The following is a 115,343-nucleotide window of genomic DNA, read 5'->3' as shown; positions in this document are numbered from 1 at the left end:
GATGATGTTAATTGGTGTGACTTATGCAGCTATTTTAACTTATTTACAAGTGTTTGCAGAACAACGTGACTTAGTTAATGCCGCAAGTTACTTCTTTATTTTCTATGCTATTGCTTCATTAGTCACTCGACCTATAGCAGGCCGTCTCATGGATAATAAAAATGAAAATGTTGTGGTTTATCCAGCATTCATTGCACAGATATTATGTTTTATTTGTTTAGTTTTCAGTTATAATAGTGGCTTATTATTACTTGCTGGTATTTTACTAGGTATCGGTTATGGAAATCTTTCTTCATCTATGCAAGCTATTTCCATTAAAGTATCACCATCATCCAAATATGGTTTAGCCACTTCAACTTATTTTATTGGTCTAGATATCGGCGTAGGCTTTGGACCTTCATTCTTAGGATTATTTACGCATATGGTTTCATATGGTCAAATTTATGGAGCAATGGCGATATTAGGACTATTGACTACAGCCGTTTACTTCTTGGTACATGGCAAAAAAGTTAGACATTCCTATTCTTATGAATAATGACTAAATCTAACAAATTTTACTAAATTAAAAAAGCTAGAGAAACCTCTTTAATAAGGCTTCTCTAGCTTTTCTTTTTTAATATATTGTTAGTTTGCGATACTAATCGCTTCTATTTCATTAATCATTTTATCTATTAATTTTTTTTGTGACGCATTGAAGAAATAATACACTTGTCGTTCGTCTGTTTCAGAACGCAATTTTGAAATAAGTTCTTTTTTATAGATTTTACGGATAATGACATCAATTTTACTTGTATCCCAAAGCATTTCAAAATGTAATGTATCTCTTAATTCTTTACCACTTATTTTCTCACCTTCAAAGACTTTGTATAATACAACAAATTCTTCAATTGAAATACGATAGGTTGATTTTAACCAATGCTTAAGTTGACTTAGCTCTCTTTCAGATGCAATAAAACCTTGTACTTTATTTGTCATAATAAAATGCCTCCTATGTTGATTCTTAGATGTGATGTTTGTATTGTACAATTAAATTGCTTAACTTTATTATATAACAAAGTTAGAATTTTATCTATTACAAATATTAAATTTAAGTCTAAAATTGGTTTAGAAATACATCATTTTAAAGTACGCTTTTAATATTGAAAAGTAATTAAATGTAAAAGAACAGATATCGCAATACATTTTTAATCCATTAAATGAATATTTGTTTCTAAAATATGAGTCTTCTTTTGTTCATAATTAGTTTGACAGTTTAATGTTATCCGCCTATATAATTCATATTAATTTTGTTACGCTTTCTATTTCGTACAGTTTGTTCAGTTCGTTCATCAGAGTAACGATCGTCTCTAATATGCCATAATGCTTTAAATTGCTCTAGTAACATTTCGTCTGATGCACCTGATCGCATTAACGCTTTGACATCAAAACCCTCTACTTCTGCAAATAAGCAACCATAAAATTTTCCATCTGAAGATAAACGTGCTCTCGTGCAAGTTGAACAAAATGACTGTGAAACACTTGTAATTAATCCAAATTTCACTTGATTATCTTTATGTCTATAGTACTTTGCAACCTCACCAAAATATTTAGGTTCTACTGGTTCTATATCAAAATGTTCTTCTACCATACTTAACATTTCATCTTTCGTAACGACTTTACTAAAATCCCAACCATTATCGTTCCCTACATCCATAAATTCTATAAACCTTATCTCAATGCCTTTATATTTAAAGTATTCTATCATTGGAATGATTTGGTCGTCATTGACGCCTTTTTGAATGACTACATTCACCTTAATTTTAAAGCCTATAGATATTGCATAATCAATCTGTTCTAGAATTGTAGATGCTTTAATATTTCGATTGTTAATCGCTTGAAAGACTTCATCATCTATCGCATCTAAACTAATATTAATTCGTCTTAAACCTGCATTGTATAGATTTTGACCATGTTTTTTTAATAGTAAACCATTCGTAGTTAATCCTATATCTTCTATACCATCAATTTGATTCAGTTGCTCTATGAGTTGATAAAGATTTCTGCGTAAGAGTGGCTCACCACCAGTAATCCTAATTTTTTTGACACCTAATTGAGCATATAGTTTAGATATTCTAACCATTTCCTCAAATGTTAATAACTCTTCTTTAGGTAAAAAGACAAAGTCATCACCAAAGATTTCTTTTGGCATGCAATAATCACATCTAAAATTACATCTATCAGTGACAGATAATCTTAAATCTCTTATCGGTCGACCTAATTTATCTTTAATTTGCTCTACCATCATGGACCCTCCTTATTAACTTAACTGTTGTTTTAAAGTGTCCAAGTCTTGTTGAGAATTGATATTGTAATACCAATATGACGGTGCTTTGATATCTTCTACTTTAATCCAATCTATATTCATTTGATTATATAATTGTTTAAAACTATAATCATCGGACTCTAAAATAGTTTCTATCATGGCTTTCGTCTTAGGACTGTAAAAACCAATTGTTGGAATATAATGTCCTGCTGCTTTTACCGTTGCGATATCTATTTGATCATCTATTAAGTGTGACACCATAAACTGATAGAGTTGATTAATAGCTCTTTCATTAATCATAGGTGTGTCTACTGACACTACGAAAAATAATTCTTCATCTGGATACTCTTGCATAGCTGTTAATATACCTGCTAATGGGCCTTTCCCTTTATGTTTATCGGTATCAACAACCACGTTTGGATGTGCAAATTGATTTTTCAGTTGATTGTTTGTACTAATAACAATATCATTAAACATATTTGTTGATTCCAATACTTTGATAATTCGCTGATAAAACATTTGCCCTTCAACTTCGGCAAATGCTTTAGGACGTTCAAAGCGTCTGGACTCTCCTCCAGCAAGTATAATTGCTTTCATTTATCTTATCCTCCGCTGACTGGTGGGATGAGTGCCACTGTATCACCAGTTCCTATCATATCTGTATCTTTAACAAATTCTTCATTTACTGCAATTTGAAATTGCTTATGTGTTAATTCAGGATGTCGTTGCAATAGTAAGTCTTTAAAATCTGCAACACTAACCCTTTCTGACAAATCGATTGATTCCGATTGTTGATTGATTATATCTTTAAGTTCTGCAAAGTAGAGTACTTTCATTTTACTTCCCCCTATGGCTTTCATCGTAGCTACCTTTTTGATGCCCTTGCCACTCTGATCCATCTTCCCAAATTTCTTTTTTCCAAATTGGAACAATTTCTTTAATTCGCTCTATTGCATATTCATTTGCCTGATATGCATATTTACGATGTGGTGAAGATACGACAATTAAGACAGCTATGTCTGATATTTGTAATGGGCCTATTCTGTGAACAATGGTTGTGATGGTTCCGGGCCACTTTTCTTCTATCTCTTGACCAATTTGAGCCATTTTCTTCTCTGCCATTGGAATATATGCTTCATATTCTAAATACTCTGTTTTAACACCTTTCGTCCATTCACGTACATGTCCAGTAAACATGACCATTGCACCTTGATGTTCATTTAACGTGAATTCACGATAAGGCTCGGTTTGAATCGGCTTTGTTACGATTTCAAATTGCTTCATTTTGCTCAATCCTTATGTGTTACTTTATTTATTAACCATTCATCAAATTTTTGATAAGCATTTGGTTCATTTAATTTTATCCTATAACATATATTGTTTAAATGATTTAACTCACGTAATTGTTTTTCATTCTCATAAACAATAATCTTGTCATAATTTTCATGTTTAAAGCCTTCAACTAAAACAACATCACAATCAATTGTAACAGATTCCTTAATAATATTAGAAAGGCTTTGTTCAGTCGATCTAGTGACTGTCTGACGATAGGCATGACCTTGTACAATACTTTGATCGGCACCAGATTGAAAGTGTTTCATATGGTCTACGTGCTGATGTTGTAATTGAATATCTTCACCTTGATGACCATGATGTTTGATGCTTGCAACTTTAAAATTTCGCTCTTTTAAAAATGATATTGCATGTGTCATCAATGTCGTTTTTCCAACATTTTTATATCCAATCATTTGTAATATCATATATTTAATTCCTCTTCGTAAGCCGCTGACTCTGTGAGTATAACATCAACAGTATGTCCCTGTTTAAATCCACGTGTCCCTCCTGGCAACATAATCATGGCATTTGCATGTGCTATGGCTACTACTGCACCCGATTTATTAAAACCAGAAGGTACAACAGTTGCACCAGCAGAAGTTAATGTTGCAGTAGCTCGTATAAATCTTGTAAACGGATTTGCTTTAGTAAAATCTTCCATCAGTGTTGCTTTCACAATTTGAGGATACATCGCTTTGGCATTCATCAAATGATTCATCGCTGGTTTCACAAATAATTCAAATCCTGTAAAACATGCAGACGGATTACCTGATAAACCAAACAAATATTTTTGATCAGCTACGGCAACGGTTGTTACACTACCTGGACGCATAGCGACTTTATTAAATAATACATTGGCATCTAAAGCTCGATAAATTTCAGGTAAATAATCAAAATCTCCAACAGATACGCCACCTGTCGTAATGACCATGTCATGTTTCTCCATTGCATGTTTAACAACTTCAATACTACTTTTTAAATCATCTTGTTGTATTTGATAAGACCCTACGTTGATACCAAGTTGTTCAGCTAGTGCTTTAATCATAGGTCCATTTGAATTTCTAATTTTACCTGGTTGAAGTTCATCACCAACTTCTAACAATTCACTACCAGTAGCGATAACTGCGATACTAGGTTTTTCATAAACTTCAACTTCTGTATAACCATAAGTTGCCAAGACTGCGATAGCACCTGGGTTAATACGTTGCCCAGCTGTTAATACAATGTCACCTGTTTGTGTTTCCTCACCTTTTAAGGATACATTCTCATGATGTTCAAAAGATTTTCTAATCGAAAATGTATCTTCTTCCTCAACTGTTTGCTCAAACATCACCACTGCATCTGCGCCTTTTGGTAATTGTGCACCTGTCATAATACGTACCGCTTCGTGTTGCCCAACTTCTTTTTGCGACACTGAACCAGCACCAATATGATCTATCACTTTAAATTTAATTCTATGCTCACCACTAGCACCTATAGAATCTTTACTTCTAATTGCAAACCCATCATAAGGTGACTTATCAAATCTTGGAATATCATAGGTAGCTATAATGTCATTCGCCAATACATGCCCAATACTTTCTTCTAATGCCACAGTGGTCTTATTTGAACGAATATTTTGATTTACAATTCGTTGAATAGCTTCTTTTACAGGAATTGGACTTCTTTTTTCAAATGTCATATGATCATCTCCATAAATAATTTTTCATGATATACTTGTGTCGATAAGAAGGAGGATTAACATGTCAGAATTTACACACATTAATCAACAAGGTAACGCTAAAATGGTCGATGTTTCTAATAAGGAAGTTACTAAACGAACAGCTATTGCACATTCAAGTATTATAGTGAATGAAACAATTTATCAACAAATTGTTCAAAATACGAACGCTAAAGGTAACGTATTAAATACTGCTCAAATTGCTGGAATTATGGCTGCTAAAAATACTTCAACGATTATTCCAATGTGCCATCCGCTTCCATTAACGGGTATAGATGTTTCGTTTGAATGGAATACAACATCGTCAAATCATTTCGAACTGAATATTCAAGCTACAGTATCTACAACAGGTAAAACTGGTGTAGAAATGGAAGCCTTAACTGCTGCTTCTGTAACAGCTTTAACCATCTATGATATGACCAAAGCAGTTGATAAGGGAATGACAATAGGCCAAACTTATCTAACATCTAAATCCGGTGGAAAATCAGGCGATTATCATCGATCAAATTAGTTTAAATTCAATAGTTAAGAGAGGCAATGGGACATAAATAATATAGAGTCAACTACTGACAATATAAGATTTAAATTTTAAAATTTACGTCCCAGCCTACTTATTTTCATTTCGTTACTTCATGTATCAAATGATTAAGTTCAGGTTTAATAAGCTTGTTAATAGCTAATTTAATGGCACCTGTAGATCCAGGCAACGCAAATAACAATGTTTTATCATGTGTGCCTGCTACTGCTCTAGATAATAATGACCTCGTACCTACATCTTCTGTATAGCTTAAATACCTAAACAATTCTCCAAATCCTTCAATTTCTTTGTCTAATAAAGGTCGCACAACTTCAATAGTTACATCTCTTTGCGCAATCCCTGTACCACCAGTTGTTATAATGACATCAATATGTTTTTGTTGTAACCATGTTTGTAATTGATTGTAGATAGCCTCTTGATCATCTTTTACAATTTGATAATTTTCCTTTTTGATATTTACATTCTCGTCTTTTAATAGCGTTTGTATCAGTTGACCTCCCTTATCTGTTTCATAATTCCTAGTATCTGAAACTGTAAGTACTGCAACTTCTATATTTCTATCTAATTTTACATTTGTATGCATCATTTAAGTCCTCCTAACAATGATTAACCAAATAATTGATTAATTAATTTTGTAGCTTCATTAGGGTTATTCATACCGTGAATAAGTAATCTTCCACCATTAAATGCAACGATACGATAACCATTGAATGAAAAAACGATCATATATGGATTCTGTTTATATTGAATATGATGCGTCTTTAAAAATCTTTCTAACATTTCCTGGGAAATCATCGAATTATTGTATTGTACTGTATCTCTTCCACATAACGTTGTATATTGACGTTGTCTATTCTTCAGGAATGGATAATGAGGTGTTTTTCCACAAGTCGGACATGTATCATTTTGCATATTTTTAAAACCAATGGCATGATGGTAACCTTCCCAAATATCACCATATTTCAATTTGATATCTGTGGTCTGATTGGTTAGAACTTTTAAAGCATCAACAAGTTGAAAACTAGTTGTCATTGTTACAGCAGGTTGTATAACTCCGACTGTATCACAAGTCAAATTGATTGAAGGCAAGTGTGGGACTAAGCAATTAAAACAAGGCGTCTTGCCAGGTATGAAGGTTGTTTGAGCATATGTACTTTGAACAACACCCCCATATATCCATGGTATACATTTTTGATATGCAATATCATTAATGAGTTGTCGTGTTTCAAAGTTATCAGTTGCATCAATGATTAAATCGATATGCGTTGTGTAGGTGTCTAAAAAGTATGCATCAACATGTGATACATAAGCATTAATAACAATATCATGACGAATCGCTTCTAAATGCTTCTTAGCTGCAATGACTTTTGGTAACATATCTTTTGCGTCGTGTTCAGTGAACAAGGTTTGTCTCTGTAAATTACTAAGCTCAATGTAATCACGATCAACGATTGTCAGGTGTTGAATACCTGCTCGGACCAAACCTTCTGCCACATGAGTTCCCAATGCACCCATACCTACAACCATGACATGTTTTTGACCAATAAGATGTTGTCCTTCTTCTTTAATATGTTTAAATAAGATTTGCCTTGAATATCTCTCTTGATCCATCTTTGAATCTCCCTTAAATAGTATTGCTTCTATTATAAAACTTGTTGGACAAAGTGACAAAAACCATACATAAAACAAGCGAAACTATAATGATGAATATCATCTAAATATAGTTTCGCCAAAATGATTTACGTTAAGTTTAAGAAATCATTATTATTTCATCAGCAAGCGTATGTGCCTCTTCATTTGAATGTGTAACAAAAATAATTGGTATGTTCCATAATTCATAAATTTTATGGACTAGGTTCATACTCTCTCTCTTAGTGTTGTCGTCTAAACTAGAGAAAGGTTCGTCTAATAGTAATAAGTCGGGTTTAATACTTAATGCTCGAGCTAATGCTACACGTTGTGCTTCCCCTCCAGATAATGTGATAGGATATTGATTAACTATATGTGTAATGTTAAGTGTATCCATAACATAATTGATATGATCGGAATATTGTGCCATAAAAGTAATATTCTGTTCCACCGTTAGATGTGGAAATAATTGATAGTCTTGAAATAAATAACCAATACATCTCTGTTGAATTTTCATCTGTGTTCGTTTAGATGTACTAGTAAGCAATCGTTGATTCACTTCAATTTCAGCTTGATCCGCTTTTTTCAGACCCGCAATCATATTTAATATAGTAGTCTTTCCTATTCCAGATGGTCCTTGTATAGCATAAATCTTAGGAACATCATCATTTATATGAATCTCAATATTGCGCTGATTAATCTTGTGTGAGATGTCAATTTTCAACATTTAATCACGCTCCCTGAATTTATCATAATTCATTAAATTGATCGTCATGATAACTACAATAGAGAATGCTACAAGTACTAAGACCCAAAGCCAAGCTTGATTTTCTTTACCTTCAACTACTAAGAAATAAATTTCTAATGGTAATGTATTTGTTTTATTAGGAATGTAACCTGCTACCATTAATGTTGCACCAAATTCTCCAATTGCTCTCGCAAAGCTCATCACGATACCAGATAATATATAGCGTTTCGATAACGGAAGTACAATACGATAAAATATTTTACTTTCACTTGCGCCCATTGTACGTGCAGTATCTAACATACGTTTATCAATACTATTAAAGCCTTGAATCGTATGTTGGTACATAAGCGGAAAACTTACTATCACTGAAGCGATAACCGCCCCTGTTAGTGTAAATACTACTGGCAAATGTAATATATTATTGAAGAATTGACCTATAATTCCTCGTGGTGAAAAAACAATAAGTAATATAAACCCCATCACTGTTGGCGGTAAGACGATAGGTAATAAGATGAAACTCTCCACTATTTTTACCCATCGCTTTTTACGATGGTATAGCCATTTAGATACTATGATACCTAATATCATGACGATGATCGTACTCATTGTTGCTACACGGATAGATATCCAGAATGAAGTTAAGTCAGGCATGAAAGACAACTCCTATGCTGAGAACTGATAGTCTTTGATAATTTGTTTAGCTTTATCTGTTTTTAAGAAGTCCATCCATTCTTTAGCTAATTTTTTATCAGAAGTAGCTCCCGCTTTATAAGTGATTGGTTTTGATAGCTTCACTTGTTTAATTTCTTTTACATTATCAATTTTTTTCTTATTTTTATATAAATCTGTTTTATATACAAATCCTTGTTGCGCATTACCTTTTTGTACATAATTCAACACTTGTTTAACATCTTTTGCATAAATGACTTTGTCCTTAACAGTATTCCATAAGTTGTTTTCTTCTAAATATTGTTTACCATATTTACCTGCTGGTACTGTTTCGATTTGGCCTAAAGCCAATTTATCATTTTCTTTTAAATCTTTAACAGAATGATAGTCTTTGTCTTTTTCACCAATAAGTACTAAGTTATTTTTAGCATAATTATATGTATTATGTGCTTTCTTTTTATTTTTTAAGATATCAACATCTTTGGTATTAGCTGACATAATGACATCAACAGGTGCACCTGATTCAACTTGTTGTCTTAAGGCACCTGAACCGCCATAGTTGAAGTCAACTTTCGCCTCCTTATGTTCTTTTTCAAATTCTTTTTTCAATTCTTTACTTACATCTGTTAAACTTGCTGCTGCTGAAATTTGTAATTCCTGTTTCTTACCATTATCAGCCTTGTCACTTTTTTTACCATTGTCAGTAGATGAATTCGAACATCCTCCTAACACAAGTAAACTCATTAACATCACTACAAAAATACTTTTATATTTCATTATAGAACCTCCTTAATCTCTATTATACTTCAAGTTATATATAATTTATTATGACATTTTCGTGTAAACATTTGATATCAATTTTAATTTAAAACTTTTCTTAAATCTATAGAACATAATGATTTAAAATATGCTACTAACCCTTTAATATATTAATTATAGAGATAAAGGGAGTATAGGTATGAATAGAGATATATCATCTAATCAGAAAATTGTACGGTATGAAAATGGTCAACTTCAGCATAGTGTTGACACATATGTAACTGAATTCCCATTAACTATTATGGTAAATGGCGAAGAATTTGCCACTGTTATTTGTAGCCCTACTAATATGGAAGAATTAGTTTTGGGCTTTCTAGCTTCTGAAGGTGCCTTATTAAAAAAAGATGAATTAAAGTCCATTCAAATTGATGATAGCAAAGGCTTTGCCCATGTCGAATTAACAAAGTCTCTAAATGACCGCTTCGAGTATTCCACTAAGCGCATGATTGCTTCATGTTGTGGTAAAAGTCGCGAATTTTATTTTCAAAATGATGCCGCTACTGCTAAGACATCGCTTTCTAAAATTACAATCACACCTCAACAAGTACTGAATATGATGACTCGTTTACAAAGTGCAAGTACGATATTCAAACAAACAGGTGGTTTGCATAATGCAGCAATTAGTGATGGTGATGCATTTTTTGAACATCGACAAGATATTGGACGTCATAATGCACTAGATAAGCTATATGGTTTTTGTATTCAAAACCATATACCTGTTAGAAATAAAGTTTTAATATTCAGCGGTCGTATTTCGTCAGAAATTTTAATCAAAGCTGCTAAAATTGGCGTGGGTGTTATATTATCTAAGTCAGCGCCTACTACACTTGCGATTCAACTTGCACATGATTTAAACATCACAGCAGTAGGTTTTATTAGAGATGGTAATTTCAATATATATAGCCACCCTGAACGTATTAAAGCTGCTAAAGATTCTACCGAATAAGTCGAATCTTTAGCAGCTATTGTTATATTTTTTCTTTTAAAACTTGATATCTAAAACTACGATATACATACCCTTGTTTCAAATACATGTCTTTAACTGTATCTTCACCATCGGCAACTAACATCACTGGTCGGTCACCGGCTAGTTCACCTACAAATGATTGCATCGTTTGTCCGATACCCTTTCTTTGGTAGTCCTCTAAGACACCAAAACCATCTATTTCAACCGAGTTTTTATTTTCAATGATGTCTACAATACCAACAGGTTGAGCGTTTAAATAGCTAATCATTGGTGTTGCTCTATTAGTATTAAAATTTTGTTTAACATTCTTAACGCTTTGTTCCGCATATTTTTTACCAAATGGTAAAGAAAATTGATAATAAATATCAAGATAGTCTTGCAAGTTCCCCTTATTAACTTTGACTAATGTGACGTCATTTCTTTTGTTTAATTGAGCTAAATCATGTCCTTCTATCAGATAAAATTCTAAGACACCCAATTTAAATCCTAGTTCTTTAAATAAATCAAACCAAGCTTCATTAAGATACTCATTTTCTGGGAAATAGAAGGATAAATGGTCAGATCCTTGTGCAACATGCATTTCTTTTTGAGTTTCAATATCTGTTAGCCATTGCACTTGTGTCGGACACTGATGATATAACCATGTATTATTGGAATATTGCAGTGCATCAGTCGGTGTTAAATAAATGGTTTTACGTGCATCTTCTGATAGCATATTTCCTTCTAAATAAATGTCTGATATCGTCAAATGTTTCATCCTTATCCCGTCCCTGTTGATAATTAGAATCGTTTATCTTTCTTATATGAAACATTGTCTTACAGTCATTTTATTTAATCAACTGTTTGAATCGAGAATGATTCAATATCGTTGCCCCTACTAAGCTTGCTATGATTGCTTTAATAATGTCACCAGGCATAAATGCTAACGATAATTTAATAGATTCTTTCACTGGGATATGTGTAATGATTCCCATAATGATTGTTCCTAAAATATCTAAAGCAAGGACACCTACCACTAAAGTCACAATGAATAAGATAATAAAATTGATTTTATGTAAATATTTATCTCTAACCCATCCGATAAAGAAAGCAACAAATGGATATAAGAATAAAAATCCTGCAGATGGACCAGCAAATGCACCTATACCGCCACGTCCACCAGATAAAACTGGTAATCCTACTGCAGCTAGTAATAAAAAGATAACTACGCTTAATGTACCTAATTTTCTACCTAAAATGATACCTGCTAAGAATATACCAATATTTTGTAATACAATTGGAACTGGCATGATTGGTAACGGAACCCCAGGTACTAATCCTAAAACACAAATGATTGCAGCCATTAGTGCTGTGTATACTAAATCTTTTGTACTCAATATGTTCATCCTCCTTACATGAAGATGATTATACCACTAATGTAAACCTAAGTGAATATATAGTTTACATTATTTTGCTCGTTTTGCTAAATCGCCTATATAGTTAAAGAACTTATTGCGTTCTACGAAATTGATCATATTAATCTCTCTACCATTATCACTTTGAACAGTTCTACCTTGACTCGGACCATGAGCAATTACATCTACATTTAGTTTTACTGATTTAGTTAATTTTGGATTTCCAACATAAGCTGTCGTAAGTACATCCCATAAGAAATACGTTGAATTAGTAACAAAATGAGTTAATGGTGGGACTGCTGCATAACTAACACCTAAGAAATCAATACCTGTAAAATGACGCTCATCAGCCCAACGTTGTCTTACATCTAAAGTTAATGGGACTTGGTTTGTACTTTCTAGTGCAACCATGTCTATTTTAATTTCACTATCAAATACTATTTTAACTGCTTCTGGATCCCAAAAAGCGTTCCATTCTGCAGTGCCATCATGTTCGGGTTCTTCAACGTTCCCTTTTTCTAGAAATGTTCCGCCCATCCAAACAAGTTTTTCAATTTTATTTTCGATTGTTGGATCAGTTTTTAAAGCCTTTGCTAAATCTGTTAATGGTCCAGTAAATAGTAGAATGAGCTTATCTTCTGCTTTTTTAAGTTTATCTATAATATCTTCATAAGCTTCAAGTGTGTTTTCTTTTGACTCAGCACTGGCCACTTTTTCATTTAAAATAGGTAATGCATCCATGAAGAAAGCATGCATTCTCCAATCTTTTGGAAATGGATTTTTGCCTCTTTCATAAGATGGTGCAACATCAAGTTTTTGCTTCGAAAAACGGTTAATTATTTTTATAGATGCACTTAAAGATGGCTCTAAGTAACAATCTGCTCCAATTGTACTAACTCCTACTAGTTCTACATTCTCCATATGTATAAGTAAAAATAATGATACTAGATCATCGACGCCACCATCATGATTAAAATAAACTTTTTTCATAGATGATTCTCCTTTAATTGTATTTAAACATATTATAATTATGAGTTATTTCATTATATCTAATAATTACAAAGATTACACAAAAGAACAAAAAGAAGTTGAGCCATCGACCATGACTCAACTTCATCTTTATTGATATTGATTATTTAGTATCCATTAATTTTTTCTTTAAATCTTTACGCATAAAGTCTAAACTGTATGGATCATTGTACCAGTATGTTTCTGCTTTCACTTTAATGACTTTATCATTTTTAACTGCCGGCAAGTTTTTCCACATATTAGTTTTTTCATAAGCTGGTGTCGCTTTGCCTTCACTTGTTGAAACAATGTAATCGCCAGCGTATTTATCAACTTTTTCTTGTTTTACTTCAGCAAATCCTGCTTTTTTAGTTAAATCATCAACTGCTTTAGGCATTTTCAAACCAAATGCTTGATAAAGAATTTCGCCACCACGGCCCCAATGATCGCCGTAAGTATATAATTTCTTATCAAATTCATCAAAAATGGTTACAGTTTTATCTTTACCAATTTTATCTTTGATTTCTTTACCATCTTTAGCAGTTTGATTTTTCCAGTCTTTTTCCCATTTTTTAACTGCATCTTCTTTACCTAGTAATTTACCTAATTCCTCTTGTTGTTCTAGATAATTGTGTTTTGCATAGTTAAATGGAACAGTTGCTGCAATTTTCTTGTATTTTTTTATATTTTTATTTTGATCTAATACGATAATTAAATCTGGTTTTTCTTTGGCAACTTTCTCAACATCGTCGTCACCAACTTTAGTAACACCTTTAAATTTATCTTTTAAAACATCACTTTGATCAACTTGGTTACTTACTGCTACGACGTTACCACCTAATTTTTTTACGCCACCAGCATATGATGGTGCAACAACAGCAATACGTTTTGGATTTTTAGGAATATCAATTTTTTTCCCGTCATCCGTTTTGTAAGATTTTGTTTCTGCCTTTTTATCAGACTCTTTAGAGCCATTCCCTGAATTGTTACCACATGCAGCTAATAACAACACGAGCGCTATTAAAGGTAATAATAATTTTTTCATATTTTCCTCCTAATGAAAACGATTATCAATTTCATTAAAATTATACAAGATTGCATGTAGTTTTACAATAAGATTTTATAATAATTAATTTGATATTTTACAATGAATGTCAACCTAACTTACATTAAACCAGTAATACTTTTAGCAATATTAGTATATGCCATATCTTCCATTGGTGGATTATGAAGTCCTGCTCGTATATCACGATAATATCTTTGTAGTGGTCTCTCCATCTCCAGACTCTTAGCACCAACAATTCTCATTGCTAAATCTACCACTTCCAATCCTTGATTTAATACTAGGACTTTACTTGCAGATGTCTCATTCCAAATATCCGTATCTTTCTCATATAATTGATATCCATGAGCAGTACTCCATAGAAAATGTCTTGCAGATAATAAAAGTGATTCCATTTTACCTAGATTTTGTTGTACTGTCGGAATTTCAGCAATTGTTCCATCTATGCTATTAGGACTATATGTTTTTGCAAAATCTACTGCATAGTCTCTTGCTGCTTGAGCAATACCTAAATATACACTTGGAATATGCAATATCCATCCATTCAATGATGGCTTACGTTGATGTTCTACAAAATATTGTTCAGGTATCTTCACATCATTTAATACTAAATCATGACTTTCAGTTGCTCGCATACCTATCATATTCCAATTATCAGCAATATCTACGCCTTCAAAGTCTCTAGGAACCAAAAAGAAACCCACTTGTCCTAGTTCTTCTACATAAGCACCAACCACAAAGTGTGTTAACGCCTTACTCATTGATGTAAAAGTTTTGACACCATTTAAGACATATCCGTCATCTACTTTGACTGCGTTTGTAGCAGGACGACCACCTCGTGTAGGACTACCAGTTTCTGCTTCACTCACTGCACGATTAACAAGTGCACCCTTCTTCACTTCTTCAGCAAATTCATCTAACAAATCTTGTGCCCACATTTGTTGTTCATAAAGCTGACCAACTACACTTAAATGCCAACCGATAGATAGTGCAGTTGCACCGTCAATACTTGCTAAATATGTTTGTAGTATCACCATATCTTCAATTGTTCCACCCTCACCACCATATGCTTTAGGTAAGGTTAATAATGTATATCCTTCATCAATAAGCCATTGTACATTTTCATATGGAAAACGTGATTCAATATCATTGTTTTCTACATACGATTTAAATTGATCTTCTACTGATTTAAATTTTTCTATCCATTTTCGTTGCAACTCAGTTTGGACTAATAATGATTGTCCCATTTCTTCACCTCATTAACGTATTACTTTTAGCTTAATTATTCTTAGTTTAACACTCGACATTATTAATTAAAAGTACCGAAATCACAGAATCCCTACTTTACCGATAAGAATTAATGTGATAAGTTAATTTTAATGAAAAAGGGAGGTTAGCAACTTGATCAAAGTAGAACATTTATCTCATTTTTACCATTCAAATCAAGTGCTTAAAGATATTAATTTTTCACAGCAAAGGGGAACAGTGACAGCTATTATAGGTCCAAGTGGTTCTGGGAAGACCACTTTACTCCGTACATTGAATGCTCTTGCTATTCCTTCAAAAGGACAAATCACAATTGATGAGTGCCAGTTCAATGCCGAGCAACACAATAAAAAAGATATTTCACACCTGAGACAACAATCAGCAATGGTCTTTCAAAGCTATCAACTATTTAAAAATAAAACTGTGCTTGAAAACATAACTGAAGGTCTTATTTATGGCCAAGGTAAGAGTAAAAAGGAAGCTATACATATTGCTGAAGAACATTTGCGTATGGTTAATTTAATTGCACATAAGGATAAATACCCAATTCAACTTTCCGGAGGTCAAAGCCAACGTGTAGGCATCGTACGCGCACTTGCACTTAAGCCCAAAGTCTTACTATTAGATGAACCTACTTCAGCATTAGATCCTGAGTCTATTCAAAGTATTTTAAACTTAATCAAAAGTATCGCACAACAAGGTATGACGATGGTTATAGTGACGCATGAAATTAGCTTTGCACAAGCGATTGCCGATCAAATTTTGTTTATTGATAACGGTGAATTAATTAAACAAGGCACACCTAACGATGTACTACACCAACCAAGTAACGAACGCATCCAACGTTTTATTCAACGAATTAAAACAGAGGAGGATGTAACTTGAAACATATTAGAATGTATTTCATATTAACCATTCTCATATTAAGTGTCTCTCTTCTTTATTCATGCTCAAATGACAAAGCACAGCACGCAACGAAATCACATCCCAAAGAAGTTAAAGTCGCACTTTCAGCTGAAGTTAACCCACCCTATCTGTATACCGATAAAAACAATCATTTTATAGGGCTAGATATGGAATATATGAAACTATTAGAAAAGAAATTACCGCAGTATGATTTTAAATATGAGGTTGGCGAAGAAGAATCTAATTTAGTAGGTATTGGTTCTAAAAAGTTTGATATGGGCATTAATTGGTTCTTTAAAACGCCTGAAAGAGAGAAGCAGTTTTTATACCAAGATGTGCCGTATAGTTACGCACTACCTATGCTCGCAGTTAATAAGAAGAATAATGATATACATCAACTCAGTGACTTAACTCAAAAAAGGTTAACACCTATGGCTCCGAGTGGCGGTTTATTTTCAATATTAAAGCAATATAATCAGACTCATGATAAAAAGATAGATATAGATACGATTCAATCACCTTCTAACGGTGACAACTTGAAGATGGTTGGTAATGGACGTCGTGACGCTATGTTTCTAAATTGGAATACATATAAAGCTATTCAAGACAAAGTTCACGAAGACGTTAAGATTGGTGGCATCGTTAAAAAAGAACCGCTTCATATTGTTTACAATAAAGATAACCAACAATTACATGATGATATCGATCAAGCGACACGTGAATTAAAAAAAGAAGGCAAGCTTCAACAATTATCTCAAAAATACTTTGATATCAATGTGTTCGATGATTTAAACAAGATCAATCATCACAAAGATCAATTGGAGGTGAAATAGCTAAATGTCTGCTACACAATGGTTAGATTTATTTAAACAAGTTGTCCAACAATTGCCCATTACTTTAGTCATGATAATATGCGCACTCATATTAGCCACTATATTAGGTTTAATACTTACTATGATTCGTATAAAGCAAGTGCCCTATCTATCAACATGTGTAAGAGTCTATCAATCATTTATGAGAAGTACACCACTTCTTCTTCAATTATTTTTAGTTTACTTTGCCTTACCTCAATTTCTATTAATATTTCAGATCAATATTAATCATTTCGATCGATTATTTTTTATTATTTTAGCATTCAGTCTACATAGTGCAGCCTATTTATCTGAAGTATTTCGAGCAGGTTATGTATCGGTAGATTATCGTCAAATTGAAGCTGGGCTTTCAGTAGGATTAAGTTATCCAAGAATCTTAAAGGATATCATTATACCGCAAGCATTAAGAAACAGCATACCCAATTTAACAACTCAAATCATTGAACTCATAAAAGATACATCATTAGCTTTCACTATTGGCATTATAGATATGATGGGACAAGTTCAACTGATTATTGGAAATAATTATGGGTTAGGTATGTTAGAAGTATATGTTGTGATTTCTATTATCTATTGGTTACTTGCATTAATTATTCAGGGAACATTTACAATTATCAGTAAAATTTCAGAAAAGCCTTATCAAGTTTAGGGGGACATTCAAGTGACTTTTATTTTCCATACTATTATTGAAGTTTTAAAAGGTGTACCTAACACTTTAGCAGTAACTTTAATTGCCATGTGTGTAGGTATACTAATTGGATCCATATTTGCTCTGATTCGTTTACATCAAATTCCTGTACTATCTCAATTTGTAGTTATCTATAATTCATTTTTTAGAAGTACACCATTAATAGTACAATTATTTGTGTTTTATTATGGCGTCCCAGCATTCATTCTTTGGTTTAACGACATATGTCATACATCTATGAATCCAGATATGGTCCCTCCTTTATTGATTGCAGCTATCACTTTTTCATTACATGCAACGGCTTACTTATCCGAATCAATTAAAGGTGGTTTACTTTCAGTAGATACAAAGCAAATTGAAGCCGCACAAACTGTAGGATTATCAAAATGGAATGTTTATCGACGTATTGTATTTCCACAAGCATTTGGATATGCACTACCTAATATTGAAAACCAATTTATTATGTTATTAAAAGGGACTTCCCTTGCTTTCTCTGTCCAAGTAACAGAAATAATGGCAATTAGTACTGAAATGGCTAATGAAGGCTATCAATTTGTACCAGTTTATACTGTCGCTGCAATATTTTATTGGGCATTAGCGATTATTATTGAGCTCATCTTCCATAAGTTAGAACTCCATACAACCCATTATTTAGTGTCATAAAATGAAACTCTGGAACGCGCTTTTTAATAAGCGTGCACCAGAGTTTTTAATTAATTCTTGTTCTCAATCTCTCTATGAGGACGACCAGCAAATAACATGATCCATGTTGCTAGAATAAATGGCATCGTCAATGATGGCAAACCAATGGGTTCAAGCATTGTATTCAAACCTAAATTCAATAAAACAGTTAATAATAAACCGAGGAATGTTGAGAAATATGTATTGATACTCGTCTTGAATGTGGTACCTAATGCTATTGCTGTTAATATTAAATTATAACCAAATAAACCTTGATTAATGTCATTCACATTACCACCTAACATAGCTACAATAACAAAACCGAGTACATTACCTAAAATGGCATATACCGTTGCTTTTCTAGAATCGATTAAGATCCCAATTAATATGAGCAAACCTGCCCATATACTAGGTAAGATAAACACTTCACTAAATCCTTCTAAAGTGGTTTTAATGATATTTACATGTTCAGAACTATGGTTCTTCACAATGGATTCTACAGTTCCCGGAATAATATTCAACGGTGTTTTGACCGCTCTCACTTGTTCTGATATTGAAATAGCAAACCAAGTTACAATAACAAATGGTGCTGTTAACATTGCTATACCATAAGGCTTTAACCATTCTCTAATAGCTGAACCAATTGGTAAAGTTAACACAGTAGCCACAATCGTTATCAAAATACCTGCCCAATTTTCATTTAAAAACAAAGTTAATGCAATGGCAGTTAACACTGGACTAAAACCCGCTAAACCATCATTAATTTCTTGTTCGGAATAGTTAACATGTGGCGCTAATACATATGCGATTATACTTCCAACGAGTGCACTTAATCCCACTTTCCAATTACCAATAAATAAAGCAATTAACACTAATAATCCTGTGTAATGATTATTAATTAATAACACTTGGGATATATTCTTTAAAATAATACTTACTGCTTTCATGACATATGCCCCCTAATTTCATAATTATCATGATACATCACTTTTTAAAAAATGTGTATAAATATGTTATTTACTCTTTTTATATAATATACGTATTAATAAAATTAAATGTTTTTTATAATTGCATTCTAAAAATCAAATATTTTGTGCCTTTTATTTAAAATTTGAAACTTATCGACTCATTATACTTGTTAATTATTAAAAATCGTCCTAATATAAAATTTGCAAGTTTATTTTGCAATTATAAATATTTGAAAGAAGGGATTATTTTGCATTTTACACAACGAGAGCAAGATAAATTAATGATTGTTGTGGCTGCAGAAGTTGCTCGTCGCAGAAAAGCACGAGGCCTTAAACTAAACCATCCAGAAGCACTGGCTTTAATTAGTGACGAATTATTAGAAGGCGCAAGAGATGGAAAAACAGTAGCTGAATTAATGAGCTTTGGTAAAACAATTTTAAATGAAGAAGATGTAATGGATGGTGTTGCAAGTATGATTACTGAAATCGAAATCGAAGCAACATTCCCAGATGGAACTAAATTAATCACTGTCCATCATCCAATAGTTTAAGGAGGACGTTAATATGATTCCTGGAGAAATTAGAATTAAAAATACAGATATTGAAATTAATCCAAATTCACCAGAAACGGTACTTGAAGTAAAAAACACTGGAGATCGCCCTATTCAAATAGGCTCACATTTCCACTTTTTTGAGGCTAACTTAGCTTTGGACTTTGAACGCAACAAAGCTTACGGTAAACATTTAGATATTCCTGCTGGTGCAGCTGTCAGATTTGAACCTGGAGATGTCAAACAAGTCCAACTTGTAGAGTATGCAGGTAATCGTAGAATTTATGGCTTCCGCGGATTTGTAAATGGTCCAATCGATGGTTCCCGTGTATATCGTCCAACTGGCGAAGACGATAAATATGCAGGCGTATTCAATGACGAAGGCCATGATAATGTCAATAAAAAAGGTGGTACGAAATAATGAGCTTTAAAATGACACAATCACAATACACAAGTTTATACGGTCCAACCGTTGGTGACGCTGTAAGATTAGGTGATACTAACCTATTTGCAGAAGTTGAGAAAGATTATGCTAATTATGGTGACGAAGCTACTTTCGGGGGTGGGAAATCTATTCGTGATGGTATGGCACAGAATCCTAACGTAACTCGTGATGATAAAAATGTAGCCGATTTAGTTTTAACGAACGCAATGATTATCGATTATGACAAGATTGTTAAAGCGGATATCGGAATTAAAAACGGCTATATTTTTGCAATCGGTAAAGCGGGTAATCCAGACATTATGGATAATGTGAATATCATCATCGGTAGTACAACAGATATCATTTCTGCTGAAGGAAAAATCGTAACAGCTGGTGGTATCGATACTCATGTTCACTTTATCAATCCTGAGCAAGCCGAAGTTGCTTTAGAAAGCGGTATTACAACACATATCGGTGGTGGTACTGGTGCTTCAGAAGGTGCAAAAGCAACAACTGTAACACCTGGCCCTTGGCATATTCATCGTATGTTAGAAGCTGCAGAAGCATTACCTATCAATGTTGGTTTCACAGGTAAAGGTCAAGCAGTCAATCATACAGCACTTATCGAACAAATACACGCGGGTGTCATTGGCTTAAAAGTGCATGAAGACTGGGGTGCTACACCATCAGCATTAAGTCATGCGTTAGACGTAGCAGATGAATTCGATGTTCAAATTGCACTTCATGCCGATACATTAAACGAATCTGGATTTATGGAAGATACAATGAAAGCTGTCAATAATCGTGTCTTACACATGTATCATACTGAAGGCGCTGGTGGCGGACATGCACCAGACTTAATTAAATCAGCTTCTTATTCAAATATTTTACCTTCATCTACTAACCCTACACTACCTTATACACATAATACTGTAGATGAGCATTTAGATATGGTTATGATTACACACCATTTAAATGCTTCAATTCCAGAAGATATTGCATTTGCAGACTCACGTATTCGTAAAGAAACCATTGCTGCTGAAGATGTATTACAAGATATGGGTGTTTTCAGTATGATTAGTTCTGACTCACAAGCGATGGGACGTGTCGGTGAGGTCATCACGCGTGCATGGCAAACTGCTCATCGTATGAAAGAACAACGTGGTCCATTAGAAGGCGATTCAGAGTATAACGATAATAATCGTATTAAACGTTATATTGCGAAATATACAATTAACCCTGCTATTACACATGGCATTTCTGACTATGTTGGTTCAATTGAATCTGGTAAATTAGCTGACTTAGTATTATGGGATCCTGCTTTCTTTGGTGTTAAACCTGAGCTTGTAGTAAAAGGCGGTTTAATAAATGTAGCAGTTAATGGTGATGCTAATGGTTCTATCCCAACCTCAGAACCTATGAAATATCGTAGAATGTATGGACAATATGGCGGTAATATTACTCATACAGCTATGACATTTGTCTCTAATACTGCTTATGAAAATGGTATTTACAGACAACTTAATTTACAACGTATGGTAAGACCTGTTAAAAATATCCGTAACTTGACTAAAGCAGATATGAAGAATAACAGTGCGACACCTAAATTAGATGTTGATCCACAAACATATGAAGTTTATGTTGATGGGGAAAAAATTACAAGTGAACCAGCAACTGAGTTACCATTAACTCAAAGATACTTCTTATTCTAGGAGGATGCAAATTAATGATTATCGAAGAGATTCAAGGCAATATAGCCAATTTATCAGCTGAAGAAAAAAATAAGCATGTTGAGAAAGTTTATCTAGAAAATTCTGATCTAGTTAAACGTATTCAACGTGTTAAAACAGATCACGGTAACGAATTAGGTATCCGATTAAAACAACCTATCGACTTACAATATGGTGATATTTTATATCAAGATGAAACCAATATGATTATCGTAGATGTTAATTCTGAAGATTTATTAGTGATTAAACCACGTAATTTAAAAGAAATGGGAGATATCGCCCATCAACTTGGTAACCGTCATTTACCAGCACAGTTCACAGAAACTGAAATGTTAGTTCAATATGACTATCTTGTTGAAGATTTACTAAAATCTTTAGGCATTCCATATAGTCACGAAGATAGAAAAGTAAATCAAGCATTTAGACATATAGGTCATTCTCATGATTGATCATCAAAATTTACGTTTATTTCAGTTCTGTGATTCACAATTTCCGACGGGTGCTTTCAGCCATTCATTCGGATTAGAGACCTATATACAACGTGAATCAGTCAATAATGATGTCACTTTTGTGCAATGGTTAAAACTATTTTTAAATGAACAACTAACGTATTCGGATGGTCTTGCGATGAGAATCGTTTATGAAGCTCTTGAAGCAAATGACTTAGATAAGATTTTACGTATGGATCAACTTATATTCGTACAAAGTATTCCTAAAGAAACACGTGTTGGTGCAAAACAAATGGGAACTCGTATGGTGAAATTAGCGATGGAATTATACGATAGCGAATGGATTAATTGGTATCATGAACAAATGAAAAGTAAAAAAGCCAAATTACATCCAGCTATTTGCTTCACTATGCTTGGCTATCACTTAGGTGTTGATATAGAAACAATCATTGATTATTACCTTTATCAAAATGTATCAAGTTTAACACAAAATGCAGTGAGAGCTATCCCTTTAGGACAAACAGCGGGTCAAAAAGTGGTTACACAAATGGTGTCATATATAGAAGAAACGAGAAATCATATTTTATCACTTGATGAAAGCGACTTTGGTATGACAGCACCTGGTTTAGAATTAAACCAAATGGAACATGAAAATGTTAATGTAAGAATCTTTATTTCATAGGAGGTATCAGTATGACTGAACCAATTAAAATTGGAATTGGTGGTCCTGTTGGTGCAGGTAAAACCCAATTAATAGAAAAAGTAGTCAGACGTTTATCTAAAGACATGAGTATCGGCGTTATAACAAATGACATTTATACAAAAGAAGATGAAAAAATCTTAGTTAATACAGGTGTCTTACCTGAAGATAGAATTATCGGTGTTGAAACAGGCGGTTGCCCTCATACAGCAATTCGTGAAGATGCTTCTATGAACTTTGCTGCTATTGATGAGTTATTAGAACGTAATGATGATATTGAACTAATCTTTATTGAATCTGGTGGCGATAACTTAGCAGCGACATTCAGTCCTGAACTTGTTGATTTTTCAATTTATATCATTGACGTAGCTCAAGGTGAAAAAATCCCTCGTAAAGGTGGACAAGGTATGATTAAATCAGACTTCTTCATCATCAATAAAACGGATTTAGCACCACATGTTGGCGCGTCATTAGAACAAATGGCTGAAGATACAAAAGTATTTAGAGGCGACAGACCATTCGCGTTTACTAACTTGAAAACAGATGAAGGTCTTGATGAAGTGATTGAGTGGATTGAACGAGATACATTACTTAAAGGATTATCGTAATGTCTCAACAAGCTTGGACAGGTCAACTTGATTTAACCGTATTTAATAATGGCAGTCGTTCAGTTGCACGTGATATCTTTTTTGAAAAAGCATTAAAGGTTATTCGTCCTGTATATTTAAACGGATCAAACATCCCTACTTTCTATATTGTTAACGTAGGTGGAGGTTATCTAGACGGTGACCGTTATTCAATGAATTTCAATATTGAAGATAATGCAAGTGTCACGTTGACTTCTCAAGGTGCAACCAAAATTTATAAAACATTAAACGACCGAGTTGAACAATATCAAACATTCCATTTAAAACCAAACGCATACATGGAATATATTGCAGATCCAATTATTGCATATGAAAATGCTAAATTTTATCAATACAATCGCTTTGACTTAGATCAAACAAGTGCCATGTTTTATACCGATATCCTTACACCTGGCTACTCATCAGAAGATAAAAATTTTTCTTATAAATATATGCATTTAGTAAATGAAATATACATTGATGATGAATTAGTAACTTATGATAACCTTATGTTAAATCCCGAAAAAAATTCAATAGATTCTATTGGTTATATGGAAAATTATACTCATTTAGGATCAGCTTATTTTATTCATCCTAATGTAAATCAAAGATTTATCGATGAGGTTTATGATCAAATTAAACATTTTGAGAAAGAATTAAATTGTCGACTTGGCATTTCACAATTACCAACACACGGGCTATCGATTAGAATTTTATCTAACCGTACACAGTATATTGAAAAGATCCTTGAAACAGTTCAAGCTTATATCGCTAATATGCTGTATGATAGAAATTTAAATTTCTTAAGAAAATATTAATATGAATCAAGTGTCAAAATGATTAAAATTTAAAAAGGCTTGGTTGCCATTTGGTAACCAAGCCTTTCTTTATTTGAAAAATAAGGGGCGAAGCTAAATTATGTAATTAAGATGCTATTCAGTTTGTGGTTAATGGATCATTTTTATCGTATCTACAATAAGAAAACATTCATTAACCTTGAAACACACCCATTTTCCAATAAGTTTATAATGATAAACACCTATAATTCCCTAGCTACACGATAAAAGCGTAACAACTAATGCTCCACTTTCTTACTCAATTCCAAAACTTACTTTCCATCACAATTAATTATCTGAATTTGAACCATTAAATATAAAATATAATAAAACAAGTCACTTAGATATATTGTTCTAATTCATCAATGAGTTGCTTAATTTTATCCTTTTGTTCTTTTGTAACAAAAACTATTACTGTACGTTCGTCATGCACGCTTCTCTTTTTAGATAATAAATTTAACTCTTTTAATTTTTGTAATGCTTTAGTTAAGTAATATGGTTTAAATTCAGAACATGTTGCAATTTCTTTAGACGATATTTCATTAGATTCACTTTTTAATATGTAATTCAGAATATAAATTTCTTCATAGTTAAGATTATATTGCTTTTTAGTATCTCTAAAGAATTTTTTCACTTGAAATGTAGCGTCAACTAAATCATTAATATTTTTTATTTTTGCCATTCTAAAACCACTCCTCTGATGCACATCTTGTTGTAGCAAGGTTCACATAATTTCATCTTACTGAATTGATCTCCACCCATGTTACAAAGTTCATTTTAAACAAACAAGTTTAAAAATTCAATAATTTTATTACTCGAATTTGCATTTATATATTTATTTCTTTTCTCAAACATTTATTTAACTTTTTTCAAGGTTATTAAATTAAATATATCACAATTTTACCACTTATTCTGAAAGTGTATATTTTAAATATTTTATAATTCCTATTTGATTAGTTGGTTTTTTAAAAATAATAAATTGGCAAGCAATATAAATATAAAAATAACGATATGCCATAATAATGCGAATTGTAATGGCATATCGTTATATATAATTAACAGTATTGTTAATATCTAATTCAAATACTTCATAAATATGTTCGATTAAGCTTGTATTTTTTCTTTTACGAAATCTACAAACGCTTGAACATCGTTAGATTTAAAATCATGCATTGGAATTTGGCCAATATTAAACTCAAATAAAATTGTTTCACCATCGAATTCAATATTGTTAACTTCATCGTAACCAATATTTCTATAATAGAATTGACCATTCATATCTACATTCATAATTAAACGCTCAGATGTAGCTATAAATGCACCCTCAAATTGAGATTGTCCTTGAACTTGGTAATCCATAATTCCTAATACTGAAGGACCTTTCTTCTCTGTTGGAAATAAATCATTAGGATTGACATTATCTAAAATCATACACAAACTCCTTCTATCTTTTACTCACTTATTTATATATCTTTAATTCCCTCTTTTAAAATTTCGTAACATGATTCGATAATAGAAACTACTAAGCTCATATTACAATGTTTTATTTTAAGTATGATAGACCGTTCATCTTCAACACATCTTTCTTTTATTATATACCCTTTTTGTTTCATTTTTTTTATATTTGGGCTTAAAGCTCCAACGCCTCTTTGCGTTTGATATCTCATATACTTTATCGTCATTTCATTTTCATTAATAAGTAAAGTCGCTAACACATATAGTTCTTCTATTGTAAGATTATATTCATTTAGGCATTGATTAATATAACTCATCATTTCATTACAGGTTATATAATACTGAATAGAATGTTTTGTTCTAGCATTTATTATTAATTGATTAGAACTGATGATCTCAAGTAGTTCACTAAACAAAAAATGTATTTTTTCTTTTTGTAATTCAGTTATGGTAATACTCAGTTTGCGCTGGTCTTCATCCTTACGTTCTTTCAATATCCAATGATGTTGGTATAAGTATTTTAACATTTGTAGTATCTTTGTTTTCTGTTCGAACTTTGTAAGATGGTTAAGATCAATATATTTCTCGTTGTTATTCTCGTTGACTAAGAAATAAAGTAATTTAATATGATCAAGTGTTAAATGGTATGAATATTTTAAATAATCATTTGCTCCTTTAATAATCATGTAGTGTGCAATAAAGAGCTCTATTTTTACATTTGACATGATAAACCTTCCCCTTTTCATACCAGCCATACGTCATTAACTAAACTAAAATATTAATATGAACAATTGTTATACTTGGAAGTTGTATAATGTTTTCGCCTGTTTCTCTTTTACAAATTTCACCAATCCAATATAAATTTTCTGTTTTTACCTCACTGGTGATTAATTGCCTATCTCCTTTAATTGACTTCATAAAAGTTTGATAGTCTATCATGTTAATTTCAGCATGATTGATATTAGTTATATTTGCGAAATTTAATTGAACAACATCAATATTAGGATTTTTAGTCATAGGTATATCTAAGAGTGCAATACACTGATATTCATTTCTATAATGTGACACTATCAAGTAATCATTCTCATAAATAACATTACCACGCAATTGATTGTATGCATCTAATAAAAATAAAGTAGAAAGCGCGCTTGTAAATTGAGATGGTTGTATATCTTTCATGTCTATATCATCCCAATGTAAATAAACAGAATTAATATTTTTTAGTTGATTAAAAATTTCCTTAAAATGTTTAAAATCCGATTGTTTGATAAAACTTGTATGATTATCCTGTATTAAATTGCTAATCATTAAATTTTCATTGTTATTTAAATTTAACTCTCTCATATGATTTAAAGGTACCATAATCATATCCACTAGACTTTCCACTCTATGAAGCTGCTTTAAGTGGTGGTGATTAGGAGCCCAAATTAAAAGATAATCATCAAAATATAAATGCAATAATTGTTTAAACGTTTTAATTCCATCAATATTGCACCCTTGAATTAAAAATTCTAATTTTTCATTTTTAAAACGCCTCGTTATATTAAACAATATTTTAATCAATTTCTGGATAGCTATTTTTTCCAATGAAGTCAATTTCTCTGACTGTTCTGTTTTAATTTTATAAACGGGAATCATATTAACATCATTTAGCATCTTCAAAAGTTGATTTAAATGACCTTCAAATACTTTAATTTGCTTTATAAGTAAATTGAATTCGACTTCTATAATGATATGAATAGGATTACATCTATAATTCAATTTTTCTTTTAATTTCAACAAATCAAAATGACTAAGTGTCATTAATTTATTTATTTCTATATACAAGTGATAAGGGAGAACCGCCCTACACTGTTGATTTAATGGAAAGTCAATATCGATGAACATAGATGTATGTTGTTTATCTTTATTAACGTGGTTTAAAAGTCTTAATATACTCTCGTCCAATTTAATTTCTTTCGTTTGATTATTAGAGATAGATGTCTCTATATATTGTTTTCTAATTAATTTGGGAGTTTGACCGTAAGCATCTTTAAATAGCTTTATAAACCTAGAATAATGATTAAATCCGTGTTTTATAGCAATATACTCGATTGATTGATCTGTTGATAAAATGTCAATCAAACAAAATTTAAGTCTAATATGATTTAAATATTGGTTAAAACTATAATAAGGTGTATGTTGAAACATTTGAGTTAATTGATGGCTTGGCACATTTGTTGCATTCACTAATTCATTTTTATTTATTTTTCTTGAGTGGTTGTCTACTAAATAATTATGAATAGGTTCTGAAATAAGTGACACGCCTTGCTTTTCCTTTATATCTGAGGCGATTGAGCATAATTCAATACATAAGTATTTGATAACTTTATCAATCATCATTTCTTCTGTTTGGTTTATACATTTTAATTCAATTAGCTTTGCTATTAAATCAATAATTTTCGAGTAATTCGCCGTTTGTATTTCTCCACCTTCTAATCTTGTACGGTGGGTTACGAATCTTAAGAAATCCTTAGTTGAAACTTCTATTAAGCATGCTATAGCTTGGTTTTCACTTTTAATTTGATATACATCATTCATCATAACGAGTAAAACACGCCCAGGACATAACTCATATTCTTTTAAGTTAATGAACACTTTACCTGTCCCTTTTAACCAATAAATAAGTTTGATATTTGATTCTTTGCTATTATTTATAATTAAATTCTGAAATATTCGGACTGAATAGTTTTCTATCATGTTGTTTCCTCACGCTGCTTACAATAACATCATCCATATAACTTTATGTATTGATTTAATAAATATCTCTTAATTAGATAACCTCTATCTTCACAGTCAATTTTATACTGATTTAACATCCTATAGTATCAATTCTTTTAAAAATTATATCAATTTTTATTTATATTAAAATAGCATGTTTTAGACTAATTGTTACTTTATCCATTTTTCTATATATTTTATCCCTTGATGAGGCCAATCATATTATCAAGATTAGTAAACTTTTTACATGTAATATTAAATGATGCTGTCCCACGCTTTAATTTATTATTCATCCTTTAAAATATAATACAATTTAAATTTTCTGTAAGTTTACAGATATGTAACACATTTTTTCGTAATATTTTAATTTCATTCAATAAATAGCTTAACCATCATATTTTAACAAAATCTTTGCCCTATTATTTTTAATTTAAGTTGTGTAACAATATTAGCAAAAAATTACAAATCCATAACAACGCCCACAAATCCAATTTTTTTTGGTAAAGTATTGCTTGTCGTTAAGAACGAATTCAATTACTTAAAAACATAGCTTACATGCTATTAAAATTATAAAAATAAATTGGAGGATATTTATCAAATGAAAAAAATCGCTACAGCTACAATCGCTACTGCAGGAATCGCTACTTTCGCTTTTGCAAACCATGATGCTCAAGCAGCAGAGAATAATAATGGTGGATATAACCCAAATGATCCAACTTCATATAGCTATTCATACACAATCGATCAACAAGGTAACTACCACTACACTTGGCAAGGTAACTGGAGCCCAGACAAAGTAAATCATAATAACAGCTACGATTATGGTTACAATACTCAAGCTTACAACAATTACAATAACTACAATTATAATAATTATGATTATGGGTATAACACTCAATCTTATAACACACCACAACGTACAGGTGGTTTAGGTGCAAGTTATTCAGCAACAAGCCATAACGTACATGTAACTGCAACATCTGCACCATCTTCAAATGGTATTTCATTATCAAGAGCAACTTCAAATGGAGGTAACTTATACACTGCTGGACAATGTACATATTATGTATATGACCGTGTAGGTGGAAAAGTTGGTTCAACTTGGGGTAACGCTAATAACTGGGCAAACGCTGCAGCAGCTGCAGGTTACACTGTAAATAATCGTCCAGCAGCAGGTGCTATTTTACAAACAAATCAAGGTGGATTTGGTCATGTCGCTTACGTTGAGAGTGTTAATAGTGACGGTTCAATTCGCGTTTCAGAAATGAACTATGGACATGGTCCTGGTGTTGTAACATCACGTACTATTTCAGCTAGCCAAGCTGGTTCATATAACTATATTCACTAATATTTTAATTACATTCAAAAACCGAGTATAACATTCACAAATTTGTGAATGTTATACTCGGTTTCTTTATATGATTGCAACTATTATATTAACGATTTAATTGAGACAAATATCTAAAAGACTGTCTCGTTAATAACCAAGTAAACCAGGTAACATCGCTACAACCTTACCCGGTTCATTGGTTACAAACAAATTCAAATAATCTTTCTTGATTCGCTTTTTCTACATAATAATTGGCAATTTATTAAATGTTGTTTAAAAGAATTCGTTTAGTCTAATATTTCACGATTAAATTCCGCTACAAAACTCAATCACTACTCTAATTAGAAGGATATTTATCAGTTAAAACATCTTTCAGATATAATCGCTACAATTTATATCTATGTAATTGTTTTAACATATTTAATACTTTCCACATTTTCATTAATTTAAACTTCACTTTTATTAATTTTTTTAATTCCTATTCCTGTAAAACCATAAATAACGGCAATGATTGCACATATATAACAAGGTATTGTCCAAATAAAGAAGTCGTTAACACTGACATTCAATTGATGAGCATAGTATATACCTGATGTTCCCCATGGTATTAGCGGTAATACCATTGTACTTGAGTCTTCCAATGTTCGAGATAATACAGTTTGGGATAAATGTCTCTCTTCGAACATTTCTTTCATTAGTACCCCTACCATAATAATAACGATAGATGCTACACCAGCTGCAAAAACTAACATAAGACAACATACGACAGTTACTAAGATAAGTGTACCAACCGAATGCACACCTTTTGATACTGTTTTTAATAAAACATCTAGACAACCGGCTTTTTCAACGATACCAGCAAATGCATAACCACAGAAAATGGTCACGATAATTTCAGTCATACTCATCATGCCACCCTGTTCGATGAGTGATTTGACGCTATTTGAAACATGACTTTGATTGACCATCGTATGACTAAAACCATTAAATGTTGCTTTAAAACCATCAACAATATTGAAATGGTTGTTAAATGTCCCTACTAAAAGCGCACTTAAACTTGATATTAACATCGCAGGAACTGTAGAAATTTTTAATAGTAAGCACACTATAATCACGATTAATGGAATCCATACAAACAAGTTAATGTTGTACACTTGTGTTAATTCATTAAGTAATTGCTTAATTTGCTTAGGATTCGTATGACTTTGATATTTTAATCCTGCAAAAAACCAAACGATTAATCCAATAATGGAAGCAGGTATCGTCGTCCACATCATCGATCTAATATGTGAAAAGATATTTACTTTTGTCACTAATGCGGCTAAGTTTGTCGTATCTGATAGTGGTGACATTTTATCACCAAACACCGCACCAGCAATAATAGCGCCTGCAGCCATGCCACCTTCAATACCTAATTGGTTTCCGATTGATATTAATGCAATACCAGCAGTTGATGCTGACCCCCAAGCCGTACCAGTGGCTACTGACGTAATTGCACTAATGATAAAAGCAGAAACTAAAAAGTAACTCGGATTTAAAAAATTAAGACCATAATAAATTAGTGCAGGTACAGTACCAGAGAACATCCAACTACCTACAATAATACCCACTGCTAAAATAATAAAAATCGCGGGCATAGCTGTATTTAAGCGTTTTGATATCCCCTCTTCCAAATCTTCCCAACGTAAGCCTACCCTATAAGCAATGCACGCTGCATAAGCTGAAGAGATAAGTAATAAAACTTGAATAGGTATATTAAAAATAACAAATCCTGTTGTTACTACAATGACCATGACAATAATTGTAGATATAGACTCTAAAAAAGTTGGCTGTCTTTTCATATATCTAAACCCCTTTATTTTTCTTTTTGAAACAAGACCTTTTTCCTTTCATTATTTTTAAATCACTATTCTAAATCTAATTTATCTAATCCTAGTTCCTCAACTGTTAGACCATCTTCAAAGAAATCACGTTCTAAAATAGTAGAAGCAATGACAATCACTGCATCAATATTAGGTGTTGGTACATCAATGACACGTCCCAAGCTAGACCATAGTACTAAGCCATATGCAATGTCTTCTGTTAAATATCTATTTTCTACATGATTTGGGCCAGGAATTTGGGAGAATACTGGACTCGTATTAAACAAACGATTTAATGGTTCATCTTCATCTTTACGTTCTAAATAACCTCTTTGAATTCTAGATTCTTTAGCAGTTTCTAATTCAAATCCCAATTTACGTCCTAGATTTAGTCGTTCTAATTCAATACCGTGAAGTAGACGAACTGTATGTTTTGTAATTCCTTCTTTATACAGTGAGAATTCATCTGCATAATCAATGCGTCCAACATTTAATAACGTTGGCCCTGGATGTACCTCTGGGTTACCATTTTCGAGATTTGTTTTAAGCAAGCTTTCCTCTTTAACTAAGTTGGGATAAATTTGTGATACTTTATCATAACTATCATTTAATTCTTCTCGATTAAATGTAGAGAAGTATACTCTACGCACATTCAACGATAAATCTACACGTGCTTCATTAAAATCAACGCGTGTTCCATACGTTAATGTATTTGCTTCTGCAAAATGAGGCCTTACATCAATATGTCTATCTTCAAGCACATTCATAAAGCGTATAGATGCCATTGATGCAGCAATGTTAAAGAATATAAGTTGATCATTTGTGACATGATAAGACATCACTTTTGCATAATATTCAATGAATGAAGATGGAATAATAACTTGTATAATATCTGCATCCTTCATCACATATTCAATATCATCACTAATATCTGTGAACTGTATGAATTTTTCTTCTCCTTCATTGTTAAAATCAAATCCGCCTTTTTCTATTGCTTTATTGAATTTTTCTAGAGATTGGTTACGACAATATAATTTAACCTTATGACCTTTATCAACCATATCTAGTGCAGCTGTAACAGCACCATTACCAGAACCAATAATTGCTATTTTCATTAAAATCCTCTCTCTTTCTTAATCATTTTCTTTCATTAAAAAAGCGGGACTGAAATGACTTTTATTAAAAAGATTTCTTAGTCCCACCCTATTTTTCAATCTTGCTACAAATCCTACGTGTAAAATCATAATTGAAAATGTAACAATCATTTTTAATTGGACAATGACGTTTGAATATTTGAATTCAACTTGATTAGCGTCTCACTAACTTTCAACTCATGAACTTGTAATAATTTTATATATCCTTATTTTAAATGAATTAAACCTTTAAATGAACAATAACGTATATCATGTTATAAGTAAATCTAAAAACTTATTTATCAATTTATAATTGTTTGATATAGTAAAGAAGTAATAAATTTATTTTACATATAAAATGGAGGTAATAGCATGACAGAGTACAATCAGAATGATGTTTTACATGATCAAACATCTGAAGTAGTTGATTCAGATAACCAAGAATCTCGATTAATGGCTATGTTAATCTATTTATTAAGTTTATTCAGTGGTTTTATTGGTCCGCTTATCATTTGGATAATCAAACATAAAGAATCTCGTTTCGTCAATAAAGCTGGTAAAAATTACTTAAACTTTGTTATTTCCTATACAATTTGGACAATAATTATATTAGTTGTTATGTTAGTTCCATTTTTTATCGGATTAAGTATGGGTACTGATACCTCTATGACTGTAGGTTTTATTATTTATTTCATTGGCTTTATTATTATGATGATTTTAGCCTTTGTTTCATTTATTTTTACTATTATTGCATGTGTTAAATACTATAATGGCAATGAATACCTAATTCCACTTAGTATTAGATTTTTCAAATAATCTATAATTCATTTATTACAACTCTTTGTAATATTTATGATTGTTGGTCATATATTAAATTAATTATAAATCAGTGTAGATGCACTTTGTAAGCGCTACAAACTTTTATTACCATGATACTCGATTATTACAACGAGCGTCATGGTTTTTTTAATTTAATTACGATGATGTAACATTCCGCACAAGATGATGATTTTCTGTTAAAGTTACTCTTGTCGTAAAAACGATAAAACTTAAATTGGTAAATGAAGATGATGTCCGGTTCGCTACGCCGTATCTTCTTACATAATAAAACCAAACAAAATTCGGGAGGATATTTATCATGAAAAAAATCGCAACTATTACTACATTAACAGCAGGCATTGGCGCTGCATATTTCGGTACAACTGATCATCACGCAGATGCTGCAGAATTTAATCAATCTAATAATCAATCATATAATTATAATACAACTCAAACATCTACTAGCAATACTACATCAGAAAGATCTGCTTCTGGTAACTTATATACAGCTGGTCAATGTACTTGGTACGTTTATGACAAAGTTGGTGGAAAAGTTGGTTCAACTTGGGGAGACGCTAGAAACTGGGCATCAGCTGCACAACAAGCTGGTTACACTGTAAACCACACACCAAAAGCTGGTTCAATTTTACAATCATCAGCAGGTGGCTATGGTCACGTTGCTTATGTTGAAAGCGTTGGTTCTGACGGTTCAGTTACAGTGTCTGAAATGAACTATAGCGGTGGACCTTTCTCAGTAAGTACACGTACTATTTCTGCAGGTGAAGCAAGCTCATATAATTATATTCATATCTAATTCATATATGAAATAGACATTTAAAGTCTGTAGATGCTTTTAATTAAGCATTTACAGGCTTTTTTCTTTCTATAAATTATTCCCCCTATTCACATTCTTTTTTAGAATATGCTTCCTTAATATTGAAATACATATATAATAAAGCTTATTTTGAAAATGTATCTTAACGACATCAATTTCAAACTTTGCCCTATATCTTTAAATTTGAGAGAATATTCTTATTGTTATTTGATAAGGAGGACCGTTACATTGAAATGGTTAAAAGTCATTCTAGCAGGACTAGTTGAAATCATATGGGTTACTGGACTGAATAATGCTGATTCAATATTCAGTTGGTTATTTACACTTAGCTTTATCATTTTAAGCTTTTATCTCGTCATCGATGCTACAAAATCTTTACCTGTTGGAACGGTATATGCGATATTCGTGGGTATCGGAGCTGCTGGTACAGTTATTGTTGATATGCTATTTTTCAATCAACCTTTTACATTTATGAAAATATTATTAGTAACATTATTAATATTAGGTATTATAGGTTTGAAACTTTCTACAACGGATGATGTTGAAGGAGGTCGCAATTAATGGCTTGGGTGTATCTATTAATAGCAGGTTGTTTAGAAGTGATTGGTGTTATATTAATGAATGAATGGTCTAGAACTAAACATAAAATTTTCATTTTACTCATTGGCATTGCCTTTATTTGTAGTTTTAGTACATTAAAACTATCAATGATAGATATTCCTATGGGGACTGCTTATGCCATTTGGACAGGTATAGGTACAGCTGGAGGTACGATTATTGGTATGATTTTTTATCATGAATCAAAAAATATCATGCGAGTCCTTTGTATTCTACTTATACTAGGATCAGTCATAGGATTACGTTTAATCAATTAATATGCAATTCATCTAATATGTTTATTCATTGTTTAGTATATTATCTTTATATATACTGTTGATAAAAGGAGTGATTAGGATGGAAAAAGTATTTATCGCAGGCGCAATTCCAGAGGTTGGTTTAAACCTTCTCAAACAACATTTCGAAGTAGAAATGTACAATGATGAAGGATTAATTAGTAAAGAAGCACTGATTAATGGTGTCAAAGATGCCACTGCATTAGTAAGTTTATTATCAACTAATGTAGATAAAGATGTTATCGATAGTGGTAAAAATCTAAAAATTATTGCGAACTATGGTGCAGGTTTTAATAATGTAGATATAGACTATGCACGTGAAAAAGGTATTGACGTGACAAACACACCGAAAGCTTCAACTAATGCTACAGCTGATTTAACCATTGGTCTTATCTTAAGTGTCGCAAGACGTATTGTTGAAGGTGATGAATTATCTCGTACTAAGGGCTTTGATGGTTGGGCACCTCTATTCTTTAGAGGTAGAGAAGTTTCTGAGAAAACCATCGGCATTATTGGTTTAGGAGAAATTGGTGGCGCAGTTGCAAAACGTGCACGTGCATTCGATATGGATGTTTTATATACTGGTCCTCATCGTAAAGAGGAAAAAGAAAGAGATATCGGCGCTAAATATGTGGATTTAGATACATTACTTGAAAATGCAGACTTCATCACTATTAATGCTGCCTATAATCCTGATTTACACCACTTAATTGATACTGAACAATTCAAAAAAATGAAATCTACGGCATATATTGTCAATGCCGGTCGTGGTCCAATTATCAATGAACAAGCACTTGTCAAAGCCTTAAAAGAGCAAGAAATTGAAGGTGCAGCATTAGATGTATATGAATTTGAACCTAAAATTACAGATGAATTAAAATCATTCAAAAATGTTGTACTTACACCACATATTGGTAACGCAACATTTGAAGCAAGAGATATGATGGCTAAAATTGTGGCAAATGATACGATTAAAAAATTAAACGGTAAAACGCCGCAATTCATAGTTAATCCTCAATAATAAAAAAGGCAATCCAAATCAATAATGTGATTTGGATTGCCTTTTTACTTACATATTATTTTTCCTTTGATTTATAAAGAAACTTAGTTTGGTTTGAAGCAATTTTATTCGGTAATATTTTCATCATTGCATTTCTGCATTTAATCATTAAACCGTTATGATATTGCGCAATTTTACCAATTTTACGTGATTTTTTAATCACTTTTGCTGTATGGTTTACTCTTAATTTATCATATCTTTCTAATGCCTCATTAAAGTCATATGATTTTAAACAATTCGCTAAGACAATGGCATCTTCCATGGCTTGCCCTGCGCCTTGACCCATATTAGGTGTTGTTGCATGTGCTGCGTCACCTAGTAAAATAGTACGCTCTTTGACAAAAGACTTTAGCGGTTTCATATCATAAATATCGTTTAATATAATACCAGTTTCACTTTGTTTATCTAAAATTTGTCTTACAACATTAGGATAATGATTAAATCGTGCTTGTAAATGCGGCTTACCAAATGATTGGTATTGAGCATCTCTTTCCTTGGCATTGATTGTTATAAACCAATATGCTTGGTTATCAATTAATGGAACAATACCAACGCGTCCTTGTTTACCCCAAAATTCCTTAGCGACATCCGTTTCATCTAAATGAATATCATCGACTAACCCACGGAAGCATGTATAACCTTGATATTGAATCTTACTTTGACTATCAATAGCTTCTCTAACCGTTGAATGTATGCCATCTGCACCAATACATAAATCAAAGGCTTCACTTTCTTGTTCCTTAAAATGAAGTATAACTTTGGAATTACTATTATCTATTTTTGTTACATCATGTTTTAAATAAATACTATCTTGTTGTACATAAGATTGAATAATACTAATTAGTGTTTGACGAGATAATGTAACATTAAGTGTATCTCGCTTTAAATGAGCAGTCATCAATGGTTTGTTATACTCATCAAGTGTTTGCATTGATGTTAAATTCTGACCCGCATTTTTAATACCTTTCGCTAAATCGTGGTTGTGTAATTTTTGAATGACATTGTCACCTATACCTATACCTGCACCTAATTCTCTTATTGCATCATTTTTTTCGAATATCTTAACTTGATGACCTTGTTCTTCTAGTAGTGCAGCCGCTGTTAATCCACCGATTCCTGCACCGACAATTGCGATTTTCATATGATTCCACCTCAACATTGTGATTCTTATATATTTTATCACATCTCATACATTTACAAAATTGAGTAACCTAAAGATATGTTTGCCACAATAAAAAGAGTATGCTGCTCTCTTACAAGCAGATACTCTTCTCTCTCTATGTTTAAATGTAATAATCTTTGCGAATTTTGTCCTTTTTGATTCCAAATTGCTCATAATATTTCTTCATTATTTTTGCTATATTATCAGCCCAGTGGATGTCACTAGCATATTGATTCTGTCCTGGTGTTTTCGGATTCCATCTCATTTGATAAAGTGAGATTTGTTGATTTTCAAAGTATTGATTTCTTACAAATTTTGCCCCACCTAAAATCGCTTTCCGTGGCGATGTCCATGATTCCTTTTTAGCATAACTTTTACCAGTATGCACCGCATTCTCATCAAATGCTCCGATACCATAAAAATTATAGTAATTGTGTTTACCATCTTTGATACCATGCGCCAATTCAGAGTCACCATTTCCAGTTTCCACAATTGCATGGCTGATTAGGTAAATAATATTAACTTCATATTTTTCTTGAGCATCTATAAAACTTTGCCCTTGATTCTCTAAAACGCCTTTCCCTTTAAGCATTTTATTAACTTCTTCCTTTGACATCGGTACTTTTTCAGAAATATCCATATATTTGAGTTTATTATCGCTATGATGAATCGCCATAGCCTTTTTGATATCCGCTTCATTTGCTTTTTTAAACTCACCATGATCTTCTTTCATATTTAGTACACCTTTATTTTGTTGGCGTGAGACTGCTTCATTAAATGACACACGTTTATCATTATTAAATAAATTAGTATCAAAAATGATATACAGTATACCGAAAATGATCAAAAGTAAGATGATGATAATAGTACTTAATCGGGCTTTACTCAATTTCTTCATTCAATAAAAGCTCCTATTTATTTATATCTATTTAGATAAAATGACATATGCGATTACAATTGCTATGACAACAATAAAGAATGACACATTAATTGCGATCTTCATACCTGTTCTATCACGAAATAGCACATTAAATATTACTAAACTAATAGCCAACGATACCGCAAAAAATGTAATAGCTAATATCAACTTCAACATGATTAAAAAGATGATTCCAATTACTAATAAAACATTAGATACGATAGCCATAGCCTTTAATATATTGGGATTAATCATATGACACCTCTATTCACTTATAATAATACTTATCCTACCATGATACATGATTTAAATTGTTTATGTCGACATAAAGAAATAAGGTCAGAACTTGTGACGGAAAATGACTTATCCGACACGCTTTTGACAAAGACTGTTCATCAAAAGTTGTTTGTTCTGACCTCTTCTTATTTCTAGTCTTCTCGAGACATACCTTTTAATAAATTAAGCATATATGTGATACTTCTATTCATATCATCATCTTTAAGAACCCCTAGCAAGCTCCGAACATTCGTTTTGGAATGGCTACTTGCTTGATTAGCTACATGCATACCTTTATTAAGTCTATTAAGCATCTCGCTTAAGTCTTTAACATTTAAGTCGCCAAGTAAAAATACTAAAGATGCCATATTAGATAATAATCCAGTATAAATATCTTTATTTAATTCGACTGCAAATTTATTAATAATGACTTGTCTACCTTTAATACCACCAGATAGTGCATCTAATAATTTCGCTTCGTCTAAAACTTTAACTAATCGAATTGCTTTCATGATACTATCTTTATTCTCAGATATTGCATCTAATACTTCATTGAGATTATCTGCTTTGACTTGTTCATCTGACTTTTCCATGCGTTTAATTTGAGTTATTCTTTCTGCCATGAGTCATTCACCTGATTTCCTGGGAAAATATAGTCTGGACGCGCCCATTTTTTATCAACTCTGACACTATATTGTGGATTACGTTGTTTATCTACACGGAAGTTGGTTGGGTTTAGTGGTGATTTACCACGTTTAGTAATCACTTCCATTCTTGCACTTGTGCGTTTATACGATGGTGTATCTGTGTATGGATCTACATCACTATTTGTAAGTAAGTTGATTGCACCCATATTACCATTTTCTAAAGCATCATTATTTAATGGAATGTAAATTTGTTTACCACTAACACGGTCAGTAACATGTACCGTTAATGTAGCTTCGCCAGTTTCAGAAATTAATTTAACTTGTGCACCTTCGTGAATGCCTCTATCTTCAGCAAGTTCTGGTGAAATTTCTACAAAGACATTAGGCACTTTATATTTAATCATTTCAGTTTGATATGTCATGTTTCCTTCATGGAAATGTTCTAATAATCTACCGTTATTAACATGTAAGTCATACACTTCATCTTCTTTGAAGAAATTATCGAATGTTAACGGATAAAGTTTTGCTTTACCGTTATCAAAGTTAAATCCATTTAAATAAAGTAATGGCTCATCTGTGCCATCTTTATGCACTGGCCATTGTAAACTATTAAAGCCTTCTAATAAGTCGTAACTTACACCTTCATATAATGGTGTCACACGTGCAATTTCATCCATAATTTCGCTAGGGTGTTTGTAGTTCCAGTTAAAACCTAAACGATTTGCAATAAGTTGGAAAATTTTCCAGTCTGGTTTAGAGTCACCTTTAGGATCGAGTGCTTGATATAATCTTTGGATTCGACGTTCAGTATTTGTGAATGTGCCATCTTTTTCTAGTGATGGACTTGCTGGTAATACAACATCTGCATAAGTTGCTGTATAAGTTAAGAATTCGTCTTGAACAACCATAAAGTCTAATTTTTCAAAGGCAGCTTGAACGAAATTGATATTTGAATCAACTATTCCTGTATCTTCACCATATAAATATAGTGAATTAATTTCACCATTATGAATACCTTCAATCATTTGATGATTATCTCGACCTGGTTTCTTATTTAATTCGACGCCGTATTCTCTTTCGAATTTCGCACGAACATCATCATCAACTACTTTTTGATAACCTGTAAATTGGTCAGGCATGCTACCCATATCGCTACAACCTTGAACATTGTTATGACCACGTAACGGATAAGCACCTGTACCTGGTTTTCTATAGTTACCTGTTACGAGTAATAAATTTGAAATGGCAGTACTTGAATCACTTCCGATATCTTGTTGTGTGATACCCATTGCCCAACAAATAGATACTGATTCTGCTTTAGCTACTTCTTTAGCAAAGTTAATCAAACGTGATTGAGGGATGCCTGTAGCTTCTTCTGCAAATGCCATCGTAAATGGTGCTAATGATTCATAATACTTCTCAAAATCATCTACCCATTCGTCTAGGAATGCTTTGTCATGCAGATCATGATCAATAATATATTTCGTTACAGCACCTAACCATACTAAGTCTGTACCTGGTTTCGGTTGATAAAATTCATCTGCACGTTCAGCCATTTCATGTTTTCTAATATCAAATACATGTGATTTTTGACCAAATAATTTTTGAGCTCGTTTCATTCGTGATGCGATAACAGGGTGTGCCTCAGCAGTATTTGTTCCGATTAATACAGTCATTGCTGCTTTTTCAAGGTCTTCAATACTACCTGAATCACCACCATGTCCAACAGTTCTGAATAATCCTTTAGTCGCTGGTGCTTGGCAATATCTTGAGCAGTTGTCAACATTATTCGTTCCAATGACTTGTCGTGCAAGTTTTTGCATTAAATATGACTCTTCATTTGTTGCTTTTGAAGAGGAAATGAATGCCAAATGATCAGCGTCATATTTGTCTTTAATTTGTTTGAAATTATTTGTAATAACATCTAACGCTTCTTCCCATTCAACTTCATGGAATTGACCATCTTTACGCACAAGTGGTTTCGTTAAACGTTGATCAGAATTAATATGTCCCCAAGAGAATTTTCCTTTCACACATGATGCAATTTTATTAGCCGGAGAATCATGTGAAGGTTGTACTTTTAATACTTCTCTATCTTTAGTCCATACTTCAAATGAGCAACCTACACCGCAGTATGTACAAACTGTTTTGGTTTTGTTGATTCTCTCTTTACGCATTTCCGCTTCAGAATCAGAAATGGCAAATAATGGACCGTAACCTGGCTCAGCCTTTTTAGTTAAATCAATCATTGCAGCTAATGAACCTGGTTCAGTATCAGTCATATAGCCAGCGTTACCTTCCATATTGACTTCCATCATGGCATTACATGGACAAACTGTTGCACATTGGCCACATGATACACATGATGATTCGTTAATAGGTACATCATTATCCCAAATAACTCTAGGATGTTCTCGATCCCAATCAATACTGATTGTTTCGTTTACTTCAATATCTTGGCATGCTTCAACACAACGTCCGCATAAAATACATTGGTTTGGATCATAGCGATAGAATGGACCATAATCTTTTTCATATGGTTTTTCTTTATATTCATAAGTTTGATGTTGAAGCCCCCACTCGTCCATCGTATTATGAATTTCACAATCTCCATTGTTATAATCACATACTGTACAATACAACATATGTTTTTCTAAAATACGATCTAATGCTTCTTTTTGAGATGCTTGTACATGATCCGTCGTTGTATTGACTGTCATTGGTCTATCAATCGTTGTGCCACAAGCTCTTTCTATTTTGCCGTCAATTTCTACAGTACAGGTATCACAAGTTTGAATTGGACCCATTGACTCGTTATAGCAAATGGCTGGTACGAACGTATCTCTCGAACGTATAAATTCAAGTAAGTTGGTACCCGGTTCAACCAAATAATCTGTACCATCTAGAGTGACGATTAAATGTTCTTTCATATTTTCACCCCATTATATATAGTTCCGTATATGCTAACGTTATAATGTCTAACTTCCATCTATTTAAAATGCCCCACACATATATGTATAGATAGAATCAGTTTAATTGTATAACTTTAACAATGCAATGTTAAGTATTTTTAAAATTTAATTGATTGTTAAATGTGAGTATTTAAACCAATACAAATAATCGAATTAAAAAAAGACAATAGCGACGATTTTAAACTATCGCTATTGTCCTTAATTTAAACTGGTTATTATTTATTTTGAAATCGTTATAAATTCAAATTGTCTTTAAGTAAATTCGTGTTCTCTTGAAGTGAGCTATCGCTAGGTACAAAGTAATATAATCCGTCATCTTGTATGCCGCCTTGACCATCTAATTGATGTCTACTCACTGTATCATTAGCATCTTTATATTTACTTCTAATCGTATTTAGTTCCCCTAATGATAAATCAGTCTTAACGTTCTTTTGTATTTCGTTCATTAACGGGGCAAAATGTGTAATAGATGACGCACTAGTCATTTTATTGGCCATAGCTTCTAGAATGAGTTGTTGGCGTTCTTGACGACCGAAATCTCCACCTGCGCCTTCTTCATTACGACTTCTAATAAAGCTCATTGCCTCTTCACCATTAACATGCGTTTTCTTGCCTTTTTCAAAATGTACTCCGTTTGTTGTAAACGTATCGTTACTTACAACATCAATACCACCCATTGTATCTATCATGTCATGCAATCCATCCATATCAATCGTTGCATAATGGTCAATTGGAACATTCATTAATTTTTCTAATGAATTAACTGCCATGTTAGGGCCACCATACGCATAAGCATGTGCTATTTTTTCTGTGGTACCCTTACCAACCATTTTAGCTTGAGTATCTCTAGGTACACTTACAATCTCTGTCTTCTTCTCTTTTGGATTGATAGATAAAATCATGATCGTATCACTACGAGAACCGCCACCTTGTGCTTTACGTTCAGCATCTGAATCCACACCAAATAATGCTATCGTGAATGGATCACCATTTTTCAAATTAACTTTACCATTTCTTAAATGTGAATAATCTCTATTTAACGGATTATGTATCCTATCTCCAGTAATAAATATCTTGGCAATGACATATATCATTGCTAATAGTGCTAATATAAATAATATACCAACACACCATACTAAAATTTTAGCTGGTAGACTCATTCTATTTTTTTCTGCTCTCCGCACACCCATCATTCCTTTTCCAAATTTACTTTACATGCTATATACCTTTATTATTATATAATAGAAAAATATTTTTACTATACTTCTAAAGTCTTATTATGTGAAATTTATTGTAATATATTAATCTTAATAGAAAATGGAATAATGATTTTTAATGACGCCCATTGATATCATCTTTCATAACCCGAGTTACTATTTAAAATTTCTAGTACGGCTGAATAACATCCTTCATTACTGATAATAAATGGCGCGGCCGTCGATAAATCTATTGACCCACCATTTAACGATGTCATTTTCAAACCAAGTTCTTTCGCAAATAAAAATTGTGCTGCAATATCCCAAGGTTTAGGATTGGTATTGATATGTGCACCAAATTGCCCTTTAATCACCCTGATTGAATCTAATCCACAAGAACCAATAATTCTATGGCTAAATGATGCATCATATAATTGATGAATCGTTTCATCATTCATGACTTGTGTATTAAATGACAATATTGCTTCCTTGATATCCATATGAATCGGTTGTTTCATCGCTTGATCATTATCAAATGCCCCTTCATTCTCAATAGCCTTATATAAATGCTGATGTGGGTAATCATATATGTATGACAGTTTAGGTTCTCCATCTACAAAATAACCTAAAATAATACAATAATCCTCTTGTTGTTTTACCAAATTGGCCGTACCATCTATAGGGTCCATAATCCAAACATGTCCTTGTCTAGGATCTATCTCATCATTATTTTTTTCTTCTGCAAATAACTGATGACCTTCAAGATGTGTTTGTAGAAATACCTGGAATTCATTTTGAATTTGTTTATCCACATTTGTCACCAAATCAAAGCGATTTAACTTAGTATCTGTTTCCATTTCTGCTATTAAATTTGGAATGATTTGATCAATGTTTTTCAACCATTTTGTTATCATTTCATCTATCTTGCGTAAGTCATTGCAATGCATTAGTAACACCTTCCTATATATCTAAAAATATTAATGATTTATCATGATTATTCAAATTTATTGTATTAATAGCTATAGTAACATGCCAGTATCTAATTGCATGTTTTTTACCATAAAAAAAATCGGCTAGTCTTATGCTAGCCGACAAATAGAAAGGAAAGTAAGTAATAAATATTGAAGATGTTTTAGTGTAACTCGAACGATTACCAGCTATCTGTTATATAGCTCTACCCCTTTGTTAATCGCTCCCCCTGTTACAAATAATATATTAACATAAAGCGTTTTCTTTTGTAAGCGTTTTCTGATATTTTTTTGACCCATTTTTTCACTTTTTAATCCAAAAATGCGCTAGAAATGTGATCATTGTCGCTTATATGATATAATTATTGTAATATGTAATGTTAATTTGGAGGTGACTTTCATTGAATAAGTTAGAACGACAAAATCGCTTAATAACAGAAATACAACAAAGTAATAAAATAACTGCAACTGAATTAGCCAAACGTTTTAATGTATCTAAGCGCACCATTCTTAGAGATATTGATGATTTAGAAAATCAAGGCGTTCAAATACATGCTTCACATGGCAGCCAGGGTGGTTATAAAATTCAAGATGCACAATCTAAAATTTCGCTTACTTTGACTGACAGTCAATTGTCTGCACTATTTCTTACCTTAAATGAAAGTCAATCTTATTCTACGCTACCTTATACTAAAGAAATTCAAGAGATACTTAAACAATGTTTAACCTTACCTCAAACTCGTGTACGAAAATTATTAAAAAAAATGGATTACTATATTAAATTCGAAGATACCGCACAAATAACACTTCCTAATATCTTTTCCGATATTTTAATTTATTGTACTGAACGTAATGTCATGCTTGTAGATTTTTTTGAAGAAGATCAAACTATTGCAGAGAATGTTATCTTTATTGGTTTATTGTGTAAAGATGGTCAATGGCATGCTGTGGTATTTGAAATTGGATTAGGTTCTACACGAGAACTACCTATTAAAGATATACAAGATATCTCCTACTCATTTGAAAAAACCATTAAAACTCAGGATATTACGATTGATAATTACCAACAATTTTTAAACCCAACTGACCTACACGTGTAATCAGTTGGGATTATTGTGTTTTACATAGAAATTGTATATATCGTGATCATAAATGATAAAAGATTATTGAGTATATGAATTGTAATAGAAGAAGCTAAATTTCTGTTTGACTTTAAATAAACAAACACTAATATAACTGCCAGTATAAAGTATGCACCAAATTCTAATGGTGATTTAGCACCACTTACATGGATTAGTGAAAATGTAATAGCAGAAACCATCCCCATAAAAATAAAATTAAACTTTTTGCCCAACTCTCCTATTAAGATGTGTCTAAATACGATTTCTTCGACGATAGGTCCAACTATCACTATCAATATAAAAGTGATTGGTAAAAATAGCGGCGTCTTAAATAATTGATTTAATGCTAATTCATTCTGTGTTTCATTAAATTGCCATGATTGAGGTAATAATTCCATTATCCATTCATAGGCTTTTGACGCACATATTGAGATAATGAACATCACAATTAAAAACTTCCAATGCTTTTTGATATAATTTATCCCATTTTTCATACGTTCTGGAAAAGAACTTACATGCATAAGGTAAAAACATAAAATGGCAATAACATAACTCATGGTTTGAGCAACAGTAGCAACCATCTCACTCATTAATCTATCTGTATGTATATAATGCGTATTTAATATGTTTACACCTATCTTTGAACATATCAACATTGTTACAAAGATAATTGGTATTAAAAATAAATCTCTCCAAGCAATATCTTTAAAACGGTACCCTTTGTTTGAAAGTTTCATATCTATATTTCCTTTCTTTTTACATTTAACTTCTACGGAGGCTTTATGAATTCTCAAGAAACATTAAACCATATTGAATTAAAATTAACACAACTTATCACACATACTGAAATGTTGAAATATTACTTAATGTCACATTATAGCAAATTCGAATCATCATTAATTGAATTTAACACATTCATCATTAAAGAAAATAATTGGATTAAGACGAATTCAACATTTCTTAACTATACTTCTTTAAGTCATTTCGTTCATTATCAAAATTTGATTTCTTACCTCATTGAACATCCGCTTCATACTATTAATTATGGCGACATATTTCAACATATCATTGAATATCAAAATATGATATATCGTACCCTTGTACAATTCAAAAATCTCACTTTTTAATTCTACTTATTTCCTACTGTATTTTACGCATTTTATTCTCACAAAGTACTATTTATTTTATTTATTAATATTTTTGTAAAAAAATAAACCTAATTCTAAAATGTAAATTGTAAATGACTAATATTAGCGTTATAATCGGATATGATTAAGCTTATAAATGAGGAGGAAGATCATGCTCGGTTTCTCGGTCTCGTTAGGTAGTAAATTGAATACATCTTATATTCAATCAATGGTATCTCAGGGATACGATACTATTTTTACTTCTCTGCAAATACCCGAAGAGGATGATCAGATTACACTGATACATTTTAGGGAACTGTGTCAGTTATTATCTCAATATTCAATCACCTTTATTATTGATGTGAATCCTTCTTTACTTAATCACCACTTTTACAGTTTATTAGATCAATACGCTCATGGGGATTTTGTTATCAGAATTGATCACGACCTTAATACCAATCTTATTCATGATATACAGCAACACGGTTATCGCTGTTGTATTAACGCAAGTACGATAACGCAATTTGAATTATCCACGCTATATCGTCATTCAAATATACAATCACTCGTATTCTGTCATAACTATTATCCAAGACCAGATACAGGATTAAGTGCGACATTTGTCAAACAACAAAATGAACTCATCCATTCTTTTGATTCCACGGCAGACGTGTATGCCTTCATTCCAGGAACTGAATTACGAGGTCCTATATTTAAAGGTCTACCGACCATCGAGGTACATCGTAATCAGCATCCATCTATCTCAGTTCATGAATTAGAATCCATTGGTATCTCAAATATTATTATTGGAGATACTGGGTTTGATTTAAATTTAGCGCGTCAACTTTATCAAATGTGTGTCCAACGACACTTTGAACTGCGTGTTAAGGTTACAAAAAACATCAATGATGACTTATCTAATATATTATTTACTAAGCATCATTCAAGAGTTGATTCGCCTGAACATGTCATACGATCACATGAATCTAGACATTTCATTAATCAATCTATTGACGCTATTGGTGTCAAACAAAGATTAGTTGGAGATGTTACCATAGATAATCATCTGAATGGTCGTTATGAAGGTGAACTACAAGTAATTAAATCACCACTTCAAGGACATCCAAATATCAATCGTATTGCACGAATTTATAACCAGGATCACCCATTTATCCAATTGATAAAACCAGGTGATACTTTTGAATTTAAATGTTTAAAGGAGCAATGACAATTGAATCATTTAACGACTGAATCACGTAATACAGAGACCATGCATTTAGATGAAATGTCAATTCAAGAAGCACTTATAACGATGAATGACGAAGATCAATTCGTTCCTAAAGCAATAGAACCGATCATTCCTGAATTAACAAAAGTTATCAAAGAAGCGATCTCTAAATTCAAGCAACATGGTCGATTGATATACATTGGTGCAGGTACAAGTGGTAGATTAGGTGTTTTAGATGCAGCAGAATGTGTACCTACATTTAATACTTCACCCGATGAAGTCATAGGAATTATTGCCGGTGGAAGTAAGGCTATGACAGAAGCTGTTGAAGGTGCGGAGGATAATGAAGAACAAGGTAAAGATGATTTAAAGGCAATTCAACTATCTAAAAAAGACATAGTAATAGGTATTTCTGCTAGTGGACGTACACCTTACGTTAAAGCAGCGTTAGCCTTTGCAAACGAGGTTGGTGCCGTAAGCGTATCTCTTTCTTGCAACACTAACAGTGAGATGAGTAAGTTATCACAATATGCATTAGAAGTACCTGTTGGACCAGAAGTATTAACCGGTTCAACTCGCTTAAAATCAGGCACTGCCCAAAAACTCATCCTCAATATGATATCTACCATGACGATGATTGGTGTTGGTAAAGTTTACGATAACTTAATGGTCGATTTGAAACCAACAAATCAAAAATTAATTCAACGTTCAATTCGAATTATTAAAGATATATGTGATTTAAATGACGAAGAAGCCAAGTTACTCTATGAAAAAGCCGATCAAAACATTAAAACTGCTGTTGTGATGTATTTATGTGACACAACTAAAGATGATGCACAAAACAAATTATTAAAACATAATGGAGTGATTAAGCAAGCCATCAAAGGTTAAGGGGGCTAATTCTATGAGTAAAGAAGACAGACTCGCACAAGAAATCATCAATGCTGTAGGTGGAATGCATAATATACAGCGTATCATGCACTGTATGACTAGAGTGCGGTTATCCATTAAGAATCCAGATATAGTCAATTATGATGAGTTACATCAAATAGAAGGTGTCATAGGCATCGTTGAAGATGAAACACTTCAAATCATTGTGGGTCCCGGTGTAGTAGAGAAAGTGGCAGGACATATGGCAGATTACAGCCATGTACCGTTAGGTGAAGATATCTCCTATTCGGACAATCAAAGTTATCAATCTCAAGCGAAAGCACTTGCAAAAGAAAATAAAAAGCACTACCAAAAATCAAGGAAACAAAGTAAGTGGCAACGTTTCTTGAAATCAATTTCAAATATCTTTATTCCTTTAATCCCCGCATTTATTGGTGCAGGTTTAATCGGTGGTATTGCAGCTGTGCTCAACAATATGCTTACTGCCCATATGATTTCTGGGGATTTTATGAAACAACTCGTAACTATATTAAATGTGATTAAAGACGGTATGTTAGCATATTTAGCCATTTTCACTGGTATTAATAGTGCTAAAGTATTTGGCGCGACGCCTGGTTTAGGTGGTGTTATTGGTGGTACAACACTATTAACCGGTCTTACTGATGAAAATCCAATTCAAAATATTTTCACAGGTGAACCACTCGTTGCTGGTCAAGGTGGCATTATAGGTGTTATATTTGCTGTTTGGATACTAAGTATCATTGAGAAAAAACTACATAAAGTAACACCAAATGCTATTGATATTATTGTCACACCAACACTTTCACTACTCGGGGTTGGATTATTAACTATTTTCATTATAATGCCAATTGCTGGGTTTGTATCAGATGGTTTAGTTCATGTCGTCAATTGGGTAATAGACGTTGGTGGCATCTTTAGTGGATTTATCATTGGTGCATTTTTCCTCCCATTAGTGATGTTAGGTCTTCACCATATTTTCACGCCAATTCATATTGAGCTCATAAACAGTACTGGTGCAACCTATTTACTACCAATAGCTGCAATGTCTGGTGCGGGTCAAGTTGGTGCTGCATTAGCATTATGGGTTCGATGTCGACATAATCAACCACTGAGAAACACATTAAAAGGTGCATTACCTGTTGGTTTCTTAGGTATTGGTGAACCACTGATTTACGGTGTTACCTTACCACTTGGAAGACCATTCTTCACTGCTTGTATTGGTGGAGGTATTGGAGGGGCCGTCATTGGTGGCATTGGCCATATCGGAGCTAAAGCTGTAGGACCTAGTGGCTTATCTCTATTACCGCTGATATCAGATAATATGTATTTAGGTTATATAGCTGGGTTACTGTCAGCTTATATCGGTGGATTTATCATGACTTATTTATTCGGAACAACAAAAGAAATGAGAAACTCTAATAAACTGGGTGATTAAAATGACAAACATTTTATATGAAATAGATAACCAGTATCCCTATTTAACAAAAAATGAGAAAAAAATAGCAAATTATATTTTGAATGCACCACACCATGTTGTGCAGATGAATTCCCAAGATCTAGCACAAGAACTAGATACAAGTCCATCTTCAATTATTCGATTTAGCAAAAAAGTCACTGAAGGTGGTTTCCACGAATTAAAAATTGGCTTATCTAAATATTTACCAAAAGAAACAACGGTCTATAATGTGGAATTAGTAGACAATGAGAGTACAGCGTCGCTAAAAAAGAAGATGCATTCACGTGCTAAAGGCGCTTTGAATAATGCCAATGAAGCACTGAACGATAAAACCATTGATCGTATTTGTGATCAATTCAAACAATCGAATCGCATCTTCATATATGGTTATGGCGCTTCATTTGTCGTTGCAACTGATTTATATCAAAAGCTATCTCGCATTGGAATGAATGTACAACTTGTACAAGAGACACATATTTTCACTACTATGTTAGCGTCTTGTAATAGTCGAGATTGTGTGGTTTTCATCACTAATAATGGAATGCAAAGTGAAATGCAAGCCATTGCTAAAGTTGTAGTAGACTATCATATTCCAATTATTACAATTACAAGTTCATCAAAAAATATTATTTCTCAAATGTCAGATATTGTATTAGATTATGGACAATCTGACGAAAATGAAATGCGAATGGGTGCGACTACATCATTATTTGCACAAATGTTTACGATTGATATACTGTATTATCGTTATATAGCACTTAATTATCAATCGTCGTTAGACTTCATTACACAATCAAAAATGGCATTAGATAATTATAGAAAGCATCTTTCCAATATTGATTTCAAACATTAAAAAAGATACAGTTTAGACATTAATGAGTGTCTAGACTGTATCTTTTTCAATTCTATAGCTCGAAAGAAAAAAGAGGTTAGGACAAAAGCGTTTAGGATTTCCTACAGAAAATCCTTCTTTAAGGCCCCCGTTAATCGGTTTCCCAAAGCACAAAAACTTTATGTCTCAACATCTCTAAAATTCACACTATTTTAATGTATTATTTTTTTTTGCTTGTTGTTCTGCTTTATTATATCTAATGAAATAATAAATAGTAACGATAGCTAAGAATATAATACCAATCACTACAGAAACTACTGTTTCTTTGTTAAATAACATTCCAATTAGAACAATAACTAAGAATGCAATTGTTAAGTAACTTGCCACCATACCACCAGGCATTTTGAATGGATGGTTTTTCGTTTCTTCAGGATGTAATTTTCTAAAACGAATATGGCTAAATAAAATCATAAACCAAGGAATCATACCAGGTAAAATAGATGCACTGTATACATATACGAAAATACTATCCGCACCTTTTATGAACATTGGTAATATAACATTTAATAATGCACCAATTAAAATACCTGTAGAAATCGCTAATACTGTATATAATGGTACTCCGTTTTTCATTACTTTAGTGAATATCTTAGGTAATTGACCTTTACGTGCTAATGTATAAATCATACGGCTCGCACTGAAGATACCTGAGTTACAACCAGACATTGCTGCTGTTAATACAACAAAGTTAATTAATCCAGCTGCAAATGTAATCCCTACTTTAGCAAATGTTGCTACGAATGGGCTACCGATGTTTCCTAATTCATCCCACGGATAAACTGATACGATAACAAAGATAGCGCCTAGATAGAAAATTAATATACGCCAAATGACACCATTAACTGCTTTGACAATATTTTTTTGTGGATCCTTTGTTTCTCCTGCTGAAATACCAATTAATTCTACCCCTTGATATGAACCAATGACAATAGATAATGCAAAGAAGAATCCTACAATACCATTTGGCATAAATCCACCGTGTGACCATAAATTAGAAATCCCGACAGGGTGTCCTCCATTCCCAATTCCGAATAAAATTAATCCAAATCCAGCAATAATCATTAAAATAATAGTTACAACTTTAATCAATGCAAACCAAAATTCAAATTCACCGAATGCTTTAACGGATACTAAGTTAGCTGCTGTTAATAATAGAACTGCTATAATTCCCGGAATCCAAGCTTGCAAGTTCGGGAACCAATAATTCATATATTCTCCTACTGCTATTACTTCACTCATACCAACAACAACCCATTGGAATATATTACTCCAAGCGGTCATATAACCTGCTGCTGGATGTATGTAATCACTTGCAAACGTAGCAAATGAACCCGTTGTCGGATTAATATATATCATTTCTCCCATTGCTCGCATAATTAAGAATAAAAATATACCCGCAATTAAATATGCAAATATCACTGATGGTCCAGTCCATTTAATGGTGCTTGTTGCTCCCATAAACAAACCTACACCAATCGTACCGCCAAGTGCGATCATTTGCATCTGACGTGCACTCAATCCCCTTTTTAATTCATTATTCTCCATAACAATAACCCACCTCTTTTTACTAAGATAAAATAATAATAATCTTATTTACGCAATTATACTATAAAATGACGAAATTGAAACAATATTTTAACAATTTATTGAAATCGCTTACAAAACTGACATAACAGTCTTTTGCAAAACCGCAATTTTACTACATTTACAATAAACAACCTATTTTATAATTTTTATTAAAAAGAACATCATACAAGACTTTTTTAATTTTGAAATAGGATAACAGTTACTGTTTTAGATTTTCTTATTTAGATGATTTAAAGTCTTACTTATATATCCAATTAAGTATCTTTAACGTTTCTACAATTATGGTTTATGATATACTTTTCATATCATCATTAAGGAGTTCGTTATGAGTCAAACATTAATTAAAAAAGCATTTAAAATTTCAGCTATATTTTTAATTATCTTTTTCTTACTCAATTATTTTTCAGTTAAAAACCCGAATTTAATACCACTTATTGGTAAATCTATATTAGCTGCAGTTGCATTCTTTTTAATTTATGTATTTGCTTTTACTGTTTTAGATTCTCCAGAGAGAAAAATAAAATTTGGTACCACATTACCTATAGCAATCATTATTGGTTTAATGATTGGTGCATTGATATCACAGATTCAAACAGGCGTTATAATAGGAATCGTTATCGGTATCTTAGCTGGTTTTATTTGGGAATATATTGAAAAACGAAATGGAGGTCAACGTTAATGTCAGTATTGATTGGCGTCATCATTTTAATTTTATTAATTATAAGTTTTATACCGAATTATAAAGCCATGAAATTAGCAAAATCACAAGGTCAAAAGACAACACGTTTTGCCATAATGGTTGGTATTGATGCGATTTTGATCGTATTAATTTTAGTTACATTACTATTAAAAGTCATGTAGCAACTTATTTGATATATGAAGAAACCCGTTTCTAAATGAGTTAATGATCTCAATCTGAAACGGGCTTTTTTTATAGTTTACCTTGTAATAAAAGAAAGTATCCAATTGTAGCTAAAATCAAATAAATAGCTGTTCCTACTACAAATGATCTTACATGCACATGAAATGGGACACGTTTATTAAATATCGGACCTAAGATTAAATTACCTATCCCAATAATAAGTGGGCCCGCTATAAAAAAAAGAATCGTGTATAACATGACACACCTCCTATTTCACTTCGAAAAAGCGTTGAACAATATCATCAAAATCTATATCTTTGGCAACATAGTTCACTGAAGTGAAATCTTGTTCTTCTGTCATCACATTAGTGTTAACGATGACATCCAATCCAGCTAAATTGGCAGCAGTTGCGCCATTAACTGAATCTTCTATTGCTAAACAATTTGTTGGATTATAATTCAATTGTTGCACCGCTGTTAAATAAGGTTCAGGATCAGGTTTGACATTAGAAACATCTTCCCTCCCTACAATGACATCAATATATTCATCTAAACCTAATTTATGAAAAGTAGGCAGTATATCTTCTCTATGACTACTAGTGGCAATAGCCATTGGAATGTGACGTTGTTTTAAATATGCCATTAATTTTTCAATCGTTGCAATCATTGGAAGTTGGCTACTTGTATCATTATGTTCTTTATATATTGCTTCTTTCTTCTCTAAACCAAGTAATGATTCTAAATACTGATGAAGTTCAGTTGCTGCACCACCTATCGATCTACGATAGAATGCTAACGATATGGGTGCTTCGTTGTGTTTTGCTAAATGTTTATTGATGACATCGAAAAGATGTTTTTCTGTATCGATAATCGTACCATCAAAATCAAATACAACTGCTCTGTACATAATATATGCTCCTTTGTCTCTCTTAAGTTAAACATGCTCATTGATTCATATTTTAACATAATCACTCTTTACATTTCCCTCAAATGTGTATTAGAGACGCTTACTTTTAGACGACCAATACTTAGCAAGAATAGGCCCTGAAATATTGTGTACTAAGCTAAACACTGCCCAGGTACGGCAGCTAAAGGACTGAAATGAACGGTAGCAAGCGAAACTGCTAAACCAGAATTTTGCATACCCACTTCAATAGCAACCGCCTTTTTATCTGGATAATCCATTTTAAACACTTTAGCTAATAGATAACCAATTGTATATCCTAACACATTGTGTAATATGACAACTAAAAAAATGAGCAATCCTGTTTTTAAAATTTGTGCTTTACTACCTGCAACTACGGCTGCCAGTATAAGTGAAATCGCAATAACAGACACGAGTGGTAATGCTGTTGCTGCTTTATGAGCAAATTGGTGCGCTATCTTTTGGAAAATAAATCCAATGATAATTGGAATAAGTACCACTTGAACAACAGACCACAACATGCTTGTGAATGATACATTTAGCCATTCATGCGCAAAAAGATAAATCAGTGCTGGTGTGACAAAAGGTGCAATCAGTGTTGAAACACTTGTAATTGCTACAGATAATGCTACATTTGCTTTAGCTAAGTAACTCATGACATTACTAGATGTTCCTCCTGGACAACAACCAACTAGAATGACACCAATTGCAATCTCTGGTGGTAAATAAAAACCTTTGGCAATCAGAAAAGCTAATGTTGGCATAATCGTAAACTGTAAAATCACTCCGATAATGACAGGTTTGGGTGATTGTAAAACAATCTTAAAATCTTTGGGATCAATCGTCATCCCCATTCCTAGCATGACAACACCTAATAAGTAAGGGACAAATCCTCCTAATATAGACAATTGTGATGGAAACACAAAACCGATTATAGCTGCCACTAACATCCAAAATATAAATGTCTTAGTCGCAAATTGACTCATACGGTCCAACATATAAACACATCCTTTATCATTAATAATGACAAATATTATCACAACACAGAAGTATGAACAATATCATTTTCAGAATTTTTCGATATTTTAAGATGTATCAATTCTTTGTAATGAGATTTTAATAAAATGCTATACACCATGATACACTTGATTTCACTAGCTTCTCATCTATATTCTACTTAACCTTCATTCAAAAGTCCTAGTGAATATCAAAAAGAAGCGTGGTACAATCAATTTAACGAAATAAAAAAACAAATATCCTACTTAACCATATATTATTTGAGCCACGTACGAATGTTAGCAATTGGGAGGCATAACATGTTGATAGACAAATTTGAAACCTATATCATCAATATCGCAGATTTAAAGTCGCGATCATCACGCAAATCTTTATCAAAGCTTTGTAAACAACTTAAGTTTTGTGAATCATTTCAATACCAAATCTTTAAACAACAAGGTATGTACGCTTTAGAAGTCAGCTTACCTAAACAACAATTACCTTACTTTATTACCTTTTTAAGTTTTCATAACTTTACCATCTACCAAATTTTATCACCAAAGCACTTAGACGAATTACTTGATTCAGAGCGTTTGTACCAATCTGCTAAACGATTTGAATTATCTATCGATGGCTTGCAAGACGCATTTATCAAAGACAAAGTGATCGATATTATGAATATGTATATGAATCATTATGATATCAGCTATACATTAAATAAAAATTGTGCAAGTATCATTTGTCCTCCTGATATTTTTTCTAAATTACTACATACAGTAGCAACACGTAACATAGATATTCTTTCAGCAGGATATAAATCTAAGGCGATTAATAAAGCAAGAATTTCATAATTCGTCCACTTATCCAAGTATTAAACAAAAGGGATTCCGAAACTACAATGTTTCAGAATCCCTTTTATATATTTATTTTCCGTCGTTATCATATACTAAGTGTTCAAATGCTTCTCTCACTTGTGGTACAGACATACCGACTACGACTTGTACACTTTTCCCACTTTTAACTAGACCATGTGCCATTTGATTATGTGTGAAATAACTACTGTCTTCTACTTTGTTTTCATCATTAACTGTTAATCGTAAACGAGTAGTACAATTTGTAACATCTTTAATATTCTCTTTACCGCCTAGACCTTCTAAATAATAAGCTGCTTTATCATCATATTCATTTCCAGTTGATTGAGACTTTGATGCCTTGCCTTCGCCTTTTTTCTCTTTGTAATCTTGTTTAGAGAATAGTTTAACTTTTTCTTCATTTTTACGACGACCTGGTAACGGAATATCAAATTTCAATATTAAAAATCTAAATAATACATAATAAATACCTACAAATATTGAACCAATAACCACTTGAATCACATATGTCATCCAATGTTCTTTACCAAGTGGTATCCAGTTTGTAGCTAAGAAGTCTAAAACACCACCGCCCATGTTACCTACTAATCCAAAACCATACATGATTGTATCCATTGTTGCTGCAAGTAATGCGTGCAATACGAATAAATATGGTGCAATAAATAAGAATGTAAATTCTAATGGTTCTGTAATACCTGCGACTACAGCTGTAAGTGTTGCCGGTATTAATAATGCAGCCACTTTTTTTCGATTCTCTTTTGGTGTTGTGGAATACATTGCCAATGCAATACCTAAACAACCGAATACTTTTCCGTTACCTTGTAACATAAATCCGTACGGGAATTGTTCTTTTAATGGCTTACTACTCTCTGCAAATTGATTTAAATGTTGCAACCATTCCGCTTTAAGTCCATGATTGACAACGACAGGGCCCACTTCAATAGGTGCATAAATGAAATGATGTAAACCGGTTGGAATCAATACTCTTTCTAAGAAATGATATAACCACACACCTACATATCCTGATCCGATAATAAAGTGTTGTACTGACGCAATACCATGTTGAACTGTAGGCCATACCACACAAGTAATTGCCGCGACAGGTAACATCACAAAGAACGAAATCGTCACTACAAATGTTAATCCTTGGAATACACCTAACATTTCTGGGAGACGTTTACTATAATAACGATTATGAATCCATGTAATAATCCCTGAAATAATAATTCCGCCTAAAATATTAGTATCTAATGTTTCTATACCAGCAATTGCTTTTAGGCCAGTAACATTTTCAACACCTTTTTCTAAATTGGCACCAAATGTATGTGGCCATTGTGTTAATATCGCATTAATAAATGTATTAAACATTAAATAGCCCATTAATGCAGCTAGTGCTGCGTGGCCTGGTGCTTTTTTAGCTAAAGATAGTGGCAACCCTACTACAAATACAATTTCCATGTGGTTAAATATAACCCAACCACCAGACTCTATCACTGACCAAAATTTAAACCAAAATGTATGTTGGTCTGCTAAACCACCCATAATAGTTGGATTTTTGAATAATGTTGCAAACCCCAGTACAATCCCAAAGAAAGCAAACATCAAGACAGGTACAATCATTGCACTACCAAAACGTTTGATTGCATTCATTATAATAACCTCCACATCCCAATTTCTTTCTGTTCCACATTGAAAATGAGTTTAAATCATTCCTTTCAATGTCATATCTTATTTCTAATATATAGTAAACGCTTACATAACCACAACGTCATTGACGCATTTTGAAAGTATTTTGTATAATCAGATTATGTTTTCTTATGATGAAAATTTTTTCAACACTAATAAATGAGGTGTCGTCATGTTTCTAGATGAACGTGTGAATGCGAACTTTAATCAACTTAATGACAATGATTTACAAATTGCGAATTTCGTTAATACCCATGTTGATTTATGTAAAAATTTAAAAATTCAAGACTTGGCACAACATACACATGCTTCAAACGCTACAATACATCGCTTTACACGAAAATTAGGATTTGATGGTTATAGCGACTTCAAATCATTTTTAAAATTTGAAAGTGAAAAGAAAAATCAATTACCTTCTGACTCTATCGAATCATTTAGACAGGAAATTGAAAATACATTTAATTATTTAGATCGTATAGATTATGAGCTACTAACTAATAAAATGAATGATGCTGGAACGATATATTTATATGGAACGGGTAGAGCTCAAATCAATGTGGCTGAAGAAGCACAAAGAATATTATTAACAATGCATAAAAACATCATTATTCTTTATGATGAACACGAATTAAAAATGGTCTTAAACAAAACCGTACCGCAAGACCTTTTCTTTATCATTTCGCTATCTGGTGAAACTTATCAATTAAAAGAAGTAACACAGCTATTGCAATTGAGACAAAAATATTTTATCTCAGTCACAACGATGAAAGATAATACGTTAGCCCAACAAGCAAATTATAATGTGTATGTATCTAGTAATACATTCTATTTAAATGATGGCACTGATTATTCAAGTTTTATTAGTTATCATATTTTCTTTGAAACACTACTCAGAAAATATAATGAACGGAAAGAAAAAGGTGAACTCAAATAATCATTTTGTCTATAAAGATAAAAAGCCAGTAAATGAACTTTCTTAAATTCATTTACTGGCTTATATATTACTATTGATTAATTCAAATTAATTATTTTTCTGTTCTTCAATTTCTTCTAATACTGCATTCATTTTGTCAAACATAAGTTCAAATCCATGCGCAGTTGAATCATGGTATTCTTTCTTTTTCTGTTTGTATTCAAGATTGGTTAATCTTCTTTCACGTTCCATATATGATTGATAATAGAAGAACATTTGGGTGCCACCTGATTCACGTTCGAAGAATTCTACTTCTATAATATCCTCCTCGTTACTTAAGCCTGGCATACCTATTGTCATTTTAATAAATTCATCCATGACTAATTCTTCGTATGTACCTTCGATAATATTTTGTTTACCATTTCTACTATCAACGATACGATACTTACCACCTTCTTGGACATCAGCTTCAAATGATTTATTCGTACGTTTCGACGTCATAAACCATTGTTTGAGAATATCTTCTTTCGTCCAAGCTTCATAAATTGTTTCTGGTGAATATTTTAATAAACGTTCAATATCAATTTCTACATATTCATTTTCCACATTATACTTTGCCACTTTCAGTCACCTACTTTCACTCTTAATACTATTTTAACGTATTTGTTCAAACTTCCAAACATTTATACATTAAAAAAGATTGCGCTTCTACACATTTAGTCTAGTTTACCATTAAAACGCTGACTTGAAACATTTTCTCTGTACTGTTCTATTTATCAATTAAAAAACCGAGACTAAATCGTCTCAGTTTATAATCGTTTTATGCTTTGTTTTTTAATTTTGGATAACCAATTAAAATAGCAATCAATCCGCATACACCAAGCATGATAGGATAAATACTATAAGGAACGAGTAAGAATGGTGAGATGCCCGCTACTCCTGCAGCTGAAATCACTTGAGGACTATATGGTAATAAGCCTTGGAAACACCCACCAAATATATCTAAAATACTAGCTGATTTACGTGGATCAACATCATATTCATCTGCAATATTTTTAGCTAATGGTCCTGACATAATGATTGAAATAGTATTATTAGCTGTTGCAATATCTGCCACACTTACTAAACTGGCAATGCCTATTTCAGCTCCTCGTTTAGATTTCACGCGACCTCTGACTACATTTAACAACCAATCTATACCGCCATTATGTTGAATAAGTCCTACTAAACCACCAATTAATAAGGCAATCATAGCAATATCTTCCATACCTATAATTCCTTTAGATACAGCACTTAGTAATCCTTTCCAACCAAATGAGCCATCAATAAGGCCAATGACTCCAGATAAAACTGTCCCACCAATAAGGACGATAATCACATTGACACCAACTAGCGCTAGTATCAACACCAATAAATACGGAATGACTTTAACTAATTGGAAATCATAACTTTTAGAATGATCCATGGAAATTCCATTTGTTAGGAAAAATAGTACAACTATGGTTAATATCGCACCTGGCAAAACAATTCTAAAGTTTACTTTAAATTTATCTTTCATCTTCGTATGTTGTGTACGTACAGCCGCTATCGTAGTATCAGAAATCATAGAAAGATTATCTCCAAACATAGCGCCACCAACAACTGTAGCCATAGCTAAAGCTGCAGATACATCTGTAGCTTGTGCAAATCCAAATCCTACTGGTGCAATAGCTGCTACTGTGCCTACTGATGTTCCCATTGAAATAGAAACAAACATACAAATGATAAATAAACCTACTATAATTAAATTTTCAGGGATGAGAGACAATCCCAAATTTACAGTAGAAGTCACACCACCCATTTTCTCTGTAGTCGTAGAAAATGCGCCTGCTAAAATAAAGATAAGCATCATTAAAATAATATTTGAATGACCTGCACCTTTAGTAAACACTTCAACTTTAGTGGCAAATTTTTCTTTGCGATTCATCAACAAAGCAACGATTACTGTAATCGTTATCGCAACATTTAACGGCATCGTCGTGAAATCACCCGAGATGATACCTACACCTAAAAATAACAACATAAATAATAATAACGGAAATAACGCCCAAGCATTACCCTTTTTAGTTTCTTTCATCATTAGACCTACTTCCTTACAAAAAATACCTCTCTTCTTTATGATAAAGAAAAGAGGTCCATCTACAACGATTTTCCCCTTATCTTCAAACCTAGATAGGTTACTGGAATTGGCACATGATTCAATGTTGCCGAAGCTTCATAGGGCCAGTCCCTCCACTTCTCTTGATAAGTGATTCATATTTAACGTTTACGTTACAAGATAATTCCTATGACGTCAATCATAAATTAAAACTTCGTCGTAAAATATTTTTCATAAATAATTAATGCAACAGCAACTACGAATAACATTGCAATAGCTATACCAAAGGCGACCCACCATTTTAAATAAAGTGATACCATCATTAAAATAATAGAAATGGTTGTCATACTAATCATCAGTATTTTAAATTGTCGTTCACGTTGTTGAGAGATCACTTTATAATCTCGATGGTTTTTCCTTTGCGTATCATCATCAATTTGTAATTTAGTTTCTATATAAAAAACAAACGTCATAGTTACCAATACAATTAAGAAAGTAATCCATGTATAATTTTGTTGAAATAATATCATCATAAAAAATACAATCCATAAACAACCGATAATAATACCTAATAACCGGTCGATTGTTTTATTAATCCATATGATATGATTTTTAATATTTTTATTAACAAAATACAGATTTTTTAATGCATTGGTAAGCGCAAATAAAAGTATTAAAATGATTAAAAACCATTGATTCGTAGTAAATAACGAAAATACAACTATAGCGATTATACCTATTATGAACGGAGCAATCCTTATAAACGTATCTTTCACCATGTTATTACCTCCTTTAGATATAAGATTTCTATTGCAATTTGTCGTATAAATTACCTATCCCTTAGATATATCTGTATTCTTTAATTAAATTCCATTCATTAAAAAGGTTAATAATTTTATATTTTTATTTTACATTAAACATATTTTTATTCCAAATTCATAATAAAATTGGATATAGTTATCATATAATTTGTCACAAAAAAATGGTCGATAAAGTATTAACACTTTATCGACCAACTGCTATTCATTAGTTAATTTGAATGCCGCCTGTCACACCGAAGACTTGTCCGGTTGTATAACTTGATTCTTCAGATGCTAAAAGTACATATGTTCCTGATAGTTCAACAGGTTGACCTGCACGGCCAAGTGGTGTATTTTTACCGAATTTCGGAATATTACGTTGTGGTTGTCCACCAGTAATTTGTAAAGGTGACCAAAATGGTCCTGGTGCCACACAATTGACACGAATACCTTTTGCGCCAAGCTCTTCTGATAAACTTTTCGTCAATGAGATAATGGCAGCTTTTGAGGCGGCATAGTCGTGTAAGATAGGGCTTGGATTATATCCTTGAACAGATGACGTTGTAGTAATTGATGCCCCAGGTTGTAAATACTCTAATGCTTTTTGTACTGTCCAAAATATTGGATATACATTGGTTTCAAATGTCTCTTTAAATGATTGAGTATCAAATCCTCGAATATCATCATGGTATTGTTGATGTCCAGCGACTAATGTTACATTATCAAGTCCACCAAGCTGTTGATGTGCTTCTTCGACCATGTCATAGTTAAATTGTTCATCACGTATATCACCAGGTATTAGCACTGCTTTTTGTCCCGCTTCTTCAATCACTTGTTTAACGTCTTGTGCGTCTTTGTCTTCACTTGGAAGATAATTAATCGCAACATCTGCGCCTTCTTTAGCATAAGCAATAGCTGCTGCGCGTCCAATGGCAGAATCGCCACCTGTGACTAACATTTTATATCCTTTTAATCGCCCGTGTCCGACGTATGATGTCTCACCGCAATCTGGTTCAGGCGTTAATTGACTTTGCAAGCCTGGAAGTGGCTGCTCTTGTTTTTCATAGTCTGTTGATTTGAATTTATTTCTAGGATCTTGTGCTGACATTTTAAATTCATCTCCTCAATTTGTATATGTTGTCATATACCCAAGGTTATCCAGATGTTAATCATATTATCTTTATACAATGTATAGTGACTATTGATTCAGAAGACGTTTCGCCAGTGTCACAAAATAAGTTGGCACTTTTTCTAAAATACGCTCATCTGGATCATATAAAGGATGATGTAAGTCATACTCACTATTAGATCCTATGAATGCAAATACACCAGGATACGTTTCTGTATAACCTGAAAAGTCTTCACCAATCGTTAATGGTAAATCCATCATTGAGACATGATAACCGATATCTTTTGCTACTTCTATCGCCATATCAGTTAATTCATCATCATTAATTACTGTTCCAGGAAGTCGTGTATATCGGCAATCTACCTGTATATTAAATGTTCGTGCTAAACCATCAGCAATATCATTCATTCGTTGTTTGATATATGCTCTATGTTCTGGTTTAAATGAACGGACAGTCCCTTGTACATAGGCTTGATCGGCAATGACATTCCATGTATTTCCACATGAAATTTCACCAATAGTAACAACTGCATTATCAAAAGCAGATAAATTTCTACTTACAATCGTTTGTAAACTATTAATCAGTTGACCTAAAGCAACGGTTGGGTCATTACCCTGTTCTGGTTTAGCAGCATGTGCCCCTTTTCCTTTAATCTCAAATTCGAAGCGATCTACAGCAGACGTAATAGGCCCTTTCTTTATAGCAAAGTCACCAATGTCCATCGTTGGATAATTATGGAATCCTAATACTGCTTTCACACCATCTAATGCCCCTGTATCTACTACCTTTTTAGCTCCATGACCTAGCTCTTCAGCCGCTTGGAATATGATTCTCACTCGACCATTTAATTCACTCTCTTGGGCTTTCAATTGTGTTGCAACCCCTAATATACTTGCCATATGAATATCATGACCACATGCATGCATGACACCTTGATTGGTTGATGTAAATTCATGTTCAACTTGCTCATTGATAGGTAGTGCGTCTATATCAGTTCTAATCGCAATCATTTGGTCCCCTTGTCCAATTTCTGCAACTAATCCTGTATCTAACGGTAAATCTAAAATTTTTATATCATGTGCTTCTAATATACGTTTAAGTCGTTGCGTAGTTTCATATTCTTTCTCTGATATTTCAGGGAATTGGTGAAATGTACGTCGCCAATTCACGTAATCTGTATAACCAGTCATTGATATCTCCATCCCTTTCAACCTAAAATTATTTTTCTATATATACTAACATAATTGTCAAACTTTTCTAAAAATATATTTTTTCCTTTTATTATAAACAAAAAACCGTACCGACAACGTCGGCACGGTCATATCAATGAACACTTTGTCCTAGTCTAATGAAAATTCATTATCCACAATGACTCTACCATCTTTAATCACTTTTTGAGCATGGTTAATACCAAAGTGATAAGGAATATATTCATGGTTCGGCGCATTCCAAATAACAATGTTAGCTTTGTCACCTTCATTGATTGTACCTGCGTCTAAATCAATTGCTTTTGCTGCATTAACTGTTACAGCATTCCAAACTTCATTTGGTGAAAGTTTTAATTTTAATGCGGCTATTGCCATTGCCAATTGTAAGTTATTAGTTACGCTACTACCAGGATTGTAGTCAGTTGCAATAGCGATAGCCCCATCATTATCTAACATGCCTCTTGCATCTGCATAATCGTTTTTATCTAAATAGAATGTCGTAGCTGGTAATAATACGGCTACTGTGTCACTATTTTTTAATTTAGCTTTACCTTCTGCACTTGAAGCAACAAGATGATCAGCAGAAATTGCATTTTCATCAATAGCTAACTCTAGACCACCAAGTGGATCAATTTCATCTGCATGAATTTTAACTTTAAATCCTGCCTCTTTCGCTTTTTGCATATAATGTCTAGATTCTTCAACTGAGAATACACCTGTTTCACAGAAGATATCTGCAAAGTCTGCATATTCTTTAACTTCTGGTAAAAGTTCAATCATCTCATTTAAGAACGCCTCATTAGACTCTGCTTCTTCTGGAACCGCATGTGGTCCTAGGAAGGTGTGTCTCATATCTAAACCGTATTTCTCTGCTAAACGATTAGATACTCTTAATTGTTTCAATTCATTTTCTTTATCTAGACCATAACCACTTTTACTTTCAACACCTAAAACACCATGTTGAATCATTGTTAGTAAATCGTGTTCAGCTTTTTTGAATAAATCTTCTTCACTTATGTCACGTGTGGCTTTAACTGTTGATAAAATACCGCCACCTGACTCTAATATTTCTAAATAAGATTTACCTTGACGTTTCAATGACATTTCATGTTCTCTTGAGCCACCGAAAACTAAGTGCGTGTGTGCATCAATCAATGATGGTGACACAACTTTACCTGTTGCATCAATCACTTGTTCAGCATCATATTTATCAGTATGTGGTCCTGAATATACAATTTTGCCATCGTTCACAACGACCGTACCATTTTCAATCACATCTAGTTGATCAAGTTCTGCACCTTTTAAAGGACGATCAGTTGATTTTGGTAAAATAAGCTCTTTAATGTTTTGAATAATTAAATCGTTCATTATTTATCACCTGCTTCATCAATCATTGGAATTTTGATGCCTTTATCTTTTGCCGTTTGAATGGCGATGTCATAACCAGCATCAACGTGTCTTACTACTCCCATACCCGGATCTGTAGTTAATACACGTCCTAATCGACGATCTGCACGTTCTGAACCATCTGCAACAACAACCATACCAGCATGTAATGAATAACCCATACCTACGCCACCGCCATGGTGGAATGAAATCCAAGAGCCACCTGCTGCTGTATTAATTAATGCATTAAGTACAGCCCAGTCACCTACTGCATCACTTCCGTCACGCATACCTTCTGTTTCACGGTTTGGACTTGCTACTGAACCTGAATCTAAATGATCTCGTCCGATAACAATCGGTGCAGAAATTTCACCATCACGCACTAATTTATTAAGTGCTAGACCCATTTTGGCACGTTCTTCATAGCCTAGCCATGCAATTCTTGATGGTAAACCTTGGTAAGAAATTTTTTCTTCTGCAAGATCTAACCAACGAATTAATTTTTCATTATCTGGGAATAACTTTCTCATTTCTTCATCTGCACGTTCAATATCTTTTGGATCACCACTTAACGCTGCAAAGCGGAATGGACCTTTTCCTTCACAGAATAATGGTCTAATATATGCCGGCACAAATCCTGGGAAATCAAATGCATTTTTCACACCGTTGTTATATGCAACTTGACGGATATTGTTACCATAATCAAACGCAACAGCACCTTGTTTTTGGAATTCAAGCATTAATTCAACATGTTTGGCCATTGAATCTTGAGATAATTCTACATATTTTTTCGGATCTTCTTTACGTAGTTTTTTAGCTTCTTCAACTGAGTAACCTTGTGGGACATAACCGTTTAATGGGTCATGTGCACTTGTTTGGTCAGTAATAATATCAATCTTAAATCCTTTGTCTAAAATAGCTTTGTGAATGTCTACTGCATTACCTACTAATCCAATAGATAAAGCTTCCCCTTTTTGTCTAGCGTCTTCAGCTAATTTTAATGCTTCATCTAAATCGTTAGTTTTGATATCGCAATATTTTGTTTCGACACGTTTATCAACACGACTTTCGTCGACATCTACACAAATAGCTACACCATTATTCATAGTCACAGCAAGTGGTTGTGCACCGCCCATACCACCTAATCCAGCAGTAAGTGTTACTGTACCAGTTAAATCACTTTGATATTCTTGATTACCAAGTTCAGCAAATGTTTCATAAGTACCTTGAACGATACCTTGTGAACCAATATAAATCCAACTACCTGCTGTCATTTGGCCATACATCATTAAGCCTTTTTTATCTAGTTCATTAAAGTGATCCCAGTTCGCCCATTCAGGTACTAAAACTGAATTTGAAATTAATACTCGTGGCGCTTCTTCATGTGTTTTAAATACCGCTACTGGTTTACCAGATTGTACAAGCATTGTTTCATCTGCTTCTAAATCTCTTAATGTATTTTCAATAGCTTCAAAGGCTTTCCAGTTACGAGCAGCTTTACCAATACCACCATATACCACAAGCTCTTCTGGGTGCTCCGCTACTTCTGGATCTAAGTTATTATATAGCATTCGTAGTACTGCTTCTTGTTCCCAACCTTTACATTCGATATCTAACCCTTTTTTTGCATGAATTTCTCTCATTACTATCTCTCCCATCCGAAATAATATCAAAATCCAAAAATAAATTAAGTTTCTCTTTAATCATTATCTTCTAAATATTCGTACTATTTAAAAGATAACAATCACTATTAATCAGGTTGTTACAACTATATTATATTATGCTAAGATATAGATAACAAATATAAATAAACTAATTATTTATAGATAAAAACTATGACAAATAGGAGATGACCTATGAAAATCATTCAATTAGAATATTTTTTAGCCGTTGTAAAATACAATAGTTTTACGAAAGCCGCTAATTTTTTACATATTAGTCAACCTTCCTTAACTGCAGCTATTAAAAAGATGGAAGCTGATTTAGGATACGATTTATTTATGCGTACCACTAAAGATATCAAAATCACTGAAAAAGGTATTCAGTTTTATAAATATGCTGAGGATTTAGTAGAATCCTATCGTTCTACAGTTGAAAAAATGTATGATTTAAATGTGTCTTCGGAACCCCGTATTAAAATGGGCATTTTAGAATCTACGAGTCAATGGATGGCCAATGTCATTCATGCTCATCACAAACATTATCCTAATCAACAATACCGTATTTATGAGGTACATGATCAACATCAATCTATTGAGCAACTTACCAACTTTAATGTTCATTTTGCCTTAACAAACGAGGAAATACGCCATCAAGATATTACATCGATCGCATTATATAAAGAATCTTATATATTACTAACACCTAAAGATGCATTTCCAAAGCAAAAAACGATTCAATTGGATGAATTACCTTTAATTTTGCCGAATAAAAATTCTCAAGTTCGTAAACACTTAGATGATTATTTTAATAGAGTAGGTATCCACCCTAATATCATTATGGAATCTGATCGTTTTGAATCCGCTACTAATCTAGTCCATTTAGGTATTGGTTATGCGGTTATTCCTCGATTTTATTACCAATCATTTAATACACGGAATTTAGACTACATTAAAATACGCCCTAATTTAGGACGCAAAATTTATATTAATTATTTAAAAAAGAGAAAGCACTCTGAACAAGTACTTTCTCTTATTGAACAATGTATTGATTATTGGAATTTATAATAAGAAGTGATGCACTAAATTCGCAATCAGTTTCGCTGTACGATTGTCTTGATCGTATTTAGGGTTCATTTCAGCAATACTTACTGATTTAACCTTTTCACTTGGGACAATGCGCTTTGCTAATTCAAACACTGTATGTGGATAGATGCCCAAGACTGCTGGAGCACTTACACCTGGAGCAAAGGCACTATCTACAACATCCATACAAATCGTAAACATGATTACATCATGATCGTGAATAAATCGTTCAATCATATCTTTAATCGGTGGTGATACTTGATGTAATAATTCATCAGCATAAACAAATGATACACCTTTTTCTTTAGCATAGTCGAATAAACCTTGTGTGTTACCACCTTGAGATATACCTAATACCATGTAATCTGCATTGTCATCTTGTTCTAGTATTTGTCTAAAACTCGTACCTGAAGTGGATTCACCTTCATCACGTGTATCAAAGTGGGCATCAATATTAATAACCCCAATTGACTCATTAGGATACACTTGTCTAGTCGCTAAATATTGTGCATAAGCGATATCATGCCCACCACCTAATAAGAATGTTTGTTTATGATTATGAATAGACTTGGCTGCTAATTCTGCAAATTCCTTTTGAGTATCAATTAGTGCGTCATGATCATGCTCGACATTTCCATAATCAACGATTTGTTCACATTGATTCAAATCTGGTAAGCCAGCGAATGCTTTTTTTATCGCATTAGGCCCCTCTTTTGCACCTACACGCCCTTTATTTAGTTCTACACCTTTATCAATCGCATAACCTAAGATACCAACACCTTTTTGTTTAGATGCTAATTCTACTTGTCTTAAGTCATTAAATTGAATAGTTTGAAAATGTCTAAATTGTTTTGCATCTGTTTCACTATCTAATCTTCCGGTCCATAAGCTTGGTTCAGCTTGTTGATACATTGTTCTTCCCCCTTGATTTCTTTGCTTTATCCTTATAATTAAAGTATAACTTTGGCACATACTTAATTCAATGTTGTTCTTATATTCCCGTTTATCCTAAATTTAATTACGTTTATAATTCATTACGATTACATTTTGATGATAATTAAAATAGACAATTTATCTATCATCTTTTAAGATGTATAATTGTAAATAAAACAATAATTGCTTGTTTCCGTAATGGAGGTTACATAAAATGAAAAACAATCGAATTTCTGGGTTTCAATGGGCACTGACAATATTTGTGTTTTTTGTCGTAACAATGGCCCTATTCATAATACTTAGAGATTTCCAAGCAGCATTAGGGGTGAAACGTTTTGTATTCGACATTACAGATCTTTCCCCATTTATTGCAGCTATCATATGTCTACTTGTCTTTAAACATAAAAAAGAACAAATGGCGAGTTTAAAATTCACTTTTAGTCTCAAAGTTATTGAGCGTTTATTACTCGCATTAATCATACCTTTATTTATTTTTATTATCGGTATGTTCTGCTTCAATACATTTGCAGATAGTTTTATATTACTACAGGCATCTGATTTATCTGTGTCAATATTCGCAATTTTAATTGGTCATTTAATTATGGCGTTCGTAGTAGAATTTGGTTTCCGTTCGTATTTGCAACACATCGTTGAAACTAAGATGAACACATTATTTGCTAGTATTGTTGTAGGTATCATTTACTCTATATTTAATGCTAATACAACATACGGCCTTGAATTTGCTGGCTATCATTTCTTATATACATTCGCTTTCTCAATGATTGTGGGTGAGTTAATTAGAGCCACTAATGGACGTACTATTTATATTGCTACGCTTTTCCACGCAGCAATGTCATTTGGTTTAGTATTCTTGTTTAGTGAAGAAATTGGCGATTTATTCTCTATGAAAGTCATCGCCTTAGCTACAACTGCGGTTGGTTTAATCTATATCATTTCAAGCTTAATCATTCGTGCTATCTTTTATAAAAAGACGAATCAAAGTTTAGACGAAGTAGAACCTAATAATTATTTAGATCACGTTAACGATGATAAGGACAATGATTATTCTGAAACTAATCATGATTATAGTTCAAGATCAGACGATCATGACCACCATAAAGACGCATTAGATTCTAGACATCAAGATAATAAACACGACATTCAAAACCATGATGATGCCCATGACTCTGATTCAACTGATCATTTAAAAGAACATTCATCATATAAACAAGATCGTCGCTCATCTGTTGTTTCTGATTTACAAGATGAAATCAAACAGACTGAAGAACATAGTCCTAACAATAAATATTAAGATTATAATTAAAACTGTCCATTCGTTGATTTGAATGGACGGTTTATTTTGTGAATGATAATTAAATTAGTTTATCAGAACATTGACTCATACTTTAAAGATATTAATCTTGTCTGTTCATCTTCTTAACACCTTGTTGTGTTCCAATAATTGCTTGGTCAGCAACATCAAGGAAGTAGCCTGTTTCTAGTACTCCTGTGATATGAATTAAAAATTCATGCATTTCATAAGGATCGATACCTTTTGGTAATGCACAATCTAAAATATAATTACCATTATCAGTCGTAAATGGGACATCATCCGTAACACGACGTTGTGTTGTCACGCCGCCAATTGTTTCTATTTTCTTAGCAACTTGATACCAGTTAAATTTATCTACTTCAACCGGTAATTTAAATGTTTCACCTAGGTAGTTAACAACTTTGTTTTCATCAGCAATAACCACAAAACGGTCTGCCATTTCATCGATTACTTTTTCTCTAAATAGCGCTCCACCGCCACCTTTAATGAGGTTAAGTTGAGGATCTACTTCGTCAGCACCATCAATAGCTAAATCAATTTTTTCAACATCATTCACATCAACAATATTAATATTTAATTCTTTAGCTAAAAACGCCGTCTTATTAGAAGTACAAACACCGATAATATTATAATGCTTTTCTTTAATAAGTTGAGCAATTTTAGGCACTAATAACTCAATTGTAGTTCCTGTTCCAATACCAAGTGTCATACCATCCTCGATTTGACTTAAAACATCATCAAGCGTCATCAATTTAAGTTGTTTTACATCATTCATCACGTCATGAGCCCCTTTTCTAAATCGTTTACATTTCTTATTTTACATGACTTTTTCAATTTAACATACCGTATTTGACGTTTAATTTTTAATATATTTTAAAATCTTTCATAAAAATACAAATGTATAGTAAAATATCACTTAATCAATCTTTTAAGGGGGGACCATAATGATACCAGTGTATGCTATTTCTACCGGAAAGATAGAATCGCTACAATACAATGAGGCTAAACCCATGCAATCAGCAATTAATAAACAACCTTTTAAAGGTCAAATGTGGTTGTCAAAATTAGGATTTGTTGATGATGAACAAGCTTATAAAGATCATGGTGGTCCAGATAAAGCGATATGTTGTTTTAGTAAATCGAACTATGACATGTATCGTGATGACTTACTTGATATGCCAGACTACGCCATGTTTGGTGAGAATTTGACAATCGAAGATTTAGATGAAAGTAACGTTTATTTCGGCAACCAATATCAATTAGGTGATGCAATTATCGAAGTTTCTGAAATTCGAGAACCCTGCTGGAAAATCCAAGCAAAGTACGGGATTTCTGATTTAGTCAAACGTATGTCTCAATCAGGAAAAACAGGTTTTTATTGCCGCGTCATTAAAGAAGGGTTTGTGAATCAACATCATCACTTAGAATTAATAAAGGAAGCTGAATTGGACACACAACTCTCTGTACAAACATTAAACGATATTTATTATAACGACAGAAAAAATGCAGACCGAATCGCATTAGCATTGAAGAATCCATATTTATCAGCTAAAAGATATGAGAAACTAGAAAAAATGTATCAACGTGCAACAAAATAAACATAAAAATAAAACAATAAAAAGAGTAGAACAAAAACATCGTAAATGACGATGTTTGTTCTACTCTTTTGCTTATTTTTCATGAATTTGATAGCTCGTTTGTGAATAAAACATTTCATTAGCTTTTAATATTGAATAAGCTTGATCACCATATAAGTTAATATCATTTGGCAAATATTGTGCCTCGATTGTTAAACCCGAATGTGCTTTATAAATATTGGCGTCACTTTTCCAATTTTTCGGTTGGTTAAATGTATATAATACGACATAAGGCATATCAGTTTTAACATCTAATTGAAACTCATCATTATCTATTGATAATTGTTGTTCCCCTACTTTAAATGGATGATCTAAACCATTAGATTGAGCCACTTGTTGTGCTATTTGATCATGGCTACTTTCAAATATGTCTTTAAAGTATATGTCGTCCTTATTAAATATCCGTTGTAAATCTAACGTACTGTCTGAACTGATCATATGCTCCTCATTAAGTGGATACATATTCAATTTAGAACTAGACACTCGATGATTATCAATAACGTTATTATCACGATTAAGATTAAAATAAACATGGTTCATCGGGTTAAACAAAGTAGTCTTTGTTGATGTAGCTTCATATTGAATTGTCCAACAATGATACGCATCATATGTATGAGTGACTTTAATCTCCATATTTCCAGGATAATGATCATCTGTTTCTTGTAACGTTGTTTTGAAAATGATTTTGACATGTCCTAAATCGTCTATAACTTCATAGTCAAATAATTTAGAGTCTAAACCATGGTTGCCACCATGTATATGATGTTGGCCATCGTTGGCCTCTAACTTGTATGTTTCTCCTTCTAAATTAAAAGTCGCATTTGAAATACGGCCACCATATCGTCCAACAGTCGCCCCAAATCTAAATGGATTATCAAAATAAAATTCGTCCGCTTCAACAACATTCCCTAATACAATATTGTTGTCATGATATTTCCATGACACAATTCTTGCACCATAATTAGTAAACACAATTTTGGTCTCTTCATTATCAATTTTAATTAAGTCTACACCATATCTTTGATGCTCAATTTCAACATTCATTACATACTTCTCCCTTTCAAACACGTTTATTAAGCCCTATGTGGCAGCAGCATAATTAAAACGCCTATTAAACAGACTAATGCACCCAATATATCGTATTTATCTGGCATATTCTTATCAATAAGCATAGACCAAACTAAACTCATAACGATGAATACGCCCCCGTATGCAGCATATACTCTTCCAAATGTTGGAAATGTTTGTAGTGTTGCAATCACACCATACAAAATGAGTATCAAGCCGCCAATAACGCCTAGCCAGGATGGTTGACCTTCCCTAAGCCATAACCATATTAAGTAGCCGCCTCCAATTTCACATACACCCGCTAATATAAATATGAGAAATGAATACATCATCACAATCATAACGCCTTCCTATTAATTATCTATGAAACTTCACTTTATACAACATACATGAAGTCATATTAAATATCTACCTCTTAAATCAGAGACATGGACTTTATTGTGCTATCGTTAAATACATATGTCTATGTGACTCGGGATAGTGAGTCACTAATCAATGTTTAATGTCAATTGTGACGCGTATTTATCATCTATTGTATAATATTAACGTGCTTTCTAATACATACATATTGTTACACTTTTTCTACTAATATGCCATAGTAAAATGCAAATTAAAGAGGAAGAACATTTTGTAAACTCTTACAAGTTTAATTTAATGCACTTCCTCTTTTATTTATTTTTTCATAACCTTTTTAATGGTGTTAAAAAGTCCTTTTTCAAAAGTTAATACAGAATCTTTATATGTTTTAACAGCAATCCATAATAAAATAAGCATGACTACAACTGAGATTAATATACTAACGATGATTTCCCAAACTTGTAACTCAGTCGATTGAGCACGTACTAACAATTCAAAAGGTGCTAAAAATGGAATAAAACTAGTGATTTTTAATAATAATATTTCTGGTTTAAACATACTAAAAATCGCGATATAAAAAGCAATCATTGCAAATAACGTTAATGGCATTAACGTTTGATTAATATCTTCAATTCTTGTTGCTAAAGAACCTAATATAGCTGCTAACAATACGTATGTTAAGATGCCTATAATCATACATAACAGACCTACGATTAAAACTTGCCAAGTGATATGACTCATGGATACATCGAAACCTTTTAACATTCGTTTTAAATCAAAGGCAAAGATACAAATGATAGCTACAACAAAAATCATTACGATTTGTGTTAACGCGACAGCGATAACCCCTGCAATCTTAGCCATAATATGAGTAATGGGCGACACACTAGTAATAATCATTTCAATGACTCTTGATGTTTTCTCTGTAGCAATTTCCATTGCGACCTGCGTTGCATAATTGAAAACAATAAAGAACATCAACATTAGTATCGCATACACTAGAACTAAATTAAGTAGTTTTTGACCTTCATTCAATTGTTGATTTTTCTTATCTGATAGGACTTGACTGTCAACCTTACTTTGAGACTGTAATTTTTTCAAATCATTGTTATTGAGATGTAGTTGCGATGCGACTAGTTTTGATTGAATTGATGTCAGTACCCCATTTACTTTTTGCTCTTTTTCTTGTGAGACACTTTCTTTACTGATAATAGTTGCTGATAACTGTTGTTTATCTTTCAGCTTAATGATATAGGCTTCTTTTAGCTTTTCATTTTTTACTTGCTTCTTAGCTTCTTGTTTATTTACCTTCTTAAATGAAGCATCTTCATCAATCACATTTCCTTGTTGCTTAATGGCTTTATATATGGGTTCACTATTCGTTACGATACCGATTTGATCACCGTCACCTTTAAACATATCCATGATTTTATCGGCATTGGATAATGCTATCATTAAAATAATGACAATCGCCATGAAGATGATAAAGGATTTAGATTTCACTTTACTCTTATAAGTAAGGCCGAATGTAGCCCAAAATTTATTCATGTAAATCACCCACCTTATCAATAAAGATGTCTTTCAGAGAAGGCTCTAACATTTGGAATCGACGTACATATCCATGAGAGATGACTTGATGATATACATTTTCTGCAACGGATTGATCTTGTATCGTCACTTTAATATGGCGTTTATTGGTTTCAATATCCAACACACCTTCAATATCTGCTATGTCAGGCATTGATTTATCCGTTTCAATGATAACTTGTTTATAACCATGTGATGCTTTCACGTAATGTATGTCACCTGAAACTACAAGTTCACCATGGTTCAAGATACATACATCATCACATAACTCTTCAACATGTTCCATACGATGAGAACTATAAATAATTGTTGAACCTTGATCATTCAAATCCTTTACGGCTGATTTGAGTAATTCAACATTAACAGGATCTAATCCACTAAAGGGTTCATCTAATATAAGTAATTCAGGTTGGTGCAACATACTTGCTAATAATTGAATTTTTTGTTGATTACCTTTGGATAATGCATCAATGCGCTTATGACGATTTTCTGTAATAGCAAATCGTTTGAGCCAATAATCAATATTTTTCTTAATGTCAGATTTAGACATTCCTTTGAGTGTTGCAAGATATGTTAGTTCATCTTCAACAGTCATTTTGGGATGTAAGCCACGTTCTTCAGGTAAGTACCCAATTCGATTATACATTGATTGATCTATCGCATGGCCATCATATGTAATGTGTCCTTCAGTTGGTTCACTTAATCCTAATATCATTCTAAAGGTAGTTGTCTTACCTGCACCATTACGACCTAAAAAACCAAGCATCTTCCCTTTTTCAAGATGAATAGAAATATCATTGACTGCTGTAAATTGATTGAACTTCTTCGTCACATGATCAATATGTAATGACATGTTTACCCTCCCCAAATCATATTTTTATTATTATTTAATATAACATTATTAGTTCTATTAATGAATTTAGATTTTGCAATATGTCAAACTTTACAATTATTTATGTAAGCACTATCATTAATTTTATCATAGAAGATTAAATTAAAATTAACTTCTTAGAGATAATTAAACAAGACATTAAATTTAAAGGGGATATATAGAATGAGTTATAGTATTGGTATCGATTACGGCACAGCATCTGGTCGTGTCATTTTAGTAAATACATCTGATGGAAAAATTGTTTCAAGTTATGAAGAGACTTATCAACATGGTACCATCGCTGAAGAATTAGGTGGAGAAACCTTACCCCATAATTACTTCTTACAACATGCTGGTGATTATCACCACGTACTAGAAAACGGTGTGAAACACGTTTTAGAAGAAAGCCAAGTTAATAAAGATGAGGTCGTAGGTATTGGTGTTGACTTTACTAGTTGTACAGTCGTCTTTTTAGATGAAAATTTCAAACCATTACATATGAATGAAGACCTAGCAAATCATCCTCATGCCTATGTTAAATTATGGAAACATCATGGCGCTCAAGACGAAGCAACTCAAATGGTTGAAGCCAATGAAAAAGCCAATCAAAATTGGTTAGATTATTATGGCCATAGTGTAAACAGTGAGTGGATGATTCCAAAAATTCTCGAAGTAAAACATAAAGCACCTGAGTTATTAGAACGTGCCCATTATATAATGGAAGCTGGAGATTATATGACGAGCTTACTCGTCAATCAAAATATTCGCTCTAACTGTGGTATAGGATTCAAAGGATTCTATGATGAAGTAAATGGCTTTAATTATGATTTCTTTGAAACTGTAGATCCAGAATTACCACAAATCGTCAAAGATAAATGTGAAGCACCTGTCATTCAAATTGGAGATAGCGCTGGTTCATTATCAGAGTACTATCAAAACTTATGGGGACTATCTTCCAATGTACAGATTTCCCCTTACATGATTGATGCCCACTCTGGCGTTTTAGGTGCAGGTGCAATTGAAAAAGGTGAATTCACACCGGTTATAGGAACAAGCACGTGTCACTTAATGTTAGACCCGAAACAAGAACCTATCCCTTCTATTACAGGTTCAGTTAAAGACGCTATTATTCCTGGGTTATATGCTTATGAAGCGGGTCAAGCAGCTGTAGGTGATTTATTCAGTTACTCTGAACGTATGGCACCACAACATATCGTTGAAGAAGCAGCGAAACAAGATAAGAGTGTCTTAGAATATTTAGAGACCCTCGCATCTCAAATTCCTGTTGAAGACCAACACGTGGTTGTCTTAGACTGGCACAACGGTAATAGAAGTATTTTAAGTGATAGCCATTTAACAGGAAGTGTCTTTGGATTAACATTGCAAACACCATTCGAAATGGTTCATCGTGCTTACTTAGAATCTACTGCTTTCGGTACTAAAATGATTATGAAACAATTCGAAGATAATGATATTCCAGTTCATACTGTTTATGCTTCTGGTGGTATTCCTAAGAAAAGTCGATTACTCGTAGACATCTATGCCAACGTATTAAATAAAAAAGTTGTCGTTTTAGAATCATCAAATGCAACAGCATTAGGCGCTGCTATGTTGGGCGCAAATGTGGGTGGTGCATATGATACATTAAGAGAAACCGTACAACACATGAAACAACCTGTATACTATGAAAAACAACCAGATCCAGAAAAAGTAAAACATTATGAAAAACTATTGGATAAATATCAAAACCTACATGATTTATTAGGTCGTGAACATCCAGAACTATCATATATCCACGAAACAGAATAATTGTTATTAAATATAAATAGCTATACTTGTCGTTGATAAAATTGATTCAACGCAAGTATAGCTATTTTTTATGATTTAAGTTTTTTTATTCGATAAGTGATACATAGTGCTGCAATGACAACTACTGCAATTGCCACATAACTCGAAATAGGCACATGCCCCATAATATGTTCAACAATGATATCAATGATACTTACAAACAATAACACGATTAATTGCCATATTGCATTACTTGAATATGCCTTAATTATTCGAGTTCTTTCATATTCATCACTGAAATTATAATTTGGAATCATATTAAGCATACGATCTTGTGTATTAATCTTCTCCATTGCTGGAACAGTGGGTGTGTCAGATATTTTGATACGTTTATCGCTCACGAACATCATAACTATAATCGCAATCATAAAACCTATACTCGAAACTAAATGATCGAACATTTTAATATGAGTTATTAAAGGTACCACTATATTATCAACACATGTTAGATATAGCATAATTAAAATTAAAAAAGGGATATGTTTCATTCTTGTTCTACGATTTAAAAATCGTTTTTCTTTCTCATCATTAACATAAATCATCGGTGTACCTACAAACTCTTCATACATAACTAATCTACACAGGGTCACTATCAGAATCAGTAACCCACCTATTAAAAAAGGCGATAGATAACTTCGATTGATATCAAAAACGATTTCAAAATACCATATTAAAAATATCATCATACATACAACCACACTTACTTTTGCTAAATAAGCACTTATAATTTCATTTTTTAATTCATCTTTAAATGTGAATTTGTTAAAAATAATTAATAACCTTCCCAAAACAAATCATTAAGTGTAACGGATAATACTTTAGCTATGTTTATACATAATTTAAGCGATGGATTATATTTATCATTTTCTATCATATTGATTGTCTGTCTAGATACACCAATGCGCCTAGCTAGCTCCTGTTGAGACATCTTTTGATGTGCTCGATATTGCTTCATTCTATTCAACGCAATCAATCACTTCTTTCAGTTAATATTACTTTAATTATAGACAGTCATTTTTGTAAGTGTCAAATATATATGACACTTACTTTCAAATAAAAGCTAGCATCATTAATGACACTAGCCTTTAAAAATTTAAATTTCATTTGTTGTATTGCGATATAACTTCGCTTTGTCAACTGGATTGTAATTCGGTTCGTTAACCGGTTCGTTCATTTCATATTTAGGACTTGGGCCATATTTGTTGCTTTCCTTCTTACTATCTAAGCAACTCACCACAATATTATAAACACCTAATACGAGACAGATTAAAGCGATAATATAATATGTGATCAATGCGCCTACATTATCTATTAGGCCACTAGCATTAATAACAATATTAAATACATTCAATAATACTCCAATGACAAACGCAATCATTGGAATCAACATTGAACGAGAAGTGTCATGGAAGCGACGTGCTAAAATAGCCAAATTAGGAATAATGGTAGCCAATGAATAAATGAGTATATAAATAGTCCCTATAAATATACAAATAATCCCAACACCTAAAACGCCACTACTTTCATTAAATGCACCTAAGAATAAACTTGGGTAACCAATAATCATAAGTATAATGGCAGGACACATAAAGATTAAATGCCATAATTGCATAAACCAATATTCACTACGTCTAGATCTCCCTTTAAAATTAAAATAATTTGACCAAAATAATTTAAATGATGCTTTAAAACCAACTTTTTCTCTCATGTTAGTGGCTCCCTTCAGATCATCAATTCAATTTATTTTATTACTCTTAATAACTCTGATACATTAATTAAGTAATAATATTGTTTCTATTGTCATTGTATCAAACAACAAGACATTTAAAAATATAAATCAAAAATATTTTAAGAAATTTTAGAATAAATTCTTATAACAAATATTTTTATAGAGGTGCCAAATTTATGGATTTTAGACAACGTAGCACAACGGACATTGCTAAAGCTTTACTCGGTGTTCGTATTATATATCAAGATGATCAACAAACATATACTGGCTATATTGTGGAAACAGAAGCTTATTTAGGTATTAAAGATCGTGCTGCTCACGGATATGGTGGAAAGCGAACACCTAAAGTGACATCTTTATATCAATCAGGTGGTACGATTTATGCACACGTTATGCATACGCATCTACTAATTAACTTTGTGACAAGAGATGCTGGTGTACCTGAAGGTGTGCTTATACGCGCAATTGAACCTGAAGATGGTATTGAAGCTATGAAAATTAATCGTGGCAAAAGTGGGTTTGAAGTAACTAATGGTCCTGGAAAATGGACTAAAGCCTTTAATATTCCACGTTCAATTGATGGCGCTACTTTAAATCAATGTCGCCTTTCTATCGACATCAAACATCGTAAATACCCTAAATCAATTATTGAAAGCGGACGTATAGGCATACCGAATAAAGGCGAATGGACTAACAAACCACTTCGTTACACAGTTAAAGGGAACCCTTATGTTTCTCGAATGAAGAAATCAGACTTCCTAAATCCTGATGACACTTGGAAATAAAATGATAGAGGCCAGAACAACTTCAATTCTGACCTCTAAAATTGACTTTATTGCACGTTGATATCCCCAGAGTCATTAAACATCTCGACGTTATTGTCCCCATTTCCAATTCGATGACGCTTAAATTCTTTGTTATCAAACTTTGATTCTCCTGAATCATTATGTGCAATAAATGTTGTGTTTTTAGGGTGATGTTGATAATTCAAAGTAATATCTCCACTATCGTTCGATACATATAAGGGTTGATCTGGAACACTCTTACTCAATTCTATATCGCCTGAATCATTGTTTACTTTGCCGTTGGTGAATTCAATGTGAGTTGTTGATATATCTCCTGAATCATTGTTTACTTTTAGTTTTCCTAGCTTACTATCTTTCAAGAAAATATCTGATGAATCTACCGTAATATCTGTATTCTTACTTATTATATTGTCGATAGTGACATCACCAGAGTCACCTTTTACAGTTAAATGATCAATCGCTTTTGGAACTGTGATTACTAATTTGTGCTTTGTCATGTAACCAATTCTAAAATTAATATTTGATTGATGGTCTTGATCACTAATATGCCACTTCCCATTTTTCACACTACTATTGACTTTCTTATCTTCGTTGCCTTTTTCTTTAATTGAGAACTTACTACCATGTTTGATTTCAATATCACTTTCATCAACATCTAAGTTAATGCTATTAATACGCTCTTTATAAACTTTATTTAACTTAGTGCCATTGTCTTTCTTTGAAGCTAATGTTTTCCATTCTGAAAAAACGCCTATACCAAAACCAATACTTAAAATTAGTCCAAAAATAAATAACGTTAAGACTAGCTTTTTCATGAATGAACACTTCCTTTCACAATTGAGATATTCCATTTTAAATACATAATCGTTAATTTAAGTATCCAATGACATAAGAAAATGCTAATAGCTAATAGCATTAAACCGACACCAAACATGAAACCACTCATATAAACATCATATAAAATAATAGAATTTACACCTTCAGTAATATATTTAATAATTAAAAATACTGGTGCACTTAAGAGTGTGATTGTAAATACAACTAAAGTAAGCAAAAACATAAATAAAAAGAATGCCGGTACTAATACAATAAAGAAATTAAGTAATCCTAAACCCATGACCGCTAAAATAGCACTCAAAATATTTTTTGCATTCTTTTTCTCATTAACTTTATCAATAGCCAATGAAGCATTTAATTCTTTAGCAATCATCTTAGGATTTCCTAAATGTTTTGCAATCTCTTCTTCAGATTTACCTTCATTTTTACCACTTACAAAATGTGTTTCGTATTCATTATAGATATCCTTTTTCTCATCTTTATCCATATGTTTTAAATGACTTATGAGTTGTTTTAGATAAGTATCTTTATTCATTGCGTTCACTCTCCTCTACAAAGGTATTAACTGCATTTGAAAACATTTGCCATTCTTCTTTCAATAATGCTAATCTTTCTTGACCTTGATCGGTAAGCCGATAATATTTTCTTGCTGGTCCCTCGCTTGATGGTTGATAATACGTCGATAGTTCTCCGTTCTTTACCAATCTTCGTAGCAAAGGATAGACAGTGCCTTCTGCAATCGTCATATAACGAGAAATATTTTGTACTAAAGAATAACCGTACTGATCTTCTCGTTTAATGATAAGTAAGACTATCAGTTCTAATGCACCCTTTTTAAACTGTGTGTTCATAGTTAAACCTCCATAGTGTAATAATCAGTACTGAACATTACACAGTAGTTAGTATCTATAATATAACACCCGCTACTGTACATTGCAAGGTACTAGATAATAATTACTTACGAATAATCATATTCTCTTCTTCCACACTTTTAAATTAATAAAGATAAAAACTTTTTTAGATTAATGAGTAATAGCCATAAATATAATTGGTATTAATTTCAAAACTAGATTTATTGTGCACACATATGTATAATGGATATTGTGGCTTTTTATAACGCTTACATATTTTAATTGAATAGCACATAAACATAGGTTTTGGGATAACTTCTAAGGGGGAGTTAAAATGATTGAATTAGATGCTATTACCACACTGTGTTTAGCATGTATTTTATATCTTATTGGTCAAACGATCATTAATCATGTCTCGATTTTAAGAAGAATTTGTATTCCAGCACCAGTAATTGGTGGTTTAATTTTTGCTATTTTAGTAGCTGTCTTAGATTCATTTAATATTGTGAAAATTAAATTAGATGCCTCATTTATACAGGATTTCTTTATGTTGGCATTCTTCACAACAATCGGACTCGGTGCATCTCTTAAACTATTTAAAGTTGGCGGAAAGGTCATGCTATTGTACTTTATGTTCTGTGGTATTATGGCATTCTGTCAAAATGTAATTGGTATTTCATTAGCGAAGTTATTAAATATCAAACCTTTACTAGGTTTAACTGCAGGGTCAATGTCAATGGAAGGTGGTCATGGTAATGCGGCCGCTTATGGTAAAACCATTCAAGATATGGGGATTGATTCCGCTGTCACAGCCGCCCTTGCAGCCGCAACATTAGGCTTAGTATTTGGTGGTTTAATTGGTGGACCAGTTGTTAAGTTCTTAATTAAACGTTATAACCTAAAACCTGAACATAGTGACGATTCATTTAAGAATTATGGTGAAGTTGAATATAATCAATCACTTCATGAAAAATATAAACCTACTCAAATTTTCTTTATACAGTTCACGATTTTAGTTTTCTGTATGGCACTTGGTACATATATTGGAAATACATTTACTGATTTAACTAACGTTAATATACCAATGTATGTAGGTTCAATGTTTGTCGCAGTATTCGTGCGTAATATTTCTGAAGCTGCTGGTTTCAACATTGTTGACCTAAAAATTAACGAACAAATTGGAGATATTTCGCTAGGTATCTTCTTATCATTAGCTTTAATGAGCATTCAGCTAACTGAAATTTACTCATTAGCTTTACCATTAATCATTATCGTTCTTGTACAAGTTGTATTTATGATCTTGTTCTCTATTTTCGTTCTATTTAGAGGTTTAGGAAAAGATTATGATGCAGCAGTAATGGTCGGTGGATTTATAGGTCATGGTTTAGGTGCTACACCTAATGCAATGGCGAATTTAGATGTAATTACTAAAAAATATGGCAATTCTCCAAAAGCCTATTTAGTTGTCCCTATTGTCGGTGCTTTCTTAATCGACTTAATAGGTGTCATCATTGTTATGGGCTTCATACAATTTTTCCAATAATAAAATACCCGTACGCAAGACATGCTCATGTCTTACGTACGGGCTTATTTAATTTGATTCAGTTAACCTCTTTGGATATCTAAACCACGTTGCTCAATCCAAGATAACAATTCAGTATTAAATATCATATCTTTATGGGTTAATTCATTGATATCTTTAGCATCTAGCATTGTCATTATTTTCTTCATATGATCTAAAAATGATTCAACGTATTCAATCGTTTGTGTTATACCGGCCTGCTCAACTTGATTTAAGAACGGACGCGACATACCTACTGCTTTCGCACCTAGCGCTAAACATTTCACAGCATCTAATGGGGTACGTAAACCTCCACTCGCAAAGACATTCAGTTTATCTTGAAAATCAGAACTTTCTAATAGTGATTCAACTGTTGATTGTCCCCAATTAGATAAATAGTCCATATCTTTATTTGAACGTCTCTCGTTTTCAATATCTACGAAATTGGTTCCACCACGTCCACTGACATCGACGTATGTAACACCAACGTTAAGCAGTGATTTATATGTCTCTTTACTCATACCAAATCCTACTTCTTTCACAATCACTGGTACATTTACTGCTTTAACAATTGCTTCGATATTTTCCATCCAATTAGCAAACTCACGATTACCTTCAGGCATCACTAATTCTTGTGGTGAGTTAACATGAATCTGTAGTGCCTGTGCATCTAATAATTCAACAGCTTTAACTGCTTTGTCTACAGGTACATCAGCACCAACATTACTAAAGATAACACCGTCTGGATTCGTTTCTCGAACAATCGTAAATGATTCTGCCATTTTAGGGTTTCGTAATGCAGCATGTGTTGAGCCTACCGCCATTGCAAGCCCCGTTTCACGTGCAACAATCGCTAATTTTTCATTAATTTGTTTTGTCCATTCACTACCACCCGTCATGGCATTAATATAAACTGGGTATTTCATATTAAACTCGGACGTCTTAGTTGTTAAATCTACATCATCTACATCAATATTTGGAATCGAATGATGAACAAACCTCACTTTATCAAAATCAGATAATGTAGCATCATGTTGAGCCATCGCTATTTCAACATGTTCATTTTTTCTTTGCTCTCTCTGAAAGTCACTCATTACTATACCGCCTTTTCCAAATGATTCATTTTATAATTACAAGGTTTAAAACCATTTTTTTCTTTTGAAGAAGATAATTAAAATAATTGATATGATTAGCATGACAAATAGACAAATAAAGTAGCCATAATGCCAATTTAATTCTGGCATGTACGCAAAGTTCATGCCGTAGATACCTGCAATAAAAGTTAAAGGTGAAAATATTACAGATACTAATGTTAAGATTTGCATAATATTATTCATTCTAAATGAAGTATAGGATTCGTAATTTTCACGTATTTCATTTGTCATTTCTTGAGATGTACGAATTACATTACGTTGTTTAATTAAATGGTCATCAATATGTTGTATGTACATAGAATGCTTTGTATCGATAATTAACTTACCTTCACTTTTAATCGTATCTACCAATTCTTGCATTGGGAATAACACTCGCTTTATTTTAATCAAATCAGAACGTAGTTGGAATACATTATCCATTACGCTTTTACTATAGCGATCATCTACATGTCTGTCCTCAAATGTATATACCTTATCTTCAATGTCATAAACAAAATTAAAATATTTATCTACCATGCTATCTAATATATGTATCACTATATCCGCACAGTCCAAATCAGAAACATGATGTTTTTGATTATCTTGAACTACTTTTTTAAGTGATTCAAAGCGTTTATGATGATATGTTACCAATGTATTACCTTGCAAGAAAACATTTAAAGCAATAGCAGCATAATCATGTGTTAATATACTGTGAAAAACAATATATTGATAGTCTTCATATGCCTTGTATTTCGCACGAGGAATGCCATTAATCGCATCATCGATTTCTAAATAGTTAAAGTCAAAATGATTTCTTAAAAATTCATTTTCTTTCTCTGTAGCATCTTCAAAATCATACCAAACAATTGTCGCTTTACTTGGAACATCTTCTATGCGACTCACCTCAGTTAAAGGTTGGGTAGTTGTTTGGTATCGAATGGTCATCGTCATCTCTTTACCCCCTGATAAGCAATTTTTTTTTATTTTATCATGAATTGAATTACGTGTATGTCTTAATTTAATTTAGTAAAATAAGTATCAAGCAAACAATAAAGGAGTAATAGTCATGTCTCAAACATTTACTGTAAGTAAAACAGTGACAGAAGATTTTATCGATCACAATAATCATATGCATGATGCATACTATAATATCATTTTTAGTGATGTCATTGATGATTTTAATTATAGTCACGGTCTTTCTTTAGATGAACGTGCACAATATGAATACACAACATTTACAATTGAAGAACATACTAGCTTTTTATCAGAACTAACATTAAATGAACAATATTGCGTTGAATTATATATTTATGATTACGATTATAAACGCGTTCATTTCTTTTTAAGAATGATTCGTCAAGATGGTGAAGTTGCTGCAACCAATGAAGTCATGATGATGGGAATCGACCAAAACAAGCGCCGTTCTGCCGCGTTTCCAGAAGATTATTATCAACAAATTGAGCGCTATGCTCAACAAGAACAACAAACAATTGAATGGCCTAAGCAATTAGGCCATCGTATTGGTATTCCTCATAAGGGGGATCAATCATGAGTGAATCTATCCGCTATACCATCCAAAACGAATTACTAGATTTGTATGATGATGTCAAAGTAGGACTAAGTGACTTAAACGAACAAAAAGCGTTGACTATCAATGGTCCTGCTTCCAAGTTATTCAAACGTGCGACACGTATGAGTTTTATACAAGGACAAAAACAAGCCATAGATGAAATGAATCAATTACTTGAAACATATGACGAAGATGAACAATTCCTTGAACACTATAATCAATTAGCAAGTCGTATAAGAAATGATAATATTGAAAAAGTCTTTTCATTTAGTAATTTGACTGATATTCCGAGTCACTTTGAGGAAACAATAGCTGATCTTTACTTTTCAAAGGGACAAAATTTCATTATCAAACATATCAATTCTATTATGGAATAAACAAAAACGATGAACAACATAGATTGTTGCTCATCGTTTTTCTTATATTAATTATTATTAAGTGCTTTGGTAATTTGTTTAATCACTTTATGTGATTCTCGTATTGGATACAGTGGGAAATCATGAACCATTCTTGGATATTCATAGAACGTAATTTCTTGACCCATCATTTCTAATTTTTCTTTAAATAAATGCATATCTGGATTAATCATTTCTCTTCCACCACCAAACATATAAACAGGTGGTAAGCCTTCTATTGGACCATATATTGGAGATACACGTTTATCTGTGAGAGGCACACCTTCTGCCCAACGTTTCATAATCTCATTGACACCGAAACGACTAATTAATATATCTTTCCCTAAAAGTTCATCTGTGATGTCTTTGTTTGATAATGTAGCATCTAATAATGGTGAAATTAAATATAATTGGCGTGGTACTGGTTCATTATTTTCGATGAGCGTTTGAACTAAATTCAATGCCAGTGCGCCACCAGATCCATCACCCATCACAATAATATGTTCAGCACCTACTTCATCCACGAGTTGATTATAGACATCTCTCACTGCTTTTTCTGAATCTTCAATATGATAGTCTGGTGCTTTAGGATAAATAGGTAACACCACTTCATGTATGGTAGATAATGTTAACTTATCAATAAATCTCCAATGAAATGGTGAAGGTTGTAACGTATTATAACCACCATGTAAATACAATATTTTTCTTTTTGACTCGTGTCTAAAGTTAAATCTAAATACCTGCATATCCCCTAACATCAGTTTATCTAAATTCGCTTTAACATTTAGTGTAGAGGGTTGTTTATGTTTTTTTTCATTTTCAATTTGTCTTTTTTCAAAAAACTTATCCACTGCTTCATCATTGTCGAAAAATATTGAACGATTGTGCAGAATATACTTGTTTACCACTCGGTTCATGAATCGATTCTTCATAAATAACTAAACCTACCTCTTTGCAATTTTTAATATTAAAAAACAATTTGATTAAAAACCTACATTCGTAACTTAAAAAGGGATATAATTTAAAGTATATTTTAATTTAGTCATGAATTTCATTTTATAAATTGTCTAATTTTTATTGTCTTTGATTATTCATTATTATAACAAAATAAGACTGGAAATGATAAATAAAGATATGACTATTTTCAAGGAGGCAGCATTATGACTAATCAACAAAGAAGATTAGAAAACTTTGATGATGCATTTCAAAATGAACCAATGCATCGCGGTAAACAATATGGTAAGAAAAAACGCTCTTGGGTAAGTATGATCATTCAATTTATCGTACTTGTACTAACAGCAATTACAGGTTATAGCATGTACAATCAACCAATCTTTAACATTGTATTTGCTAAACAAACCATCGATTTCCATCAACTTAAAAATTTCCAAGATACTGTAACTCAAGTTGGTAATATTAATATCAATTTAGGTAATATAGACCAACTACAACAATCCATTGACCGCTTATTATTGGTCTTTTACGTCTTTTTCGCTTTATGTATTATTAGTATGATTTTATCTATATTAACGATTATCTTTAATCGAAGTGCTTTAAAAGTTATTAACATGTTATTCTTGGCTATTATGTTAGTTATTACAATGTATTTTAGTTATATTATTCATACCTTAGCTGAAAAAATAGCAGATTCATTTAAACAATATTATTTATCAGTATCACCGGATCAAGTTGTGACTGAAGCTGATGCCATCCATAATGCGTTAATTTTATTAGCATGCAGTATTGGATTGTTAATCATTAGTTTATTCTTTAGAAATAGAAGAATTCGTATTAAATAATTATAAAGTGCCATTGGAGCCATCTGATTAGATGTGTACCCCGATAGCACTTTTTATTTTAAAATCTTTAAAATACTACTATAACAAACTTCGTTTCCCTTTTCGGTTCGCCTTAGTTTTCCTAAGGCATAAGTGGGAGTGGGACAGAAATAATATTTTCTTAAAATTTATTTCGTTGTCCCACCCCGGCAAGGTTGACTAGAAATGAAAAAGCTTGGTACAAGCGTATCTTCATTTCAGTCAACTACTGCCTAAATATGAATGTAACTTGAAATATAAATTTATGTCCCAGCCTGACTAAAAAAATGGGATCGATATCGAAGTCGACACCGATCCCATAAAAATCATGCCCCCACAACACAATTTTTATCATCTTCTTTTTATTACTTTTATTCATTAAGTCATGTCTTAATCAATTTGTCTTAGTCTTCTGCTCTTGATTTAGCGGCTGATGCATCTGCTTTTTTCTTACTTTGTAAGAAGAAACTTAAAATAAGTGCTACTAAACTTATAATAGTTGCAATGATGAATGCATCGTTTATACCTTCTACAGAAGCTAATTTGTTTACATATTGTAATAACACTTTCATGGCACCTTGTTCGCCACCAAATTGTTGTGCTAATTCACGCATATGGTCTTGAACCATTGGATTAGTTTTATCCAATTCTTCACCAAATGCAGCAACATGATTTGTTGTTTGTGTAGTCATTACAGTAACAAGAATTGCAGTACCAATTGAACCTGCTAATTGTCTCATCGTATTTACAAATGCGTTACCATGAGAAATTAAACGCGCTGGTAATGCGTTCATACCTGCAGTCATGATAGGCATCATGATAAATGCCATACCAAATGAACGTAAAACATAAATACCCATGATTGATAAGTATGGTGTATCCATATTTAATTTAGTTAATTCCCAAGTTGCGTATGTCATAACGCCAATACCAAAAATAGCTAATGGTTTAATACCAATCGTATCAAGTAATTTACCTGCAATAGGACCTAAGGCACCCATTACTAATGCACCCGGAAGCATTAATAGACCTGAATCTAACGCTGAGAAACCACGTAGATTTTGTAAATAGATTGGTAAAAGAATCATACCACCATATAAACTCATCATAACAATCATGTTTATCACTGTTGTTAGTGTATATGTTGGGTATTTTAAAACTTCTAAATTTAACATTGGTGCTTTCATTCTTAATTCTCTAATAACAAATAAGGTAATGAAAATAATACCAATGATAAACATTGAAACAATTTCAGTTGAACCCCAACCTTTATTACCAGCTTCAGAGAAACCATATAATAAAGCGCCGAACCCAATTGTACTGTAAATAATACCAGGTACATCGGCTTTAGGATTCGTTGTTCTTTGGTACAGTCTAAACCAGAAGAAACCAACTGCAATTGCAACAAGTCCGATAAAGAACATACCGTAGAACATTAAGTTCCAGTCATAATTTTGTACAATATAACCAGATAATGTTGGTCCGATTGCTGGTGCTAAAATCATGGCAATACCCATTGTTCCCATTGCTACACCACGTTTTTCTGGAGGGAAAATCGTAACAATAACATTAGAACCTAATGGCATTAAGATACCAGCACCGATAGCTTGTAAAACACGTCCTGTCATCATTATCGGGAAGTTCATTGAAATCGCACATATCAATGAACCAAATGTAAAGAGTACTAAACCTATAATAAATAGCTTTCTATAAGAATATTTATTAAATAGGAAAGCACTTATTGGTATTAAAATACCGTTAACTAACATAAATCCTGTCATTAACCATTGACCAGTTGATGCAGAAATATTAAATTCAGTATTAATTTTAGGTAAGGCAACATTTAATAAAGTTTGGTTTAAAATAGCAATAAACATACCAAATAACATTGCCGCTAAAATCTTACCTCTTGTGATACCTTTACCGAAGATAAAATCAGACTGTTGATTTTTAATCTTCTCATTAACTCTAGCCTCTTCTGAGTTAGGGTTGATTGGTTTGTGAACTTCGTCAACTTCATTCTCCACATCTGATTTATGAGAAGTGTCTTCAGAGCGACGTAACGTCCCTTGTTCATTCTTTATAGAATCATCCGATTCATTTATAGATTCGAAATGATGTTTTCTTTTATCATCTTCAATGTGATTAGAAGTAGAACTAAAATCATTTGGAGATGATGTTTGTGACTCAGATTTTTCTAAATCACTTGCTTTAAATTTAGATTGATATGATTGACTCTCAGAACCTTTTGTTGAGCGTTGTTCCACTTTTTGATTTTTAGATTTTTTCTTACTTTTAACGATGAAGAAATTAATCAAACCAAGAAGTATGAGCGCGATTAAAATATAAACAATAATGAAGGTCGTTGTCATTTAATGACCCCCTTAATTTTTATGAATTTTGACTTCAGCGTTCATACCTGGAACAACATTTTTAGATGGTTCAGAATCTAGAGAAATTCTAACTGGTACAACTTGTGATACTTTAGTGTAGTTACCATCACTATTAGATGAAGGCATTAATGAGAAGCTAGCTGCTGTAGCATCACCGATTTGATCGACTTTACCACTTACAGTTGCTTTTTGTCCGTCGATATCAACATCAACGTCATTACCTTTTTCAATATCAGCAACGTCTTTTTCATCAACGTTAGCAGTAATATATAAATCATCTAAATTGTACGCATAAGCGATTGGGTTCCCAGCTTGAGCCATTGAACCTTCCATACCATCTGTTTTAACGATTGTGCCGTCTTTAGGCATTTTGATGCTCATCTCTTTAGATTGACCACCTTCGCCTTGAGCTACAACTTCAGCAACTTTATCGCCTTTTTTAAGTTTCTCACCTTGTTTAACGTCAAGTGATTTAATTTCACCTGAAGCAGGGCTTGCTATTTTCATTTGATCGCCATCTACTTTGGCGTTATCAGTACTAACATAGCTCGTTGCATTGTTCCAGAAGTAGAAACCGACTACTCCGATAACAATCAATACAATGATAGTAATGATATTAATTAATACCATTTTCTTCATGAATATATCCTCCTATTTGCTTTTAAAATTCACTTTATCTATTATAGATACATGTAGATAAAAATAACACCGACACTTTAAAAAAATGTGTCGGATTGATAACTAAGGTGACTGCTTATGAAACGAAGAGCTAAATTTAAAATTATTCAAAGTATGATAGATTTATTAGATGAATACCCATTCGACGAAATAACGATTAAAATGATCTGTGCTTATAGTGGCGTTAATCGCTCTACTTTTTATGATCATTACAAAGATAAATATGATTTATTAGAACAAATTCAAAATTATCATTTATCTAAATATTTGAAATTACTCAAGTCTTTATATAACAACTTTGAAAGTGTGCGTGTCGATAAAACTAAGTTATATAAATTCTTTTTAATTGTTACGAAATATATTAAACGTAAAGAAGCATTCTATCGAGCTATATTTATTACATATCCTAATAAAGGATTAGCAATGGAATATTTTAACGCTACTAAAGTTGCTTATGAAAATGTGATTGAAGATTATCCAAATTCAATTCAAAATAAATCATTGTTCATCACCTATTCTATCGGTGGACAAGTTGGTGTCATATTTTATTGGTTACGCAATGGTTGCAAAGAGTCTCCAGAAGTAATTGCTGAAAACCTATTAGCAAATACAATTAAATTACAAAGATAATCAAATTAAGCCAGAAAATGAGCATATATAACTCATTTTCTGGCTATTTTTTGTATCGTTACTCAAACCAATTATGATGTTCGACGTTGTAGTCTCGTATAAATAGTCTGTAAAATAATCATAATTACTGCTGTTATACTAATAATCACAACATAAGGTGTTACATTATGTTCGCCCATGACATTAACTAATGAAGACATAAGTCCTCCTAATAGAAATTGTACCAATCCTAATAAACTGGAAGCACTGCCTCGCCCTTTTGTACTTTCATCCATAGCAATTGAAAAGCCTAAACTTGCGACTGCTGTAACCGGTGCAACTAAGACAATAAATCCAATGACTAATATCCAAAAACTCAAATGATTAAGCAGTGTCATAGCTACAATCACAACGCCAAGTACTTGAATATATGTCACAATTTTTAACAATTGTCGTCTCTCTATTCGATCGACAAGTACACCCACTAATTGACTTGAAATAATTAAAGTAATGCCAATCGCTGCAAACATAATACTAAATTGTAACGCTGACATGCCATATATTTTTTGAATAATAAAAGGTGATGCTGAGATATAGGTAAATAACATAATAAATGAAAATCCTTGAATTAACATTGGTAATACAAATTTAGGTGTCAATGCCGTTACTATCTTTTTCATCTTCCTGTAAAGACTCAGGAACTTTGGTTAGAGAACCAATAACCATTAATATGCCAAATACAGTTAATATAATAAATACCATTCTCCAAACGGCGAAGCTTAAAATAATACCACCAATTGCTGGAGCAATAACTGGTGCAACACCGTTTACTAACATGAGTAATGATAAAAATTTTGTTAACTCCTTACCTTTATACATATCACTGGCAATAGCTCTTGAAATAACGGAAGCTGCCCCACCTGTTACACCTTGAATAAAGCGTAACGCAATCATTACTTCGATATTAGTAACAAAGACAATACCTAAACTTGCTAATGTATAAATGAACATGGATATCCATAACGGTTTCTTTCTTCCGGTCGCGTCTGATATAGGACCAGCAAATAAGTTTCCTAACGCTAACCCAATCATAAATAATGATAATGTGAGTTGTGCATTTGACGTTGTTGTATGGAAGTCATTTTTAATTTCTGGTAATCCCGGTAAAAACATATCTATAGATAATGCACCAATTGCTGTAAGTGCACCTAAGATGATTACAAATATAGGGGATTGCTTTTTCGATTGTACCTTCTGATTCATTTCTGAAACCACCTTAATATTTATTTAGTAAATGGCTAGATTTTTACATATATCAATATATTACGCTATACATTCTATTTTATGCAATTGAATATTTTTCTCCCTACATATAAAAATAGGACGCAGGTCAGTGTTCGTTATTTAAAATAAGATCACATGTCCTACGCCCATCATTACTATTTATTCGTTAGATTCTTTAATTAAATTAAAATCATTACCTTTGGATGTTTCTTCTAATTCATAATCTTTATTAATCAATTGACCATTTTCATTTATTTGTTGGATCGTCGCTTTCACTTTATCTCCACTTTGACTTGCACTTATGACTTGATTTGTTTGAAATGATACTAATTGATTATTCTCTAATTGATGTTTCATGGTGTCATATAATGAAGTGTTTTTCTTAAAGTAACTTGATATTAAATCAAAGTTATTTTCATTCATTGCTGAATTTAATGCCAATGAGTACCCACTAAAAAATTGAGTGAGTTTGTTTTTCAAACTATTTTCTTCTTTTTCTTTTTTAGCAACATATTTATCAATTTCATCACTGTCGAAATCTAATGTGATTGTCGTATTATCTTTAAGTTTTGAAGCTTTAATGGTCTTAGTTTCTGATTCGAAAGTTTTATCTTTAGCTGAACCTTCAGCAGATACTGTGATATCTTTATTCTTAGGATATGGACCATACTCTTTAGAATTTGAATATGATAACGTACGATCATTAATAATCACTTTTTTTGATTTATCAGTAAGTTTAGATGCACCTTTTAATTTAATGTTGAGATGTGCTTCATCAAAATCTTCAGTCACATTGACGGTCTCACTATTTGTAGCTTTAAAATCAAAGTCAAGTTTCCCACTAAACACACCATTCTTCGTTTCTTTAGTAGCATCAATACTATAATTACCTGGAATATAATGGCCTAATGGCGTTGTTTTATCCGCTTCTGCAATTACTTTTTTACGTTTACCACCGGATTTAAATTCATATTTTGTATCTACTTTCGGTTTGACAACCGGTTGTTTCGTCGGCGCATTAAAACTCATATTATCAAATATAAGATATCGTGTCCCATTTTTACTCACGCGTAACACATCTTGACCATCCCTTGTTTGAATATAAGATGCCACGCTAGAATGGCTTTTATTTAATTTATCAACTGTATTTCTGACATCTCTAATAAAGTTTTTAATTCCTACTTCTTTTTTTATATATTTAATATATGCCGAAGCTTCATCAGGATCTACCTTATTATCTTTAGTACTGAGTAATGTAGCCACTTTTTGATTATCGTCATTGTCTATCGCATTGACTAAAATTTTTGTTTGAGCATTAGGTGAATTAAAATTTCTTAATAGGAAAAATAAAATGACCAATAAGATGATAATAAAAAATATAATCGCAACTGGTACAATCTTTCTAATCTTTATATTTGTCGTTTTATTTGAAGATTGATTTGTGCTGTTTTCATGTTGTTCGCTATTACTTTGCTTACTTTTATTCTTTGTTTCTTTTTTTATTGACTGGCCACAATTTTGACAAGTGTGTGCATCCTTATCCACAGAAGCACCACACTGAGGGCACTGTTTCATCTTATCACCTCTACTCAATTTCCAAACACTCGTCAGTTTAAAAAATATTTCACATCTACAATTTATATCTATTGTTAAAAACGATTAATTTATTATTAATTTCAATAATTCAATCAATATACATTCTATTATTACAGATAATTTCATTATATAACTAAATGATTTCCAACAACATACATATTTAGTCTTATGACTCATCTATTATCAAATTATATTCCTAAAACTTCTATTATGTATAGTGTTTATTTAATGATATTTACGATAATTTAGAGCTGTAATTTGTCATTCGATAATTAATAACTTCTAAGACATGTCTAACTTGATCTAAATCTTCGGAAGAGAAATCTTTTGTAAAATCCATTGCGATATCATTAATCAATGTTTTACGCTTCTCCATGTAAGACTTGCCTATTTTAGATAAAGTTATAAACTTAAGCCTTTGATCGATATTAGCATTGGGCTTTTCTAGAACAACTAATCCTGCATCTAATAATTTACTAATTCTTCTGCTTACCGCTGCTTTATTAACACCTTGTTTTTCTGTAATTTGACTTATTGTCCTCGATTCATTATTAAGCATTGCTAAAACATTGGATTGTTCGACGGAAATGCCGTATTCATTTTGTAAATCTTTCAACAATTTAGCAGTTAAAGTATTTACATTATTGATAAACATTTCTAAAAATGCGATATGATCTTCTAATTGTCTAGTCATATATATCTCCTCAAGACCGTGTTGATTTATATAAATTATTTATTTTTCATCCTATAAATGATATCAAGAAAAATTATAAAATGAAACCTTTAAAACAGTTTTATCACAATAACTTTTGAGTTGCTTATTTATTTACTATCAACTACATTTATATGTACATACAATATTGAGGTGCGCGCGCATGATTCCTTTGATTTTAACATTACTTATCATCATGATTGTCTTGTCATTATTAATTAACCAGTACGTCACTTTGAGTGTGACAGGATTTATTTCTACTATTATATTAGGTTTCTTAAATTTAATATTTCATCTCATTACGTATAGCATTCCATATGAATTGATGGTGCTTATGCTTATTTTAATCTCATTTTGTTTATTTAAACACCATGCTATTTTGTTTAATTCGCGTGGTCGTCAATTTATTAAACAAATGGGTTTGAGCGTCATGCGCTTAACGTTATTTATAAGTGCTTGTTTCTATATTAGCTTGTCACCGTTACTTATTATTAATGGCATTGCATTATGGCTATGTTTGATTGGATTTACAACATTATTTGCATTTCTTTGTTATCTCATATGGTCATCTGTCTTTGGTTCACGTCATTTCAATCAATCAGTGGATTTAATTATTGTATTAGGGGCAGGTATATTTACTGAAGAAGTGACACCAATGTTAAAAGAACGATTAAACCGTGCACTTGAAATTTATCATCATTCTGAACATAAGCCTCAACTACTTGTATCAGGCGGACAGGGGCCAGATGAACCTATACCAGAGTCAATCGCAATGCAACGATATTTGATTAAACAAGGCGTCCCTAATGACAATATTTTATTAGAACAACAATCTACTAATACACACACAAACTTTGTATACTCTAAAGAAATTATTCTTCAATATTTCAACAATATGCCAAAGATGGTATGTGTCACAAGTCAGTTTCATATATTGCGAGCACTCAAGTTAGCCCAAAATTTAGATATTCCAACCTATGGTGTTGGCAGTCATACGCCCTATCATTTCTTCCATATTGCTTTAATTAGAGACTTTTTAGGCGTGATGTATCAATACCGATTACTTTTAACGATATATTTTGCACTCACATTTTGGATAAGTATCATCATTTTATGGATAAAATAAAAAGTGTCTTGTATACGCTACATTCTTACGTACATAAGACACTTTTTTATAAATGTTCTATCAATTGATATACTTTGCAATCTTGCCATCTTCAAGGTAAATGACTTTATCAGCATATTCAAACAATCGTTGGTCATGTGTGACCATAATGCCACACATATCATTATTTATAATTTCCTTTTTAATCATTTTTACTACGGATAATGCTCGTTTAGCATCTAAACTAGCTGTTGGTTCATCTGCTAATAACAGTTTAGGATCATTCATCAATGCTCTCATAATCGCAACTCTTTGCTTTTGTCCACCCGATAACATATGAGGAAAGGCATTTAATTTGTCTGATAATCCAATGTCCGTTAATAACTTAGACGCTCGTTGATAAGCTTCCTTTTTAGACATTCCTGCTTCTCTTCCTACAATTGTAAGTTGATCCATCACTGATAAATAAGGCACTAAATGAGATGATTGGAATATAAATCCAATATCCGTTAAACGACGTTCAGTATTACGTCGAGTATTTGAAAATAATGGCTCTCCTTGGTAATTAATCTCTCCTTTTGTTTGGGAAAGTATACCACCTAGAATGGATAATAAAGTAGATTTTCCTGAACCTGAAGCACCAGAAAGTATAACAAACTCTCCTGGTTCAATTGTGATATCAATATTTTTCAATACCTTTGTTTCAGTATCTCCTTTACCAAATGTTTTCACAATATGATTAACTTGTAATGACACTATTCTCCACCTCCTATTGCTTCTATTGGATCAACCTTAACAACTTTAATAAATGATAATAATGCGCCGACTATAGCAACGATAATAAAAATACCAATCACTAAAATATAATTTATTGTATTTAAATGAAATGGCATGGTCACAGGTAAAATCATAGCAATACCAGCAATTATACCGACTGAAATGACTACGGATAATAATGTCACTATTAGAATTTGAAGTAATAAAGAAGTCAGTAAATGTCTTGTTTTGATTCCTATTGCTTTTAAAATGCCAATTTCTGATACTTTTTGAATGGTCATGACATAAAAGAAAGCACTCAGTACGATTGCTGTAATAACGAACAGACTCATCACCATCATTTTTAAAGGTGCTTGTTCAGCTTGATAACTTGCGATGTTTGCTTTCAATTCATCGGTACTCGTCACTTTGATTCCTGGAATATCGTTTATTTGCTTTTCTTCCTGTTGAGATAGTGTGTTAACAGGATAAAATAACGCATATTGTCTATTAATATCCTGGAACCCCTTTTGATCCATCAATACGATAGAGCTATGTGCATACATTGCATCATCAAGAATACCTGTGACTTTATATGTTTGTTGATGGTGCTTGAACTGAATAACATCCCCTATTTTAATACCTTCACCTGTCAGTTTTTGATTTACTGCAATTTGATTCTTCTTTGTAGGTAGTTGTCCTTCCTTCAAATCAAATTGCTGTTCTTGTGGAGAATACATTGTGAGTACATCTTCATCATTATTACCAGCCACTTCTAAACTTTGTATATTCATTTGAGTTGACTTTATATTAATCACCTTATTAATTTTCATTTGCTGTTTTGATGATAGATGAGATTTTTCAATCTGAGGTTCTTTCATATCTTGAGTAATATAATGTGTTGATTTAAATTGATCGAACATAGACACATTTTCTCTAGCTAGTCCTTGTGCTAAACCACTAATAAATAACACCATTAAGCTTAATAAGACAATGATTAACATGATTAATACATATCTAAACTTATAAAATTTAATTTCATTCCATGCTAATTTCATTCATACTCGCTCCTAAACTATGTTTGTTGATAGTTGTATCATAAGAAACATTTGTGAACTGAATGTGAACTCAAGCATACATTGTTTTCTAAAATTTATTCATTGTATAATAAAGGAAAAAAGGAGTGTGGATATGAATCGTTGCCTTATTGTAGATGATGATCCTAAAATATTAAATTACGTTGTAACACATTTAGAAAAAGAACATTTCTATACATATACCCATACAAATGGTGAAGAAGCACTTCATTTTCTTGATAATCATCCAGTCGATATTGCAATCGTGGATATTATGATGCATGGGATGGATGGATTTGAATTATGTCATATGATTAAAGAAGTTTATGATTTACCAGTGATTATGTTAACGGCGAGAGATGCACTTAGTGATAAAGAACGTGCATTTATAAGTGGGACGGATGATTATTTAACTAAGCCTTTTGAAGTTAAAGAGTTGATCTATCGTATTAAGGCTGTCTTACGTCGTTACCACATCCATGCGGATGAAACATTAACGATTGGGAATTTAACGTTACATCAAGCTTATATGGAAGTAGTAGTAAATGGTAAAACGATGACATTACCTAACAAAGAATTTCAACTTTTATTTCTATTAGCTTCAAATGAAAAGCAAATATTTTCTAGGACACATCTTATCGAAAAAATATGGGGTTATGATTACGAAGGTGATGAAAGAACTATTGACGTACATATAAAACGATTGCGACAACGATTGCAGCAACTAGATTCAGACGTGACAATTAAAACAGTACGTGGTCAAGGTTATAAGGTAGAACATCATGTTTAAAACGTTATATATCAGAATCGCTGTCTATACTATTACTGTCATATTATTCAGTGCCTTTATTAGTTTTATTTTGACAAATATCTATTACCATTTTAATTTAAAGGCGTCTAATGATGCGAAAATCATGACAATGTTAAAAGAATCAAGAGATTTTGAAAGTTACAATAATAATCAACTTAATCATTACTTTAAACATCTTGGTCAGATGAATTATCAAATTATGACAGTTGATCAGGATGGTAAGAAAACATTCTATGGTGCAAAATTTAGAAAAGACAACTTATCACAACGTCATATTAAAAGTGTCTTAAATGGCAACGAATATCACGGTATTAAAAATAAGCCTTTCGAACTTTTTGTAACAGGCTTTTTCGATAATGAAACGGATAACACTGTAGGTTTACAATTTAAAAATCATCACGAAAACGTCGCTGTCTTTATGCGTCCTGATATTGGTGAAACATTTAGTGAGTTTAGATTATTTTTAGCAGTACTCTTAACTTTATTATTATTAATCTCTATTTCACTTGTCATCACTTCAACCTATGCCATTGTTAGGCCTGTTAAACAATTAAAACAAGGTACAGAAAGATTAATGAATGGGGACTTTAACACTCCTATCAAACAGACCCGTCAAGATGAAATAGGCACACTACAATATCGCTTTGATATGATGCGTCAATCTTTAAAGCAAGTTGATGAAATGCGACAACATTTTGTTCAGAATGTATCACATGAAATTAAAACACCACTCACACACATTAGACAATCATTAGTCGATTTAGAACGCGCTAAAAGTCAAAACGAACGTCAACAAAGTATTAATCATATCTATCAAATTACAAACCAGTTGAGCGAACTAACAAAAGAATTACTATTACTTTCAGAACTAGATAATGCACAGCATTTAACATTTTCGGATTATATTCAACTCGATCAATTAATCAATCACATTGTAAGACATGAACATTACGCTATCGATCAAAAATCACTTATGCTGATGTCAGATTTAGAGTCTACTTATTTCCTAGGAAATGAAAGACTGATACATCAGGCCGTTAGTAATCTTATTAGCAATGCCATCAAGTATTCTTACGATGCATCACTCATTAATATTGAATTGAAACAAATAGCTCAAGGCATTCAAATTCAAGTTACTAATCAAGGTGATATCATCGACACGTTAGAGCAATCTCATTTGTTTGAGCGCTTTTACAAGCGTAGTACAGATGACAATAGTAACGGGTTGGGTCTAGCTATTACACAATCTATAATCCAGCTCCATCACGGAAAAATACACGTTACTAGTAACCATCAAGATGGTACAACCTTTACAATTATTTTGCCCAAAAATATATAATACTTTCACAAATGAGCAATAAAGCTATGTGGTTATTATCTTTGATAATTAACCACATAGCTTTATATATTAACCGCTTATCTTTATTTATCCTTTTCCAAATAATTATTATGTTTTAATGATTGATATAGAGGAGGTTACACCTGTGCAATTAAAATTATTTATTAGCCCCACTGAACGAAAGCAATTTGTAGAAATCCATTCACCACAAATGGATAAAAGTGTACAAGAAATAATTCAAACTGTTGAAGACATTGATCGTTTAACCGAAATAAATGGCAAATTAGATGAAGATATATTCCAACTAAAAATTGAAGATATCGCTAGCTTCCGTACTCAACAAAAACAAGTTGTAGCAGTATCCAATGGCAAAGTTTTCAATACTAAATACCGACTATATGAGTTAGAAGAACAACTCCCAAACACTTTCATTCGTATATCTAAGTCTGAAATTGTTAATCAACATGCCATTATTAAACTACAATTAGAAGCAAACGGATTAATACGTATGTATTTAAAGAACTTAGACGATGATTACACTTATTCCTCTAGAAGATATTTAAAATCAATTAAGGAGAGATTATCATTATGAAAAATATTTATAAATCCCTTTTCATTAGTTTAATGATTGGATTATTGCTTTCTAATTTTTTCAGTTTTCTCTATGCTAATGGACACTATCATCCATTGTCACCGTCTTCAACAATGGGCACAATTTATTACCATCATTTTTCAGAGCCTATCATTATGTTAATATCAATGTCTATTTGGATGCTAATAGGTCTTTTATTTTCATTTAATAGCCTAATATTCAATGCTACTGATTGGAGTATTACAAAATCTACATTTGTTCATTTTATTTGTAGTTATTTTCCATTTACTATCCTTGCAATCTTAGCAGGTTGGTTCCCCTTAAAAATGATGAGTTTAGTTTCATACACCATCATTTTCATAGGCATCTACATCTTGATATGGTTTATAAGTTACTTAAAAACAAAAAAAGAAATCAAAAACATTAATGAAAAGCTTATCAAATTTAATTCTAATCATTAATAAAAACACCTTTCTTACTAGTAGTTGATCTACTTATAAGAGAGGCGCTTTCCTTTTATTATTTAACTTTTAAATATTTAACAATTTCTTTATTTACTGCGTGATACACATCTTCATGTTCTGATAAGTTTAAACCGAATGAAGGTACCATTTCTTTAATAGCTGGTTCCCATGATTTAAAGTCATCTTTATAACATCTTTGAAGGACGTCAAACATGATATCTACAGCTGTGGATGCACCTGGTGATGCACCAAGTAGCGCTGCTAATGTGCCATCTTCTGACGTAATCACTTCTGTACCAAATTGTAGGTTTCCTTTGGCATCTTTAGTATCTTTAATCACTTGTACACGTTGACCTGCAGTAATGACTTCCCAATCTTCATCTTTAGCGTTTGGTAAGAAAACTCGTAAGTCGTCAACTCTTTCTTCGTTTGAAAGCATTAATTGTGATACTAAATATTTAGTTAAATCAAACTCCTTAACACCTGCTGATAACATCGTTACGATATTATTTGGTTTTACTGATTTAATTAAATCTAAGTATGAACCTGTTTTTAAGAATTTAGGTGAGAAACCTGCAAATGGTCCAAATAGTAATGAACGTTCGCCATTCACAAATCGAGTATCTAAGTGCGGTACAGACATAGGTGGTGCTCCCACTTCTGCTTTACCATACACTTTCGCATGATGGCGATTAATTACATCAGGATTTTTACATCTTAAGAATAATCCACTTACCGGGAACCCTCCGATATGTTTAGATTCTTTGATACCTGTTTTTTGCAGTAATGGTAAGCTTGCACCGCCTGCACCAATAAATACAAAGTCAGTTTCATAAGTTGTTACTTGATTATTCGTTAAATTTTTCACTTCAACTAACCAAGTCCCATTACTTTGTTTTTTAATATCTAACACTTCGTGTTTATATTGAATTTCAACATTCTTTTGTTGTAAATTACTGAATAATTTTTTAGTTAAAGCACCGAAGTTAACATCTGTACCAGTTTCATCATAAGTAATTGCAACTGGTTCGTCATCTGTTCTACCTTCCATCATCAACGGTACCCATTCAGCAATTTTATTTCTATCTTCAGAAATTTCCATTTTACCGAATAATACATTTTTTTGAAGACTTTCTACACGACGTTTCAAGAATTCAATATTGTTTGTACCTTTAACGAAGCTCATATGTGGTACTGATTGGATAAAGTTTTCAGGATTTTCTAACTGACCTGTTCTAACTAAATATGCCCAAAATTGTTTAGAAATTTGGAATTGTTCATTGATTTTAATCGCTTTACTAATATCTACAGATCCATTTTTACCTTCTTTGGTATAGTTCAACTCACATAATGCTGAATGCCCTGTACCAGCATTATTCCATACATTTGAACTTTCTTCGCCAGGTTGATTTAACTTTTCAAATACTTTGATTTCTTTATCAGGCGTTAATTCTTTTAATAATGTTCCTAGTGTTGCACTCATAATACCGCCACCAATTAAGATGACGTCTGTTTTGCTATGTTGTGTACTCATAACAAATACAGTCCCCCTTTTTAGTTGATTAATGAAACATCAAATGATCTAGACTTATATTAAAGCGCTTTCTAATTAGATAAAAAAATAAAATCAATAATGTTTTTCTTTTCTAAACATCATGTCGTCTTGGTTTTATTATTCATGAAATCTAGTCATAATCACTCAATCCATTACCTAAAACATGACACTTAAAACATTTTATATTGTACCATAACATGACTATTTTAATGAAAACAATCACCTATTGTACAATATAATTATAATTAATCATCTTAGGATAATTAAATTGAAATTAATATATATCTATATTTCAACCAAATAGATGTTTTCTAAATATTGGTAATATATCTATTTTAACATATTCGTTTATCTATTTCGTAATCTATGTCATGATATAATAATTAAAAATTCACAAAATATAAGAGGTGTTCAAATGAAGTCGTTCACATTTTTCATGCATAATATCTATGCCATGGGCGGTACAGTTAAATCGATTTCACAACTAGCTAACACATTAGCTGAAAAGGGTCATCCTGTTACGATTATTTCTGTCTTTAGAGGCAATGATCAACCTTATTTCAACTTACACAAAGACATCAAAGTACAAGATTTAGTTGATTATCGTTTAAAACCAACTCATTTTAATGCTATTTTAGCAAATCGAATAAGAAAATATACACCCTTGTTAAAGCCTAAACATTTATCTCAATATGAACCTGGATTAAATCAATTTTCAAGTTATGTTGAGAAAAAGATGATAAAAGCTATCAAACGTGTATCAACGGATGTCCTAATTGGTACAAGAGCAAGTTTTAATATCTTAATTGCTAAATATCAGAATAAAAATGTCACTACCGTTGCTATGGAACATATGAATTTTAATGCACATGAGCAAAAATTCCAAAATCAAATCATTAATGCCTACCGTGATGTTAATAAAATCACTACGTTAACTTCAGCCGATCAATCCATATATCAATCCAAACTAAAAACGCCCGTTTATGTAGTGCCAAATATTGCTAATAATAAACGTATCGCTGCTCAAAAGAAAAATATTATTCTTGCAGCAGGCAGATTGGAATACGAAAAAGGATTTGACCTCTTATTAGAAAGTATCAGATTAATTCAAGATGACTTAAGACATTTAAACTATGAATTACATTTATATGGTGATGGACAAGAGAAAGAACATTTAAAACAATTTATCGACCAATATCAATTACAAGATATTGTACACCTTTATCCTGCCACACCATCACTTAATCAAAAGTTAGCTCAAAGTAAAATCACTGTTATACCATCTAGAAACGAAGGATTTGGAATGGTGATATTAGAAGCTATGGCACAAGATAACATTGTCATTAGTTTCGATGGTAATACTGGTCCTGATTCAATCATTAAAAGTGGTAAGAATGGTTACTTAGTAACTCATGATGATACATCACAACTTGCTAAACGTATCGATCTAACGATGCATAATGATGAGGAACTACAACACATCATTCAAGAAGGACATGAAACACTGAAATCATATTCTGCAGAAGCCGTATACCACGACTTCATGAATATGTTCACTTAACATATAAACTTCTAAAATAAAAACTGATTTCTCGAAAATCGAGAAATCAGTTTTTAAATGCTTCTTTAATTTGTTCTTATAATATTACTGATAAGATAAATGTCCAAATACAAATGAATATGAGTAATCCAACACTGTATCTTAGAGTCATTTTTAATAGTTCTGATTCTTTACCAACTTCTTTAACAGCTGCAGTTGCAATAGCAATGGATTGAGGAGAAATCAATTTCGCTGCTACACCACCAACTGTATTAGAAGCAACCAATAATGAACCACTCGTACCAATTTGTTGTGCTACAGAAGCTTGAATAGGTGCAAATAGTGAGTTGTTATTCACAACTGAACCGGTCATAAATACACCAATCCAACCTAGTATTGGAGATAGTAATGGGAATACATCGCCTGTTTTTGCAATTCCTTGACCCATAGCACTACTTAGACCACCATATGTTGTAATTTTAGAGATAGCTAAAATAAAGCAAATTGTTAATATCGGTAACCATAACTCTTTAAATGTTACACCGAATAAACGCCCTGCATCACCAAAACCAACTTTTTTAGACATCAATACTGTAATAATAATGGTAATTAAAATCGCTGTACCTGTTTGTCCAATCAGGTTCAATGATAATGTAATTGGTTTATGTGCCACTTCACTAAATGTTCCTGGTAAATTAAAGTTTAATACTAAGCTTGATAACTTACCTTTAGGTAAGAATAAATTTTTGAATGATGGTGCGCTCCAAATCATAACAATGATCGTTAAAATGACAAATGGACTCCACGCATATAATATTGATTTAGCACTGTGGTGTTTTACTGGTTCAGGTTTTACGTCTTTTTGAACTCTAAACGTATGTTTAGGTTGGAATTTTCTAGAGAATAATGCTAAAGCTAACATTGATGCTAATGGTGGAATAATATCTGCTAATTCCGGTCCATTAAATACTGTTAATAAAGCTTGTAACACAGTATAAGTAATAGATACAACTAAGATTGAAGGTAATGTTTCTTTAATCCCTTTGAATCCATCAATGATAAAGATTAATAAAAACGGAATAAAGAAGTTGATAATAACTAATGTAAATACGGATGTTTGAGAAACGCCCATAGCTGATACATCACCAGGTAAATGTAAAGTATCAATAACTCCAACTGGAATACCAATAGCTCCAAATGCACCTGAAGCTGCGTTTGCAACTAAACATAACATAGCAGCTTGTAATGGTTTGAAGCCTAATTGCGCTAATAATAATGCACAAATCGCAATAGGAACCCCAAATCCAGCAGCCCCTTCTAAAAAGGCATTAAATGAGAATCCAATTAATAACAATTGAATACGTTGGTCTTGCGAAATACTCGTAATGCTATCTTGAATCGTTGAGAACTGCCCAGATTCTAATGTGATTTTATACAGTAATACTGCCATCATAACAATATAACCAATAGGGATAATACCTTGGAAGAAACCTTCCACAACTGCGCCTGAAGCAATACCTACTGGAAGTTTAAAGAACGGAATAGCGATTAACAGTGTTACAACTAAAGTTGTCACTGCCGCATATATCCCTTTCATTTTAAAAACAGTTAAACATAATAAAAACAAGATAATTGGAATTGCAGCAATAATACTAGATAACACTAAGTTATCAAATGGATTGAATGAATTTACTAACATAGTTTGACTCTTCCTTTACTATAAATTTTGTTGTCTCTAGCTAGATTTATATCAAAATTAAATTATTGAATATCGATAATTGTGATTTTTCATTAAAATATATTCTTTTATCACTTGTGAACTTTTTCACAATTAAAATATATCATCTTCTAGTTAAAATTACAACATTGTTTTTATAGTTTTTCTCAATTATTTTATAATATTCTCAATCACTAACTCTTTTAAAATGCGCATAAATGCGAAAACGGTTACTTAATCAAAAATAAGTGCCTTGTGATGTATTCATACGACTCACATGATAAAATAGAAAGAATAAATTTAGTCTTAAAGAGGTCAACGATATGATAAAGCAAATTAATATTACTAATATAGAAAATATAGATATTCAACTTATAAAAGCTTTGGATGAAGGTTATACTCATTTTGCCCCTTATTCGAATGATATGATGATCCATCAAAAGATGCTCGAATCTGTAGAGTTAAAAAGGACTTCAATCATTGTTGATTATACAATCGACAAATCATATCTAAATGATTGTCGTTATTTTGGACTTGAAACCATCGATTTTATTGACTGGGTGAAAAATATTAATCATTATCCAAACGTGATTTTTGAAATTAAATCAGCCTTATCTCACCTAGAAAAATTCAATATTGAAACAATATTTGATTTAGCTTTAGTTACTATTTTAAAAGGACAACTAGCTGTCGATGGACATGTCGTCTATGATTTCAAAGCACCTATGCATACAAGTACTGCACTTTGGTCATCTATTGATAAAGATAATATAAGTAAAATCAATCAATTCTATTTAAATACGATAGCTTATGAACATCGTCAAAAAGTACCATTTCCTAAATTCACTTTTGATGACCATAGTGACTTAAGATATTCAGATTCAGTGTTATTAAGCACTAAATTCAAATTGCCCAAATGGATGTTTAAACCATTTAAAAATCATTCTTTAAAAAAACATAGAGAAATAAGTTATATATATGATAAAGACACATCGGTACTGAAAGACCATGTTGTCTTTATCGGATTTGATTATGGTTATCGTGGCAATTCTAAATATTTATTTAGCTACTTTGTAAAACGTAATCCAACGATTGAAACTTATTTTGTCACAAATGATAGACAAGGACCACATTTTATATCGCCTGATAATCCAGAAACACAAGCCATGATTGAAACAGCTAAAGTTGTGGTTACTGAAAGCTATATGCCAGATGCCATCAAACCTAATGGTACTATTATTCAGCTTTGGCATGGGACACCAATTAAAAAGTTATTTTTAGATAGTCGTGAACCAAATCAAAACTTAAATATTTATAATTACAGAGCCCGTAAATATAATAAATTAGCTAAACAAGATTATTTAGTATGTGACTCTAAACTAGCTATGGATATGTTTCATTCAGCTTTCCCAACACATCATACACACGTGTTACCTATTGGCTATCCAAGAGTGCAATATTTGTTGAATAAACTGAATGAGTCTTCATTTTATGAACAACTTAAACGTGAATTAAGATGCGACTCAAATAAACCTGTGCTATTATATGCACCGACATGGGTTTCAGATCATCATGATGATGAATTGTTACCAATCTCAGAACAATTATTAGCTAAATATAATGTCATATTCAAAGGACACGTTGAAAGTGACCGCGTAGCTCAGCTACCTGATGGCGTGATTTTACCTCAAAAAGGTATTGAAACACAGGACCTATTGCTTATTTCTGATGTCGTTTTAACAGATTATTCTTCAATTATTTTTGATGCTTTAACGATAGATAAACGTGTTTGTTTATACACACCGAATCACACAAAATATGTCGAAGAACGTGGTGTTTATATAGACGTTATCAAAAGTTTATCTAATGTCTGGTACACAGATGCTGATTTGTTAACACGTGATTTAATCAATGATATGATTCCTAAAAATCATAATCCATACATCAATAAGGATAACCAATCATTACAATACTTAACTCAACTCATTCAAGATGAACTAAAATAAAATTGTTTTTTATAAAAAGGCGTACCACAAATGGTGAGAGTTTGTGATACGCTTTTTTTTTACTATATAAATTCAGATTTTAATCTATTTTCCATAAGCTGGATCAACAACAACAGGTTGACCTTGACTATTCACTGTAACAATAGAATAAACACCATTTTGTTGTGGATCTTTAAAACTAAATACATAACTGTAATTACCATTGTTACCTTCAATGCCGTAATCATTATACGTTTTATTATGATTACCATATAAATTAGCTTCTTGTTTAGCAATATCTAAGGCAGTTTGGAAGTTTGGTAATTGTTTTAAGGCTTCTGATTGATTCACATTATCTCTTGTTAAGCTTCTTGCTACATTAACTGCATTAGTACCATGATAAGGTGCTACATAACCGTTATTACCTTGTGTAGGTTGTTGTGTATCTTGGTTTGATGAGCCTTGGTTTGGTGTACCTTGATTATTATTAGTATTACTTGGTTGCTGATTATTGTTTGTAGCACCATTATTATTTCCATTCGTATTTTGTGCTTGTTGATCTGAACTACTTCCATTATTATTGGATGACGCTTGTTGGTTATGATCACTATCTTGGTTACTACTTGTTGAATTGCTATCGTTTGAAGCTACGTTATCATTTTTATCTTTGTCTTTGTTTTTATCGTCTTTATCGCTTTCTTTATCAGACGATTTGTCCTTTGAATGATCATTAGATGCTTTATCTTTCTGTTCAGTTTTTGACTGATCATCCTTAGAACTATCTTTGTCTTTACTACTATCATCATTAGAACATGCTGCTGCGCCTAAAATTAAGGATAAAGCTAACAAACTCGTATACAATTTCTTCATTAATAAAACCTCCTATAGTATTTTGATTAACCATTCAAACATCTTCACCCTACTATCAACGCAGTTACATTGATAATTAAAAACATAAAAAGGGCATAATATTTAATTACTTATAAATATTATACCCTAATTTTATTAATTTTTCGTATTATTTTAATAAAGATTAACCTTCAATATCTTTATGAATTAAATCTCCAATATATTGAGATGCTGTGCCTTTATCAACTGAACAGAATCGATGATAAAATGCATCAATTTTATCTTGATAGTCATGTTGCACCTTATCTAAATCTTTAAGTTGTTTTGCTAATTCATAAGGTTCTGTAAAAATAGGACCTGGTAAATCTTTTTTATAATCCATATAGAAGCCTCGTAAGCCTTTGTCATATTTATCAATATCATATGCAAAGAAGAATTGAGGGCGTTTTAAAATACCGTAATCAAACATAACTGAAGAGTAATCTGTAATGAGACAATCACTCACTAAGAATAACTCAGATACATCGTTATAATTAGAAACATCCACAGCAAATTTTTCAAATCCTGTTAAATCAATCGCATTTGAAATTAAATAATGCATACGTAAAAGGATAACATAGTCATCGCCTAATTCTTGATATAAATTATCTAGATCGATTTTCAGTTCAAATAAATACTTGCCTTTACTTACAAACTCGTCATCTCTCCAAGTTGGCGCATACATAATGACTTTTTTATCTTCAGGAATATTTAAGTTCTTCTTAATTTCATTTTTAAAATCTTCATCGTTTGCTCTATTTACTAAAATATCATTTCTAGGATAACCAATTTCTAACATTCTAGGTTCATCCATCCAAAATGCACTTTTGAAAATTTCAGTAGAATATCTGTTTGGAGAAATTAAATAGTCCCATCTTGATGTTTCACGATTAAAGTTTCGTTTATATTTAGGTGTCGTCGTACCTGGCATACGAACCACTTTCATATCATTAGCTAAGCGTTTCAATGGTGTGCCGTGCCAAGTTTGAATGTAAGTTTGATTTTCTTTCTTATTTAAATATAATGGTAATCTCGCATTTGAAACCCAATGACTCGCTTCAGAATATGCTTTATAATAGGCTTCTGAATTTCGTTTAACTGTTTCCGCATTACCTGGAACTACGTGATTTTTAGGATTTTTAAATGACCAAACATAACGATAATTCGGATAATATTTTTGCATATATTCATAAATATATTTAGGACTATCGCTATAGTTTTTACCACCGAATGATTCAAATACAATCGTTTCTGGCTTAACATTGTCTTCTTTATCTGTTAATTCATAAATAGAGCGATTTTTATTCTTATTACGTAAAACAATATTTTTAACATGTCTTAATGTCTTTCTAAATTGATTCACTTGAAATGCTTTTTCTGTATCTTCGTTCATTAATAGAATCGTTTCAATTTTGTTAATAAGATGTTGATGTTTAATCAAGTTCACATTTAAATAACGTGCAAGTTCAACAAGTGTTTCTTTGTGTGCAGCATATCGTTTCTTAATATCATGATGTGTAGGATCAAAATCTCTCGCAATTTGCTGTTCTAATTTATTAATAATAAATGATTTAGTCTCTTTATGAGTGACACGTGCCATTGCATCATAGAACATTTTGACATAATCTTCGAATAAGATGTCAAAGTCTTGTTCACTTAATGTCTTACCATCAAATGGATCATATACTTCTCCACGATAATAGAATGAGAAATTCGTAATTCTCATAAATTTATTAACATATTTTGAATACTCAATAACGAATGACCAGTCTGTATACACATTTAAATCTTCATTAAACTTTAAATCATGTGCTCTGACGATAGCCGTTCTAAAAATAATGTTACATGCTGTTTGCTTTCTTAAAAATGAATTAATATTACGTTTACCATCAAAATAGTTAACTTTTACTTTGTCTAAGTCAACATATTGTGGCTTTTTAAGCATAAATGAATGCACAGGTGCAATTAACCCATCTGTATAATTAAACTTATCTAAGTAAAAAGTAATTGCATAAGAAGCTAATTCATCATCTGCATCTAAGAACATGAAATAAGGAGTTTCTACTTCCTTCATTGCAACATTTCGTGCGTGTGCATGACCTTGATTTTCTTCTAATTTAATGTAATTAACTTTTTTATCATAATCTTTAAGTGATTCTTTCATCAATGCCTCTGTTTGATCTGTGGAACCATCGTTAACTATGATAACTTCAAAATCTTGAGTACGTTGTTGCTTAATACTTTCTATACAACTTTGAATATACTCCTCTGAATTATAGTAAGTGACAATAATCGTCAATGAATGCATCTAATACGTCCTTTCCAACGTTAAATCTTTTTATATTTATCTAATTATTTTAATCATAATTAAAAAATTAACGTCATCATTATATCTGACTTTGTACTGATATGCGAATAATTCAATATGTGATTTCAAATCAAATCATAGATATATACATAATTATAATTCCTTTTCCATGATAATATCTCTATCCACAACATCTCCTGTAATAAATTCGTGGTGTCCTGTTTCAACAAAACCTCGTGATTCATAAAACTTAATGGCTTGAGGATTATTTTCCCAAACGCCTAACCAAATTTTGGATTTTTTATATGCTTTTGCTTTCTCAACAGCAAGGTCTATAAATTTTTTGCCTCTGCCTCCACCTTGATGTGATTGATAAAAATAAATACGTTGAACTTCTAAATAATCGGGGCCATGTGGTTCAGTTTGTGCATCATCAACATTAAATTTTGTGTATCCAACAATGTCGTCATCTTCAGTAAAAAAATAATAAAATGATAACGGTTCTTGTAATTCTTTTTTTAAAGTCTCAATATTAAACGCACTATCAAAGTACTTTTGTAAATTTTCATCTGTATAGAATGGTCCAAATGTTTCATAAAACGTATCTATCGCTAACTTTTGTAATGTTTCAACTTCTTCAATACTTACTTCCCTTATTTGTTTCATGATTACATAAATCCCCCTTTAATCGTGTAGATTAACAATACTTTATCTTATTTCTTAAAAAAATTCATCTATTATTAATTATTTTCATAATTAAAGCAATCACTTTGGACTTCAAGCATCTCGTTTTGATTCTAACGGTATTTAGTTTTATAAAAAATCTTTTAAAAAGTAAAATACTTATTGATAATCTTTATCAATAAGTATAAAGTTATAATTAATCAATCACACTCATAAAGGATGGAATTAAATGGAAAATTTGTTTGTATTAGGAATTACTGGACCTACAAGTCTTGTCATCATTAGTATTATTGCCTTAATCATTTTTGGACCTACGAAGTTACCACAATTTGGACGTGCTATTGGATCAACATTAAAAGAATTTAAATCCGCTGCTGAACACATGGACGACGATTCTACAGACACACCCAGTAAAGCATCAAAATCACAACGTGAACAATCAAAATAACTCGACATTATTAGATCATTTTACTGAATTACGACAACGATTAGTACATACTCTGATTGCCTTTATTATCGCAACAGTGATAACTTACCTATCATCACATTGGTGGGTTAAACCTTTTTTACATTATGTAAAACGTTCTGATGTGACATTGCACACATTCTCGTTTACTGAAACCATACAAATTTATATTATGATTATATTTACGGTTGCCCTTTGCATTATTGCACCAATGATTTTCTATCAATTATGGGCATTTATCGCACCAGGCTTACATCAACATGAACGCAAATTCATCTATAAATATAGTATCTTTTGTGCAGTTCTTTTTATTCTTGGCGTTATATTTGCCTTTTTTATTGGTTTTCCACTGATTATTAATTTTTCAATTAACTTATCAGATGCCCTTAGTATCGAACCAATCATAGGTTTAAAAGCATATTTAGGAGAACTCATAAGATGGCTATTGGTTTTTGGTTTTTTATTCCAAATTCCAGTACTATTTTTAGGATTAGCGCATTTTGGTTTAATTGATCCGCGCCAATTAGGTACTTATCGTAAATATATTTATTTTGCATGTTTTGTAGTTGCTAGTATCATTGCACCACCTGATTTAGTACTTAATTTATTATTAACGTTACCTTTAATTCTTTTATTTGAATTTAGTATGCTCATCGCCAAAATCACATATAAACAGCAAAACATCTAGAACGAAGTCTAATATCTTCATTCGAGATGTTTATTTATTTCTTACGATTGTTTAAAACGAATATAAGAATAAGTATGATTAATATGACTTGAGCAATAATGGTTTCAAAACTTGGATAGAAACCAATCCAACTCAATGTTGGTAATCCTTCAATACTATGCTGAGACATATAGCCTAACAATTGTAATTTTTGAATACTTACACCTAACATTTTAAATGTCATGACAAATATTAAGATAGACAGTACTCTAAATATGAATCGTACAGGAATAAGTTTCACAATAAATCTAAATGCAAATGCGAAGATAATTAATATGATGATGGCTAATCCTATACCAAGAATGAAATCTTTAGTAGTAATGCTACCAATCATCCCCATATAGAAGATAATGACTTCGACACCTTCACGTAATACAGAAATTAATCCAATTGTACCTAGTAATATTAAATTACCATTACTCATCGCATTGTTATACATGCTCTGGATCATTTCATTCCAACGTTGAGCATTTGATCTTCGATGCATCCAAATACCAACAACATACATTAATACCACTGCTACGATACCTAAAATAGCTTCCATACCTTCTCTTACGACGCCAT

Annotated in this window: 118 protein-coding genes, 3 pseudogenes and 1 riboswitch (2 of these 122 cut by a window edge); of the genes and pseudogenes, 49 read left to right on the top strand and 72 right to left on the bottom strand. The window is 32.2% G+C overall.

The genetic code is table 11. The annotated features are described in order from the left end of the window. Positions 1-535, top strand: the 3' portion of a protein-coding gene (locus JX000_RS02995; RefSeq protein WP_049425433.1) for an MFS transporter. The gene continues 671 nt to the left of window position 1, outside the view; only the last 535 of its 1,206 coding nucleotides appear in the window; its start codon lies off the left edge, out of view; its stop codon occupies positions 533-535. Between the two features lie 89 nt (positions 536-624). Here JX000_RS02995 and JX000_RS02990 read toward each other — a convergent pair whose 3' ends face one another. The 7 genes from JX000_RS02990 to JX000_RS02960 form a co-directional block, all read right to left on the bottom strand. After that, a complete protein-coding gene (locus JX000_RS02990) occupies positions 625-975 on the bottom strand; it encodes a SarA family transcriptional regulator (RefSeq protein WP_002465440.1) in 351 nt (116 codons plus the stop codon). 283 nt (positions 976-1,258) lie between these two features. Further along, complete coding sequence (gene moaA, locus JX000_RS02985; protein ID WP_037551734.1) at positions 1,259-2,281, bottom strand: GTP 3',8-cyclase MoaA; 1,023 nt, start codon at positions 2,279-2,281, stop codon at positions 1,259-1,261. Positions 2,282-2,296: 15 nt separating this feature from the next. Beyond that, positions 2,297-2,899 (bottom strand): molybdenum cofactor guanylyltransferase MobA, encoded by a 603-nt coding sequence (gene mobA, locus JX000_RS02980; RefSeq protein ID WP_002450306.1) that lies wholly within the window; start codon positions 2,897-2,899, stop codon positions 2,297-2,299. 5 nt (positions 2,900-2,904) lie between these two features. After that, positions 2,905-3,138 carry a molybdopterin converting factor subunit 1 gene (moaD, locus tag JX000_RS02975; protein WP_206140862.1) on the bottom strand — a complete coding sequence of 78 codons (234 nt, stop codon included), beginning with the start codon at positions 3,136-3,138 and terminating at the stop codon, positions 2,905-2,907. Between the two features lies 1 nt (position 3,139). Next, the gene (locus JX000_RS02970; protein WP_002450304.1) at positions 3,140-3,586 is read right to left on the bottom strand and encodes a molybdenum cofactor biosynthesis protein MoaE; all 447 of its coding nucleotides are present in this window, start codon (positions 3,584-3,586) and stop codon (positions 3,140-3,142) included. 5 nt (positions 3,587-3,591) lie between these two features. Then, positions 3,592-4,062 (bottom strand): molybdopterin-guanine dinucleotide biosynthesis protein B, encoded by a 471-nt coding sequence (gene mobB / locus JX000_RS02965; protein ID WP_002450303.1) that lies wholly within the window; start codon positions 4,060-4,062, stop codon positions 3,592-3,594. Continuing rightward, on the bottom strand, positions 4,059-5,318 hold the full coding sequence (locus JX000_RS02960; RefSeq protein WP_206140861.1) for a molybdopterin molybdotransferase MoeA: 1,260 nt from the start codon (positions 5,316-5,318) through the stop codon (positions 4,059-4,061). The genes mobB and JX000_RS02960 overlap by 4 nt, the downstream gene beginning before the upstream one ends. A gap of 61 nt (positions 5,319-5,379) precedes the next feature. Between JX000_RS02960 and moaC the strand changes: the two genes are divergently transcribed. After that, positions 5,380-5,868, top strand: a complete 489-nt coding sequence (moaC, locus tag JX000_RS02955) for a cyclic pyranopterin monophosphate synthase MoaC (protein ID WP_002450301.1) — start codon at positions 5,380-5,382, stop codon at positions 5,866-5,868. A gap of 106 nt (positions 5,869-5,974) precedes the next feature. Here the strand turns inward: moaC and JX000_RS02950 are convergent, their stop codons facing one another. The 5 genes from JX000_RS02950 to modA all read right to left on the bottom strand — a co-directional run bounded on the left by JX000_RS02950 (position 5,975) and on the right by modA (position 9,718). Continuing rightward, positions 5,975-6,478 (bottom strand): MogA/MoaB family molybdenum cofactor biosynthesis protein, encoded by a 504-nt coding sequence (locus tag JX000_RS02950; RefSeq protein WP_037551748.1) that lies wholly within the window; start codon positions 6,476-6,478, stop codon positions 5,975-5,977. 23 nt (positions 6,479-6,501) lie between these two features. Then, a complete protein-coding gene (locus JX000_RS02945) occupies positions 6,502-7,506 on the bottom strand; it encodes a ThiF family adenylyltransferase (protein ID WP_002450299.1) in 1,005 nt (334 codons plus the stop codon). A gap of 139 nt (positions 7,507-7,645) precedes the next feature. Then, positions 7,646-8,251, bottom strand: a complete 606-nt coding sequence (locus tag JX000_RS02940) for an ATP-binding cassette domain-containing protein (RefSeq protein ID WP_002450298.1) — start codon at positions 8,249-8,251, stop codon at positions 7,646-7,648. After that, on the bottom strand, positions 8,252-8,923 hold the full coding sequence (modB, locus tag JX000_RS02935; protein ID WP_002450297.1) for a molybdate ABC transporter permease subunit: 672 nt from the start codon (positions 8,921-8,923) through the stop codon (positions 8,252-8,254). 12 nt (positions 8,924-8,935) lie between these two features. Next, positions 8,936-9,718: a molybdate ABC transporter substrate-binding protein gene (gene modA / locus JX000_RS02930; RefSeq protein WP_002450296.1), complete on the bottom strand. Its 783-nt coding sequence runs from the start codon at positions 9,716-9,718 to the stop codon at positions 8,936-8,938. Between the two features lie 181 nt (positions 9,719-9,899). On the opposite strand from modA, the gene fdhD reads away from it, so the two are divergent. Beyond that, positions 9,900-10,706 carry a formate dehydrogenase accessory sulfurtransferase FdhD gene (gene fdhD / locus JX000_RS02925; RefSeq protein ID WP_002450295.1) on the top strand — a complete coding sequence of 269 codons (807 nt, stop codon included), beginning with the start codon at positions 9,900-9,902 and terminating at the stop codon, positions 10,704-10,706. A gap of 22 nt (positions 10,707-10,728) precedes the next feature. Here fdhD and JX000_RS02920 read toward each other — a convergent pair whose 3' ends face one another. The 5 genes from JX000_RS02920 to JX000_RS02900 form a co-directional block, all read right to left on the bottom strand. Further along, on the bottom strand, positions 10,729-11,484 hold the full coding sequence (locus JX000_RS02920; protein WP_002450294.1) for a GNAT family N-acetyltransferase: 756 nt from the start codon (positions 11,482-11,484) through the stop codon (positions 10,729-10,731). Positions 11,485-11,554: 70 nt separating this feature from the next. Beyond that, the gene (locus JX000_RS02915; RefSeq protein WP_049425423.1) at positions 11,555-12,103 is read right to left on the bottom strand and encodes a biotin transporter BioY; all 549 of its coding nucleotides are present in this window, start codon (positions 12,101-12,103) and stop codon (positions 11,555-11,557) included. A 69-nt stretch (positions 12,104-12,172) separates the two neighbouring features. After that, positions 12,173-13,111: a nucleoside hydrolase gene (locus JX000_RS02910; protein WP_206140860.1), complete on the bottom strand. Its 939-nt coding sequence runs from the start codon at positions 13,109-13,111 to the stop codon at positions 12,173-12,175. Positions 13,112-13,253: 142 nt separating this feature from the next. Beyond that, on the bottom strand, positions 13,254-14,174 hold the full coding sequence (locus JX000_RS02905; RefSeq protein ID WP_145505447.1) for an ABC transporter substrate-binding protein: 921 nt from the start codon (positions 14,172-14,174) through the stop codon (positions 13,254-13,256). A 119-nt stretch (positions 14,175-14,293) separates the two neighbouring features. Further along, positions 14,294-15,439, bottom strand: a complete 1,146-nt coding sequence (locus tag JX000_RS02900) for an acyl-CoA dehydrogenase family protein (protein ID WP_145505450.1) — start codon at positions 15,437-15,439, stop codon at positions 14,294-14,296. Positions 15,440-15,593: 154 nt separating this feature from the next. Between JX000_RS02900 and JX000_RS02895 the strand changes: the two genes are divergently transcribed. From JX000_RS02895 to JX000_RS02880, 4 genes are read left to right on the top strand one after another with little or no spacing between them, the layout of a single operon-like run. Then, entirely contained in the window at positions 15,594-16,343 is a 750-nt protein-coding gene (locus JX000_RS02895) for an amino acid ABC transporter ATP-binding protein (protein ID WP_002450289.1), read from the top strand. Further along, entirely contained in the window at positions 16,340-17,197 is an 858-nt protein-coding gene (locus JX000_RS02890; protein WP_145505454.1) for an amino acid ABC transporter substrate-binding protein, read from the top strand. The genes JX000_RS02895 and JX000_RS02890 overlap by 4 nt, the downstream gene beginning before the upstream one ends. Before the next feature lie 4 nt (positions 17,198-17,201). Then, positions 17,202-17,885, top strand: a complete 684-nt coding sequence (locus JX000_RS02885) for an amino acid ABC transporter permease (protein ID WP_002450287.1) — start codon at positions 17,202-17,204, stop codon at positions 17,883-17,885. Between the two features lie 12 nt (positions 17,886-17,897). Beyond that, complete coding sequence (locus JX000_RS02880; protein ID WP_206140859.1) at positions 17,898-18,587, top strand: amino acid ABC transporter permease; 690 nt, start codon at positions 17,898-17,900, stop codon at positions 18,585-18,587. 50 nt (positions 18,588-18,637) lie between these two features. Here the strand turns inward: JX000_RS02880 and yut are convergent, their stop codons facing one another. After that, positions 18,638-19,552 (bottom strand): urea transporter, encoded by a 915-nt coding sequence (gene yut, locus JX000_RS02875; protein ID WP_002450285.1) that lies wholly within the window; start codon positions 19,550-19,552, stop codon positions 18,638-18,640. 269 nt (positions 19,553-19,821) lie between these two features. Here yut and JX000_RS02870 point away from each other — a divergent pair, with 269 nt between their 5' ends. The 7 genes from JX000_RS02870 to JX000_RS02840 are packed head-to-tail and all read left to right on the top strand — an operon-like array spanning position 19,822 to position 24,871. Further along, positions 19,822-20,124, top strand: coding sequence for an urease subunit gamma (locus JX000_RS02870; protein ID WP_002465430.1), 303 nt, complete (start codon positions 19,822-19,824; stop codon positions 20,122-20,124). Between the two features lie 13 nt (positions 20,125-20,137). Further along, positions 20,138-20,545, top strand: a complete 408-nt coding sequence (locus JX000_RS02865; protein ID WP_075778745.1) for an urease subunit beta — start codon at positions 20,138-20,140, stop codon at positions 20,543-20,545. After that, complete coding sequence (ureC, locus tag JX000_RS02860) at positions 20,545-22,260, top strand: urease subunit alpha (RefSeq protein WP_145505463.1); 1,716 nt, start codon at positions 20,545-20,547, stop codon at positions 22,258-22,260. Before JX000_RS02865 ends, ureC begins: the two co-directional genes overlap by 1 nt. A gap of 14 nt (positions 22,261-22,274) precedes the next feature. Continuing rightward, positions 22,275-22,727, top strand: a complete 453-nt coding sequence (gene ureE, locus JX000_RS02855; RefSeq protein WP_002450281.1) for an urease accessory protein UreE — start codon at positions 22,275-22,277, stop codon at positions 22,725-22,727. After that, a complete protein-coding gene (locus JX000_RS02850) occupies positions 22,720-23,409 on the top strand; it encodes an urease accessory protein UreF (RefSeq protein ID WP_049425414.1) in 690 nt (229 codons plus the stop codon). The genes ureE and JX000_RS02850 overlap by 8 nt, the downstream gene beginning before the upstream one ends. A gap of 11 nt (positions 23,410-23,420) precedes the next feature. Then, positions 23,421-24,035 carry an urease accessory protein UreG gene (gene ureG, locus JX000_RS02845; protein ID WP_002450279.1) on the top strand — a complete coding sequence of 205 codons (615 nt, stop codon included), beginning with the start codon at positions 23,421-23,423 and terminating at the stop codon, positions 24,033-24,035. Continuing rightward, positions 24,035-24,871, top strand: coding sequence for an urease accessory protein UreD (locus JX000_RS02840; RefSeq protein ID WP_002450278.1), 837 nt, complete (start codon positions 24,035-24,037; stop codon positions 24,869-24,871). Before ureG ends, JX000_RS02840 begins: the two co-directional genes overlap by 1 nt. A gap of 358 nt (positions 24,872-25,229) precedes the next feature. On the opposite strand, the gene JX000_RS02835 is transcribed toward JX000_RS02840, so the two are convergent. From JX000_RS02835 to JX000_RS02820, 4 genes are all read right to left on the bottom strand, one after another. Beyond that, positions 25,230-25,571, bottom strand: a complete 342-nt coding sequence (locus JX000_RS02835; protein WP_002465419.1) for a transcriptional regulator, SarA/Rot family — start codon at positions 25,569-25,571, stop codon at positions 25,230-25,232. A 422-nt stretch (positions 25,572-25,993) separates the two neighbouring features. Then, positions 25,994-26,320 carry a hypothetical protein gene (locus JX000_RS02830; RefSeq protein ID WP_002450276.1) on the bottom strand — a complete coding sequence of 109 codons (327 nt, stop codon included), beginning with the start codon at positions 26,318-26,320 and terminating at the stop codon, positions 25,994-25,996. Positions 26,321-26,352: 32 nt separating this feature from the next. Then, positions 26,353-27,069 carry a transcriptional regulator, SarA/Rot family gene (locus JX000_RS02825; protein ID WP_206140858.1) on the bottom strand — a complete coding sequence of 239 codons (717 nt, stop codon included), beginning with the start codon at positions 27,067-27,069 and terminating at the stop codon, positions 26,353-26,355. Positions 27,070-27,109: 40 nt separating this feature from the next. Further along, complete coding sequence (locus JX000_RS02820) at positions 27,110-29,083, bottom strand: helix-turn-helix transcriptional regulator (RefSeq protein WP_206140857.1); 1,974 nt, start codon at positions 29,081-29,083, stop codon at positions 27,110-27,112. A 619-nt stretch (positions 29,084-29,702) separates the two neighbouring features. Between JX000_RS02820 and JX000_RS02815 the strand changes: the two genes are divergently transcribed. Continuing rightward, entirely contained in the window at positions 29,703-30,452 is a 750-nt protein-coding gene (locus JX000_RS02815; protein WP_206140856.1) for a CHAP domain-containing protein, read from the top strand. Between the two features lie 428 nt (positions 30,453-30,880). On the opposite strand, the gene nhaC is transcribed toward JX000_RS02815, so the two are convergent. Beyond that, positions 30,881-32,275, bottom strand: coding sequence for a Na+/H+ antiporter NhaC (gene nhaC, locus JX000_RS02810; protein ID WP_002450272.1), 1,395 nt, complete (start codon positions 32,273-32,275; stop codon positions 30,881-30,883). Positions 32,276-32,340: 65 nt separating this feature from the next. Continuing rightward, a complete protein-coding gene (locus JX000_RS02805; protein ID WP_002450271.1) occupies positions 32,341-33,411 on the bottom strand; it encodes an NAD/NADP-dependent octopine/nopaline dehydrogenase family protein in 1,071 nt (356 codons plus the stop codon). Between the two features lie 390 nt (positions 33,412-33,801). Between JX000_RS02805 and JX000_RS02800 the strand changes: the two genes are divergently transcribed. From JX000_RS02800 to JX000_RS02780, 5 genes are all read left to right on the top strand, one after another. After that, positions 33,802-34,245 (top strand): DUF4870 domain-containing protein, encoded by a 444-nt coding sequence (locus JX000_RS02800; RefSeq protein WP_002450270.1) that lies wholly within the window; start codon positions 33,802-33,804, stop codon positions 34,243-34,245. A 322-nt stretch (positions 34,246-34,567) separates the two neighbouring features. After that, on the top strand, positions 34,568-35,062 hold the full coding sequence (locus JX000_RS02795; RefSeq protein WP_002450269.1) for a CHAP domain-containing protein: 495 nt from the start codon (positions 34,568-34,570) through the stop codon (positions 35,060-35,062). Positions 35,063-35,311: 249 nt separating this feature from the next. Continuing rightward, positions 35,312-35,644 (top strand): DMT family transporter, encoded by a 333-nt coding sequence (locus tag JX000_RS02790; RefSeq protein WP_075778204.1) that lies wholly within the window; start codon positions 35,312-35,314, stop codon positions 35,642-35,644. Further along, positions 35,644-35,958: a DMT family transporter gene (locus JX000_RS02785; RefSeq protein WP_002450267.1), complete on the top strand. Its 315-nt coding sequence runs from the start codon at positions 35,644-35,646 to the stop codon at positions 35,956-35,958. The genes JX000_RS02790 and JX000_RS02785 overlap by 1 nt, the downstream gene beginning before the upstream one ends. A gap of 79 nt (positions 35,959-36,037) precedes the next feature. Next, positions 36,038-36,997 (top strand): 2-hydroxyacid dehydrogenase family protein, encoded by a 960-nt coding sequence (locus JX000_RS02780; RefSeq protein WP_002450266.1) that lies wholly within the window; start codon positions 36,038-36,040, stop codon positions 36,995-36,997. Between the two features lie 55 nt (positions 36,998-37,052). Here the strand turns inward: JX000_RS02780 and JX000_RS02775 are convergent, their stop codons facing one another. From JX000_RS02775 to JX000_RS02745, 7 genes are all read right to left on the bottom strand, one after another. Continuing rightward, positions 37,053-38,177, bottom strand: coding sequence for an FAD-dependent monooxygenase (locus tag JX000_RS02775; RefSeq protein WP_206140855.1), 1,125 nt, complete (start codon positions 38,175-38,177; stop codon positions 37,053-37,055). Positions 38,178-38,319: 142 nt separating this feature from the next. After that, a complete protein-coding gene (locus JX000_RS02770; RefSeq protein ID WP_002450264.1) occupies positions 38,320-39,096 on the bottom strand; it encodes an N-acetylglucosaminidase in 777 nt (258 codons plus the stop codon). Positions 39,097-39,123: 27 nt separating this feature from the next. Then, entirely contained in the window at positions 39,124-39,372 is a 249-nt protein-coding gene (locus JX000_RS02765) for a hypothetical protein (protein WP_002450263.1), read from the bottom strand. Positions 39,373-39,545: 173 nt separating this feature from the next. Continuing rightward, on the bottom strand, positions 39,546-40,016 hold the full coding sequence (locus JX000_RS02760; RefSeq protein WP_002450262.1) for a helical membrane plugin domain-containing protein: 471 nt from the start codon (positions 40,014-40,016) through the stop codon (positions 39,546-39,548). After that, entirely contained in the window at positions 40,001-42,970 is a 2,970-nt protein-coding gene (fdhF, locus tag JX000_RS02755; protein ID WP_145505476.1) for a formate dehydrogenase subunit alpha, read from the bottom strand. The genes JX000_RS02760 and fdhF overlap by 16 nt, the downstream gene beginning before the upstream one ends. A 275-nt stretch (positions 42,971-43,245) precedes the next feature. Beyond that, on the bottom strand, positions 43,246-44,205 hold the full coding sequence (locus JX000_RS02750) for an LCP family glycopolymer transferase (protein WP_454368050.1): 960 nt from the start codon (positions 44,203-44,205) through the stop codon (positions 43,246-43,248). A 158-nt stretch (positions 44,206-44,363) separates the two neighbouring features. After that, a complete protein-coding gene (locus JX000_RS02745; protein WP_002450259.1) occupies positions 44,364-45,155 on the bottom strand; it encodes an inositol monophosphatase family protein in 792 nt (263 codons plus the stop codon). Between the two features lie 422 nt (positions 45,156-45,577). Between JX000_RS02745 and JX000_RS02740 the strand changes: the two genes are divergently transcribed. Next, on the top strand, positions 45,578-46,276 hold the full coding sequence (locus tag JX000_RS02740) for a helix-turn-helix transcriptional regulator (protein WP_002450258.1): 699 nt from the start codon (positions 45,578-45,580) through the stop codon (positions 46,274-46,276). A gap of 20 nt (positions 46,277-46,296) precedes the next feature. On the opposite strand, the gene JX000_RS02735 is transcribed toward JX000_RS02740, so the two are convergent. Then, positions 46,297-47,034, bottom strand: a complete 738-nt coding sequence (locus tag JX000_RS02735) for a CPBP family intramembrane glutamic endopeptidase (RefSeq protein ID WP_107546764.1) — start codon at positions 47,032-47,034, stop codon at positions 46,297-46,299. A 45-nt stretch (positions 47,035-47,079) separates the two neighbouring features. Between JX000_RS02735 and JX000_RS02730 the strand changes: the two genes are divergently transcribed. The 5 genes from JX000_RS02730 (at position 47,080) to JX000_RS02710 (ending at position 51,873) form a co-directional block, all read left to right on the top strand. Next, entirely contained in the window at positions 47,080-47,424 is a 345-nt protein-coding gene (locus JX000_RS02730; protein ID WP_107532643.1) for a hypothetical protein, read from the top strand. 172 nt (positions 47,425-47,596) lie between these two features. Next, positions 47,597-48,652: a MupG family TIM beta-alpha barrel fold protein gene (locus tag JX000_RS02725; protein WP_206140853.1), complete on the top strand. Its 1,056-nt coding sequence runs from the start codon at positions 47,597-47,599 to the stop codon at positions 48,650-48,652. Positions 48,653-48,655: 3 nt separating this feature from the next. Beyond that, a complete protein-coding gene (gene murQ / locus JX000_RS02720; RefSeq protein ID WP_145505487.1) occupies positions 48,656-49,543 on the top strand; it encodes an N-acetylmuramic acid 6-phosphate etherase in 888 nt (295 codons plus the stop codon). Between the two features lie 13 nt (positions 49,544-49,556). Beyond that, the gene (locus JX000_RS02715; RefSeq protein WP_002451984.1) at positions 49,557-50,999 is read left to right on the top strand and encodes a PTS transporter subunit EIIC; all 1,443 of its coding nucleotides are present in this window, start codon (positions 49,557-49,559) and stop codon (positions 50,997-50,999) included. 1 nt (position 51,000) lies between these two features. Then, complete coding sequence (locus JX000_RS02710) at positions 51,001-51,873, top strand: MurR/RpiR family transcriptional regulator (RefSeq protein WP_075778195.1); 873 nt, start codon at positions 51,001-51,003, stop codon at positions 51,871-51,873. A gap of 186 nt (positions 51,874-52,059) precedes the next feature. On the opposite strand, the gene JX000_RS02705 is transcribed toward JX000_RS02710, so the two are convergent. Next, complete coding sequence (locus JX000_RS02705) at positions 52,060-53,457, bottom strand: amino acid permease (RefSeq protein WP_206140852.1); 1,398 nt, start codon at positions 53,455-53,457, stop codon at positions 52,060-52,062. Between the two features lie 367 nt (positions 53,458-53,824). Here JX000_RS02705 and JX000_RS02700 point away from each other — a divergent pair, with 367 nt between their 5' ends. Together JX000_RS02700 and JX000_RS02695 are read left to right on the top strand one after the other, a co-directional pair. Next, positions 53,825-54,178 (top strand): hypothetical protein, encoded by a 354-nt coding sequence (locus JX000_RS02700; RefSeq protein WP_002451981.1) that lies wholly within the window; start codon positions 53,825-53,827, stop codon positions 54,176-54,178. Then, positions 54,178-54,360, top strand: a complete 183-nt coding sequence (locus tag JX000_RS02695; RefSeq protein ID WP_002451980.1) for a hypothetical protein — start codon at positions 54,178-54,180, stop codon at positions 54,358-54,360. Before JX000_RS02700 ends, JX000_RS02695 begins: the two co-directional genes overlap by 1 nt. A gap of 70 nt (positions 54,361-54,430) precedes the next feature. On the opposite strand, the gene JX000_RS02690 is transcribed toward JX000_RS02695, so the two are convergent. The 3 genes and pseudogenes from JX000_RS02690 to JX000_RS02680 all read right to left on the bottom strand — a co-directional run bounded on the left by JX000_RS02690 (position 54,431) and on the right by JX000_RS02680 (position 56,284). Beyond that, positions 54,431-54,619, bottom strand: a complete 189-nt coding sequence (locus JX000_RS02690; RefSeq protein WP_002451979.1) for a hypothetical protein — start codon at positions 54,617-54,619, stop codon at positions 54,431-54,433. Positions 54,620-54,629: 10 nt separating this feature from the next. After that, positions 54,630-55,268: an HAD family hydrolase gene (locus tag JX000_RS02685; protein ID WP_002451978.1), complete on the bottom strand. Its 639-nt coding sequence runs from the start codon at positions 55,266-55,268 to the stop codon at positions 54,630-54,632. Between the two features lie 90 nt (positions 55,269-55,358). Further along, positions 55,359-56,284: pseudogene (locus JX000_RS02680) on the bottom strand (bile acid:sodium symporter family protein). Positions 56,285-56,602: 318 nt separating this feature from the next. Between JX000_RS02680 and JX000_RS02675 the strand changes: the two are divergent. Further along, positions 56,603-57,133 carry a hypothetical protein gene (locus JX000_RS02675; protein WP_002451976.1) on the top strand — a complete coding sequence of 177 codons (531 nt, stop codon included), beginning with the start codon at positions 56,603-56,605 and terminating at the stop codon, positions 57,131-57,133. Between the two features lie 72 nt (positions 57,134-57,205). On the opposite strand, the gene JX000_RS02670 is transcribed toward JX000_RS02675, so the two are convergent. Further along, positions 57,206-58,804 (bottom strand): alpha-glucoside-specific PTS transporter subunit IIBC, encoded by a 1,599-nt coding sequence (locus tag JX000_RS02670; RefSeq protein ID WP_206140851.1) that lies wholly within the window; start codon positions 58,802-58,804, stop codon positions 57,206-57,208. Positions 58,805-59,012: 208 nt separating this feature from the next. On the opposite strand from JX000_RS02670, the gene JX000_RS02665 reads away from it, so the two are divergent. Beyond that, complete coding sequence (locus JX000_RS02665; protein ID WP_002451974.1) at positions 59,013-59,774, top strand: MurR/RpiR family transcriptional regulator; 762 nt, start codon at positions 59,013-59,015, stop codon at positions 59,772-59,774. An 87-nt stretch (positions 59,775-59,861) separates the two neighbouring features. Here JX000_RS02665 and JX000_RS02660 read toward each other — a convergent pair whose 3' ends face one another. The 7 genes from JX000_RS02660 to hutU form a co-directional block, all read right to left on the bottom strand. Further along, positions 59,862-60,374, bottom strand: coding sequence for an SRPBCC family protein (locus tag JX000_RS02660; protein ID WP_002451973.1), 513 nt, complete (start codon positions 60,372-60,374; stop codon positions 59,862-59,864). A gap of 199 nt (positions 60,375-60,573) precedes the next feature. Further along, positions 60,574-61,869, bottom strand: coding sequence for a Na+/H+ antiporter NhaC family protein (locus tag JX000_RS02655; protein ID WP_037552513.1), 1,296 nt, complete (start codon positions 61,867-61,869; stop codon positions 60,574-60,576). Between the two features lie 76 nt (positions 61,870-61,945). Next, a riboswitch (SAM riboswitch) is annotated at positions 61,946-62,043 on the bottom strand. Between the two features lie 53 nt (positions 62,044-62,096). After that, positions 62,097-62,669: a hypothetical protein gene (locus JX000_RS02650; RefSeq protein ID WP_002451971.1), complete on the bottom strand. Its 573-nt coding sequence runs from the start codon at positions 62,667-62,669 to the stop codon at positions 62,097-62,099. 247 nt (positions 62,670-62,916) lie between these two features. Then, complete coding sequence (locus JX000_RS02645; protein ID WP_002451970.1) at positions 62,917-63,798, bottom strand: SDR family oxidoreductase; 882 nt, start codon at positions 63,796-63,798, stop codon at positions 62,917-62,919. Between the two features lie 90 nt (positions 63,799-63,888). Next, complete coding sequence (locus tag JX000_RS02640; RefSeq protein ID WP_145505502.1) at positions 63,889-65,010, bottom strand: amidohydrolase; 1,122 nt, start codon at positions 65,008-65,010, stop codon at positions 63,889-63,891. A gap of 150 nt (positions 65,011-65,160) precedes the next feature. Beyond that, positions 65,161-66,396 carry an imidazolonepropionase gene (gene hutI, locus JX000_RS02635; protein WP_002451968.1) on the bottom strand — a complete coding sequence of 412 codons (1,236 nt, stop codon included), beginning with the start codon at positions 66,394-66,396 and terminating at the stop codon, positions 65,161-65,163. Beyond that, the gene (gene hutU, locus JX000_RS02630) at positions 66,396-68,057 is read right to left on the bottom strand and encodes a urocanate hydratase (protein WP_002451967.1); all 1,662 of its coding nucleotides are present in this window, start codon (positions 68,055-68,057) and stop codon (positions 66,396-66,398) included. Before hutU ends, hutI begins: the two co-directional genes overlap by 1 nt. A 213-nt stretch (positions 68,058-68,270) precedes the next feature. Here hutU and JX000_RS02625 point away from each other — a divergent pair, with 213 nt between their 5' ends. Further along, on the top strand, positions 68,271-69,140 hold the full coding sequence (locus JX000_RS02625; protein WP_002451966.1) for a LysR family transcriptional regulator: 870 nt from the start codon (positions 68,271-68,273) through the stop codon (positions 69,138-69,140). Here the strand turns inward: JX000_RS02625 and hutG are convergent. Then, positions 69,135-70,070 carry a formimidoylglutamase gene (gene hutG, locus JX000_RS02620; protein ID WP_002451965.1) on the bottom strand — a complete coding sequence of 312 codons (936 nt, stop codon included), beginning with the start codon at positions 70,068-70,070 and terminating at the stop codon, positions 69,135-69,137. The two genes, JX000_RS02625 and hutG, sit on opposite strands and share 6 nt — an antisense overlap. A gap of 235 nt (positions 70,071-70,305) precedes the next feature. Between hutG and sdpC the strand changes: the two genes are divergently transcribed. Continuing rightward, the gene (gene sdpC / locus JX000_RS02615; RefSeq protein WP_075778184.1) at positions 70,306-71,403 is read left to right on the top strand and encodes a peptidoglycan release complex CPBP-like subunit SdpC; all 1,098 of its coding nucleotides are present in this window, start codon (positions 70,306-70,308) and stop codon (positions 71,401-71,403) included. Between the two features lie 103 nt (positions 71,404-71,506). Here the strand turns inward: sdpC and JX000_RS02610 are convergent, their stop codons facing one another. Continuing rightward, positions 71,507-72,199, bottom strand: coding sequence for a ribose 5-phosphate isomerase A (locus JX000_RS02610; RefSeq protein WP_002451963.1), 693 nt, complete (start codon positions 72,197-72,199; stop codon positions 71,507-71,509). A 169-nt stretch (positions 72,200-72,368) separates the two neighbouring features. Between JX000_RS02610 and JX000_RS02605 the strand changes: the two genes are divergently transcribed. Further along, positions 72,369-73,022: an MOSC domain-containing protein gene (locus JX000_RS02605; protein WP_049424181.1), complete on the top strand. Its 654-nt coding sequence runs from the start codon at positions 72,369-72,371 to the stop codon at positions 73,020-73,022. 72 nt (positions 73,023-73,094) lie between these two features. Here the strand turns inward: JX000_RS02605 and JX000_RS02600 are convergent, their stop codons facing one another. The 4 genes from JX000_RS02600 to JX000_RS02585 all read right to left on the bottom strand — a co-directional run bounded on the left by JX000_RS02600 (position 73,095) and on the right by JX000_RS02585 (position 76,926). Next, the gene (locus tag JX000_RS02600) at positions 73,095-74,105 is read right to left on the bottom strand and encodes an aldose epimerase family protein (protein WP_206140850.1); all 1,011 of its coding nucleotides are present in this window, start codon (positions 74,103-74,105) and stop codon (positions 73,095-73,097) included. Between the two features lie 29 nt (positions 74,106-74,134). After that, the gene (locus tag JX000_RS02595; protein WP_037552511.1) at positions 74,135-74,461 is read right to left on the bottom strand and encodes a YnfA family protein; all 327 of its coding nucleotides are present in this window, start codon (positions 74,459-74,461) and stop codon (positions 74,135-74,137) included. A 340-nt stretch (positions 74,462-74,801) separates the two neighbouring features. Then, positions 74,802-76,034, bottom strand: a complete 1,233-nt coding sequence (locus JX000_RS02590; RefSeq protein WP_206140849.1) for an ABC transporter permease — start codon at positions 76,032-76,034, stop codon at positions 74,802-74,804. After that, entirely contained in the window at positions 76,027-76,926 is a 900-nt protein-coding gene (locus tag JX000_RS02585; protein WP_206140848.1) for an ABC transporter ATP-binding protein, read from the bottom strand. The genes JX000_RS02590 and JX000_RS02585 overlap by 8 nt, the downstream gene beginning before the upstream one ends. 201 nt (positions 76,927-77,127) lie before the next feature. Between JX000_RS02585 and JX000_RS02580 the strand changes: the two genes are divergently transcribed. Further along, positions 77,128-78,753 carry a ribulokinase gene (locus JX000_RS02580; protein WP_206140847.1) on the top strand — a complete coding sequence of 542 codons (1,626 nt, stop codon included), beginning with the start codon at positions 77,128-77,130 and terminating at the stop codon, positions 78,751-78,753. A 68-nt stretch (positions 78,754-78,821) separates the two neighbouring features. On the opposite strand, the gene JX000_RS12095 is transcribed toward JX000_RS02580, so the two are convergent. The 3 genes from JX000_RS12095 to JX000_RS02565 all read right to left on the bottom strand — a co-directional run bounded on the left by JX000_RS12095 (position 78,822) and on the right by JX000_RS02565 (position 80,500). After that, a complete protein-coding gene (locus JX000_RS12095) occupies positions 78,822-79,478 on the bottom strand; it encodes a hypothetical protein (RefSeq protein ID WP_241004997.1) in 657 nt (218 codons plus the stop codon). An 86-nt stretch (positions 79,479-79,564) separates the two neighbouring features. After that, on the bottom strand, positions 79,565-79,747 hold the full coding sequence (locus JX000_RS02570) for a helix-turn-helix transcriptional regulator (RefSeq protein WP_481906494.1): 183 nt from the start codon (positions 79,745-79,747) through the stop codon (positions 79,565-79,567). 138 nt (positions 79,748-79,885) lie between these two features. Beyond that, positions 79,886-80,500, bottom strand: a complete 615-nt coding sequence (locus tag JX000_RS02565; protein WP_002451954.1) for a DUF805 domain-containing protein — start codon at positions 80,498-80,500, stop codon at positions 79,886-79,888. 197 nt (positions 80,501-80,697) lie between these two features. Between JX000_RS02565 and JX000_RS02560 the strand changes: the two genes are divergently transcribed. Then, positions 80,698-81,306: a DNA-3-methyladenine glycosylase gene (locus JX000_RS02560; RefSeq protein ID WP_002451953.1), complete on the top strand. Its 609-nt coding sequence runs from the start codon at positions 80,698-80,700 to the stop codon at positions 81,304-81,306. A gap of 47 nt (positions 81,307-81,353) precedes the next feature. On the opposite strand, the gene JX000_RS02555 is transcribed toward JX000_RS02560, so the two are convergent. From JX000_RS02555 to JX000_RS02545, 3 genes are read right to left on the bottom strand one after another with little or no spacing between them, the layout of a single operon-like run. Further along, entirely contained in the window at positions 81,354-82,142 is a 789-nt protein-coding gene (locus JX000_RS02555) for a DUF4097 family beta strand repeat-containing protein (RefSeq protein WP_002451952.1), read from the bottom strand. Beyond that, positions 82,139-82,699, bottom strand: coding sequence for an HAAS signaling domain-containing protein (locus JX000_RS02550; protein ID WP_049424193.1), 561 nt, complete (start codon positions 82,697-82,699; stop codon positions 82,139-82,141). The genes JX000_RS02555 and JX000_RS02550 overlap by 4 nt, the downstream gene beginning before the upstream one ends. Then, complete coding sequence (locus JX000_RS02545; protein WP_002451950.1) at positions 82,692-83,015, bottom strand: PadR family transcriptional regulator; 324 nt, start codon at positions 83,013-83,015, stop codon at positions 82,692-82,694. The genes JX000_RS02550 and JX000_RS02545 overlap by 8 nt, the downstream gene beginning before the upstream one ends. Positions 83,016-83,349: 334 nt before the next feature. On the opposite strand from JX000_RS02545, the gene gltS reads away from it, so the two are divergent. After that, complete coding sequence (gltS, locus tag JX000_RS02540; RefSeq protein ID WP_002451949.1) at positions 83,350-84,558, top strand: sodium/glutamate symporter; 1,209 nt, start codon at positions 83,350-83,352, stop codon at positions 84,556-84,558. 62 nt (positions 84,559-84,620) lie between these two features. On the opposite strand, the gene fni is transcribed toward gltS, so the two are convergent. Then, a complete protein-coding gene (fni, locus tag JX000_RS02535) occupies positions 84,621-85,670 on the bottom strand; it encodes a type 2 isopentenyl-diphosphate Delta-isomerase (RefSeq protein WP_002450255.1) in 1,050 nt (349 codons plus the stop codon). Between the two features lie 45 nt (positions 85,671-85,715). Next, positions 85,716-86,663: a magnesium/cobalt transporter CorA gene (gene corA, locus JX000_RS02530; protein ID WP_075778171.1), complete on the bottom strand. Its 948-nt coding sequence runs from the start codon at positions 86,661-86,663 to the stop codon at positions 85,716-85,718. Positions 86,664-86,778: 115 nt separating this feature from the next. Between corA and JX000_RS02525 the strand changes: the two genes are divergently transcribed. After that, positions 86,779-87,264, top strand: a complete 486-nt coding sequence (locus tag JX000_RS02525; RefSeq protein ID WP_206140846.1) for a thioesterase family protein — start codon at positions 86,779-86,781, stop codon at positions 87,262-87,264. Beyond that, entirely contained in the window at positions 87,261-87,659 is a 399-nt protein-coding gene (locus JX000_RS02520; protein WP_002450252.1) for a hypothetical protein, read from the top strand. Before JX000_RS02525 ends, JX000_RS02520 begins: the two co-directional genes overlap by 4 nt. Positions 87,660-87,706: 47 nt before the next feature. Here JX000_RS02520 and JX000_RS02515 read toward each other — a convergent pair whose 3' ends face one another. Beyond that, complete coding sequence (locus JX000_RS02515; RefSeq protein WP_037551723.1) at positions 87,707-88,609, bottom strand: alpha/beta hydrolase fold domain-containing protein; 903 nt, start codon at positions 88,607-88,609, stop codon at positions 87,707-87,709. A 228-nt stretch (positions 88,610-88,837) separates the two neighbouring features. Between JX000_RS02515 and JX000_RS02510 the strand changes: the two genes are divergently transcribed. Next, a complete protein-coding gene (locus tag JX000_RS02510; RefSeq protein ID WP_206140845.1) occupies positions 88,838-89,476 on the top strand; it encodes a hypothetical protein in 639 nt (212 codons plus the stop codon). A gap of 422 nt (positions 89,477-89,898) precedes the next feature. Here the strand turns inward: JX000_RS02510 and JX000_RS02505 are convergent, their stop codons facing one another. Further along, entirely contained in the window at positions 89,899-91,866 is a 1,968-nt protein-coding gene (locus JX000_RS02505; protein ID WP_002452395.1) for a DHA2 family efflux MFS transporter permease subunit, read from the bottom strand. 12 nt (positions 91,867-91,878) lie between these two features. Continuing rightward, complete coding sequence (locus tag JX000_RS02500) at positions 91,879-92,526, bottom strand: HlyD family secretion protein (RefSeq protein WP_002452396.1); 648 nt, start codon at positions 92,524-92,526, stop codon at positions 91,879-91,881. A gap of 117 nt (positions 92,527-92,643) precedes the next feature. Here JX000_RS02500 and JX000_RS02495 point away from each other — a divergent pair, with 117 nt between their 5' ends. Continuing rightward, a complete protein-coding gene (locus JX000_RS02495) occupies positions 92,644-93,195 on the top strand; it encodes a TetR/AcrR family transcriptional regulator (protein ID WP_002452397.1) in 552 nt (183 codons plus the stop codon). 71 nt (positions 93,196-93,266) lie between these two features. On the opposite strand, the pseudogene JX000_RS02490 reads toward JX000_RS02495, so the two are convergent. The 3 genes and pseudogenes from JX000_RS02490 to JX000_RS02480 form a co-directional block, all read right to left on the bottom strand. Beyond that, positions 93,267-94,437: pseudogene (locus JX000_RS02490) on the bottom strand (multidrug effflux MFS transporter). Positions 94,438-94,617: 180 nt separating this feature from the next. Then, entirely contained in the window at positions 94,618-96,033 is a 1,416-nt protein-coding gene (locus tag JX000_RS02485; protein ID WP_145505529.1) for a membrane-associated protein TcaA, read from the bottom strand. 256 nt (positions 96,034-96,289) lie between these two features. Then, entirely contained in the window at positions 96,290-96,748 is a 459-nt protein-coding gene (locus JX000_RS02480) for a MarR family transcriptional regulator TcaR (protein WP_206140844.1), read from the bottom strand. 181 nt (positions 96,749-96,929) lie between these two features. Here JX000_RS02480 and JX000_RS02475 point away from each other — a divergent pair, with 181 nt between their 5' ends. Next, positions 96,930-97,892, top strand: coding sequence for a YdcF family protein (locus tag JX000_RS02475; RefSeq protein ID WP_002452401.1), 963 nt, complete (start codon positions 96,930-96,932; stop codon positions 97,890-97,892). A 60-nt stretch (positions 97,893-97,952) separates the two neighbouring features. Here the strand turns inward: JX000_RS02475 and JX000_RS02470 are convergent, their stop codons facing one another. Both JX000_RS02470 and JX000_RS02465 read right to left on the bottom strand, forming a co-directional pair. Next, positions 97,953-98,627 (bottom strand): ABC transporter ATP-binding protein, encoded by a 675-nt coding sequence (locus JX000_RS02470; protein ID WP_206140843.1) that lies wholly within the window; start codon positions 98,625-98,627, stop codon positions 97,953-97,955. Next, positions 98,627-99,685, bottom strand: coding sequence for an ABC transporter permease (locus tag JX000_RS02465; RefSeq protein WP_206140842.1), 1,059 nt, complete (start codon positions 99,683-99,685; stop codon positions 98,627-98,629). The genes JX000_RS02470 and JX000_RS02465 overlap by 1 nt, the downstream gene beginning before the upstream one ends. 133 nt (positions 99,686-99,818) lie before the next feature. Between JX000_RS02465 and JX000_RS02460 the strand changes: the two genes are divergently transcribed. The 4 genes from JX000_RS02460 (at position 99,819) to JX000_RS02445 (ending at position 102,906) form a co-directional block, all read left to right on the top strand. After that, positions 99,819-100,493 (top strand): response regulator transcription factor, encoded by a 675-nt coding sequence (locus JX000_RS02460; RefSeq protein WP_002452404.1) that lies wholly within the window; start codon positions 99,819-99,821, stop codon positions 100,491-100,493. Then, on the top strand, positions 100,486-101,853 hold the full coding sequence (locus tag JX000_RS02455) for a sensor histidine kinase (protein WP_206140841.1): 1,368 nt from the start codon (positions 100,486-100,488) through the stop codon (positions 101,851-101,853). Before JX000_RS02460 ends, JX000_RS02455 begins: the two co-directional genes overlap by 8 nt. 145 nt (positions 101,854-101,998) lie before the next feature. After that, positions 101,999-102,445 carry a LytTR family DNA-binding domain-containing protein gene (locus JX000_RS02450; protein WP_206140840.1) on the top strand — a complete coding sequence of 149 codons (447 nt, stop codon included), beginning with the start codon at positions 101,999-102,001 and terminating at the stop codon, positions 102,443-102,445. Beyond that, a complete protein-coding gene (locus JX000_RS02445) occupies positions 102,442-102,906 on the top strand; it encodes a DUF3021 domain-containing protein (protein WP_002452407.1) in 465 nt (154 codons plus the stop codon). Before JX000_RS02450 ends, JX000_RS02445 begins: the two co-directional genes overlap by 4 nt. A 58-nt stretch (positions 102,907-102,964) precedes the next feature. On the opposite strand, the gene mqo is transcribed toward JX000_RS02445, so the two are convergent. Next, a complete protein-coding gene (mqo, locus tag JX000_RS02440; RefSeq protein WP_206140839.1) occupies positions 102,965-104,443 on the bottom strand; it encodes a malate dehydrogenase (quinone) in 1,479 nt (492 codons plus the stop codon). 436 nt (positions 104,444-104,879) lie between these two features. On the opposite strand from mqo, the gene JX000_RS02435 reads away from it, so the two are divergent. Further along, on the top strand, positions 104,880-106,025 hold the full coding sequence (locus JX000_RS02435; protein ID WP_002452409.1) for a glycosyltransferase family 4 protein: 1,146 nt from the start codon (positions 104,880-104,882) through the stop codon (positions 106,023-106,025). A gap of 76 nt (positions 106,026-106,101) precedes the next feature. Here the strand turns inward: JX000_RS02435 and JX000_RS02430 are convergent, their stop codons facing one another. Continuing rightward, entirely contained in the window at positions 106,102-107,703 is a 1,602-nt protein-coding gene (locus JX000_RS02430; protein ID WP_002452410.1) for an L-lactate permease, read from the bottom strand. A gap of 341 nt (positions 107,704-108,044) precedes the next feature. Here JX000_RS02430 and JX000_RS02425 point away from each other — a divergent pair, with 341 nt between their 5' ends. After that, entirely contained in the window at positions 108,045-109,727 is a 1,683-nt protein-coding gene (locus JX000_RS02425; RefSeq protein WP_206140838.1) for a CDP-glycerol glycerophosphotransferase family protein, read from the top strand. An 84-nt stretch (positions 109,728-109,811) separates the two neighbouring features. On the opposite strand, the gene JX000_RS02420 is transcribed toward JX000_RS02425, so the two are convergent. The 3 genes from JX000_RS02420 to JX000_RS02410 form a co-directional block, all read right to left on the bottom strand. Continuing rightward, entirely contained in the window at positions 109,812-110,576 is a 765-nt protein-coding gene (locus JX000_RS02420; protein ID WP_002452412.1) for a hypothetical protein, read from the bottom strand. 163 nt (positions 110,577-110,739) lie between these two features. Beyond that, entirely contained in the window at positions 110,740-112,902 is a 2,163-nt protein-coding gene (locus JX000_RS02415; RefSeq protein ID WP_206140837.1) for a bifunctional glycosyltransferase/CDP-glycerol:glycerophosphate glycerophosphotransferase, read from the bottom strand. 153 nt (positions 112,903-113,055) lie between these two features. Then, positions 113,056-113,568 (bottom strand): GNAT family N-acetyltransferase, encoded by a 513-nt coding sequence (locus tag JX000_RS02410; protein WP_002452414.1) that lies wholly within the window; start codon positions 113,566-113,568, stop codon positions 113,056-113,058. Between the two features lie 247 nt (positions 113,569-113,815). Between JX000_RS02410 and tatA the strand changes: the two genes are divergently transcribed. Together tatA and tatC are read left to right on the top strand one after the other, a co-directional pair. Next, positions 113,816-114,034: a twin-arginine translocase TatA/TatE family subunit gene (gene tatA / locus JX000_RS02405; RefSeq protein ID WP_002452415.1), complete on the top strand. Its 219-nt coding sequence runs from the start codon at positions 113,816-113,818 to the stop codon at positions 114,032-114,034. Beyond that, positions 114,018-114,740 (top strand): twin-arginine translocase subunit TatC, encoded by a 723-nt coding sequence (gene tatC / locus JX000_RS02400; protein WP_206140836.1) that lies wholly within the window; start codon positions 114,018-114,020, stop codon positions 114,738-114,740. The genes tatA and tatC overlap by 17 nt, the downstream gene beginning before the upstream one ends. A gap of 34 nt (positions 114,741-114,774) precedes the next feature. On the opposite strand, the pseudogene JX000_RS02395 reads toward tatC, so the two are convergent. Next, positions 114,775-115,343, bottom strand: a pseudogene (locus JX000_RS02395) (FTR1 family protein) (it continues 1,144 nt past the right edge of the window).

It is taken from the genome of Staphylococcus sp. SB1-57 (assembly GCF_017086425.1).
Lineage (GTDB): Bacteria > Bacillota > Bacilli > Staphylococcales > Staphylococcaceae > Staphylococcus > Staphylococcus warneri_A.
The sequence above is the reverse complement of the archived record's forward strand: the minus strand, read 5'-3'. Positions and strand labels throughout refer to the sequence as shown.

What these genes read in the sequence shown, in the direction of transcription:
- hutG (WP_002451965.1), bottom strand. Translation starts at nt 70,070, where the DNA reads ATGTATCAACAAGCTGAACCAAGCTTATGGACCGGAAGATTAGATAGT.
- JX000_RS02545 (WP_002451950.1), bottom strand. Translation starts at nt 83,015, where the DNA reads ATGAACACACAGTTTAAAAAGGGTGCATTAGAACTGATAGTCTTACTT.
- JX000_RS02700 (WP_002451981.1), top strand. Translation starts at nt 53,825, where the DNA reads ATGAGTCAAACATTAATTAAAAAAGCATTTAAAATTTCAGCTATATTT.
- JX000_RS02945 (WP_002450299.1), bottom strand. Translation starts at nt 7,506, where the DNA reads ATGGATCAAGAGAGATATTCAAGGCAAATCTTATTTAAACATATTAAA.
- fdhF (WP_145505476.1), bottom strand. Translation starts at nt 42,970, where the DNA reads ATGAAAGAACATTTAATCGTCACTCTAGATGGTACAGATTATTTGGTT.
- JX000_RS02495 (WP_002452397.1), top strand. Translation starts at nt 92,644, where the DNA reads ATGAAACGAAGAGCTAAATTTAAAATTATTCAAAGTATGATAGATTTA.
- JX000_RS02415 (WP_206140837.1), bottom strand. Translation starts at nt 112,902, where the DNA reads ATGCATTCATTGACGATTATTGTCACTTACTATAATTCAGAGGAGTAT.
- JX000_RS02520 (WP_002450252.1), top strand. Translation starts at nt 87,261, where the DNA reads ATGAGTGAATCTATCCGCTATACCATCCAAAACGAATTACTAGATTTG.
- JX000_RS02555 (WP_002451952.1), bottom strand. Translation starts at nt 82,142, where the DNA reads ATGAAAAAGCTAGTCTTAACGTTATTTATTTTTGGACTAATTTTAAGT.
- JX000_RS02465 (WP_206140842.1), bottom strand. Translation starts at nt 99,685, where the DNA reads ATGAAATTAGCATGGAATGAAATTAAATTTTATAAGTTTAGATATGTA.
- JX000_RS02730 (WP_107532643.1), top strand. Translation starts at nt 47,080, where the DNA reads ATGAATTCTCAAGAAACATTAAACCATATTGAATTAAAATTAACACAA.
- JX000_RS02605 (WP_049424181.1), top strand. Translation starts at nt 72,369, where the DNA reads ATGATACCAGTGTATGCTATTTCTACCGGAAAGATAGAATCGCTACAA.
- JX000_RS02585 (WP_206140848.1), bottom strand. Translation starts at nt 76,926, where the DNA reads ATGTCATTACATATTGATCATGTGACGAAGAAGTTCAATCAATTTACA.
- JX000_RS02885 (WP_002450287.1), top strand. Translation starts at nt 17,202, where the DNA reads ATGTCTGCTACACAATGGTTAGATTTATTTAAACAAGTTGTCCAACAA.
- JX000_RS02550 (WP_049424193.1), bottom strand. Translation starts at nt 82,699, where the DNA reads ATGAATAAAGATACTTATCTAAAACAACTCATAAGTCATTTAAAACAT.
- JX000_RS02525 (WP_206140846.1), top strand. Translation starts at nt 86,779, where the DNA reads ATGTCTCAAACATTTACTGTAAGTAAAACAGTGACAGAAGATTTTATC.
- JX000_RS02800 (WP_002450270.1), top strand. Translation starts at nt 33,802, where the DNA reads ATGACAGAGTACAATCAGAATGATGTTTTACATGATCAAACATCTGAA.
- JX000_RS02595 (WP_037552511.1), bottom strand. Translation starts at nt 74,461, where the DNA reads ATGATGTATTCATTTCTCATATTTATATTAGCGGGTGTATGTGAAATT.
- JX000_RS02920 (WP_002450294.1), bottom strand. Translation starts at nt 11,484, where the DNA reads ATGAAACATTTGACGATATCAGACATTTATTTAGAAGGAAATATGCTA.
- JX000_RS02970 (WP_002450304.1), bottom strand. Translation starts at nt 3,586, where the DNA reads ATGAAGCAATTTGAAATCGTAACAAAGCCGATTCAAACCGAGCCTTAT.
- JX000_RS02665 (WP_002451974.1), top strand. Translation starts at nt 59,013, where the DNA reads ATGTTTCTAGATGAACGTGTGAATGCGAACTTTAATCAACTTAATGAC.
- JX000_RS02560 (WP_002451953.1), top strand. Translation starts at nt 80,698, where the DNA reads ATGGATTTTAGACAACGTAGCACAACGGACATTGCTAAAGCTTTACTC.
- JX000_RS02640 (WP_145505502.1), bottom strand. Translation starts at nt 65,010, where the DNA reads ATGACTGGTTATACAGATTACGTGAATTGGCGACGTACATTTCACCAA.
- JX000_RS02710 (WP_075778195.1), top strand. Translation starts at nt 51,001, where the DNA reads ATGACAAACATTTTATATGAAATAGATAACCAGTATCCCTATTTAACA.
- JX000_RS02410 (WP_002452414.1), bottom strand. Translation starts at nt 113,568, where the DNA reads ATGAAACAAATAAGGGAAGTAAGTATTGAAGAAGTTGAAACATTACAA.
- JX000_RS02760 (WP_002450262.1), bottom strand. Translation starts at nt 40,016, where the DNA reads ATGGCAGAAAGAATAACTCAAATTAAACGCATGGAAAAGTCAGATGAA.
- ureC (WP_145505463.1), top strand. Translation starts at nt 20,545, where the DNA reads ATGAGCTTTAAAATGACACAATCACAATACACAAGTTTATACGGTCCA.
- JX000_RS02445 (WP_002452407.1), top strand. Translation starts at nt 102,442, where the DNA reads ATGAAAAATATTTATAAATCCCTTTTCATTAGTTTAATGATTGGATTA.
- JX000_RS02765 (WP_002450263.1), bottom strand. Translation starts at nt 39,372, where the DNA reads ATGATTAATCCCAATATATTAAAGGCTATGGCTATCGTATCTAATGTT.
- moaD (WP_206140862.1), bottom strand. Translation starts at nt 3,138, where the DNA reads ATGAAAGTACTCTACTTTGCAGAACTTAAAGATATAATCAATCAACAA.
- moaC (WP_002450301.1), top strand. Translation starts at nt 5,380, where the DNA reads ATGTCAGAATTTACACACATTAATCAACAAGGTAACGCTAAAATGGTC.
- JX000_RS02850 (WP_049425414.1), top strand. Translation starts at nt 22,720, where the DNA reads ATGATTGATCATCAAAATTTACGTTTATTTCAGTTCTGTGATTCACAA.
- JX000_RS02900 (WP_145505450.1), bottom strand. Translation starts at nt 15,439, where the DNA reads ATGGGACAATCATTATTAGTCCAAACTGAGTTGCAACGAAAATGGATA.
- modA (WP_002450296.1), bottom strand. Translation starts at nt 9,718, where the DNA reads ATGAAATATAAAAGTATTTTTGTAGTGATGTTAATGAGTTTACTTGTG.
- JX000_RS02705 (WP_206140852.1), bottom strand. Translation starts at nt 53,457, where the DNA reads ATGGAGAATAATGAATTAAAAAGGGGATTGAGTGCACGTCAGATGCAA.
- JX000_RS02815 (WP_206140856.1), top strand. Translation starts at nt 29,703, where the DNA reads ATGAAAAAAATCGCTACAGCTACAATCGCTACTGCAGGAATCGCTACT.
- JX000_RS02960 (WP_206140861.1), bottom strand. Translation starts at nt 5,318, where the DNA reads ATGACATTTGAAAAAAGAAGTCCAATTCCTGTAAAAGAAGCTATTCAA.
- yut (WP_002450285.1), bottom strand. Translation starts at nt 19,552, where the DNA reads ATGAAAGCAGTAAGTATTATTTTAAAGAATATATCCCAAGTGTTATTA.
- tatA (WP_002452415.1), top strand. Translation starts at nt 113,816, where the DNA reads ATGGAAAATTTGTTTGTATTAGGAATTACTGGACCTACAAGTCTTGTC.
- JX000_RS02685 (WP_002451978.1), bottom strand. Translation starts at nt 55,268, where the DNA reads ATGTACAGAGCAGTTGTATTTGATTTTGATGGTACGATTATCGATACA.
- JX000_RS02610 (WP_002451963.1), bottom strand. Translation starts at nt 72,199, where the DNA reads ATGAATGATGTAAAACAACTTAAATTGATGACGCTTGATGATGTTTTA.
- JX000_RS02940 (WP_002450298.1), bottom strand. Translation starts at nt 8,251, where the DNA reads ATGTTGAAAATTGACATCTCACACAAGATTAATCAGCGCAATATTGAG.
- JX000_RS02500 (WP_002452396.1), bottom strand. Translation starts at nt 92,526, where the DNA reads ATGAAGAAAATGGTATTAATTAATATCATTACTATCATTGTATTGATT.
- JX000_RS02485 (WP_145505529.1), bottom strand. Translation starts at nt 96,033, where the DNA reads ATGAAACAGTGCCCTCAGTGTGGTGCTTCTGTGGATAAGGATGCACAC.
- JX000_RS02505 (WP_002452395.1), bottom strand. Translation starts at nt 91,866, where the DNA reads ATGACAACGACCTTCATTATTGTTTATATTTTAATCGCGCTCATACTT.
- JX000_RS02690 (WP_002451979.1), bottom strand. Translation starts at nt 54,619, where the DNA reads ATGTTATACACGATTCTTTTTTTTATAGCGGGCCCACTTATTATTGGG.
- JX000_RS02725 (WP_206140853.1), top strand. Translation starts at nt 47,597, where the DNA reads ATGCTCGGTTTCTCGGTCTCGTTAGGTAGTAAATTGAATACATCTTAT.
- JX000_RS02820 (WP_206140857.1), bottom strand. Translation starts at nt 29,083, where the DNA reads ATGATAGAAAACTATTCAGTCCGAATATTTCAGAATTTAATTATAAAT.
- JX000_RS02600 (WP_206140850.1), bottom strand. Translation starts at nt 74,105, where the DNA reads ATGAATGTTGAAATTGAGCATCAAAGATATGGTGTAGACTTAATTAAA.
- JX000_RS02905 (WP_145505447.1), bottom strand. Translation starts at nt 14,174, where the DNA reads ATGAAAAAATTATTATTACCTTTAATAGCGCTCGTGTTGTTATTAGCT.
- JX000_RS02910 (WP_206140860.1), bottom strand. Translation starts at nt 13,111, where the DNA reads ATGAAAAAAGTTTATTTTAATCATGATGGTGGCGTCGATGATCTAGTA.
- mqo (WP_206140839.1), bottom strand. Translation starts at nt 104,443, where the DNA reads ATGAGTACACAACATAGCAAAACAGACGTCATCTTAATTGGTGGCGGT.
- JX000_RS02510 (WP_206140845.1), top strand. Translation starts at nt 88,838, where the DNA reads ATGACTAATCAACAAAGAAGATTAGAAAACTTTGATGATGCATTTCAA.
- ureG (WP_002450279.1), top strand. Translation starts at nt 23,421, where the DNA reads ATGACTGAACCAATTAAAATTGGAATTGGTGGTCCTGTTGGTGCAGGT.
- mobB (WP_002450303.1), bottom strand. Translation starts at nt 4,062, where the DNA reads ATGATATTACAAATGATTGGATATAAAAATGTTGGAAAAACGACATTG.
- JX000_RS02950 (WP_037551748.1), bottom strand. Translation starts at nt 6,478, where the DNA reads ATGCATACAAATGTAAAATTAGATAGAAATATAGAAGTTGCAGTACTT.
- JX000_RS02715 (WP_002451984.1), top strand. Translation starts at nt 49,557, where the DNA reads ATGAGTAAAGAAGACAGACTCGCACAAGAAATCATCAATGCTGTAGGT.
- JX000_RS02475 (WP_002452401.1), top strand. Translation starts at nt 96,930, where the DNA reads ATGATTCCTTTGATTTTAACATTACTTATCATCATGATTGTCTTGTCA.
- JX000_RS02650 (WP_002451971.1), bottom strand. Translation starts at nt 62,669, where the DNA reads ATGGTGAAAGATACGTTTATAAGGATTGCTCCGTTCATAATAGGTATA.
- JX000_RS02830 (WP_002450276.1), bottom strand. Translation starts at nt 26,320, where the DNA reads ATGATTTTAGATAATGTCAATCCTAATGATTTATTTCCAACAGAGAAG.
- JX000_RS02735 (WP_107546764.1), bottom strand. Translation starts at nt 47,034, where the DNA reads ATGAAACTTTCAAACAAAGGGTACCGTTTTAAAGATATTGCTTGGAGA.
- hutU (WP_002451967.1), bottom strand. Translation starts at nt 68,057, where the DNA reads ATGAGAGAAATTCATGCAAAAAAAGGGTTAGATATCGAATGTAAAGGT.
- JX000_RS02420 (WP_002452412.1), bottom strand. Translation starts at nt 110,576, where the DNA reads ATGAAGAAATTGTATACGAGTTTGTTAGCTTTATCCTTAATTTTAGGC.
- JX000_RS02775 (WP_206140855.1), bottom strand. Translation starts at nt 38,177, where the DNA reads ATGAAAATCGCAATTGTCGGTGCAGGAATCGGTGGATTAACAGCGGCT.
- JX000_RS02695 (WP_002451980.1), top strand. Translation starts at nt 54,178, where the DNA reads ATGTCAGTATTGATTGGCGTCATCATTTTAATTTTATTAATTATAAGT.
- gltS (WP_002451949.1), top strand. Translation starts at nt 83,350, where the DNA reads ATGATTGAATTAGATGCTATTACCACACTGTGTTTAGCATGTATTTTA.
- JX000_RS02785 (WP_002450267.1), top strand. Translation starts at nt 35,644, where the DNA reads ATGGCTTGGGTGTATCTATTAATAGCAGGTTGTTTAGAAGTGATTGGT.
- JX000_RS02865 (WP_075778745.1), top strand. Translation starts at nt 20,138, where the DNA reads ATGATTCCTGGAGAAATTAGAATTAAAAATACAGATATTGAAATTAAT.
- JX000_RS02480 (WP_206140844.1), bottom strand. Translation starts at nt 96,748, where the DNA reads ATGACTAGACAATTAGAAGATCATATCGCATTTTTAGAAATGTTTATC.
- corA (WP_075778171.1), bottom strand. Translation starts at nt 86,663, where the DNA reads ATGACGATGACCATTCGATACCAAACAACTACCCAACCTTTAACTGAG.
- JX000_RS02780 (WP_002450266.1), top strand. Translation starts at nt 36,038, where the DNA reads ATGGAAAAAGTATTTATCGCAGGCGCAATTCCAGAGGTTGGTTTAAAC.
- JX000_RS02455 (WP_206140841.1), top strand. Translation starts at nt 100,486, where the DNA reads ATGTTTAAAACGTTATATATCAGAATCGCTGTCTATACTATTACTGTC.
- JX000_RS02835 (WP_002465419.1), bottom strand. Translation starts at nt 25,571, where the DNA reads ATGGCAAAAATAAAAAATATTAATGATTTAGTTGACGCTACATTTCAA.
- JX000_RS02770 (WP_002450264.1), bottom strand. Translation starts at nt 39,096, where the DNA reads ATGAAGAAATTGAGTAAAGCCCGATTAAGTACTATTATCATCATCTTA.
- JX000_RS02425 (WP_206140838.1), top strand. Translation starts at nt 108,045, where the DNA reads ATGATAAAGCAAATTAATATTACTAATATAGAAAATATAGATATTCAA.
- JX000_RS02655 (WP_037552513.1), bottom strand. Translation starts at nt 61,869, where the DNA reads ATGAAAGAAACTAAAAAGGGTAATGCTTGGGCGTTATTTCCGTTATTA.
- JX000_RS02805 (WP_002450271.1), bottom strand. Translation starts at nt 33,411, where the DNA reads ATGAAAATAGCAATTATTGGTTCTGGTAATGGTGCTGTTACAGCTGCA.
- JX000_RS02645 (WP_002451970.1), bottom strand. Translation starts at nt 63,798, where the DNA reads ATGTCAGCACAAGATCCTAGAAATAAATTCAAATCAACAGACTATGAA.
- mobA (WP_002450306.1), bottom strand. Translation starts at nt 2,899, where the DNA reads ATGAAAGCAATTATACTTGCTGGAGGAGAGTCCAGACGCTTTGAACGT.
- JX000_RS02745 (WP_002450259.1), bottom strand. Translation starts at nt 45,155, where the DNA reads ATGCATTGCAATGACTTACGCAAGATAGATGAAATGATAACAAAATGG.
- moaA (WP_037551734.1), bottom strand. Translation starts at nt 2,281, where the DNA reads ATGGTAGAGCAAATTAAAGATAAATTAGGTCGACCGATAAGAGATTTA.
- JX000_RS02670 (WP_206140851.1), bottom strand. Translation starts at nt 58,804, where the DNA reads ATGAATGCAATCAAACGTTTTGGTAGTGCAATGATTGTACCTGTCTTG.
- fdhD (WP_002450295.1), top strand. Translation starts at nt 9,900, where the DNA reads ATGAATAGAGATATATCATCTAATCAGAAAATTGTACGGTATGAAAAT.
- JX000_RS02435 (WP_002452409.1), top strand. Translation starts at nt 104,880, where the DNA reads ATGAAGTCGTTCACATTTTTCATGCATAATATCTATGCCATGGGCGGT.
- JX000_RS02590 (WP_206140849.1), bottom strand. Translation starts at nt 76,034, where the DNA reads ATGAATAAATTTTGGGCTACATTCGGCCTTACTTATAAGAGTAAAGTG.
- modB (WP_002450297.1), bottom strand. Translation starts at nt 8,923, where the DNA reads ATGCCTGACTTAACTTCATTCTGGATATCTATCCGTGTAGCAACAATG.
- JX000_RS02570 (WP_481906494.1), bottom strand. Translation starts at nt 79,747, where the DNA reads ATGAAGCAATATCGAGCACATCAAAAGATGTCTCAACAGGAGCTAGCT.
- JX000_RS02990 (WP_002465440.1), bottom strand. Translation starts at nt 975, where the DNA reads ATGACAAATAAAGTACAAGGTTTTATTGCATCTGAAAGAGAGCTAAGT.
- JX000_RS02795 (WP_002450269.1), top strand. Translation starts at nt 34,568, where the DNA reads ATGAAAAAAATCGCAACTATTACTACATTAACAGCAGGCATTGGCGCT.
- JX000_RS02565 (WP_002451954.1), bottom strand. Translation starts at nt 80,500, where the DNA reads ATGAGAGAAAAAGTTGGTTTTAAAGCATCATTTAAATTATTTTGGTCA.
- hutI (WP_002451968.1), bottom strand. Translation starts at nt 66,396, where the DNA reads ATGAACGATTTAATTATTCAAAACATTAAAGAGCTTATTTTACCAAAA.
- JX000_RS02840 (WP_002450278.1), top strand. Translation starts at nt 24,035, where the DNA reads ATGTCTCAACAAGCTTGGACAGGTCAACTTGATTTAACCGTATTTAAT.
- JX000_RS02625 (WP_002451966.1), top strand. Translation starts at nt 68,271, where the DNA reads ATGAAAATCATTCAATTAGAATATTTTTTAGCCGTTGTAAAATACAAT.
- JX000_RS02750 (WP_454368050.1), bottom strand. Translation starts at nt 44,205, where the DNA reads ATGATGGGTGTGCGGAGAGCAGAAAAAAATAGAATGAGTCTACCAGCT.
- ureE (WP_002450281.1), top strand. Translation starts at nt 22,275, where the DNA reads ATGATTATCGAAGAGATTCAAGGCAATATAGCCAATTTATCAGCTGAA.
- fni (WP_002450255.1), bottom strand. Translation starts at nt 85,670, where the DNA reads ATGAGTGACTTTCAGAGAGAGCAAAGAAAAAATGAACATGTTGAAATA.
- JX000_RS02460 (WP_002452404.1), top strand. Translation starts at nt 99,819, where the DNA reads ATGAATCGTTGCCTTATTGTAGATGATGATCCTAAAATATTAAATTAC.
- nhaC (WP_002450272.1), bottom strand. Translation starts at nt 32,275, where the DNA reads ATGAAAAGACAGCCAACTTTTTTAGAGTCTATATCTACAATTATTGTC.
- JX000_RS02515 (WP_037551723.1), bottom strand. Translation starts at nt 88,609, where the DNA reads ATGAAGAATCGATTCATGAACCGAGTGGTAAACAAGTATATTCTGCAC.
- JX000_RS02825 (WP_206140858.1), bottom strand. Translation starts at nt 27,069, where the DNA reads ATGTCAAATGTAAAAATAGAGCTCTTTATTGCACACTACATGATTATT.
- JX000_RS12095 (WP_241004997.1), bottom strand. Translation starts at nt 79,478, where the DNA reads ATGATGATATTTTTAATATGGTATTTTGAAATCGTTTTTGATATCAAT.
- JX000_RS02580 (WP_206140847.1), top strand. Translation starts at nt 77,128, where the DNA reads ATGAGTTATAGTATTGGTATCGATTACGGCACAGCATCTGGTCGTGTC.
- JX000_RS02430 (WP_002452410.1), bottom strand. Translation starts at nt 107,703, where the DNA reads ATGTTAGTAAATTCATTCAATCCATTTGATAACTTAGTGTTATCTAGT.
- JX000_RS02675 (WP_002451976.1), top strand. Translation starts at nt 56,603, where the DNA reads ATGTTGATAGACAAATTTGAAACCTATATCATCAATATCGCAGATTTA.
- sdpC (WP_075778184.1), top strand. Translation starts at nt 70,306, where the DNA reads ATGAAAAACAATCGAATTTCTGGGTTTCAATGGGCACTGACAATATTT.